Origin of the sequence: Ectorhizobium quercum (genome assembly GCF_026552795.1) — a bacterium.
Classification (GTDB): domain Bacteria; phylum Pseudomonadota; class Alphaproteobacteria; order Rhizobiales; family Rhizobiaceae; genus Ectorhizobium; species Ectorhizobium quercum.
In genome coordinates, this window is record NZ_JANFPI010000003.1 from 172,423 (window position 1) to 287,765 (window position 115,343).

Genomic DNA, 115,343 nt, shown 5'->3' on the forward strand with positions numbered 1-115,343 from the left:
CTTCTCGCTGAAGCGGCATCTCGATCCGGCCGCCGGCTCCAAGGTCGCGGCAATCGCGTCCCAGATGACCGGCTTCAAGGCGGTGGACAAGAACACGGTCGAAATCACGCTCGGCAGCCCGAACGCCGACCTGCCGACCATCCTCGCCATGCACCACTTCATGATCGTCGCCGATGGCACGACCGACTTTTCCAAGGGCAACGGCACCGGCGCCTTCAAGCTCGAAACCTTCGATCCGGGCGTGCGCTCGGTCATGTCGAAGAACCCCAACTACTGGAAGTCCGCCGGCCCGTACGTCGATTCCTTCGAATTCTTCGCCATCGCCGACGACAATGCCCGCGTCAACGCGCTCCTGTCCGGCGACATCCAGCTCGCCGCCGCGATCAATCCACGCGCGCTGCGCCAGCTCGACGGGCAGGACGGCGTCGTTCTGTCCAAGACGACCTCGGGCAACTATTCCAACCTCAACATCCGCCTCGACCAGGCGCCGGGCGACAATGCCGATTTCGTCGCCGGCATGAAGTCGATCGTCAACCGCGAGCAGATCGTCAAGGCAGCGCTTCGCGACCTCGGGGAAGTCGGCAACGACCAGCCCGTGCCGCCGATGAACCCCTACCATAATCCCGATCTGAAGCCGAAAGCCTACGACCCCGACAAGGCGAAATTCCACTTCGAGAAGGCGGGCCTCATCGGCCAGTCGATCCCGGTCGTCGCTTCCGATGCGGCGGCGTCGTCGGTCGACATGGCCATGATCATCCAGGCGTCCGCCGCCGAGATCGGCATGAAGCTCGACGTGCAGCGTGTTCCCTCCGACGGCTACTGGAGCAACTACTGGCTGAAGGCGCCGGTCCATTTCGGCAACATCAACCCGCGCCCGACCCCGGACATCCTGTTCTCGCTGCTCTACGCCTCCGACGCCCCGTGGAACGAGAGCCAGTACAAGTCGGAGACCTTCGACAGGAAGATGATCGAGGCCCGCGGCATGCTCGACCTCGAAAAGCGCAAGGAAATCTATTTCGAGCTGCAAACGATGATCGCCGAGGACGCCGGAACCATTATTCCGGCCTTCATTTCCAACGTCGACGCCATCAGCGACAAACTGAAGGGCCTTGAAGCCAATCCGCTCGGCGGCATGATGGGCTACGCCTTTGCGGAATACGTCTGGCTCGAAGCCTGATAAGCTTCCGGGTGCCGGGCGCGCCTGTGCGCCCGGCCGTTCCGCCGTTTATGCGGCCGGTTTCCGGTCCCGGACAGGCTTCAGGAGCATGGGAATGAATCGACGGATAGTGTCCCTCATCGCCAGACGGGTGGTCATCGCGCTGACGACTCTCCTGATCGTGTCTTTCATCGTCTTCTCCGCCACGAGCCTTCTGCCCGGCGACACCGCGACGATACTGCTCGGCCAGGCGGCCACGCCGGAAGCCGTCGCCGGCCTGCGCACGGCCATGCACCTCGACGATCCCGCCCTGCTGCGCTTCGTGCGCTGGCTGTTCGGCCTTCTCCAGGGCGAACTGGGAACGTCCTACGCCAACAACATGGCGATCGCCGATCTGATCGGCCCGCGTTTCGTCAATTCCATGAAGCTTGCCGGCATCACCACGCTGATCGCCGTTCCGCTGGCGCTGGCGCTCGGCATCAGCTCCGCCATGCTGCGCGGAACGCCCTACGACCGCATCGTCACGATCCTCACCATCGGCGTCATCTCGGTGCCCGAATTCATGATCGCGACACTCGCCGTCCTCGTCTTCGCCGTCTATCTCCGGTGGCTGCCGGCCCTGTCGCTGGTCAGCGAGATCCATTCCGTCTACGACATGCTGCGCGTCTACGCCATGCCCGTCATCACGCTGACCTTCGTGGTCTCCGCGCAGATGATCCGCATGAGCCGCGCCGCCGTGATCGAGACGCTGAACACGCCCTATGTGGAAATGGCGCTTCTCAAGGGCGCCTCGCGCACGCGCATCGTGCTGCGGCACGCGCTGCCCAACGCGCTCGGCCCGATCGTCAACGCGGTGGCGCTGTCGCTTTCCTATCTCGTCGGCGGCGTCATCATCGTCGAGACGATCTTCAACTATCCCGGCATCGCCAAGCTGATGGTGGACGGCGTTGCCACGCGCGACCTTCCGCTGATCCAGAGCTGCGCGATGATCTTCTGCTTCGGTTATCTTCTGCTGATCACCACCGCGGACATCATCGCCATCATGTCCAATCCGAGGCTGCGCTGATGACCGAAGACATCGCCAAGGACCACATCCGCAAGGCATCGCACGGCCCCCGCCTTGGCTACCGGATCAACGCCGTCGGCGTGCTCGGCTTCCTCATCATCCTCTTCTGGGCCTTCATCGCCGTTTTCGCCCCCTGGCTGATCCCGCATCCGGTGGGCGAGATCGTCGACTACGACTATTTCGGCCCGATGACCTCCGAGTTCTGGCTCGGCTCCGACTATCTCGGCCGCGACGTCCTCTCGCGCATCCTCATGGGCGCGCGTTTCACGGTGGGCATCTCGCTGGCGGCGGTCGCCATCGCCTGCGTCTCCGGCGTCGTGCTCGGCATGTCCGCCGCCGTCATCGGCGGGTGGTTCGATGCAGCACTCAGCCGCTTCCTCGATGCGCTGAACTCCATTCCAAGCAAGCTCTTCGGCCTCGTGGTGGTCGCGGCCGTCGGATCGTCCATCCCGGTGCTGATCACGACGCTGTCGGTCATCTACACGCCGGGCGCCTACCGCTTCGCCCGCGCGCTCGCCGTCAATATCAACACGATGGATTTCATCACCGTGGCGCGGGTGCGCGGCGAAAGCATCCTCTACCTCATCGGCTCCGAAATCCTGCCGAACATCATCCGCCCGGTGCTGGCCGATCTCGGCGTGCGCTTCGTCTTCATCGTGCTGCTTCTGTCCGGCCTGTCGTTCCTCGGTCTCGGCCTTCAGCCGCCGAACGCCGACTGGGGCGCGCTGGTGCGCGAGAACATCGGCGGCCTGCCCTTCGCGGCGCCCGCCGTGATCCTGCCGTCGCTGGCCATTGCCAGCCTGACGATCAGCGTCAACCTGCTGATCGACAATCTGCCGGAAAAGATCCACGACAGGAGCGAATAATGGCCAATCTCGTTGAAATCCGTGGATTGAAGGTCGATGCAACCACCGATTCCGGCCGCCGCATTGAAATCATCAGGGGCGTCGACATCGATGTCCCGGAGGGCGAAATCGTGGCGCTGATCGGCGAAAGCGGATCGGGCAAGACCACCATCGCGCTGACCCTGATGGGCTATGCCCGCCCGGGCTGCCGCATCGCCGGTGGCAGCGTCAGCGTGGCCGGCAAGGATATGGCGACGCTCCCCGAGGCCGAACGCGCGGCCATTCGCGGCACCCGGGTTTCCTACGTGCCGCAGAGCGCGGCCGCCGCCTTCAACCCGGCGCAGAGGATCATCGACCAGGTGATCGAGATCACCCGCATCCACGATCTGATGCCGCCGGAAGAAGCACGCCGCAAGGCGGTGGACCTGTTCAGGGCGCTGTCCCTGCCCGATCCCGATACGATCGGCGAGCGCTATCCGCATCAGGTCTCCGGCGGGCAATTGCAGCGCCTGTCCGCCGCGATGGCGCTGATCGGCGACCCGGCGCTCGTCATCTTCGACGAACCGACGACCGCGCTGGACGTGACGACGCAGATCGAGGTGCTCAGGGCTTTCAAGTCGGCCATGCGCAACGGCGGCATGGCGGGCGTCTACGTTTCCCACGACCTGGCCGTCGTCGCGCAGATCGCCGACCGGATCGTCGTGCTGAAGGCAGGGGAGGTGCAGGAAACCGGCACCACGGCCGAAATTCTCGAGAACCCGCGGCATCCCTATACGCGGCAACTGCTCGCTGCCTTCCACCCCCGGCCGCGCGCCGTCGCACCCGCCGAGGCCGAACGCCCCCGCCCGCTTCTGGAGATCGACAAGCTGGTTGCCGGATACGGCGCCCCCGGCGAGGACGGCCTGCCCATGATCCGCGCCGTCGACACGGTGAGCCTTGCGGTCTATCCACGCCGCAACCTCGGCATCATCGGCGAGTCCGGCTGCGGCAAGTCGACGCTCGCGCGCGCCATCTCCGGCATTCTTCCGGCCGCCGCCGGCAACATCCTCTTCGAGAACCGCGAGCTGGACCGGGATTCCCGCCGCCGCTCCCGCGACGAACTGCGCCGGCTGCAAACCGTCTTCCAGTATGCGGATACCGCGCTCAATCCGTCCAAGCCGATCGGCGATATCCTCGGCCGCCCCCTGACCTTCTACCACGGCATGAAGGGCAAAGCGCGCGACGCGCGGATCGACGAGCTCCTCGACATGGTGAAGCTGCCGCGCTCGATCCGCGATCGCCATCCCGCCGGCCTTTCCGGCGGCCAGAAGCAGCGCGTCAATTTCGCCCGGGCGCTGGCGGCCGAACCGACCCTGATTATCTGCGACGAGATCACCTCGGCGCTCGACACCGTGGTCGCAGCCGCCGTGATCGACCTGCTCGGCGAGCTTCAGCGCGAACTCGGCCTCTCCTACATCTTCATCAGCCACGACCTGTCGGTGGTCGAGACGATCTGCGACGAAATCGTCGTCATGTATGGCGGCCGCAAGGTCGAGCACATCACGACCGACGCCATCCACGCGCCGCAGCACCCCTATTCGAAACTGCTGTTCTCCTCCGTGCCGAAGCTCGATCCGCACTGGCTCGACACCCTCCGGCAGGATGCCGAACTGGTGCGGGAATATTGCAGGCGCTGACGGGTCCTCGCCTGTCCGGGGCATGTCCGCTTCACACCCTTGCGCGACATGCTCTCAAAGCGGAAAGAGGCTGGTCAGCGGCATATGCGCCTTGGTGATCGGCGATTTCAGCACCACAAAGCTGAAATACTTGTCGATGCCGACATCTATGTCGGTGAGGCGCTCCATGATCGACTGGTATTCGACGATGCCGGAGGTGACGAATTTCAGGAGATAATCGTAACCGCCCGAAACGAGATGGCACTCCACGACCTGATCGATCTTCTCGACCACCGCCAGGAAGCGGGCAAAGTCGATCTGCCGGTGGTTCTTGAGCGTGATTTCGGTGAAAACGGTCAGCGTCTGGCCCAGCTTGTTGATGTTGATCTGGGCCGAGTAACCCTCGATATAGCCCTCGGCCTGCAACTTCTTCACGCGCATCAGGCACGGGCTCGGCGACAGATTGACCAGCTCCGCCAGCTCGACATTGGTAATGCGGCCGTTCTTTTGCAGTTCGTAGAGGATCTTGATATCGATCCGGTCGAGCTTCATCACGCCAGAGGATCCTTTCCACGCTTGTTCGCAGGCACAGCATAAAATTCCGATGCCGGCATGAAAGGCCTATCACATCAGATTTCCCGGCCGACGCAACCGGGAATTTTTCATGAAGCATAATGATTTGCCCGCACAGGGCGAAACGGCATGAAATGCCGCAAACCAGCATTCTCTGGCAGCGCCTCGCCGGCAGGCGCGTCTAGACTAGGCCTATCGTAAGGAGTCCCGCCATGCCTGCGCCGCTGCAAAAGATCGAGACCTCTCCGGCCCTGCCGGCATCCGCCGATGCCGTCATCATCGGCGGCGGCATCGTCGGGGTCTTCGCCGCCTATTATCTCGCGCGGCGCGGCCAGAAGGTGGCACTGGTCGAAAAGGGGCTGATCGGCGCGGAACAGTCCAGCCGGAATTGGGGCTGGTGCCGCCAGCAGAACCGCGACGCCCGCGAACTGCCCATCGCGACCGAAAGCCTGGCGCTCTGGGAAGGTTTCGCGGCCGAAAGCGGGCAGGATACTGGCTTTCGCCGCTGTGGCCTGTTCTATCTCAGCAACGACGAGGCCGAGCTCGAAGGCTGGGCGCGCTGGCGCGACTTCGCCCTCACCGCCGGCGTGACAACCCACATGCTGGATGCCGAAGCCGCCAGCGAGCGGGGCCGCGCCACGGGCCGGCGCTGGAAGGGCGGCGTCTTCTCGCCGACCGACGGAACCGCCGACCCGTCGAAGGCGGCGCCCGCCGTCGCCCGCGCCATCCTGGCGCTCGGCGGCACGGTTCACCAGAATTGCGCGGCGCGCGGGCTCGAAACCGAAGGCGGGCGCGTCAGCGCGGTGGTCACGGAACAGGGCATGATCCGCACCAGGGTCGCGATCATGTCGGGCGGCGCCTGGGCCTCGTCCTTCTGCCGGCAGCACGGCATCCGCTTTCCGCAGGCCTCGATGCGTTCCTCGATCCTGTCGGTGACGCCCGGCGCGGAGGGCCTGCCGGATGCACTGCATACGGCGACGGTTTCCGCAACCCGCCGCGGCGACGGCGGCTATACGCTGGCTGTCAGCGGCCTCGGCAGGCTCGACCCGACGCCGCAGCAGATGCGTTTCGCACCGCAATTCCTGCCGATGTTCGCCCGGCGCTGGCGCAGCCTGAGGCCGGGCGGGCTGGAAGGCATCCGCGGCGGCCACGAGACGCTGAAACGCTGGCGGCTCGACGCGCCGACGCCGATGGAGCGCGTGCGCATCCTCGACCCGAAACCGAATGCCGCCGCGATCCGGCTCACCCACGAGCGCGCCCTCGACCTTCTGCCCGGGCTGCGCGGGACGCAGATCGCCGCCACCTGGGCCGGCTTCATCGACAGCACGCCCGACGGCGTGCCGGCCATCGGCGAGACAGCGGAACTGCCGGGCTTCATCCTCGCCGCCGGCTTCAGCGGCCACGGCTTCGGCATCGGGCCGGGAGCGGGCCACCTGATCGCCGATCTGGTGACGGGCGACGAGCCCATCGTCGATCCCCGGCCCTATCGGCCGGGCCGCTTCAACGGCTCGGCCTGGGGAAAGGTCGCGGATTTCTGATCGCCTCAGAACGCGGCGCGGTAGACCGCCAGCACGTCGTCCACGCTCATGTCGCGCGGATTGTTGTCCATCAGGCGGCGGATGGCGTGGGCGTCCGCGGCGAAACGCGCGAGCTGCTCCTCCGTCGCGCCGTGGTGCGACAGCCGCATCTCGATGCCCAGTCCGGCGCAGAAGCCGTAGGCCGCCTTCAACAGCCCCTCGGCCCTCGCCTGCTCGGCAATGCCGAGCGCATCGGCCACTTCCGCCGTCTTCTCCTCCGCGGCGGGCGCATTAAAGGCCAGCACATGCGGAAAAATGATGGCGTTCGCCAGCCCGTGCGGCAGATGCAGCAGCGTGCCGAGCGGATAGGCCAGCGCATGCCCCCCCGCCGTATTGACCGGGCCGAGACACACACCGCCATAGAAGGAGGCGAGCATCATGCCCTCGCGCGCCTGCGTATCCTTTCCGTCGCGCACGGCACGGGCGAGATAGCGTCCGACCAGCCCGATGCCGATGCGGGCATAATGATCGATCGCCGGATGCGCCTTGCGGTTCGTGAAAGCCTCGACGCAATGGGCCATCGCATCGACGCCCGTCGCCGCCGTGACCGCCGGCGGCACCGACCAGGTGAGTTCCGGATCGAGCACAGCCAGATCGGCGATCATGTACGGGCTTTCGACGGCGATCTTGTTGCCCTTGCCGGGATCGGTGATGAGCGCGCGGATGCCGGCCTCCGAACCGGTTCCGGCCGTGGTCGCCACCTGCGCCAGACGGGTTCGACGGCCCGCCACCCTGTCGGGGCCGGCAACGTCCGCGAGGCTCTGCTCGCCATCCCAGAGTGCGGCGACCAGCTTGGCGACGTCCATGACCGAGCCGCCGCCGAGGCCGACGACGAGATCCGGCCGCGCCTTGCGCGCCGCCTCCATAGCGGCCCCGAAGGCGGCCGTATCCGGCTCGCCGGGAATGGCGTCGAACAGCGTGACCTGGCCGGACAGCCCGAGGCGGTCGACGAAACGGCCCGTATGCGGCGTGGCGACGACGAAGATGCGGGCGGCATCGCCGGCCCAGGCCCCGACTTTCGAAACCGCGCCGGCGCCGATCTCGAGGCGGCGCGGCTGGTGCAGGGTGATGATGCGATTGGCGGCCGTCATGAACCTGTTCTCCCTCACAATGCTTCGAGACGGGCCATTGCGGCCCGGATCTTTCCATGCGCGTCCTCCGAAGGCGGAGAGAGGCGCGGGTGGGCGTTCGTCAGCGCGGCGGGCTCGTTCCAGCGGTCGTGAACAAGGCTCATCCGCGCCCTCCCGCGACCAGCTTGCGCGCATAGGCGATAGCCGCATTCATGTTTTCATGATTGGCGATCCCCTTGCCGGCGATGTCGAAGGCCGTGCCGTGATCGACCGAGGTGCGGTCGATGGGCAGTTCGACGGACACGTTGACCGCCGTATCGAAGGCCACCAGCTTGATCGGGATATGCCCCTGGTCGTGGTATTGCGCGACGACCAGATCGAACGCACCGCCATAGGCGCGGTGGAACACGGTGTCGGCGGAGATCGGGCCGTGGGCGTCGATGCCCTCGGCGCGCGCCGCGGCGACGGCGGGGGCGATCTGCTCGTCGTCCTCCGTGCCGAACAAGCCGTTTTCGCCGCAATGCGGGTTGATCCCCGCCACCGCGATGCGCGGCCTGTCATAGCCGATGCGCTTCAGATGTGCGTCGCCGGCCCTGATCGTCGCCAGCACCCGCCCCGTGGTCGCGCGGCGGATCGCCTCCTGAAGCGAGACATGGGTGGAGACGTGGATGACTTTCAGCCGTTCGGAGGCGAGCAGCATGTAGGCGGCCTTCGCGCCGGTCAGGTGGCGCAGCATGCCGGTATGGCCGTCATAGTGATGGCCAGCGGCGTTCAGCGCCTCCTTGTTGATCGGCGCGGTGACGATGCAGCCGATCCTGCCGGCCTCGGCGTCGCGCACCGCCTTCTCGATGAAGCGGAAGGCCGCGTCGCCTGCCGCCGCCGACAGCCTGCCGAACGGCAGGGGCGCCCCCTCGACCGGCAGATCGACGACACGGCCCGAAAGATCGATGTCGAGGCCGATCGCCGCTTTCGTCGCCTCGAGCGTCGCGAGATTGCCGTAGATCAGCGTCCGCTCGCGATCCCCGGCCCCCATCTCCGCAAGCGCCTTCAGGCTGATCTCCGGCCCGACACCCGCAGGATCACCCATCGTAATCCCAATCGTCACACTCATCTCTCACTTCTCCATCAAAACCCGGAATGCCCGCGCCACCGCGCACGCCGCGACGGGTCGTGCAAAAACAACGGATCGCCGGCGGCGAATGGCGCAAAGCACGGCAGAACCCGCAAGGGAACAAGACGGGCACCGCGCGCAGGGCGGCGGTGCCCGCCTCGTCAGTCGTTCATGTCGGGCAGATCGGCGCCGTGCCAGGTCTTGTAGATCGTGTTCAGCTTGCCGTTCGCCAGATTGTCGGCCACCCAGCCGTCGAGATAGTCCTTGAGTTCGCTCTCTCCCTTGCGCAGCCCGATGGCATAGGGGAACACGTTGATCAGGAACTTGATTTCCAGCGGATCGTTCGAACGCCTCTCGTTGATCGTCTTGATGACGGACGGGGTATTGGCGGCGAGATCCGCCTGACCAGAGGTCACGGCCGTCACCAGCGTGGCGTCGTCGTCGAAACGGACGATCTCCGCCTTGGGAGCGCCTTCCGTCAGGCCGGAATCGGCGGTCGTGCCGCGCGTCACCACCACCCGCTTGCCGGCGAGATCGTTGAAGCTTTTGACCTTTTCGGAGGCCGGGCCGGCGATGACGATCTGGATCTTACCGTAGGGACGGGAGAAGTCGATGACCTTTTCACGTTCCGCGTTCATCGAGAAGGACGAGATGACGACATCGGCCTTGTCGGTGAGCAGGAAGGGGATGCGGTTCGCCCCCGTCACCGGCACGAGTTCGAGCTTGACGCCGAGGCTTTCGGCCAGAAGATTCGCCGTGTCGACATCGGAGCCGACCGGCTGGAGGCTGGGGCTCATCATGCCGTAGGGCGGCACGCCCATATCGGTCGCCACGCGGATGACGCCCGCCTTGCGAATGTCGGCAAGCTGGTCCGCCGTGGCGGCGCCTGCGAAGGCAATCCCGAATGCGGTGGCCGCGCCGAGCAGTTTCACGATCTTCATATGTTCCTCCCTGTGCAAGATCATGTATAGGCAACGCCCTGCACGGCGACGTGCAGGGAATAGATCGAGCGGCTGGCCGCCATGAACAGCCGGGTGCGATGCCGTCCGCCGAAGCAGAGATTGGCGCAGCGTTCGGGCAGGTGGATGTGGCCGAGGGCCGTGCCGTCGGGCGAGAACACCCGCACGCCGAAATTCCCCTCGCCGACGCCCCAGGCCGCCCACAGATTGCCCTCGACATCGCAGCGCATGCCGTCGGGAGCGCCGGTCTTGCCGGCATCGGCGAAAAGCCGGCGCTCGCCGAGGCTGCACCCGTCCGCCGCCACGTCGAAAACATGGATTCCGCCCCGCGTCTGGACGAGATAGAGCCGGTCCTCCGAGGGCGAGAAGCAGAGCCCGTTGGGCTGAGGAATGCCTTCGACGACGATATCGATTGCGCCGGTTTGCGGATCGACGCGGTAGACATTGGTCGGCAGTTCCGCCTCGCCCTTCACGCCTTCGTAATAGTCGCGCAGGCCGAAGGTCGGATCGGAGAACCAGATCGAACCATCCGACTTCACGATGACGTCGTTGGGCGAATTCAGCCGCTTGCCGCGATAATTGTCGGCGATGACGCGGATCGAGCCGTCGAATTCCGTCCGCACGATGCGCCGCCCCGAATGCTCGCAGGAGACCAGCCGTCCCTGACGGTCGCGCGTGTTGCCGTTGGCATGACCGCCCCGCCGGAATTCGCTCACGGCGCCGGTCTCCTCGTCGTAACGCAGGATGCGGTCGTTTGGAATATCGCTCCACAACAGGCACCGGTGATCGCCGAACCAGACAGGCCCTTCCGCCCAGCGCATGCCGGTATGCAGCCGCTCGATGGCGGCATGCATCACGACCAGATTGCGGAAACGCTCGTCGAGAATCTCGACCGCGGGATCCGGATAAAACTCAGCGGGCGCCCACACGGCTTCCTCCTCCCGAATTGGATGTAAATTTGTTACACCACTTTGAACGGCATGCAACACGATTTTGCAAGAAAATCATAATCCATTGATATAAATTGATTTTATAATATAAAACTTGAAAAATCATCGCACGGCAACCGCGTTTTCAAAATATTGATATTGACAATTAATGCCTTTTTGCGCTTCACCTGTTGCCGCTTGGCTGCCGCGCAGGCTGCCGGCGGAGGAGCAGGAGGAGCAATATGAACTACAGGTTCGATTTCGAGCCGGTGCTGGCGCGTTGGCCGGCGCTGCTCGAAGGTTTGTGGACCACCATCCAGCTGACTTTCTTCACCACGGTCGTCGGCATTCTCGTGGGTTCGGTGTGCGCGGTGCTCTACACCTCCGGCCCGCGCTGGGTGCGGCTGCTGGTGAAGTCGTATGTCGAGATCATCCGCAACACGCCCCTGCTGATCCAGGCCTATTTCCTGATCTTCGGGCTGGCCTCGTCGGGGCTGCGCCTGCCGATTCTCGTCGGCGCCGTCATCGCGCTGACGGTCAATGTCAGCGCCTACACGACGGAAATCGTGCGCGCCGGGATCGAAAGCATCAACCGGGGCCAGATCGAGGCGGCGGAGTGCCTCGGGCTGAACCGGCTCCAGATCTATCTACACGTCATCATCCGCCCGGCGCTGGAACGGGTCTATCCCGCGCTTACCTCGCAATACGTCCTGCTGATGCTTTTCTCGTCCATCGTCTCGGCCGTCGGCGTGGACGAACTGTTCGGCGTCGCGAACCGCATCCAGTCCGACACCTTCCGGAATTTCGAGGTCTTCGTCGTCGTGGGCGTCATCTACTTCGTCCTGTCCGTTCTCGTCCGCCTGGCGTTCCACCTCATCGGCCAGCTTCTCTTTCCGCGACGCCGCAGGCTGGGGACTTCGCTATGAACACCGTTCTCCTGATGTCGCTGATCGCCGGGCTCGGCAACACGATCGTCCTGTCACTCCTGACATTCCTGTTCGGGGGGCTGGCCGGCGCCCTGATCGCCCTGGCGCGCATTTCATCCGTGCCGGCGATCCGCCGGGCGGCTTCGGTCTACATCCAGATCGTCCAGGGGATTCCGCTGCTGGTGCTGATGGGGCTGTGCTTCTTCGGCCCGAACATCATCGGCATGCGCGGCGTCGCCCCGCTCACCGCGGCGACGCTGGCGATGTCCATCTACACCAGCGCCTATATGGGCGAAATCTGGCGCGGCTGCCTGCAATCCGTGGCCCGCGCCCAGTGGGAGGCGGCCGAATGCCTGGGGCTCGGCCGGGCCCAGCGCATGTGGCACGTGATCGCGCCGCAGGCGGTGCGCATCGCCATCCCGCCGACCGTGGGCTTCATGGTGCAGATCATCAAGAACACCTCCATCGCCTCGCTGATCGTCGGCTTCCCGGAACTGACCTACAACGCCAAGATCATCAACAATGCCACCTTCGAGCCGTTCCTCTATTTCGGGCTCGCCGGCGCCCTGTACTTCGCGGTCTGCTTCCCCGTTTCGGAACTGTCGCGCGCTATGGAAAGGAAACTGAATGTCTCCCGTCGTTGAGATGAAGAATGTCCAGAAGAACTTCGGCGCGTTGCAGGTGCTGAAGGGCATCGACCTCACCGTCGATGCCGGCGAGGTGGTCGCCATCATCGGCCAGTCCGGCTCCGGAAAGTCCACGGCGCTGCGCTGCCTCGACCGGCTGGAGACGATCGAAGGCGGCGAACTCAGGGTCTGCGGCCACGCGCTGCACGACCGGAAGGTCGATCTCGCCCGGTTGCGGCAGGACGTCGGGATCGTGTTCCAGTCCTACAATCTCTTCCCGCACATGACGGCCGCCGAAAACGTGATGCTGGCGCTGCGCCTCGTGAAGAAGAAGCCCTTTGCCGAGGCGCGGACGGTCGCGGAAGCAGTCCTGACCCGCGTCGGGCTGGCCGATCGCATGGACATGTATCCCGAACAGCTTTCGGGCGGACAGCAGCAGCGCGTCGCCATCGCGCGTGGCCTTGCGCTCGCCCCGAAGCTGATGCTGTTCGACGAAGTGACCTCCGCCCTCGACCCGCAGCTCACCACCGAGGTTCTGAAGGTCATCGAGCAGGTCGCCCGCGACGGCATGACGATGGTGCTCGTGACCCACGAGATGGACTTCGCCCGCAAGGTCGCAAACCGCGTCGTCTACATGCACAAGGGCCGTGTCAACGTCGACGGGCCGGCCAGCGTTCTCGACGCGCCGCCGACCGCCGAACTCGCCGACTTTCTGAAAAGTGCCTGAGAAGCCTTCACCTGCCGGACCAGGCGACGCCGATCACGGACCATGCCTGCGGCTCCAGACAACGGAGTACATCATGAACAGAAAAGCCTTCGTGGCCATCGTCACCTGCTTCAACGACGACGAAACGATCAATTTCGAAGCCACCCGCGCCCAGGTGCGGCGGCAGGTCGAGGCCGGCAACAACATCATGTGCGCCGGCACGAACGGCGACTTCACCGCCCTGACCTTCGAGGAGAAGGTGGCCCTGACGGAAGCCGTGGTCGACGAGGCCGCGGGCCGGGCGGATGTCATCGTCAATGCCGGCATGCCCGCCACCTTCGAAACGGTGAAGCTTGCCCGTGCCTTCGACCGGATCGGCGTGAGCGGCATCGCCGTCATCACCCCGTTCTTCATCGCCTGCACGCAGGACGGCCTCATCCGGCATTTCTCGGTCGTGGCGGATGCCGTCGGCACGCCGGTCTATCTTTACGACATTCCCGCCCGCACCCAGAACCATATCGAGCCGCAAACCGCCAGCGTGCTGGCCGATCACGGCAATATCGCCGGCATCAAGGATTCCGGCGGCGCGCAGGAAACGCTGGAGGCCTATCTCAAGGTCGGCAGGGAAAAGCCCGGCTTCGAGGTCTATTCCGGGCCCGACCATCTCGTACACTGGTCGCTGCAAAACGGGGCGGCCGGCTGCATTTCCGGCCTCGGCAACGTCATGCCGCAGGTGCTTTCCGCAATCTTTGCGGCATTCAACCGCGGCGATCAGCAAGAAGCCGCGCGCCAGCAGGCGATCTACGGCAATTTCCGCAAGGATCTCTATGGGCTCGGCTATCCGCCCGCCCTCGTCAAGCGCGCGCTCTACCTGATGGATTCCTCCGTCGGCGCGAGCCGGCAGCCCGCGCTCCTGCCCGACCCCGCGCAGGACGCGCAGATCCTCGCCATCCTCAAGGCCTACGATCTGGTGCAGGCATGACCGTCCTCCTTACCACCTCGCCCGGCTTCGGGCGCCACGGGCGCGTTCCGGCACGGCTGGCGGAACTCGGCTGGGAACTGATCCGCTGCACCGACACCGCCCGCCCCGACGGTGGCGTTTCCGATCACATCGCCAGGGCCGACTACCTCGTCGTCGGCCTCGTGCCGGTGACGGAGGCGACGCTTTCGCAGGCAGGCCGCCTGAAGGCCGTGCTGAAACATGGCGTCGGTGTCGACAATATCGACATTCCCGCCTGCACCGCCCGCGGCATTCCAGTGGCCAACACCCCCGGCGCGAACGCCGATGCGGTGGCGGAACTGGCGCTCGGCCTGATGTTCTCGATGGCGCGCGCCATTCCCGCCAGCCACATCGGCATCGTATCGGGCGGCTGGAACAGGCAGGTGGGAAGCCAGATCGGCGGAAAGATACTCGGCATCCTCGGCCTCGGCAATATCGGCCGCGCGCTGGCGTTGAAGGCGAAAGCCCTTGGCATGACCGTCATCGCCACGGACCCTTACGCGGACCGCGCATTCGCCGAGGCCCATTCCATCGGCATCGTCGACCTGCCCGAACTTCTGGCCCGCTCCCACTATCTTTCGCTGCACGTCTTCGGCGGCGCGGACAATGCGGCGCTGATCGACGCCTCGGCGCTCTCGAAGATGAAACCCGGCGCCCGGCTGCTCAATCTCGCCCGCGGCGAGGTGACGGATATCGACGCCGTCTACGACGCCCTCCAGTCCGGCCAGCTCGGCGGCGCCGCCTTCGACGCCTACACGGTCGAACCACCGGACAGGAGCCATCCGATCTTCACCCATCCCAAGGCAGTCTTCATGCCGCATTCGGGCGCCGATACCGTTGAGGCCGTCGAGAATGTCGGGCTGATGAACATCGCGGATATCGAAACGCTGATCGCCGGCGGCCGTCCGGCGCGCGTTCTCAATCCGGAGGTTTTCGAAAGGACGGCACCATGAGCGTTCCGGCCACCGAATTGCGCGATTTCGCGGTGGCACTCTTTCGCGCCGCCGGTCTCGGCGAGGCAAAAGCCGCCGCCGTCGGGCACTATCTCGTCGAAGCGGACCTGATGGGACACGACACGCACGGCCTCGCGCTCGCGCCGTGGTATCTGCAAGGCATAGCCGATGGCGTCATGACGAAGGACGGCGAACCGGATACGGTTTCCGACCGCGGCGCGGCGATCTGCTGGCGCGGCAACCGGCTCCCCGGCGCATGGCTCGTATCTGAGGGGGTGAAGCTCACCTGCGAACGGGCGCGCCGCCACGGAACGGCAACGCTGGCGATCGGCGACAGCCACCACATCGGCGCTCTGGCCGCCTATCTGCCGGAGGCCACGGCACAGGGGCTGATGATCTCCATCGCCTCCTCCTCGCCGTCCGGCGCGCAGGTCGCTCCCTTCGGAGGTCTGAAGGGCGTCTTCACCCCGGACCCGGTGGCCTACGGCATACCGACGCCGGCGGACCCGATCCTGATCGATATTTCCGCCTCCATCACCACGGTCAACATGGCCCAGCGCATGCTCCGCGAGGGCCGCAGCTACCGCCACGACTGGCTGATGGATGCCGAAGGCGCGCCTTCGCACGACCCGCAGACCGTCACCGAAGGCGGCACCCTGCTGCCGACCGGCGGCCTCGATCACGGGCAGAAGGGATACGGCATGGCGCTTTCCGTCGAGGCCCTGACCCAGGGCCTGGCGGGATACGGCCGCGCCGACGCCCCGACAGGAACGAACGCGGCCGTCACCATCACGGTTCACGATCCGGAGGCTTTCGGCGGCCGGGACGCCTTCCTGCGGCAGACCGGCTGGCTGGCGAAAGCCTGCCTCGCCTCGCCGCCCCGGGTTCCCGGCAAGCCGGTGCGCCTTCCCGGGCAAGCCGCACTGGAGCGCCGCCGCCGGGCGCTGGCCGATGGCGTCGACCTCTACCCCTCCATTGTTCCCGCCCTGAAAACGGAAGCGGAACGTCTGGGCGTGAGCTTGCCCAAAAACATGCGGAACAAGGTCTAAAATTTGTAATTTCAATCGTCATATCGACCAACGTCCGCCAAGATGAAACCCGATACGGCATCCGGAAGATGACGGGGCGGAGCCAACGCAACACCCTCATATATTCAAAATAATAAATGAAAATCAATATAATAACGAATCCATTTCGCTTTCATTCCTACGCTTCCAGCGAAGAGATCGTTTCGAAACATGGTCTCCGGCTTCTCGATCTTAACGACCATTATTTTATTATGAGTTGACAACTAATTTCTTTATCCATAGCGTGGCAGCCAGTCGGAGGAGCGACGATATCCAAGGGAGGTGGAAATGCGCGAATTCATCAAGGCAACCGGCCTGACTGCCGTGGCCTGCATGGCTGCGTTTGCGGCTAACGCCCAGGGTTTCCCCACGAAACCGATTGAAATCGTGGTGCCCTATGCCGCTGGCGGGGGCACGGATCTTTCGATCCGGGTTCTGGCCGACGTCCTGTCCAGAAAGCTCGACGGCGCCACTGTCGTCGTCCGCAACGAGCCCGGCGGCGGAGGGGCGATCGGCACCGGCTCATCCCTGAAGGCAAGGCCCGACGGCTACACGCTCGGCACCGGCGCCCAGGGGCCCATTGCCCTTCTGCCGCATTATGGCGCGACGACCTACGATATCGACAGCGTCGATTTCCTCGCGCTGATAGCCCGCAATCTTCAGATCGTGCTCGCCTGCGCCGACACGACATACAAGGATTTCGAATCCTTCCTGGCAGCAGCCAAGGAGAATCCCGGCACCGTGCTGGTGGGCAATTCCGGCGCCGGCGGCGCGAACCACCTGTCTATGGAAGCGTTCGGCAAGGTCGCCGGCGTCACCTTCGAACATGTGCCTTACGGCGGCGCGGCCGAAGCCCTGACCTCATGCGCGGGCGGCCATATCGACGCGGTGACGGCAACGCCGGCGGAAGCCAGGCCCTATGTGCAGGCCGGCACGGTGACGCCGCTTTTCGTGATGGAACAGGACAGGATCGGCGACTACCCGGACGTTCCGACCGCCGTCGAAAAGGGCATCGATTTCACCTGGTCTTCATGGAAGGGCATCATTGCCCCGAAGGGGATTCCCGACGATGTGCGCGCCCGGCTGACCGATGCGCTGGCCGCGGCGATGGCCGACCCGGACTTCATCCAGAAAATGGAGACGATGGGTGAGTTCGTCGATTACCGCGACAGCGAAGGTTTCGCCGCTCTGGCCCGGGAGGAAAGCACCAAGGCGGAACAGGTCATCCGCGATCTCGGCATGTACGGGATGAACAAGTCGGAATAAGCCCTCTCCCCTTGCCCTGCGGAGCGCGGGCATACGCTCCCGCTCCGCAGGGCTGACGGCGTTGAACTTGCGATGAAGAGCGGGAGGCTCCGATGAACCGCATGGACGTATTGCTCCGGAACAAGGATGTTCTTTCCGGCTTGTTTTTCCTGTTGGTCGCTGCCGTCTTCGCCTATGGCGCGTTGCGCCTGCCGATGGGCAGCGCAATCCGCATGGGCCCCGGCTACTTTCCGCTCGTGCTGTCCGGCATGCTGGCGTTTTTCGGCGTCCTCACCGTGCTGACGGGCGTGCGCAACGCATCCGAACGCAACGCCGTCTCGTCCATCGCATGGCTGCGGCTCCTGCTCGTCAGCGGCAGCGCCCTCTTCTTCGCCATCGCGCTGGACGGGCTTGGCTTTCCGATCACCGTCTTCGTCACCATCCTGATCGCCGCAAGGGCGAGCAAGGATTTCAGGCTCGTTCCCGCCCTGCTGCTGGCAGCGCTTTCCAGCGCGGCGGCCTGGTTCATTTTCGCCGGGGCGCTCGGCCTGCCGCTGGCCGCGCTCGGCTCCTGGCTCACCGGCGCATGAGGTAACGCAGATGGATCTCGTTTCGAATCTCGGCCTCGGCCTGTCGACGGCCCTCAGCCTGAACAACCTGTTCTATTGCTTCATCGGCGCCTTCGTCGGAACCCTCATCGGCGTTCTGCCGGGGCTCGGCCCGGTCGCCACCATCGCCATGCTGCTGCCGCTGACATTCGGGCTCGAGCCCGTCACCGCGCTGATCATGCTCGCCGGCATCTTCTACGGTGCCCAGTACGGAAGCTCGACCACCGCCATCCTCCTGAACCTGCCCGGCGAGGCCTCTTCCGTCGTCACCGCCCTCGACGGCTACAAGATGGCGCGTCAGGGACGGGCGGGCGCCGCGCTGGCAACGGCGGCCCTCGGCTCGTTCTTCGCCGGCACGGTCGCCACGCTGGTGATCGCCACGATGGGGCCGCCGCTTGCCAGCGTCGCGCTGAAGTTCGGGCCGGCGGAATATTTCTCCCTCATGGTCCTCGGCCTGATCGCATCCGTCGCCATCGCCTCCGGTTCGGTCGTCAAGGCGCTGGCGATGATCGTCCTCGGCGTGATGCTCGGCCTGATCGGGCAGGACATGTATACCAGCGTCGCCCGCCTGACCTTCGGCAACCAGAACCTTCTCGACGGCATCGAGTTCGTCGCAATCGCGATGGGCCTGTTCGGCCTGGCGGAAATCTGCCTCAACCTCGAAAACGAGGCGGAGCGCAAGGGGTCCGTTTCGAAGGTGGGCTCCCTGCTGCTGAGCCGCAAGGACATCAAAAGCATCGCCATGCCTATCCTGCGGGGAACCGGCGTCGGCTCGCTTCTCGGCATCCTGCCCGGCGGCGGCGCGACGATCGGCGCCTTTTCCGCCTATGTGCTGGAAAAACGCCTGTCCAGAACGCCGGAGCGCTTCGGCAACGGCGCCATCGAGGGCGTCGCCGCCCCCGAAAGCGCCAACAATGCCGGCGCGCAGACATCCTTCATTCCCCTCCTGACGCTGGGCATCCCGGCCAATGCGACAATGGCGATGATGGTCGGCGCGCTTATCCTGCACGGCGTCACGCCGGGGCCGAACATCATCGCGACCGAACCCGTGCTCTTCTGGGGATTGATCGCCAGCATGTGGGTCGGCAACGTCATGCTGGTGATCCTCAACCTTCCCATGATCGGCATCTGGGTCAGGCTGCTCACCGTTCCCTACCGCATGCTCTTCCCCCTCATCATCGCCCTGTGCTGCGTCGGGGTCTACACCGTGAGCAACAGCACCTTCGACGTGCTGGTGATGATGCTCTGCGGCGCTATCGGCTACATCCTGATGAAGCTCGGCTGCGAACCGACTCCGCTTCTTCTCGGACTGGTGCTCGGCCCGATGCTGGAGGAAAACCTTCGCCGGGCGATGCTCACCGGCCGCGGCGATCCGACGGTTTTCCTGACGCGGCCGATCTCGGCGACGCTGCTGGCAATCGCCGCCGTCTGCCTGATCGCGATGATCGTTCCCGCGGTGCGTAAGACGCGGGAGGTCGCGTTCGAAGAATAGTCAGGCCGCCTGCGGCCCTCAGGCCGTCGATCGATTGACCGATGTCACGCGTTCGACGGCCTCGAGCCTTTCCGGAGGCAAAACCGGTTCCCGCTTCCGCTGGAATTGCTCCAGGGTCTCATGGCCCTGCCTGCTCCGATTGTCGAGCATCGGCATACCGCATCCTGCACCCCTCAATGTCGTGACGGCATGGCCGATGGCGGTCAGCGCATGCGAAGGCCGCACGCCCTCCACAGGCGCATCCCCGATGTCACAAAACCGATATACGTCATCCCTATGTTGCACACGAGTGCAGAAGAATATGAAATTCTTCCACGCATGAGAAAAAACGTGAAAAATCAGCATCTTGGAAACAGATCCGCATGGTCGGCATCGTTCTCGAAAATGTGGCGAAGAGCTTCACCGGAAAGCGGGTGGTCGATGGCGTTTCACTCGATGTGAACGACGGCGAGTTCGTCGCCGTTCTCGGCCCCTCGGGATGTGGAAAGACAACCCTCCTGCGTCTCGTCGCCGGCTTCGAGACACTGGATGCCGGATCGATCCGGATCGGCGGGACCGAGGTTTCCTCGCGGCAGTTCACGTTGCCCCCGGAGAAGCGCAACATCGGCATCGTCTTCCAGAACTATGCCCTCTGGCCGCATATGAGCGTCGCCGAAAACGTCGGCTATGCGCTGAAGATCAACGGCATCAATGCCGCCGAGCGAAACCGCCGCAGCCTCGACGCGCTTGCCGCGGTCGGCATGGAGGCATTCGGCGGGCGGGCGCCGGCCGACCTTTCCGGCGGCCAGCGTCAGCGGGTGGCGCTGGCCCGGTGCCTCGCCTCCGACCCGTCCCTGATGCTGCTGGACGAGCCGCTCGCCAATCTCGACGTCCATCTGCGCGCGTCGATGGAAAAGGAATTCCTCGAATTTCACCGCCGAACCGGCGCCAGCATGATCTACATCACCCACGACCAGTCCGAGGCGATGGCGCTGGCGGACCGCATCGCGGTGATGGATGCCGGCCGTCTCGTGCAGTTCGCCGCGCCCCGCGCTCTTTACCGCGAGCCGCAGAACGAAATGGTGGCGCGCTTCATCGGCGGCGGCATGGTCTTCCCGGCACGCAATGTCGAACCGGCCGCCCGGCCCGGCCATGCCATCGTGGAGATTTTCGGAACGCGCCACCAGGTGCGCGCAAAACCCGGCCAGCAGCAGGCCCCCGACGCGAAGCTCTGCATCCATCCGGGCGAGTTTGGACTGGCCGGGACGGAAGATGACGGCTTCTCCGCCACCGTCGAGCGGGTGATCTACCGCGGCAGCCACAACCAGATCGACTTCCATGCCGATGCCATGCCCGACATCCCGCTGACGCTGCACAGTTACGACGAGCAGCCTCTTTCTCCGGGCAGTTCCATCTCCGTTCGCGTCAATGACGGCTGGGTCATCCCCGCCGCCTGACGAGTGCCCTTCAACGTCCACGCAAAGGAAACGTCCATGCGCCTCATTCCTGCACTCGCCCTGCTTCTGATGGCGGGCACCGCCAGCGCCGAAACGCTGACGCTCTACACCTCGCAGTCGCCGGAGATCGCCCAGCAGACGGTCGACGCCTTCCAGGCGAAGCATCCCGACATCAAGGTGGAATGGAGCCGCAACGGCACCAGCCAACTGATGAACATCCTGCGCGCCGAGATCGAGGCCGGCGAGGTCAAGCCGGACGTGCTTCTGGTGGCCGATACCATCAACCTCGGCCAGCTCAAGGCGGAAGGCCGCCTGATGGCCTATCCCGAAGCCAAGGTCGAAGCCTATGACAAGGGCACCTACGACAAGGACATGACCTTCTTCGGCACCAAGATCATCTCGACGGGGATTGCCTACAACACCCAGACGGCCAAGCCGGTCGAAACCTGGGCCGACCTGCTCGCCGACGAGAACAAGGGACAGATCGCCGTGCCGAGCCCGCTTTATTCCGGCGCCGCGCTGAACCACCTGCACAGCGTCATCGACGTGCCCGGCATCGGCTGGGACTTCTACGAGGGCCTCGCAAGGCTCGACATCGCCCCGGACGGCGGCAACGGCCCGGCCCTGAAGGCGGTCGCCAGCGGCCTTGCCAAATACGGCATCATCGCCGATGCCGACGTCATCCGCGCCAAGGCCAGCGGATCGCCGGTCGAGCTGATCTTCCCGAAGGACGGGGTTTCCTTCATCACCGAGCCGGTCGCCATCCTGTCCACGGCGAAGCAGCCGGAAGCGGCCAAGGCCTTCGTCGATTTCCTGCTCTCCAGCGAAGGTCAGGAACTCGTCGCCAAGCAGGGAAACATGCCGATCGATCCCTCGGTCACGCCGCCCGACGGCTTCCCGAAACTCTCTGAAATCAAGCTCCTGCCGATGGACGCCGACAAGGCCGTCACGACGGACAGGGACGTGCGCGAGAAGTTCACCGAGACCTTCGGCGGCTGACCGATGACGGATCTGGCGGTTGCAATGCCCCGGGAGCGCCAGCGAATGCCGGCTCTCCCCTTTCGCTCGCAATGGCTCGTGCTCGGCGCACTCGCCGTTTTCGTGATGCTGCTCTCCTTCGCCCCGCTTGCCCGGCTTGCCTGGACGGCGCTGGCGCCCGAGGGCGCGCTGGACTTCGAACGGCTGTCCGATCTGCTCCTGAGGAAGCGGGTCTTCACGGCGACGCTCAATTCGCTTTACGTCTCGGTTGCCTCGACGGCGCTTGCCGTTATCATCGGCTCCCTTGCGGCGGTCATCACCGTGCATACGGACATGCGGCTCAAGACCGCCTGGGTGTTCGGCTTCGTCCTGCCGCTGATGATCCCGCCGCAAGTGACCGCCCTTGCCTGGGTGCAGGCTTTCTCGCCCTCGAGCCCGGTTCTCGGCCTCTTCGGCCTTGCCCTGCCGCAGGGCGCACGCCATCCGCTGTTCTCCTCCACCGGCATCATCCTCCTGCTCGGTCTCTACAACGCCCCGCTGGTTTTCCTGACGGTGCGCGCCGCCTTGCGACGGCTGCCGCCCAATCTCGCCGAAGCGGCCCGGGCCGCCGGCGCGGGAAACCGGACGCTGCTCTTCACCATCCTCCTGCCGCTCGCCCGCGCCGGCGTCTTCGCCGGGGCCGCGCTGGCATTCGTCTCGGCCATCGGCAATTTCGGCATCCAGGCCATGCTGGGCATTCCCGCCCGCTTTCCCACCCTGATCACGCTGATCTACCAGCAGCTCAACAGCTACGGCCCGGCCGCGCTTTCCGACATGGCCGCGCTCGCGCTGCTGCTTTCCGTGATCACCGTGGCCGGGATCGGCATCAGCGGCTGGCTCGGGGGACGCGGCGACATGCGCGTCGAAAGTGGCGGACAACCGGTCGTCATCGCCCTTGGCCGCGCGCGGCCCCTGCTGGAAGCGGCAGCGTGGCTGTTCCTCGCCGCAACGCTGGTCCTGCCGCTTTCGGCGCTGGTCGCCACCTCGCTCGTCACCGGCTTCGGCCAGGAACTGACCCTCACGAACCTGACCGTCGCCCACTACGCCAACGCCCTCTTCCACCATGCCTCGATCCGCAACGCGTTTCTGACCAGCCTCGGCCTGACCGCCGGGGCGGCGGCGATCCTGGTGACGGTGTCGTTCTTCCTCGCCTATTTCCTGAGCTGGCATAAGGGGCTTCTGGTCCGGCTCGTCCAGCTTGCCGCCGAACTCTCCTATGCCCTGCCCGGCATCATTCTCGGCGTCGCCATGATCCTGTTCTTCCTGAGGCCGCTGCCGGTCCTCGGCCTCAGCATCTACGGCACCGTCTGGATCATCCTCGCCGCCTATCTGTCCAACTTCCTGGCGCTCGCGCTCAGGCCGATCCTCGGCGGCTTCGCCCAGGTCGACCGCTCTCTGGAGGAGGCCGGACAGATCGCCGGCGCCCCGTTCCTTGCCCGGATGCGGGATATCGTCCTGCCGATGGTCGCTCCCACGGCCTTCGCCGGCGGCATCATCGTGTTCATGAACGCGCTCAACGAAATCCAGGTCTCGATCCTGCTCGTCTCGTCGAGCGCCAGAACGCTCGGGCCGATGATCGTCTTCCTGGAGGAAGGCGGCTCCTCGACGCTCGCCGCGGCGGTCGGATGCCTGATGGTCGCCATCGTTCTCCTGCTGATGGGCGCGGCCTCGCTGCTGTCGGCGCGGCTGCCGAAGGGAGCCCTGCCGTGGCAGAACTGACCGCGATCAGCGGCCTCGGCGGCAAGCTTCCGGCAGCCTTTCTCCTCGAAATAAGCGGCCGCCGCCTGCTGTTCGACCTCGGCGAGGGGCCGCAGCCGGGCGTGCTGCCGGACATGAGCGGCATCGGCGACGTGGACGCCATCTGCCTGTCGCATGCCCACATGGATCACGCCGGCGCGTTGCAGCTTGCCGCGCGGATCGGCAATCCGCCGGTCTATGCGACGGCGGCGACCCTCCGGCAGATTCCCCTCGGCATCATCGGCTCCGCCCGGCGCAGGATTCTACCCGCCCGCGGGGAAGCCTCAATCGAAGGCCTCGTCGTGACGCTGGGACGGAGCGGCCATGCGCCGGGCGGCATATGGTTCCATATCGCAGCCGATGGCGGTTTTCTCTACACCGGCGACTGGAGTTCGGAGTCCACGCTGCTGCCTTTCGATCCGCCGCCGCCCGCGACCTGCATGGTGACGGACGTCTCCTACGGGGATCGCGACAGCAGCCTCGCCAACCAGATCGACATCATCGCCACCGCTGCGGCAAACGGCGCGGTCCTGCCCGTTCCCTCCGGCGGCCGAGGCCCGGAAATGGCGCTGGCGCTCACGCAGCGCGGTCTCACCGTCCGCGTCTGTCCGCAGGTCCGGTCCGAGATGGAAGATCTGGCGGCCGACACCGACGACGTAATACCACCCGGGCAGCATCGGGAACTGTCCGACTTCCTGGCCGGCGCGGCCTCCTCGCCGGACTGGCAGCCGGGCGATGTGATCGTCGCCGCCGAAGCCAATGGCGAGGCGGGGCTTTCCGCCGAACTCGTGTCGCGCCGGGGCGACGGGTTTCGCTTCGTCTTTTCCAGCCATGTGCCGGCCGGCACCCCCGCTGCCGGCCTGCTGGCCGCCGGCAAGGCGCGATGGCTGCCGTGGAACGTCCATCCCAGGCTTCGCGACACCCTGCGCCTCGCCCATGAGACCGGTGCCCGGCACATCGTGCCGGCCTTTGCAGGACCGGAGGACATGGCTATCCTGCGCAAGCGGCTCAAGAACAGGCTTTGCATGGAACGGACCCTTCGTTTCGGGCCTGCCGAGCCGATCGAAAAGACAGGATGACACGCATGCAGACCCATCGGAACTTGGCGCAACTGACCGAAGAGCAGGAAGACCGGCTGCCGGTTCTCCTGAAGGTGTGCGATGCGATCGGGCGAGAGGGCGCCGGGCTGTTCATCGGCAACCGCGTCGCCGCGGACGATCCCGATCTTCTTTTGCAGCACGGCATCACCGCCACGATGAATCTCGCGGTCAATATCGAATTGCTGCCGCTTGCGCTTCCCGACGGCACGGTGGTGCGCCGAACCCATATCGGTCTGATCGACGGCCCCGGCAACCTGCCCCAGCATCTGCTGGCCGCGACCCTTGCCTTGCACGGCATTCTCGGGCAGGCGAGCCCTGGAAAGGCTCACTATCCGCCGCATCGCCGGGGCAACGTGCTGGTCCACTGCCGCGGCGGCCGCAGCCGCTCGGCCACCGTCATCGCGCTCTACCTGCACCTTGCCCGTCCCGACCTGTTTGCCGACTTCGACGACGCCATCGGCCATGTCCGCACCGTGCGCGGGCTGGGCACCGACCAGCCGCAGCCCGCCATGCTGGCGCTGGCGGCGGAAGCCCTGAACATCGTCAGGCAGTCGCCGGACCTCTTTCGGGCGAAAGCTGGGTAAGCGTCCAACACCATTGCCGCTCCCGGCGCTTTCCGATGGAAAGCTTTTTCAAACAGTCGAACAGAATTACCCGTTGGACCCTTTGCGCGGGCCGACCTTATCGTCCTTCCCAATAACACGGGCCACAAGGCCTCCAAAACAAGGGAACGGACATGAAGAAGACAATTGGGAAGATCCTGAATCTGTTGTGCATTTCGTCCGCGCTGGGCGTGGCGCTGCCGGCTGCGGCAGCCGAGATCACGGTGATGGGATACCGTGGTGCCTTCGAGGAAAACTACATGAAGGCCGTGGTCGAGCCCTTTATGGAAAAGCACCCGGACATCAAGGTGAACTATTTCGGCGTGCAGAACGCCGCCACCTCGCTCGGCAACATGCGCGCCCAGAAGGATGCGCCGCAGGCTAACGCCGTGATCTACGACCTTTCGGTCGCCAAGATCGCCAAGGAAGAGGGGCTGGTGGCCGATCTCGACCTGTCGAAAGTCGCGGCCTATGCGGATATCGCCGATATCGGCAAGGAACTCGGCGGCTTCGCCCTGCCGCTCACCTACGACACGCTGGCGCTGATCTACAACCGCGACGCCTTCCCGGAGGCGCCGACGAGCTGGGAAGCGCTGTGGGACCCGGCGCAGAAGGGCAAGATCACCATTCCCGCGCAGGGCGGCGGCGACATCCAGGCCATCCTGCTGACGATCATCGCCAACCGTTTGGCCGGCGAGAACGATTACAAGAAAACCATCGAGCCCGGCGTCGAGAAGCTGGTGCAGCTCGCCCCCTCGGTCCAGACCTGGGAGCCGAAGCCGGACGCCTATACGCTGGTCGCCAACGGCACCGCCACGCTTTCCATCGGCTACAACGCCCGCTCGCAATTCTATTTCGACCAGACGGAAGGCCGTATGCGTTCGGTCGGCCCGGTCGAGGGCACGGCCTCGCAGATCAACGTGATCAGCGCCATCGCCAACGCGCCCGAGGAAGAGGCGACGCTCGCCTTCGTCAACTATGTGCTGAGCCCCGAGGCGCAGGCGAACTTCGCCAAGGCGATGTTCTACGCGCCGACCAACACCAAGGCCGAGGTGGACGACGCCACGAAGGCGCGCATTCCGCTGATGGACCCGGAGCAGCGGGAAAAGCTGATCGCCGTCGACTGGATGAGCATCGGCGACATGCGCGAGGACATCCTCCAGCCCTGGCGCCGCCAGATCATTCCCGCCAGCCGCTAAGCGGTATCCGGAAGCGAGGCTGACGGGCGTCCCGGCCGACGGGGCGCTCTCTCGAAACCTTCCCGTTCTTCAAAAGACAGGATCGACATCCATGCAGATGGCGAATATGCGCGGCGCTGCCGCGAACGGAGCCGCGCGCCCGGAGACGGCCGAACCGGCCTTCCTCAAGCTCGAAAACATCACCAAGCGCTACGGCCACTACGTCGCGGTCGACAATCTCGATCTCGACCTGCCGCGCGGCAAGCTGCTCGGGCTGCTGGGGCCGTCGGGCTGCGGCAAGACGACGACGCTGCGCATGATCGCGGGCCTTCTGTCGGTCACGGAAGGCCATATCCGCATCGGCGGCGACGATATTTCGCGCAAGGCGCCGCACAAACGCGATATCGGCCTCGTCTTCCAGAATTACGCGCTCTTCCCGCATATGACAGTGGCCGAGAATGTCGGCTTCGGGCTGGAAATGCGCGGCGTTGCCCGGGCGGAAATCCGCTCCCGCGTCGAGGAGGCGCTGGAGATGGTGCGCCTGCCGGGCTACGGCCCGCGCAAGCCGAAGGAAATGTCCGGGGGCCAGCAACAGCGCGTGGCGCTGGCCCGGGCGCTGGTCATCCGGCCGCGCATCCTGCTGCTCGACGAGCCGCTCTCCAACCTGGACGCCAAGCTGCGTGACGAGATGCGCGTCGAGATCCGCGAGATCCAGCAGCGCCTTTCGATCACCACCGTCTTCGTCACCCACGACCAGGTCGAGGCGCTGACCATGTGCGACCTCGTCGGCGTCATGGCCGGCGGCCGGCTCGCCCAGCTCGGCACGCCGGAGGATATCTACGAGCGGCCCGCCTCGCTGTTCGTCGCCGATTTCGTCGGCCGCGCCAACGCGCTCGACGGCGAGATCGAGGCCGCCGACACCGTGCGGCTCGGCGAGGGCGTCTACCGCTGCGATACGCGCGGCGTTGCCGAGGGCAAGGCGAAGATCGTCATCCGCCCGCACCGCATCGGCGTGACACCCAATCGCGACCGGGCGCTCGTCAGCGTCGCCACCAACAGCGTGCAGGGCCGCGTGCTGCGCGTCACCTATATCGGCGACGTCGTGCAATACGATATCGACACCGGCACGCATGTGCTGAAGGCGGAAGTCCACACCGCCAGCGGCGGCCACGCCTTCGCGGCGGGCGAAAAGGTGCTGTGCGAATGGAAGCCGCAGGACATGCTGGTCTTCCGGGGCGATGCGCCATGAGCCAGCTTGCAGCCCCCATCGCCACCCGCGCCGGGGAACGGCGCTTTCCGGTCATCGCCCTCGTCCTTCTCGTGCCGATGGCGATCATCAACCTCGTCGCCTTCATCCTGCCGGTCTTCCGGCTCGGGCAGATTTCCTTCATGGAAAGCCGCAGCGGCGGCGTGCTGACCGGCAATTACTCGCTGGAAAGCTATACGGGCTTCCTGACGGATAGCTTCAACCTCGAACTGATCGGCAATTCGCTGCTGCTCTCGCTGTCGGTGACGCTGATCACGCTGTGCTGCGCCTATCCGATCGCGCTCTTCCTGCACCGCGTCTCGCCGGCATGGCGCAACCTGCTGTTCGTCGTCACCGTGTCGCCGCTGCTCGTCAGCTCGGTCGTGCGCACCTACGGCTGGATGGTGATCCTCGGCGACCAGGGGGTCGTCAACGGTCTCCTGATGTCCGGCGGGCTGATTTCCCAGCCGATCCGCCTGGTCAACAACTGGCTCGGCGTCACCATCGGGCTGGTGGAAGTGCTGATCCCCTATATGGCGCTGTCGCTGATCGCCGGGTTCGGGCGGCTCGACGTCCATCTGGAAGAGGCCGCCGCCTCGCTCGGCGCCAATGCCTGGACACGGTTCCGCCGGGTCGTCTTCCCGCTCACCCTGCCGGGCGTGGCGCTCGGCTGCCTGCTGTGCTTCGTGCTGGCGATTTCCTCCTTCATCACCCCGAAGCTGCTCGGCGGCGGGCGCGTCTTCCTGCTGGCGACGGAAATCTACGATCAGGCCGTCATCCAGCTCGAATGGCCGAAGGCCGCCGCCACCTCCGTCATCGTCCTCGTCATCTTCGGCCTGGCGCTCGCGCTCTATTCGCGCGTCGTCCGCCGCTTCGAATGAGAAGGAGAGCACCATGATCGGCAAGATCACCGTTCCGTTCCGCATTCTCGTCATCTGCCTCTATCTCTTCCTGCTGGCGCCGATGCTGGTCGTGCTGCCGCTGTCCTTCAGCAACGACAGCTATCTCACCTTCCCGCCGCAAAGCTGGGGGCTGCGCTGGTACGCCGCCATGTTCAGCCACCAGAAGCTGATGGAGGCCTTCAAGGTCAGCCTCGCCATCGCCTCCACCGTCACCGTTCTCGGGCTGGCGGCGGGCGTTCCGGCGGCTTACGCCATCCGCCGCTACAGCTTCCCCGGCCGGGACCTCGCGATGAACCTGTTCACCGCGCCGCTGCTCTTACCCTCCATCGTGCTCGGCCTCGCCATCCTGCTCGTCTTCGTGCAGGCGCGGCTGCTCGGCACCTTCACCGGGCTGGTTACCGCCCATCTGATCGTCACGACGCCCTATGTCATCCGCATCATGACCACGGCGTTCTCGACGCTTCCGCCCTCGGTGGAGGAGGCCGCGACCATGCTGGGCGCCTCGCCGTTCACGGTGTTCCGCCGCATCACGCTGCCGCTCCTGATGCCCGGCTTCATCGCCAGCGCCGCGCTTTCCTTCCTGATCTCCTTCGACGAGGTGGTGATCTCGCTGTTCATCACCGGACCGCGCATGACGACGCTGCCGGTGGAGATCTTCGACTACGTGGAAAGCCGGACCGACCCGATGACCGCCGCCATCTCGGTGGTGCTGATCGCGGCGACGCTTCTCATCATCTTTCTCATCGAACGCACGCTCGGCCTGTCGAGGACCATCGGCAAGTGACACCGCCAATTTCCAAGGGAGTAACGACTGAAATGGACAATATCGCATTGTGGATGTCGCAACCGCACTACGGCTATCTCGAGATCGCCCGAAGCTGCGGCGTGAAATCGCTGGTGCTGGAACTGGAGCACGGCACCTTCGACCTCGCCACGCTCGACCAGTTCCTCGCCTTCACCAGGGCGCTCGGCATTCCGGTGATCACCAAGATCATCGCGCCCAACGCCGAATCCATCCAGCAGGCGCTCGATTTCGGCTCCGACGGGGTGATCGTGCCGCACATCCTCGGCGTCGACCATGCCCGCGCGGTGACGAAGGCGGCGAAATATCCGATGACCGGGGTGCGCTCCTACGCCGGCGGCCGGGTCTTCGGCTACACGCGCCCGGCAAGCGACGCCTTCGAGACGGAAAATGCCCGCACGAAATGCTACGCGATGATCGAGACGGCCGAAAGCCTTGAAGACGTCGAGAAGATCATCGCGCTCGAAACGGTCGACGGGCTCTTCCCCGGCCCGTCCGACCTGGCGCTCGCGCGCGGGCGCGGCGCCTATTCCTTCAACGACGCCGACCGGGCCGACCTGAAGCGCATCGCCCGCGCCGCCCGCGAAGCCGGCAAGGACTGGGTGATGCCCGCCTGGACGCCCGCCGAGCGCGCCTTCGCGCTGGAGGAGGGGGCCTCGCTTCTGGTCGTCGCCACCCAGACGATGACGCTGCGCGCCGGCATCATGAACACCATCAACACCCTCAAGCAGGAAAAGATCGTCGCCTGACGCGACCGGAGACATGACATGAAAATCAGCCTGATACAGACCAACCCGCAGCAGGACCGCGAGAAGAATCTGAAGCAGACCCGCGCCCTGATGGAAGAGGCTTTCAGCGCCGACCGGCCGGACCTCATCGTCCTGCCGGAATATTTCGAGGTCTACGGCACGACCACGGAAGAAAAGCTGGCGCTTGCCGAACCGGCGGGCGGCGCGGCCTATCGCATGGCGCAGGATTTCGCCCGCGAGCACAAGGTGTTCGTGCATGCTGGCACGATCATGGAGAAGGTGGAGGGCGAAAACCGCATCTACAACACCTCCTTCGTCTTCGACCGCGAGGGCACGCAGGTCGCCGCCTACCGCAAGATCCACATGTTCGACATCGTCGCGCCGGACGGCACGGCCTACAAGGAATCGGCCACCGTCAAACCAGGCGAGGACATCGTCACCTACGAGATCGACGGGCTGAAGGTCGGCTGCGCCATCTGCTACGACATCCGCTTCTTCGAACTGTTCCTGCAACTGGAAAAGGCCGGCTGCGACGTCATCGTGCTGCCCGCCGCCTTCACGCTGCAGACCGGCAAGGACCATTGGGAAGTGCTGGCCCGGGCCCGCGCCATCGAGACCCAGACCTATTTCGTCGCCTGCGGCCAGACCGGCGGGGTGACAGTGAACGGCGAGAAGCGCGCCTGCTACGGCCACTCGCTGGTCTGCGACCCGTGGGGCCACACGATTGCCCGCGCCTCCGACGGCGTCGGCTACGTCACCGCCCATATCGACCCCAGGCAGATTTCCCGCGTGCGGACGCTCATTCCCATGACGCAGCACCGCCGTCTGGCCTGCGGTTGAGGAGGAGCGTCGATGTACACCCTGCGCGACATGCCGGACCAGGTTCCGGCCGAAGACCTCGAACTTCTCTCCGGCGTCGAGACGGCGACGGTCGGCCACTGGCGGCTGTTCGGCTTCATGAACCGGGCCATCCAGCCGCTTCTGCCCGGCCGCCGCGTCGTCGGCACGGCGGTGACGCTGGCCATCGCCGGGCCGGATTCGACCCTGCTGCACCATGTCGCCGGGCTTTTGAGGCCGGGTGACATTCTGGTGGTCGACCGGCTGGGCGACGACAAATATGCCTGCTGGGGCGGCGGCGTCACCGTTGCCGTCAAGGCCTCGGGCGCGACGGCCGGCATCGTCGATGGCCCCTGCACCGACCTCGCGGAAATCGTCGATTCCGACTTCCCGATGTGGGCGCGCGGGCTTTCGCCGATTACCACCCGCATCTACGATCTCGGCGGCGGCATGAACATTCCGGTGAGCTGCGGCGGCGCGGTGGTCATGCCGGGCGACGCGATCCTCGCCGACGAAAGCGGCGTTCTCGTGCTGCCGCGCGGCGAGGTCCGCGAGGTGGCGGAAAAGGCGCTTGCCATGCAGGAGCGCGGCAAGCAGCGGGAAGCGAGTGTGCGCGACGGGGCGAGCAAGCTCGGCGACCTCTCCGGCGCGAGCGCCAAGGTGCAGGCACGGCTTGCAGCGAACTGAACGGAACGGTGGACGGGCGCGCCGGCGCGCCCGCTCCCTTACTTGCCGCGGGAGAAAACTTATCCTTTAATCCCGGGCGGTGGAGACGTTTTTTGCAGAACGCCCGCCTTTTCCTTCCTTTTGCTGCAAGACAGGACCCGCATGAACATCCGCTTTCTCGAAACGGTGGTCTGGCTTTCGGAGCTGAAGAACTTCCGGGTCACGGCGGAACGCATGAACATGACGCCGGCGGCGATCTCCAACCGCATCGCCGCGATGGAACATGAACTGGGCATCAAGCTCTTCGAGCGCGATACCCGCGAAGTGCGGCTGACGCAGGAAGGCATGACCTTCGTGGAGGGCGCGCGCGATATCGTCGCCCGCTACGATCGCCTCGTCACGGCGGTCAGCCCGGCGTCGACCGTGGAAGGCACGGTGCGGATCGGCCTTCTGCCCAGCATGGCGCTCACCCTGCTGCCGGGCATCATGGAGGTGCTCCGGCGCAAGTTCCCCCGCATCCGGGTGGCGATCACCACGGAATCGTCGAGCATGCTGACGAGCCGGCTCGAAAGCCGCGAACTCGACATCATTCTGGGTTTTCCCGGCCCGAAACGGGAAAGTTTCCGGATTCTCGACCTGTGCACATTCGGAATGTTCTGGATCGTGGACGGCCGGCTGAAGACCGGCGAGGACGCGCTGGGCAAGCACGACATCCTGCATTATCCGATCATCTCCTACGAGGTTGGGACCCACAATCACGGCCGCATGGTGGAATACCTGCCCGCCAACTGCCTCGAGGATTCGATCATTCATTACTCGAATTCGCTCGCGACGACCGTCAGCATGATTTCGGCCGGCATCGGCATTTCGGTCCTGCCGCCGATCGTCATCCAGAACGAGTTGCGCAGCGGCGCCCTGCGCGTGCTCAACGTGAAGCCGTCCTTCCCGGCCACCGATTATTTCGCCGTCCATCTGAAAAGCCCCTCGTCGCGGCTTGCGCCGCTGATCGCATCCATCGCCAGCGATGTCGCACGCCGCTTCTGCGCCCTTTACGACGACGCCCTGGCGTTTCAGGACAGCCGGGCGACCGATCACGCCATCGTCTGAAGGATTCAGGCAGGAAACCCCGCCCGGCCCCGATGCCATATCACCAACGTATCGCCGCCTCGACCGGCGCAAAGGCTGGACATTCCTTCGGCACGCGCGCTATCCTGCCCCCGGAGGAACAGCATGGTACGAACAACGGCCTGCCTGCCCGGGACTGGGGGAAGGTTCGTGTGCGGCTTGCGGCCAGAACAACGCCATGTTCGTGTCGTCGCACTGTCACATGAACTCTCTAGGTTGCCTCCACTCATCTGCTCATAAAGGAGGAAACGATGCTCACCACCCACAGGCGCACTGTTCTGAAGGGCGCAGCCGCCTTCGCCGGCGCGGCGCTCGCCGCCCCGTTCGTTTCGCGTCAGGGCTTTGCCCAGGGCTCGTCCGGAACGGTGAACATCTTCGCCTGGGCCGGCTATATCAACGACGAGCTGCTGGCCGCCTTCGAGAAGGCCACCGGCATCAAGGCCCGCTACACGCCCTACGGCACCAACGACGAGCTTCTGAACCAGCTGCGCGCCAACAACGGCGGCGGTTTCGACATCATCTGGCCGACGGTCGACCGGGTGCCGAACTACGTCGAGTTCGACCTCGTGCAGCCCATCGACGAATCGAAGGTCGAGGTCGCCCGCTGCCTGCCCGGCGCGTGGAAGAATTCCGAAACGCTCGGCGCCGTCGTCGACGGCAAGCGCTATCAGGTTCCCGCCGACTGGGGCACGGAAGCCATCGCCTTCGACCGCGACCAGTCGCCGCTCGAATACGGCACCGCCTCCTATGGCGACATCTGGAAGCCGGAGAGCGAAGGCAAGGCCACGGTTCGCGGCCATTCCAGCCTCGTCGGCCTCGGCCTGTGGCTGGAAGCCGAAGGCAAGCTGCCTCGCCCGTTGCGCGACGCCTTCACCTCGCCCGAGGCGCAGACGGAAATCTTCGACGTGATCCTCGCAGAAGCCATCGCCCGCAAGGGCAACATCGTGCAGTTCTGGTCGAACGAGAACGAGGCCCAGGGCGCGTTCCGCGTCAACGGCGCCACCATCGGCCAGACGTGGGATTCGACCGCCGCCGCCCTCGGCAAGGAAGGCCTGCCAGTCGGCTTCATCGCGCCGAAGGAAGGCGCGCTGGCGTGGATGGAAGGCATCTCGATCCCCAAGGGCGCCGAGAACCTCGAACAGGCCTATGCCTTCATCAACTTCTTCCTGACGCCGGAAGCAGGTGCGCTCTATTCCAACGCCACCTCGATCAACTCCACCGCCGTCGGCGCCGACGCGCTGCTTTCCGAGGAAGCCAAGGCGTTCTTCGCCAACGCCTATCCGGGCGACGCGCTGGACAAGCTGTGGTGGTGGCCGGTTCAGGAAAGCTGGTACGTCGCCAAGCGCAACGAGTATCAGGACAAGTTCCTCTCCGCCTGATAGAAGCCTTATCATGGTCATTGGGAAGGGCGGCCGCTTGCCGCCCTCTCCGTTTATTCCGGGGTCTGCATGCATTCGGTCGAACTCGACAAGGTCAGCATGGTTTTCGGCGCCACCCGGGCGGTGGACGATGTGTCCTTCACCGTCGGCGGCGGCGAATTCTTTTCCATTCTCGGTCCCTCGGGCTGCGGCAAGACGACGATCCTGCGCATGATCGCCGGATTTCTCGAGCCGACCGCCGGCCGTGTCTCGATCAACGGCAAGGACATGAAGGGGCTCGGCCCGGACCGCCGCCCGACCGCCATGATCTTCCAGTCGCTGGCGCTGTTTCCGCTGATGCCGGTGTGGGAAAACATCGCCTTCGGCCTCGAGGCGCGCGGCGTCCCGAAGGCCCGGCGTCGCGAAAAGGCCGAGGAGCTTCTCGAACTCATCGCGCTCAAAGGGTATGGCGACCGCCTGCCCGGCGCGCTTTCCGGCGGCCAGCGCCAGCGCGTGGCGATTGCCCGGGCGCTCGCCATCGAACCGCAGGTCCTGCTGCTGGACGAGCCGCTTTCGGCGCTCGACCTGAAGCTGCGCCAGCACATGCGCGCCGAGCTGCGCGCCCTGCAAAAGCGCACCGGCGTCACATTCATCTACATCACCCACGACCAGTCCGAGGCGCTCGCCATGTCGGACCGCATCGCCGTGATGAATGCGGGCGCGCTGGAGCAGGTCGGCACGCCGCGCGAGCTTTACGACAGCCCGGCCACGCCCTTCATCGCCACCTTCGTCGGCGAGAACAACGCCATTCCGGGCAAGGTCACGGACATAACCGACGGCGTGGCGACGCTGGAAAGCGCCGCCGGCCGCTTGCGCGGGCGCGCGGGGCCGGATCTCGCCATCGGTCAATCCGCACGACTCTATGTCCGCCCCGAGGCCCTCGTTTCGGGTTCGGATGGTGAGAACAGCCTGAGCGCGCGCATCGACCGGATCGATTTCGAAGGCGCCTTCGCGCTTGCCTACGGAAAGGGCGCGGGCGACGCCGCGGTGGTCGCGGCCATCACCAGCACCGCGCTGTCGGCGGCACCGCCGGCCGGCGAGGTCGCGCAATTCTCGTTTAGCCCGGAGCATGCGACGGTGCTGGCCGATGTCTGAGATCTTCCGACGCTTCGGTCGCGGGCCCGGCACGATCATCATGGGGCTGGTTTTCATCTGGCTGGCGGGCATGGTGCTCGCCCCCAACCTGACGATGATCGAATATGCGCTGAGGCCGAACCTGCCGCCGGCGCGGATCGGCGGCCCGGACGACGTCTACACGCTCGCCAACATCCTCTACCTGTTCGGGGAACCCATTCACCGGGCGATCTTCCTCAAGACCATCTGGGCGAGCGCTCTGGTCGCCTTCGCCACGTTCCTGGTCTGTTATCCGCTGGCCTACTGGCTGGCGCAGCAGGCGAGCGCCAACCAGACGGCGGTGGCGCTGGTCGCGCTGACCATTCCCTTCTGGATCAACGAGGTGCTGCGCACGCTGGCCTGGTATATCCTGCTCGCCTTCCGCGGTCCGTTGAACGCCTTCCTGCTGGCCACGGGCATCATCGACACGCCCATCCGCTGGGCGGGCGACGGCGCGGTGCTGGTCGGCATGGTCTACGCCTATATCCTGTTCATGCTGTTTCCGATCTACAATTCCATAGAAAGCCTCGACAAGTCGCAGGTCGAGGCGGCGCGCGATCTCGGCGCATCGGTCTGGCGCATTCACTGGCGGGTCGTCCTGCCGCACGCCAAGGCCGGCATCGCCACCGGCTGCATCTTCACCTTCATGCTGGCGGCCGGCTCCTACGTGGCGCCGGCATTGCTCGGGTCGCCCGGCAGCCGCTGGTTCACCGAAATCATCTACAACTGGTTCTTCGAAGGCGGCGACTGGAACCGCGGCGCGGCCTATGCGCTGGTGCTGCTGGTCCTGTGCCTTGCGGTGGTGTTCGCGGTGCTGAAGCTGGCGCGCGTCAATCTGGCCGAGGTGGCGAAATGACCTCCGGCGGCTGGATCGCGAAGGCGCTTTTCCGCTTCTACATGGCGGTGTTCTTCCTCTATCTCTTCGCGCCGCTGGCCGTCATGGGGCTGGCGACCTTCAACACCAGCCGCTTCCCCACCGTGACGCCCTGGCAGGGGGCGACGCTGAAATGGTTTCAGGACCTGTGGGCCGACCAGCCCATGTGGCACGCGGCCTGGACGTCGGCGCTGATCGCCTTTCTGGTCGCCCTGGTGTCGCTTCCGGTCGGCACGGCGGCGGCCCTGCTGCTCACCAGCCTGAACGGCAAGGCGAAAAGCGTGCTCTACGCCGTCATGGTGTCGCCGCTTCTCACCCCCGGCGTCGTCATCGGCATCGCCACGCTGGTGCTCTGGCGCCAGATCGGCATCGGAGGCGGCCTGTTCCTGATCGTCCTCGCCCAGTCGAGCTTCATCATCTGCTATGTGATGCTGATGGTCGCCGCCCGGTTGCAACGGTTCGACCGCACGCAGGAAGAGGCCGCACTCAGCCTCGGCGCCTCGAAATTCATGGTGTTCCGGCGCATCCTGCTGCCCTTCCTGAAGCCCGCCTTGCTCGCCTCGACCTTTCTGGCCATCCTGCAATCCATCGAAAACTACAACACGACCTTGTTCGTGCGCGGCTTCGAAACGCCGTTGACGGTGTTCATCGCCACCAAGGTGCGCACCGGCCTCACGCCGGCGGTCAACGCGCTGGCGCTGATCATGATCGCCGCGGCGATCGTCGGTGCGGCCGGCTACGAGATCGCCCGGCGCAGGCAGCAAAGCCGTCAATCCTGAGCGTCCAGGCCCCGCGCGAAAGTCAGAGACCGATCCTGTCGCGGAGGCGTCCATACAGAATGCGCGCTTCGACGCCGATGGGCGCGAACCGGTGGAAGTCGATCGGCTCGAGCGCCTGCCGCAAGGGAAGATCCATCGACGCGCGCCCTTCCGTTGCGATGCGCTCGGCGATCAGCCGGCCCGCGACGGTCGACATCGCAACGCCCCGCCCGTTATAGCCGAGAACCGTATGCAGGCCGCGGGCGGGCTGCGACAGATGCGGATAATGATCGGCCGTCACCGCAACCCTGCCGTTCCAGCGATACGGCCAGTCCTGTCCTTCCAAGTCCGGCCACAGCCGTTCGGCATAGCGGATGAGGTGGCGGTAGTCCCCCGCACCGGCGACGTCGCGTTGCGGCCCGCGCCCGCCCATCAGCAGCCGCCCGGCATCGTCGATGCGGTAGTAAACGACATCCCATCCGATCTCATAAAGCGACGAACGGCCCGGCATGATCCGCGTCCGCAGGTCCGGCGGAAGCGGCTCGGTCGCGGCGATCGCGCTATAGACGGGCACGACGGTTTCCTTCAGCCGCGGCCAGAGATCGTCCGTGTAACCGTTCGTACCGATCACGACCTGCGGCGCCGATACGGTGCCGCCCGGCGTGCGCACCGTCCAGCCGTTGCCGGTCGCCGCCAGCGCGACGGCGGGCGTGCCGACATGCAGCCGCGCCCCTGCCCTCAGGGCGGCATGCGCAAGGCCGCGCGCATAGCCGAGCGGGTTGAGATGGCCGCCGCGCCGGTCGATCAGGGCACAACGGTAGCGATCCGTTCCGGTCAGAGCCTGCGTTTCCTGCGCATCCAGCAGCTCCACGGGCATGTTGCGCGCCCTGCACTGTTCGGCCAGAGCGGCAACGGACCGTTCCGAAGCCGGATTGACCGCGGCGCGCATCGTGCCGGTGCGGGCGGCGGCGCAGTCGATGCCGTGGCGCTCGATCAGGGCGAACACCTCGTCCGGTGCGCCATAGGACAGCGCGACCATGCGCCGCCCGAGATCGGGACCGTAGTCCGCCTCGACCTGGTCGGGATCGGGCTTGAGGCCGGGATTGACCTGCCCGCCATTGCGGCCGGAAGCGCCGTAGCCGATCTCGTGCGCCTCGATCACCGTCGCGGAAACCCCGCGTTCGGCCAGATGCAACGCCGTCGAAAGACCGGTATAGCCGCCGCCGACGATGACCACATCGCATTTCCAATCACCGTCGAGCGGCCGGAGGTCGGGTCCGGGTGCCGCAGTCTCCTGATAGAGATTGCGCAAAACCGGATCGCTGGTTGTTTTCATGACAATTTCCTCGCCGAGTGCCGCCCCGCCGTCTCTCACGCGCCCCAACCGACGACGCTCTTGATCTCTAGGAAATCGTGGACGCCCCATTCGGCATATTCGCGGCCGTTGCCGGACTGCTTGTAGCCGCCGAAGGAGGAGCGGGTGTCCCAGTCGGGATAGTTGACATAGACGGAACCGGCGCGCATGCGGGCCGCGACCCTGCGGGCGTGGTCAATATCCTGCGACTGCACATAGGCCGCCAGCCCGTAAACCGTGTCGTTGGCGATGCGTATGGCATCCTCCTCGTCCTCGTAGGAGAGGATCGACAGGACGGGGCCGAAAATCTCCTCGCGGGCGATTGTCATGTCGGGCGTCACATGGCCGAAGACGGTGGGGCGGATATAGTAGCCGCGGTTCAGCCCTTCGGGACGGCCCGGGCCGCCGATCACCAGCGTCGCGCCTTCCTCGATGCCGCTGGCGATCAGGCGCTGGATCTTGTCGTACTGCACCTGGCTGACGACGGGACCGAGATCGGTCTCGTCGGCACGCGGATCGCCCACCCTGAATTTTTCCGCCGCCGTTCTGGCGATGGCCAGCGCCTCGTCGTGGCGGTCGGCCGGCACCAGCATCCGGGTCGGCGCGTCGCAGGACTGGCCGCTGTTGGAGAAGCAGCCGTCGACGCCCAGGGCGACCGCCGTCTCGAAATCCGCATCCGGCAGGATGATGTTCGCCGACTTGCCGCCGAGTTCCTGCGCCACGCGCTTCACCGTGTCGGCCGCCGTCTTGGCGACGATGATGCCCGCCCGCGTCGAGCCGGTGAAGGACACCATGTCGACATCCAGATGGCCGGCCATGACCTGCCCGACCTCCGGCCCCGTGCCGTTGACGAGGTTGAACACGCCCTTCGGCACGCCCGCCGCCTCCATGATCTCGGCGAAGACGATGCCACTGATCGGCGCGATTTCCGAGGGCTTCAGCACGACCGTGCAGCCGGCGGCAATCGCCGGGGCCACCTTGCAGACGATCTGGTTGAGCGGCCAGTTCCACGGCGTGATCAGCGCGCAGACCCCGACCGGCTCCTTGAGGATCGTCGTCGCGCCGCGCCTGGCGGAAAACGCGTAGGCCTCCAGCGCCTCGATGGTCGCTTCCATGTGCGCACGGCCCGCCCATGCCTGGGAATCGCGGGCAAAGGCGAGCGGCGCGCCCATCTCCTGCGACACGGCCTGCGCGATATCCTCAAAGCGGGCGTTATAGATCTCGAGAATGCGCTTCAGCAGCGCCAGCCGCTCGGCCTTGGGCGTGAAGGCAAAGCTTACGAACGCTTCCTTCGCTGCCGCGACGGCCTTGTCGACATCGGCGGCCGAACCGGTGGAAATCTGCGTATATGCCTCTTCCGTCGATGGATCGATGACGTCGAGAGCCTTCGGCGTGACCGGATCGACCCACTGGCCGTCGATAAAGAATTTGAGGTGGTTGCTCATCATGTTCCCCCGTTTCAAGAGTGTCAGGCCGGCAGGATGGAGCAAGCCGCTCCGGCCCGCAAGGCGGCGAAGGTCGCCTCGCCCGAAGAGAACACCGGCAATTGCGCCGGACATTTGAATTTTCGGGAAAAGCCGATATCGTGCAACCCGTGATCATGGATGGAGTACGCGATTGAGACGCCCGATCCGGGTGGGGTTCTGGCTCGTTCTTGCGCTCGCCAGCGCCTGCCTTTTCCTCACGCGCTACTGGATTCACCGGGACTGCATTGCCGCGGCCCGTTCAAGCTGCACCACCGCCGATGGCGCCAATCTGACAGCAGGCGGCATGCTCTGGGGGCCATTGGCCTTCGTTTTCCTCCTGGCGGCGGCTCTGGCCGCCCGCAAAAGGTAGCGGTCTCCGGTCGATCATCACCGCTTGCCGGCCATTTCGCGCTTCATGCGATCGACGGGAAAGGCGCTGGCCGCCGCCTTCGACGGAAATGCGCGACCGGGACGCCGGCAGGCGAACAAACGGCCGGGCACCCAGGGCACCCAGCCGGCAAGAATGCGGGGACATGTCCGATGTCCCCGCCAATCTCCATTGGTTCAGGCCTGGGCGGGAACCGCCACCGGAGCGGCGGACCGCTTGAGAATCCCGAGCGCGGCGGTCGAGACCAGCGTGCCGACGACCAGCGCGATGACGAAACCCGTGAGGTTGGACACCGCATTGGGGATCGGCAGGACGAAGATACCGCCATGCGGCACCCTGAGTTCGACCGCGAGCGCCATGCAGATCGCGCCCGCCACGGCAGACCCCGCGATCAACGAGGGGATGACGCGCAGCGGATCGCGCGCGGCGAAGGGGATCGCCCCTTCGGTGACGAAGGCGAGGCCGAGAACGAAGGCCGCGTTGCCGGCCTCGCGCTCGTCCGCCGTGAAGCGGGTCGGGAACAGCCGGCAGGCCAGCGCCAGCGCCAGCGGCGGGGTCATGCCGGCGCACATGATCGCCGCCATCGGCTGGGTGACGCCCGAGGAGATGAGCGCGGTGCCGAAGGCATAGGCCGCCTTGTTGACCGGCCCGCCCATGTCCACCGCCATCATGCCGCCGAGGATGAGGCCGAGGATCGCGGCCGAAGAGCCCTGCATGCCCTGAAGCCAGGCGGTCATCGCCGCCAGAAGCCGGGCGGTCGGCGTGCCGACGACATAGTACATCAAAAGCCCGGTGACTGCCGTGGCCAGCAGCGGCAGGATGAGAACCGGCATCAGACCGGCAAGGTTCTTCGGCAGGCGGATGGTCCGGGTCAGCGCCAGCACGGTATAGCCGGCAATGAAGCCAGCAGCGATGCCACCGAGGAAGCCCGCCTCGATACTGGTCGCGATCAGGCCGCCGACCATTCCCGGCGCGATGCCGGGCCGGTCGGCGATGGAATAGGCGATATAGCCCCCCAGCGCCGGCACCATCAGCGCGAAGGCGCCCTTCGAGCCGATCTGGAACAGCGTCCATCCCAGCGTACCCTCGTACTGGTCCTCATAGACATAAATGCCGCCGAGCGCGAAGGCGATGGCGATCAGCAGGCCGCCCGCCACCACGAAGGGCAGCATGAACGATACGCCAGTCATCAGGTGCCTGTAGACGCCGGCCTTGTCCGCGCCGGACGAGGCGCCGTCCGCCTCGGAAGCAGCCCCGGCGGCGGCATCCTGCACCCTCGCCTCGGCCAGCGCCCGCCGGATCAGCCCGGCCCCGTCGGTGATGGCCGGCTTGGTCGGGGACAGGAAGACGCGCTTTCCGGCAAAGCGCGCCAGATCCACCTGCTTGTCGGCGGCGATGACGACGAGATCGGCCTCGGCGATTTCGGCCGGGGTCAGCCCGTCCTGCGCACCGACCGACCCTTGCGTTTCCACCCGGATGGCATGGCCGAGCACCTTCGCGCCGCCCTGCAACCCCTCGGCCGCCATGAACGTATGGGCGATGCCGGTCGGGCAGGATGTGACGGCGACGATCTTCAGCGGTCCGGCGGCCACAGCCGGAGCGGCAGCGTTCTGCGTGCCGGCCGGCTTGCCGTTCGCCGCCCGGGCGAGTACGCCGTCGGCATCCGCCAGCACCTCGTCCAGCGTCGCGCGATGGACGGTGGCGCCTGCAAGATGCGTGTCGTCCACGCCCTCGCCGACGATCAGCACCGTTCCCGCGCCGCCCAGCTTGCCGGGGTCGAGCGGGTCGAGAACCGAGTCGGCCGTCCGCACTTCCACTTCAATGGTGCGGCCCGCAGCGGCCGCGGCCTTTCTCAGCGCCTCGCGGGCCAGCACCGCATGGGTGCCCTTGTCGCCGCCGCCGATGATCGCAAGTATGTCTGCCATTTCCCGCCCTCCCTTTTCCGTTTGCGTTATCTGTTTGCGCCAGCCGACGCAGGCTCTGCCGCCCAGTCCGCCGCCGGAGTGATCATGACCCGGCGCATCAGCGCCTCCACCTCGTCCCTGCCCGGCAGGTTGGGGCCGGAAAGGGTCAGTTTCGCAGCGGCGAAGGCCGTGCCCTGCCGCGCCGTTTCCTCAAGGCCCTTGCCCTCGGCCAGCGCCGCGGCGATGCCTGCCACCATAGCGTCGCCCGCGCCGACACTGCTGCCGCCCCTGACCTCGGGGAGCCGGGCATGCAGCGCGCCTTCCCGATTGCAGAAAAGCGCACCGTCCGCGCCGAGCGAGACCACGACCAGCGCGACGCCCCGGTCGTGCAGGCCGGATGCCGCCGTAAGAACGTCGTTCGGCCCGACCAGCGGATGGCCGGCCCAGTCCTCGATTTCATGGCGGTTCGGTTTAACCACATCCGGCATGTCCCCTGCGGATGCGGCCAGCGCCCGGGTGAGCGGCGCGCCGCTGGTGTCGAGAACGACCTGCGCGCCGGCACGGCGCAACAGGAGGACGAGATCGGCGCAGGTCTCTTCCGAAAGACCAGGAGGCAGGCTGCCCGAGACGACCGCCACGTCCCCCGCCGCCACGGCGGAAAGAGACGCGCGCACCTCGTCCAGCGCCGCGGCACCGGCGGCAAAGCCGGGCAGGTTGATGTCGGTCGTCTCGCCCGCCGCCACCAGCTTGATGTTCGTGCGCGTTTCGCCCGGAACCCGGACCATCACATCGGCGATGTCCTTGTCGGCGAACAATGCCTCGAAGGCCGCCGCATTGTCGCGGCCGAGCAGGCCGAGCGCCTCGATCCTTGCTCGGCCACCGAACCAGTCGGCGAGGCAGGAGGCGACGTTCACGCCCTTGCCGCCGGCATTGCGCCGCACCGAGGCAGCGCGGTGAACTTCGCCGGGGACCAGCCGGTCGAGCTGCACGGTCTGGTCGATGGCCGGATTGAGGGTGACGGTGCGCAGGATCATGCCGCAGCCTCGATCCTCGGGCGGTCGAGCGCCCGCACTTCCGCCGCGTTCTCGCAATCGAGCGCGCGTTCGGCCAGCGATTTGAGTTCGGCATGGTCGCTGTCGCGGATGCGCGCCTTCACCGCCGGAATGTCGCGCGGCGTCATGGACAGTTCGTCGACGCCCAGGCCGGTCAGCAGCGCCGCGCCGAAGGGATCGCCGGCGATGCCGCCGCAGACCCCGACCCAGCGCCCTTGCGTCGCAGCGCCCTCGACCGTCGCCCGGATCAGCCGGAGGACGGCCGGATGCAGACTGTCCGCCTCGGGCGCCAGAACCGGGTTCTGCCGGTCGATGGCCAGCGTGTATTGCGTGAGGTCGTTGGTGCCGATGGAGAAGAAATCCACATACCGGGCCAGCGTCGCCGCCATCAGGGCCGCGGCCGGCACCTCGATCATGATGCCGATTTCCACCTGCGGCGCGCCGATCTCGGCCCTTATGCGCTCGCAGGCGGCCCGCAGGGCCTCCACCTCGGAAACCGAGGTGATCATCGGGAACATGATCGAAAGCTTCGCCCCCTCCTTCGCCGTCCCGTAGAGCGCGCGAAGCTGCGGTTCTAGAAGATCGGCGCGGCGCAACAGAAGCCGGGCGCCGCGCACGCCGAGAAAGGGATTGTCTTCCTTGGGCAGATCGAGATGGGCGACCTGCTTGTCGCCGCCGATGTCGAGCGCGCGGATGATGAGCGGCCGTTCGCCCATCGCCTTCGCCATGTCGCCATAGGCCGCGGCCTGCGCCGCCTCGTCCGGCGTGTCGCCGCGTTCGATGAACAGGAACTCGGTACGCATCAGGCCCACGCCCTCGGCGCCCTGCGCGATGGCGAACGCCGCCTGATCGGCGGTGTTGATGTTGGCGCCGATGGAAACCTCGTGTCCGTCGCGGGTGCGCGCGGGAAGCGACCTTGCCTCGGCCTCGCGGGCGCGCTTCTTCTCGTCGGCGGCGATGAAGGCGCGCGCGGCGGCGAGATCGGCCTCGCCCGGATCGAGATAGAGCCGCCCGGCGCTGCCGTCGATGATCGCGGTCATGCCTTCGGGCAGCGCCAGCAGCCCGGCCCCACCGCCGACCATCGCCGGAAGACCGAGCGTCCGGGCGAGGATCGCGGTATGCGAGGTCGGTCCGCCGAGGGCGGTGGCGATGCCGGCGACTTTCGTCGTGTCGAGGCTGGCCGTGTCCGACGGCGAAAGATCGGTACCGATCAGGATCGCGCCCTCGGGCAGATCGCCGAGGCCGCCGGCCCGCAGCTCGGGATCGATCTCGGCCAGAACCCGGCGGCCGACGTCGCGCAGGTCCGCGGCGCGCGCGGCCAGAAGCGCATTGCCGACCGAGGCGATCTGCGCCGCCGTCTCCTCGACCGCGTGGTGCCAGGACCAGGCGACGCCGTGTCCCTCGACCATCTTGCGCGCGGCAAGGCCGATGAGGTCGGTATCGTCCAGAAGCGCCGCATGCGCCTTGAAGATCGCCGCATCCGCCTCGCTGAGCCGCCGGGCGGTCTCCTCCGCCACGGCCTTGAGCTGAAGCCGGGTGCGCGTCAGCGCATCATGAAGCTGGGCCGCCGCCTCGGTGAGCGGCACCGGCCGGTCGGGGATCTGCGGTTCCGCCTCGGCCAGCCGGTGCAGCGTGCCGATGGCAAGGCCCGGCGCGGCCGCGACGCCGTCGAGCGACTGGATCTGCCCGGGCGGCGTCCAGCCGGAGACCGGCGCGGCGGCGGATTTCGCCGCCGCCATAGCGGCCTGCGCCTTTTCCCCGGCCGAAAGCGAGGTCATCGTTTCCTGCATTGCGGCCAGCGCGGCGGTGGCGTCCGGCCCGTCGGCCGAAACGTGCAGGCTGTCGCCGGCGACGATGCCGAGCTGCAACAGGCCGACGAGGTTGCGCGCATCGGCGGTTTCCGTCCCCTTGCGCACCCGCAGCCTTGCCGTGAAGCGCTTGGCCGTATCGGCCCAGCGGGCGGCGGGACGGGCATGGAGGCCCGAAGGATAATCGATCACCCAGTCGAACCCGCGCGCGAAATCGCCTTCGGAGGCAACCGGCGCCGCCGGGTCCTCGGCCAGGGCGTCGACGAGATCCTGCGGATTGTCGGTTACGGCCAGCCGGGCCAGCTTGTCCTCGTCCTGGATCAACCGGGTGAGACGGCGCAGCACGCCGATATGCGCGTCCGACGTCGCCGCGATGACGATCACGAATCGCGCGACCTGGCCGGCATTCCATTCGACCCCGTCGCGCACCTGAAGAATGGCGATCGCCGTCTTGCGGATCAGGCCGCGGTCCTCGACCATCCCGTGCGGAATGGCGACGCCCTTGCCGAGATAGGTCTCGGAGACCGCCTCGCGGCGCAGGACGCTGGCTTCGAAATCCGGCTCCACGGAGCCTGCGGCCACGAGCAGCGCGACGGCTTCATGGATGGCGGCCTCCTTGGAAGCCGGGCGCGCGTCGAGGCGCACAAGCTCGAGCGGAACAAGTTCGGTGGTGGTGGTGGCGGATGACATCCCTTTCCTCCCAAGGTTGGTCAGGTGTTATGAAAACGTTTCCAGTTTACCTTGTCAAAAGGAATCTTCCAGCCGCAACAGGGCATGTTTCCCCGGGATTCGGCACGCGGGAGCCATCGAAAGAGCATCCGGATCGCTTTCGCGTTGTATTACAAGCGTTTCCTCATCCGATTCCGCTTTCCCGGAGACGCAGGAAATTCCACTTGAGCGACGCGACAAAGTAGCGCATTCTCGATGCCGGGATTGGAAACGTTTGCACTCACATGACGATCAGCATCAAGGATGTGGCGCGCATAGCCGGAGTCGCGCCCTCGACGGTTTCCCGCGCACTCGGCAAGGGCCCGGTCAGCGACGCGGTGCGCGAGCGGGTGCTCGCCGCCGTCCGCACGACCGGCTACCGGCCGAACCTCGCCGCACGGCGGCTCCGGTCGCGGCATACGGGCACGGTCGGCCTGATCGTCGCGGATATCCGCAATCCCTTCTTCACGGCCGTCTGTCGCGCGGTCGAGGACGCGGCCTACCGGAAAGGGATGCGCGTCATCCTGTGCAACACCGACGAGGACCCGGAGCGGGAGGCGATGTATCTCGGCCTCATGGCGGAGGAGCGCGTGACTGGCGTCATTCTCGCCCCCACCCGGGGCGCAAGGGTGCGGCTGGAGACGCCGCTCGGCTTCCCTGTCGTGTTGCTCGACCGCGCGGAGGCGCGCGGCTACGACACCGTCGTGCTCGACAATGCCCGCGCGGTCGCGGACCTCGTCGATCATCTGGTCGCGCAGGGCTACCGGCGCATCGGCGGGCTGTTCGGAGCCACATCGGCGACGGGCGTGGAGCGCCGCGCGGCATTCCTCGCGGCCATGTCGCAGCACGGCCTGGTTGCGGACGCGCGAAGCGCGCTGCCCTCCGTCGGGGACGGCATTGCGACGATCGGCGCCTGGCTGGACGAGACGGAGCGGCCGGAAGCGCTGCTCGTTTCCAACGGTCTTTTTCTGGAAGCCGCGATGAAGGCCGCACGGGAAAGGCGGATCGCCCTGCCCGCCGGCCTGGCGCTGGCGGGCTTCGACGACGAAAGCTGGACGTCGCTCGTCGAACCGGGGATCACGGTCATCCGCCAGCCCGTCGAGACGATGGGAGCCGAGGCGATGTCGCTTCTGGCCGCTCGGATCGCCCGGCCCGACGCGCCCACGCGCACGGTGGTGCTCACGGGACGCTTCATCCCCCGCGGCTCGACCGCTCCCCGTGAATGACACGACGCCGGTGACGCGGAACCCGTCAAGGTGCGTAAAGCCGGTGTCCTTTCGAAGACCGCAGCCGTTGCGTCCCGTGTTCCGGTTCTCAATCCGATTCAGCCGGCACCGGTGACGTAGGTCGACGACAGGCTGCCCGACAGCCCGTCGGCAACGGTGATGTAATCGTGAACCCTCTTGTTGACGACCGTCAGCTGGGGCGCGGAGACGAGGGTGATATCCGGCAGGTCTCGGGCGATGATATCCTGCATCCTGTTGAAGAGCTCGACGCGCGTGGCATGGTCGTTCTCGATTGCGGCCTGCTCGAAAATGGCATCGATCTCCGGGTTGTTATAGCCCGATCCGTTGGAGAAAGGCACGCCCGGCTTGAAATTCTTCGACCAGTAGAGACGCTGGACGCCGATCGTCGGGTCGAACGTGTTGCCCATGCCGTTGGTGACGAAAGCGAAATCCCGGTCCGTATAGACCCGCTTCAGCCAGGTCGGCACATCCTGTCCCCTCAGATTGATCTTCACGCCGATCCGGGCGAGGGAGTCGCGCAGATAGTCGCCGATGCGCGTATAGGTCTCGCCATAGGGCATGACGTCGTGCGGGACCTCGAAGCGAATGCCGTCCGCCCCGCGCGGGTAGCCCGCCTCGTCGAGCAATCCCTCGGCCCGGGCGGGGTCGAAGGCGTAGACCGGCACGTTCGGATTGTGGAAGGATTTCAGGAAAGGACTGATCGGGCTCGGCGCCGGAACGGCATAGCCGTAAAAGGCGATATCGGCGATCTTCTGCCGGTCGATGGCATGGGCCACCGCCTGACGGACCTTGTCGTGCCGGAAGAACTCGTTTTCGAGATTGAATTCGATCCGGTAGACGACCGGCGAATAATCGCCGCCGCGGTCGTCGACCGTCAGATCGGGCAGCGACTTCAGGCGCTCGATCTGGCTGAGCGATACCGGTGTATCAGGGGCGACATCGACCTCGCCGGCCTCGAGGGCGGCCAGACGCGCGCCGGCATCGGGAATGAACTTGATCACGATGCGGTCGAGATAGGGCTTGCCCCGGTCCCAGTAATCGGGATTGCGCTCCAGGATGATGTGGCTGCCGTTCACCCATTCGCGGAAGATGAAAGGCCCCGTTCCGACCGGCGCGCGGCTGTTGGCGTGACCGCCGAGATCCGTCGCCCCCTCATAGACATGCCGCGGAACGATCGGCGATTCGCTCGCCTGCAACGCGCCGAGAAGATAGGGCGCCGGCTTCGACAGCCGGATGATCGCCGTATGGGCGTCAGGCGTCGCGACCTCCGTCACGCTGGAGAACGTCGCGCGGCCGCGCGGATGTACCTCCTTGAGGGCCAGGATGGAGAACGCCACATCTTCCGAGGTGAAATCCTCGCCGTCGTGCCACTTCACGCCGGTGCGCAGCTTGAACGTATATTCCAGGCCGTCGTCGCTGACATGCCATTCCGTGGCGAGTTGCGGAACGGGTTTGAAATCGTCGAGCGCGTAGGCAAGAAGGCCTTCGGTCACTTTGCCGCTCACGCGGGTCGTCGGTCCCGCCGTATGGGCAAGCGTGACCAGCGTCGGCGGCTCGGGCTGGATCAGAAGGTTCAGCGTTCCGCCGGCAACTGGTTCCTCCGCCCCGGCGCGGCCCGCCAACGGGAGCGCGCCGCTGAGTGCGGTGAATGCGAGAAGGGTGTTGAACTGCCGCCTGCGAATGTCCATGCCTATCCTCTTCCTGATCGCCGCACAGCCGGGTTGACGGCCAATCGTGGAACGCGATCCGATGGCGAGGATCATTGGCCGGAAGAGCGCTTTTTTGAAGAAAGTTTTTCTTTCCCACCTGGAATAAAATTTTGCGATTATCGCGCTCGAGATCGGCGCAGGAGAATATTTTTAAATTCGACGCCGGTCATGGAGATTTTTATTTGCGTATCCAGCCCTTTTAGAATGGCACGTGCCGATAAAAAAAGGCAGGCCCCGGTCGGAACAGGAGCCTGCCTTTATCAGTCACGGCCTGGGCTGGCTGTTCAGTCCGGCAGGGCGTAGGCAATGACGTAGTCGCCGCGGTCGGCCGACTGGCGTGCGCCGCCGGCCGAGATCACGACATACTGCTTGCCGGTCCTCGGCGACTTGTAGCTCACCGGACCGCCCTGGCTGCCGACCGGCAGGCGGGCCTTCCAGACTTCCTCCCCGGTCGATGTGCTGTAGGCGCGCAGGTAATAGTCCTGCGTGCCGGCGATGAAGACGAGGCCGCCCTGGGTGGTGAGCGTGCTGCCGAGCGTCGGCATGCCGATCGGGATGGGCAGGCCCATCTTGATGCCCATCGGCCCCTGATCCATGACCGTCCCGACGGGAACCTGCCAGCGGATCTGCTGCGTCTTCATGTCGATGGCCGAAAGTGTGCCGTAAGGCGGCTTCTGGCAGGGAATGCCGGCCGGCGACAGGAAGCGGTCCTTGTTCACCGCATAGGGCGTGCCCTTCATCGGCACGAGGCCCATACCGGTATTGATGGCTTCGCTGCCGTCCGAGGTCCTGCCGGTATCCTCGGTCGTCGCGATCATCTGGATCCACAGGCCGACGCGCATGTCGTTGACGAAGATGAGGTCGTTCACCGGATCGACCGAGATGCCGCCCCAGTTCATGCCGCCGAGCGAGCCGGGGAAGGACAGGGACACATCCTGGCCGGGAGCCGTAAACAGGCCCTCATAGCGCATCGACTTGAAGGAGATGCGGCACAGGAGCTGGTCGAACGGCGTCGCGCCCCACATGTCGGCCTCGGTCAGATGATCGGTGCCGATCTGCGGCATGCCGACGGAAAGCGGCTGCGTCGGGGAATAGGGCTCGTTCGGGATGTCGGCGGGCTTGACCGGCACTTCCCGGACTTCCGTCAGCGGCGTGCCGGTGGCGCGGTCGAGCACGAAAATCTGGCCCGATTTCGAGCCGATGACCAGCGCCGGCACGGTGCTGCCGTCGGCCCGGGGGAAGTCGATCAGCGTCGGCGGCATGGGCAGGTCGAAGTCCCACAGGTCGTTATGGACCGACTGGAACACCCACTTCTCGTCGCCGGTGGTGGCGTCGAGGGCGAGAACCGTCGCGCCGTACTTGTGGTCCAGCTCCGAGCGGGTGGCCCCGTAGAGGTCGACCGAGGGGCTGCCCATCGGCAGGAACACGGTGTTGGAGGCCGGATCGTAGGTCATGCCCGCCCAGGAATTGGGCGTGGAGCGGGTATAGGTCTGGCCTTCCGGCGGCAGCGTGCGCTGTTCCGGATTGCCGGGGTCGAACGCCCAGCGCATCTCGCCGGTGATGACGTCGAAGCCGCGCAGCACGCCGCCGGGCATGTCGACCTGAACGTTGTCGGCGACGCGGCCGCCGACCACGACGGTCGTTCCCGCCAGCGTCGGCGGCGAGGTGAGTTGGTACTGCGGATCGCCGGCCTCACCCAGCCCTTCCTTGAGATCGACACGGCCGTTCACGCCGAAATCGGCGCAGAAGCTGCCGTCGTCCGCATCGACCTCGATCAGTTCGGCATTGATCGTGTTCATGATGATGCGCCGCTGGCAGGGTGCGTCGGGCGCGAGCGCCACGGGCGTGACGGGCGTGGATCCCGGAACGGTCGGCTGCTCGATCGGGCGGGTGGCATCGTAATAGGTCAGGCCGCGGCAGCGGTTCCAGACCGTGGCCTGCGCATTGATGTCGTTGCGCCAGATTTCCGTGCCGGTATCGGCCTCGATCGCGATGATATTGTTGTGCGGCGTGCAGAGATAGAGCGTATTGCCGACCTGAAGCGGCGTCTGCTGGTCTTCCGCACCGCTGTTGCCGGGGCTGAGCGGCACGTCGCCGGTATGGTAGGTCCAGGCGACCTCGAGGTCCTTGATATTGTCGCGGGTGATCTGGTCGAGCGCCACGAAACGGCTGCTGCCGAGCGTATTGCCGTAATGCTCCCAGTTCTTCTGTTCCGTTTCCGGCGTCACCGCGACAAGCGGCAGTTCCGCGTCGGTTGTCACCACCGGATGCGGCACGAACATGCCGGCAAAACCGGCGATCGCGGCGATCGCCACCACGGCGGCAGCGGCGAACGACGTTTTATAGGCCGGCGTGCGGCCGCTTGCGCGGCGCAGCAGCGGGAAGGAGAGCGCCACGACGACCGCACCGACGGAGATGGCCAGCAGACGGGAAATGAGCGGCCAGAAGTCGAAGCCGACCTCCCACACGGACCAGAGAACGGTCGCCACGAAGACGAGGCCGAAGAGAAGGCCACCCGCCGGCTTGCGCCGCACGGTGAGAACGCCGGAAGCGATGAGGAAAAGGCCGGCGATCAGGAAATACCAGCTTCCGCCGAGCCAGACGAGCTTCGCGCCGCCGACCGCGAAGAAGAGGCCTGCAAGGGCGATCACCGCCCCGAGGACGGCCAGCCATATCCGGGCCGGCAATGATGTGACTTCAGGAATTTGATTCATGGGATGAGCCTAACTGATAATCTTCGCATGAAAACGCATGATCGCATCTGCCGGTCATGCCGCTGACATCGCCTGGCTTCATGCACACGGCGGCAGACAGAGGGAAGCAAAGCCGGAAGACGCCGGTTCTTCCGGGAAAACGGAAAAGGAAACGATGGACCGGACGCCTGTCATGTTGCCCCACTCGCAAACCCGCCGCCGATCCGGAAACAACCGTGTTCCGGCACCGTGTCTGGGCCCGGACGGGCAGGATCGAACGATTAAACCGTGATATAACGCCGCATGCAGTGCTGACAAGACAACGAATTGTCAAAAATCCACCTGCGGCGCGGGAAGCCCGACAGACCGGGGAGCGCCCGGCAAGGGCGCTCCTCCTATTCTTGTGGAAATCCCTGCTCCCCGGAAAAATTGCGGGTGAGCAAAGACGGCCGGACCGTCAGAACTCCTTCCAGCTTTCCTGCGCCAGCGCCGCGTTTCCGCGGGTTGCCGGCGGCGTGCGCTGCGGCGCGGCGGCCGGCGGCGCGCTCATGCGCCTCGCCGTCTCCTGCAAGGCCTGAACGGCCTGCCCGAGCTGGAACTGCGACAGGAGGGCGTGCAGGTTGGTGGATTCCTGGGCGAGCGTCGCCCCGGCGGCATTCATCTCCTCCACCATCGCGGCATTCTGCTGGGTGGCCTGGTCCATCTGGTTGACGGCGATGTTGACCTCGGAAAGCCCGGCCGACTGTTCCTGCGCGGCCGTTGCGATGGCGTCCATGTGGGTGTTCACCGACAGGACGAGCTTTTCGATCTCGCTCAGCCCGCTGCCCGTCTCGCCGACCAGTTTCACGCCCTGGCCGACGGCCGACGCCGATGCGCCGATCAGCTGCTTGATCTCCTTGGCGGCGTTTGCGGAGCGCTGTGCAAGCTCGCGCACCTCCTGCGCCACGACCGCGAAGCCCTTGCCGGCATCACCGGCACGCGCCGCTTCCACGCCGGCATTGAGCGCCAGAAGGTTGGTCTGGAAGGCGATCTCGTCGATCACCCCGATGATCTGGCCGATCTGGTTCGAGGATTGCTCGATGCGCTCCATAGCGGCGATGGCTTCCCGTGCTGTGTGGCCGGACTGATCGGCCTTGGTGCGGGCATCGCGAACCGTATCGCGCGCCTCGTTGGCCCGCTTCGACGTCGAGACGACATTGGCGGTGATCTCCTCGAGGGCGGCAGCCGTTTCCTCGAGCGAGGCGGCCTGCTGCTCCGTGCGGCGGGCAAGATCGTCCGACGCCGTGGAGACTTCCTGCGAGCCGCCGTTGACCGTCGAGACCGACTGGCCGACGAGGGAGAGCGTTTCACGCAATTGCCGGACGGAGGTATTGAAGTCGTGCCGCAGCGGCTCGAATTGCGCGGCGAACGGCGTGGCGATCTCGCACAGCATGTCGCCGGAGGCCAGACGCCGCAGACCGTCGGCGAGCGAGGCGGTCGCCTGGTTGAGACGTTCCTCGGCCTCGGCCTCGGCGCGGCGCTGCAACTCGATCCGTTCCTGCTCCGCCCGTTCCCGGTTCGCCGCCGCTTCTTCCTCCAATTGTCGGTTGCGCATGGCAGCCTCGCGGAAGATCGCGACGGATTTGGCCATTTCGCCGATTTCGTCCTTCCGCTCGGCTCCCGGGACAGTGACCGACAGGTTGCCTTCCGAAAGCTCGGTCATGCACTGGGTCAGCCGGCTGATCGGCCTGGTGACGCGAATGACGATGACCGTCATGCCCGCGACGGAAAGGGCGAGCGTCACGACGAACATGGCCAGATAAAGGGACGCTTGGACGATGCCATCGCGGGCGCTGGCCGTGGCCGTTTCGTCGAGCGTGTTCATCGCCAGCGACGCCAGGGCGGCGATGTCGCCGAGCGCCGGCGTGACCGTCGCGCGCCAGGTGTCGAGCGTGAAATCGAGCGGCCGGCCGGCTTGCAGGTCCTCGATCAGTTTCCTGCGCTGGTCGGCGAACCCGCCCTTGAAGTAATTGCCGTCGGCCTTGGCGGCGGCGGCCTTCAGTTCCTCGGGCGTGCTTTCGTGCGCGACAAGATTGGTAACGGCGTTCCACGCGAAGGCCGCTGCGGCATCGAAGCCGATCAGTTGTCGGTATTGCGCGTCCGTCATCGGCTGTCCCGCGGCGACGGCGCCGTTGAGGACCACGGTGGCGCTGCCGCCGGTGGCGCGCGCCGACCATGCGAAGGACCGGATCTGCATGAGGCCGGTCAGCGTTCCGTCCAACGTCCGGATGCGGTCTTCCAGCGCGATCGACGCGCTTTCCAGCGCGGCGAGGAAGTCGTCGCCGACCGAAAGGATGGTCCGGTCGAGACCGGCTTCGCGCTGGGCGAGAGGCAGGTCCACAGTCGTGTCTATTTTCGGCCGCAGCGCCTGAAGCGCGGCGTAGGCGCCTTTCACACGATCGACGGCCGAGACGAGTTCGGGGCGCCGGAGCGCTTCCGACTGTGCGACGACGTCGGCCATCGCCCCGTCGACCCGCTCACGAAAGGCCCTGACGGAGGCAACGGCACCGGCGTTTTCGCCCGGAGCGATCGTCACCGCCGAAGCACTGTCGCCGCGTTCGCTACGCAGGTTCAGGAGAACATTGAACATCGATTTATCGACCGAGACCAGCTCCGCGACCTCGCTGAAGGCGCGAGACCGGTCGACGGAAGAAAGCATCGCATTTCCCACGAAATAGGCAAGCGCGAGGCTCAGCAGCAGAAAGAGACCAATGAGAGTGTTTCGAATATTCAAGGCGACCATTGTGACAATCCTTAAAGCCCTACTGATGCCACAAATATCAGATGCTTCATAAGGCGTGGTTAATGTGCGCCTCGTCGGACGATCATTTGCAGCCGCGAAAACAATACTCGCGCTGACGCTGACGGCTGGAGGGCGTTATTGTCTCCACGGCCATGCTTCACGCCGGCAGAAAGACGGCGGGTTTGCACGGTCCCCCACTAATGAACGGTTTGTATTGCGATGCAAACAAAGTTTATTTCACCGGGCGCTAATGTATATGATAGAAGGCGCCATCCCAGCCTGAACAAACCCGCGTATGGTCGATGTTTCCCATACCCTGACGAGGCGCCGATGAAAATTCGTTCCATTGCCGGTTCCTTCTTTCGGACCGCCCTGACACGCACGCTCCCTCTGGGGGCGATTTTTATGGTGGCGGTGACAGGAAGCGCCCTTGCCGCCAATTGCAGCCAGCCGCTGGAGCCCGGACGTCACAAGCTGACCATCGAGAGCGACGGGCAGACGCGCTCGGCCGTCTATTTCATTCCGTCCTCCTATACCGGACAGGACAAGGTGCCGGTCGTTTTCGATCTTCATGGCAGCAACAGCAGTTCCAACGGACAGCTCAACAGAAGCTCCTGGGACAAGGTCGCCGAAAAGAACGGTTTCATCGTCGTGGCGCCGCAGGGCAGCCTGAGCGGCAAGACGACCGGAACCTACGCCTGGAACGTTCCGTTCGTAACGACGCGAACGGGCGGGCTGGACGAAATCGCCTATCTGCGGCAAACCGTGAAAGCGGTGGCGGAAACCTTTTGCGTGGATACGTCGCGTATCTATGCCTCAGGCTATTCCGGCGGCGGACGCATGCTGTCGGCCTATATCTGCGCCGGACACGACGAGTTCGCCGCTGCCGGTTTCGTGCATTCGCTGCGGGCCGGCCGGCCGGTCGAGGTGGGCGGCAAATGGCAGCCGGATGCGGCGAACTGCACGCCGGCGCGGCCGATTTCGATCATCGCCTTCGCAGGCGTGAAGGACACGGCCAATCCCTATGCCGGCGGCGGGCAGCCTTACTGGCAATACGGTTTCAGGACCGCCATCCAGCGCTGGACCGAGCTGGACGGCTGCAAGGGCAACGGCGATCCGAAGACCGTCCAGAACGTGACGTTCAGCGTTTTTGCGGCGTGCAAGAACGATGCACGCATCGTCTCCTATGTCTTCGCCAACGGCAATCATGACTGGCCGAAGCCGAATGCGGCGACCGAGGCGGTTACGGTCGCGTCGAAGGAAAGCATGCCGGGCGTCGTGAAAACGGCCGTCTTCGATCCCAACATCGATCCCGCCTCCCGCATGTGGGACTTCTTCGGCAAGAACGACGGCAGCAGCGATGTCATCGCAACAACGGCGGCGGCCAAGCCCTCGACCGAGTCTCCGGCCAATTGCGCTCAGGGCAATATGTCCGAGACGGCGTGCAAGAGTGCCGCCCAGCCTGCAAGTGCGCGCCAGAACGACAGCGTGCAGCAGGAATTGTAAACCTCGCCAACAGGCTTCCCACCCGGGCCGCCACGCTCTAAGCGTTGTGCGGCGGCCCGGGCCGGAAGCCGGCGGGCCTATCCCCTGTGCGGTTTCCGCTTGACCCTGAAAGCGGACTGAAATTAGTTGCCTCCAACTTGTCATGGAGGTCTGCCTTATGGCTCACGGGGTTTCAGACGTGGCGCATCGACCGGCCGCGGGCCGGCTCGAAGCCAGGAACGTCACGCTGCGATACGGCGACCGGACCATTTCGCGCGACCTCTCCTTCCGCGTTCCCGACGGGCGCTTCACCGTCATCGTCGGCCCCAACGCCTGCGGCAAATCGACCCTGCTGCGCGCGCTCTCCCGCATCCTCAAGGCGGAAAAGGGCGAGATCGTTCTCGACGGCAAGCTGATCGAGCGCATGCGGGCCCGGGATGTCGCCCGCACGCTGGGCCTGTTGCCGCAGAGTTCCTCGGCCCCCGAGGGGATCACCGTCGCGGATCTCGTCGCGCGCGGCCGTTATCCGCATCAAAGCCTGTTGCAGCGCTGGACCGTGGGCGACGAGCAGGCGGTCGCATGGGCCATGCGGACGGCCCGGGTCGAGGAACTGGCCGAGCGCTCCGTCGACGAACTGTCCGGCGGCCAGCGGCAGCGCGTCTGGATCGCAATGGTGCTGGCGCAGGAAACGCCCATCCTGCTGCTGGACGAGCCGACGACCTTTCTCGACATCGCCCACCAGATCGAGCTTCTCAACCTGCTGCGCGGGCTCAACCGCCGGCAGGGCAACACCGTCGTCGCCGTGCTGCACGATCTCAACCAGGCCTGCCGCTATGCCGATCATATCGTCGCCATGCGCGACGGGCTGATCGTGGCCGAGGGCGCCCCGCGCGACATCATGACGGCCGAGCTTGTCATGCGCGTCTTCGGGCTCGCCTGCATGATCATCGACGACCCCGTGACCGGCGATCCGCTGATCGTCCCGCTCGAGGAAAGCGCCGGGGCCGACGCTACATCCGCCGCGAGCGCGTGAGCAGCCAGACGAAATAGAGACCGCCGACGATGCCGGTCATGCGGCCGATCGGCAGCACGAACCGGACCGGCACGATCTGGGTGAGCACATCGGCCAGCACCAGCAGGCAGGCGCCCATCGCCGCGGCGCTGATCACCGGCACGCCGCGCGATCCGGTGAGCCGCACGACGAGTTGCGGCGCCGCGAGCGCGACGAAGGCGATCGGCCCGGCCGCGCCCGTGGCGAGCCCGGCCAGCAACACGGCGCAGAAGATCATGGCGATCCGGGTGCGCTCGACATTGACGCCCAGTTGCACGGCCAGATCGTCCCCCATCTCGATCAGCGCCAGCCTTGCGGCCGCGAGACCGACCAGCGGAATGATAACGACGCAGCCGGCCATGACCGGGAAGACGTGCTGCCATGTGCGGGCGTTCAGCGAACCCGCCAGCCAGAGATTGGCGGCGACGGCGTTGTCGAGGTCGCCCTTGACCAGCATCAGCCCGTTGAGGGCGGTGAGCGTCGCTCCCGCGCCGATGCCGATGAGCACCAGCCGGTAGCCGCCCGTCGCCCCGTTCCGGATCGACAGGAGATAGACGGTGGCGGCGGTAAGCATGCCGCCAGCCACGGCCGACAGCGCGACCGCCAGCGGTCCGCCACCGAGAAAAACGATCTGCACCAGCGCGCCGGTCGCAGCACCCGTGGTGAAGCCGATGACGTCGGGAGAGCCGAGCGCATTGCGCGACACCGACTGGAAGACCGCGCCCGAGACGCCGAGCGCGGCGCCGACGAAAATGGCCGTCAGGACGCGCGGCAGCCGGATGTTGAAGACGATCTGCTGCTGGATGCCGCCGTCTCCGCCGCCCGAAAGGATGGCCATGACATCGGCGAAGGGAATATGAATCCTGCCCAGCGTGATGGCGAAGGTCGCCAGCGCCGGGCTCAGGACGACAAGCAGCAGCGTCACGGCAACGAGCCGGGGGCTGACCGTGAAGGACAGGTGCCGGCTGCGCCAGACCCGGCGCGGCGATCGGGCAGGCGTCATGTCCGGTGCCGCGCTCATATCCGGGAAATCCGCGCTCGCCGCACGAGGGCGATGAAGAACGGACCGCCCATCAGCGCGACCATGATGCCGACGCCGACCTCGCCGGGCGGCGCGATCACCCTGCCGAGCGCATCGGCGGCGACGACGAGAATGGCGGAAACCATCATGGAATAGGGAAGAAGCCAGCGATGGCCCGGCCCGACCATCAGCCGGGCGATGTGCGGAGCGGTCAGCCCGACGAAGCCGATCGGTCCGGCGGCGGCGGTGGCCGCCCCGGACAGCATGACGATGGCCAGTGCCGACAGGCCCCATATCCGCAACGGGTTGCCGCCCAGCGACCGGGTCAGGTCGCTGCCGAGCGCCGCGGTGTCGAGCGCCTTCGCCAGCGACAGGGCGAGCGCAAGGCCGGCGACGGTCAGGAGGGAAACGGGCAGCAGGACGGGATAGCCGCGTCCCTGAAGGGAGCCCGTCGCCCAGTGGCGGAACTGGTCGAACACACGCTCGTCGCTGTTGACCAGAACGATCTGCGTCAGGGAAAGCAGCACGACGGACAGCGCCGCGCCCGCCAGAACGACCCTGACCTGACTGCCGTTTCGATGGAGCTGGCCGAGACAGTAGACCGCCGCACCGGCAACCGCGGCTCCCACGAGGCCGAAGCCCATATGGGCCGTGACGCCGGTGATGCCGAAAAGCGAAATCGCCACGGCGATGGCAAGCGCCGCACCCGCGTTCACCCCGAGGATTCCCGGGTCGGAGAGCGGGTTGCGGGTCAATGCCTGCATGATGGCGCCGGCCACGCCGAGCGCCGCGCCGACGAAGATGGCGAGCAGCGTGCGCGGCACCCTGAGATGCCGGACCAGAAGATGGCTGCTGTTGGCCGGGTCGAAATGGACGATCGCCTCCCAGGTCACGGCAAGCGGGATCGGCCGCGCTCCGGCGACGATGCCGAACAGGACGAACCCGGTGAGCAACAGGCCGAGCGCGAGAAGCCCCCCCGTCCGGCGGCTATTGCGGGCATCGGCGGTTCGCAGGGGCGCCTGCAAGGGTTACTTCCCGAACTTCGCCACGATGCCGTCGACGATTTCCCGGCCGCTGAACGGGTCGATCCGGAACGAGTTGACGCCAAGCCCGTAGACCTGCCCCGTCCTGACGGACGGCACGTTGGCAAGCACCGGATCGTCGAGGAAGGCGGCGGCTTTGCTGTCGTCCACCTGAAGCAGGAACGTCGTCTGCGATGTCAGGTCGACGAGGTTTTCATAGGGCGCCCAGACGAAGTCGCCGCGATTGTTGGCCTGCGTGTGCCACGCCGGGTCGGGATCTTCCATCGTGAAGCCGAGGGCGGTCAACAGCGAGGCATGGGCGCCGCCGGCCCGCGCGATCTGGTTGGGCCGTCCCGGCCCGTGGAAGCTGATGATGTTGGCCGTGCCTTCGGGAACCGTGATCTTCTCCCTGGCATCGGCGACGTAGGCATCGAAATCGGCAATCGCCGCCGAGGCTTGCTCCTCCAGTCCACTGGCCTTTCCGAGCTGTGTGGCAAGTTCCTGCCATGTCTCGTTGCCGTCGCTGACCAGGATCGTCGGCGCCACCTGCCGGAAAGCGTCGATCTGGTCGGTCGCAGAGCCGGCACCGCTGGCGGCGACGACGATCAGGTCCGGCCGCACGGCATAGACCGCTTCGAGATCGACGGTCCCGGCCGGCCAGACATTCTCCACGCCGTGCTGCGTGGCGACCTCCGCCCATTGCGCGAAAAACGTGCCGTTGCCGGCCGATGCGCTGGCGATCACCGGCGCATCGATGGCCAGAAGCGGCCCGGTGATCGCCACCGAGGTGGAGAGGATTCGTTCGGGCTTCTTCGGGATTTCGGTGGTGCTGCCGTCGACATTGACGAAGGTGCGCGGCCAGCCGTCTTCGGCTGCCGCCCCGCTCCATGCCGGAATGGCGAGCACCATCGCTGCGATGATCAGGGCGCCGAACCGGCGTAATTGCGCAACTCTCATGACTGACGGTCTCCGCTTGCGACAGAAATGGCGGTCTGCCGCCTGCCTCGGAACGACGCCAGACCCTCGGGGCCGCACCCTTATCACCCGCGCCGCGCCTTCGCCAGAAAAACATGAGTTCAACGGTACAGATAAATCCGGACATATGCCCGCAGGCGTCGCACGTCCCCCGCCGCCCTTACGCAGCAGGACCGGCAGCCTGCTTGCGGACAGCGGACGGGGGATAGCCGAAGCGCTTGTGAAATGCCGCCGTGAAATTGGACAGGTGGGCATATCCGGCATTGAAGGCGATTTCGGAGATGCTGCTGTTGCCGAAAAGCAGCGCCTGCCGGGCATTCTCCAGCCTCCGGTTGCGGACGAACGCATTCAGGGAGCAGCGATGCGCCTTGCGCACCAGTCGCTGGAGCGTCGCCTGGCTCGTTCCCAGCGTGCCGGCCATGTCCGCCACGGACAGGGTCTGGGCGGAATGCCTCTCGATATACTGCACGAGCATGTAGAGCCGCTGCTGCTCGGTCGCCGTCAGCGCGGCCGGCGGCATGGCTGCGTCGGAACTGTCGCCGAACGTCGCGCCCAGCGCCTCGCAGACGATGGCGAGCGTATGGCTTTCCAGCAGGAGCGCGGCGAAGGGCGGCTTGCGGGCGGCAATGTCGAACATCTGGCGGGCCAGGAACTCCACCTTGCGGTTCGGCTGCCACGGCCAGAAGCCCGGCCCGCCTTCGAGCAGAGCCCGGAAAGCGTCCGGCGCATCGGCCTTGTTCGCCCAGCGCCGCAGCCAGTCGCGGGACAGGCCGATCACCATCTTGTCCAGATACTGTCCCTTGCGCGCCCTGCGCCGCAGCCGGGCGCCGCTCTCGCAGGACATGATCATGGCCGAGGATTGCCAGCGCCCCTGGGCGGTGCGCTGCGGGATCGGCATGGGCACGCCGTTCACGGAGGTCTCGACGAAACCTTCGAGGAAGATGTTGATGCAGACCTGCGCATCGAGCGCGATTTCCGTTTCCAGATCGTCGATCTGCACACGCCGCCCGAACGTGGCGTGGATCCCGTCCATGCGCACCCGGCCGGTCAGGCCATAGGCGACGACCGCATCGTTCTGGTCGCCGTCGTCGAGCAGCCGCATGCCATTCTTGCGCAACGCGCGCCGCGTCGCGATGGGATCGCTCCCGGCCTTCGATGCGGAAAGGAGATCGTTTGCGCTGCTCATTGAGGCATCCTGCATAAGTTTATGCGTGGCTGACGAAAGCGAAGGCTCTCGGGATCGCATATAGGAATACTTGAAACATTAACTCAAGAATAGTCGCCGCGGGGACTGTTCGGCGTAAATGGCGGTCGTCGGGATCGATCCTTGTCGTTTTGGAGGGACTGGAATGAACGGAACGGAAACCATCGTGAAGCGGCGGCATGCCGGCAAACTGGCGCGCATCCTGCTGGGAACGACCGTCCTCGCGGGGATGGCCGTAGGCGTCCATGCGCAGGATGCGCGCAACGCCGACGATCCGGAAACCGTTACCGAACTGGGGACGATCGTCGTCGAGGGCTCGACCTACGACACCGAAGGGACGGGCAGCTATACGACGAATCTCATCAGCGTCGGCGACAAGGACACGCGGCCCTTGCGCGAGGTTCCGCAATCGACCACGGTCCTGACCCGCGAGCGCCTCGAGGACGGCAATTTCACCTCGCTCGACACCGCCCTGCGCAAGACGCCGGGCGTGGTGGTGCTTGCCAATGACGACGGCCGCTCCAGCCTCTTCTCGCGCGGTTTCGAAGTCGATTCGCTCTACCTGAACGGCCTGTCGACCCCGGAAGACAGCATCTACGGCACCCAGCCCGACATGGCGACCATCGACCATGTGGAAATCCTGCGCGGGCCGTCCGGCCTGTTCGGCGGGGCCGGGGAGCCCGGCAGCGCCATCAACATGCGGCTGAAGCAGGCATCCGACGAATACAAGGCCAGCGTGAACACCATCATGAGTTCCTGGGACGGCAAGCGGATCGAGGCGGACGTCACGGGACCGCTGACCAAGTCCGGCCGGGTTCGCGGCCGACTGGTGGGTGCGCTTTCCACCAAGGATCACTGGGTCGACGTGGTCGACAACAAGGTGGGCGTGTTTTACGGCACGGTGCAGGCGGACCTGACGGACAACACCACCGCGACGGTGAGCGTCAACCACCGCCAACGCCACATCACCCCGTTCAACGGCCTGCCGGCCTTTTCGGACGGCACCCTGCTGGATCTCGACCGCTCCACGTTCGTCGGGGCCGACTGGAACGATTTCAGCAACCGCATCACCGATTATATCGCCGAGCTGGAGCACCGCTTCGAGGACGGCGGCCACGCCAAGATCTCGGCGCTCTATTCGCGGCTCGACGCCGATTTCCTCTACGGATTCGCCTCGGGCGCCGTCAGCGCGGACGGCAGCACCGGCATGCGGTGGCTGGCGCGCGATTTCGAGAGAACGGCCCTTTCCCTGGATGCGCACATCAGCAAGCCCGTCGATCTCTACGGCATGGAAAGCAATGTCATTCTCGGCATGGACTATCGTTCCTACGACACCGACATGCTGAATGCGGCAGGCACGATCAGCGGCGTCTTCAATGTCTACGACTGGAACTCCGCCGTCGACAAACCTACGGTCAATTACACGACGCGGACGGAAACCGATCCCTGGCAATTCGGCATTTACGGGCAATACCGCATCAAGCCGGTCGACAGGCTGACCCTGATCGGCGGCGCCCGGTTGAGCTGGTACGACGCAAGCTCGACCGTGACGACGCTTTCCACCGGCAACGCCGAGACCAGCAAGGTTTCCGAGAATGCGGAAGTCACCCCCTATGCCGGCATCATCTACGATCTCACCGATCGCATCTCGGCCTATGCCAGCTACACCGAAATCTTCAAGCCGCAGGAAAACACCGATGTCGACGGCAACATGATCGGCTCGCGCACCGGACGGCAGTACGAGGCGGGTTTCAAGGCGGAACTGCTCGACGGGGTGAACGGATCGATCGCCTATTTCAACCTGCTCGACAAGAATCGCGCAATCAGCGACATTTCCAATCCGGGCTCCTATCTGGCGCAGGGCGAAGCCAACATGCAGGGGCTTGAACTGGAAGTGAGCGGCACGGTCCTGCCGGGCTGGGAAGTCATGGCCGGCTACACCTATACCGACACCGAATTCACCAGCACCGAAACGGCAGCCGGATCGGAATTCTACACGCCGGAACACATGGTCCAGCTCTGGACGAAATACACATTCGAGGAGCGGGGCGACTGGACGGACGGCATCTTCATCGGCGGCGGCCTGAAGGTCTTCAGCTCGTTCAAGAACATCGTCAGGACGGCCGCCGGCGGGGCGACGGATTTCAGGGCGCCCGGTTATGCGGTCGTCGATCTTCAGGCCGGCTACAAGTTCAACGAACACGTCACCGCCAGCCTGACGGTCGGCAACGTGTTCGACAGGAAATATTACGAACGCATCGGCAGCGCCACCGCCTTCAACTTCTACGGCGAGCCGCGCAACGTCACCTTCAAGCTGGGCACGACCTTCTGAGCGAACCGGCCTTCATCCGGCCGGCCGGCATGATCGGCACGAGAGGCTTCGTCATGCGGTGACGGGCCGGCCGGTTGCGGGAACGGCCACCACATTGTCGTTCAGCCCGTCGCGCATGAGCGCGACGATGCCGGCGATATGTGCGGCCCTCGGGTCGGAGTGGCGATAGCACAGGACGATCTCCCGGCCGTATCCGGCGGCTGGAAGCGGCGTGTTGGCGGTCAGCCGGTCATTCCTGTCGAGCGCGGCGGCGGCAAGAGCCGGAACGAGCGAGATCCCCTCACCCGCCGCGATCATCTGCCGCAGCATTTCCAGGCTGCTCGCCCTTCGGGCGGCGAAGGCAAGGAAGGGATAGGGCTCGCAGCTTCCTTTCACCTGATCGTGCAGGCAATGCCCCTCCTCCAGTAGCAGGACCGGCATGGAACCGTCGCGCGGCGGCCAGACCGGCGGCCAGTCGACGGGGTGCATGATCGTGAAAGGCTCGAAGAACAATCGCTGCACGGCGATCTTGCCGTCCTCCTCCGGCCGGCAGACCAGGATCGCGTCCAGCTCCCCCTCTTTCAGGGCGGCCAGCAGGCGGTCCGACCGGTCTTCGGAAATGACCAGCCTCATCTCCGGAAATGCCTTTCTGAGCGGGCGCATGATACGCGGCAGCAGATAGGGGCCGAGGGTCGGCAAGGCCCCGAGCCGGAACGATCCCGAAAGCGGCCTGTCGTCGCGGCCGGCATTCATCAGCGCGCTGGCTTCGCGCAGCACGCTTCTGGTCCGTTCGAGAATTTCCCGGCCCTTCGCCGTCACCAGCACCCGCCGCGGCGAACGCTCGAACACGACCACCCCGACCGCCGCTTCGAGCTTCTTGATCTGCGCGGACAAGGCCGGCTGGGAAACGCCGCAATGCTCGGCTGCCTTGCCGAAATGCAGGTGCTCCCCGACAGCCACCAGATATTCGAGATCACGAAGGGAAAGGCCGGAAAACGAAACGCCCATCATGCTTCTCCAACGATAGGGAAAGCCTATTGGATCAATAGATTCAATCTCTTTCACATTCTGGAGTAAAAATATCAAGTTTAAGGCGTCGCAACAAGCCAAATGAGGAGACACGCCATGTTCCTGCGTATCGACAAGCTTCAGGTCGACATGCCCCTGCCCAGGGAACCGGACCCGTCGGCGGCGGCCGCCGTCAACGAGTTGATGGGCGGACGCTTCGGCGAAATGACCACGCTCAACACCTACCTGTACCAGAGCTTCAATTTCCGCCAGCGCGAGAAACTGAGGCCGTTCTATGCCCTGATCGCCAACATCGCCACCGAGGAACTCGGCCATATCGAACTGGTCGGCGCGGCGGTGAACGGTCTCCTGCACGGCGCCGAGCCGAAGGGGGACGTGTCGAAGGGCGATGCGATCTTCAAGGACCTGTTCGGCGGCGCGGCCGGGGCCGGTCCCAACTTCCACATCAACGGCCCGCACGGCGTCATGGCCACCAACGCGCTCGGCCAGCCCTGGCGTGGCGATTACATCTTCAATTCCGGCAACCTCATCCTCGACCTCCTGCACAATTTCTTCCTGGAGAACGGCGCACGGACCGCGAAGCTGCGCGTCTACGAAATGACGAAGAACCCGGCCGCACGCCATATGCTCGGCTATCTGTTCACCCGCGGCGGCGTGCATGCGCATGCCTATGCGCTGGCGCTCGAAAAGCTCACCGGCGTCGACATGAAGAAGATGCTGCCGATCCCCAATATCGAGGGCGTCGAGATCCCCGAAAGCCAGCCCTTCCTCGCCGAAGGCATGCACCGCCGGCTCTATCGCTTCAGCCCCGACGACTACAAGGAGATCGGCGTGATCTGGGAGGGCGAGGCGCTCGACGGTTCCGGCCCGCTGGAAGTCGTCGATGGTCCTCCCACCGGAGGTCCGCAATACGAGGCCGAGGGCGTCGCCAGCGCCTTCATTCCCGATTACCACCCGGAAGAGATTCTGGAGATCGCCAGAAAGCTTTACGCAAAGGCGAACTGAAGGGATGCAGGCCATGAAACCGGAGCCGCACACCCCCGGCGCAAGCCCGGAAGGCTATTTCAGCCAGCCGGCGGAAAAGCTGGTTCTGGAAGGGTATCGTCTGTGGACGACCGGGATCGTCCTGCGCTAGACCGCACCGTGGACGGACGCGCAGATCCTCTATCGCAGCATGCTGGGGGACGAGGAAGGCGCCAGGGCGATCGTCGCCCTGGCCCGCTTCGTCAAGACGCTCGGCACGTGTGCACGCGCTCCCTTGAGCGCATTCAGGCCGGGATCGGGCCTGATCGGCCGCGACGAGGTTCTGGTGATGGGCCTCGTTTCGAGCGTCCAGCACCGGGACCGGTTCACGCAGCACTACTGCCTCGACCGGTTCGGCGTTGCCGGGCACACCGTCGAAGTCGCCGCGTCGGCCGAAGGGTTCGCCTTGACATTGCACGGCTGCGGCGCCGTCATGAAACCTCTGCCGGCCCGATTGCTCGGCCGGATCCTGAGGCACGTCGCGGAGCCGTGCTGCGAACGGGCCGCATCATCGACGGTCCACTGATGTTGGGCCGGCCGGCGGGAGAAACAGCGACGTCGCACCTCCGGCCACCGATATTTTTTGAATAGACGCCCGATTTCAGGCTCCCTTGCATCCGCGCAGGCTTTAAAGATGGATCATGCTGTTCCCGTTGCCCGATACCGAAACGCTCTATAGAGCCCTGCTCGATCGCGATCCCGCATATGATGGTCGCGCCTATGTCGGCGTCACGTCGACAGGCATATTCTGTCGCCTGACCTGCCCGGCCCGCAAGCCGAAGCCGGAGAACTGCCGTTTCTTCGCCAGCGTGGCCGAGTGCATGTCCGCCGGTTTCCGAGCCTGCCTGAAATGCCATCCGATGGCGCCCGCAGCCGAGGCGGATCCGATCGTCGCCGCATTGCTGAAGCTCCTGGCAGACCGGCCCGGCTATCGCTGGGGCGAACAGGATCTGGAGCGGATGGGATTCGACCCCTCCACCGTGCGGCGAAGCTTCAAGCGTCATTTCGGCATCACCTTTCTGGAAATGGCCCGGCTTGAACGTCTCAGGCTGGGCTTTGAAACCCTCGGCGACGGCGGCCGGGTCATCGACGCCCAGCAGGACGCGGGTTTCGAATCGCCCTCGGCATTTCGCAGCGCATTTTCCCGCCTGATCGGCCAGCCTCCCGGACGCCTCGCGGAGAATGCGCTTCTCCAGGCGCACTGGTTGCCGACGCCGCTTGGCACCATGATCGCCGTCACGGACGAGAGGGCGCTTCATCTTCTCGAATTCGCGGACAGAAAGGCGCTGCCCGGCGAACTGAAAAAACTGTTCGAACTCTCCAGATGCAGTCTCGGTGTCGGCAGGCTCGCGCCGCACGCAGTGCTTGAAACGCAGCTTGATGCCTATTTCACCGGCCGGTCCCCGGATTTCACGATCCCTCTGGCCCTTCACGGCAGCGACTTCACCCGATCGGTGTGGGAGGCGCTGCGGCAGATCCCGCCGGGCGCGGTTCGCAGCTACGGCGAGGTTGCATCCGCGATCGGAAGGCCATCGGCCACACGCGCCGTCGCCCGGGCGAACGGAGCGAACCAGATCGCGCTGATCATTCCCTGCCATCGCGTCATCGGAGCGGACGGTTCCCTGACGGGCTACGGCGGCGGGTTGTGGCGAAAACAGAAGCTCATCGAGATCGAGCGGCAATTCACACGATGACGAAAGGAATGCACACCATGTCGCAAGCCGAAAAAGCTCAGCGTTTCTCTTCCCTGCATCGGTCCGGCGACCCGTTGTTTCTCTACAATATATGGGATGCCGGCGGGGCCAAAATCGTTGCGGAAACGGGCGCGCAAGCGATTGCAACCGGAAGCATGTCGGTGGCGCTTGCGCATGGTTACGAGGACGGGCAGCAAATACCGCTCGATCTCGTCCTGCGCATCGTGTCGCGGATCTGCGAGACCGTCGATCTGCCGGTGACTGTCGATTTCGAAGGCGGATATGCCGAAACCGATGAGGGCCTGGCCACGAATGTCGCCAGGTTGATCGCCACAGGCGCCGTCGGCCTCAACTTCGAAGACCAGATTTCCGGCGGCGCCGGTCTCCATTCCACCGAAGCGCAATGCAACCGTATCGCGACCATCCGGAAAACTGCCGAGGCGCAGGGCGTTTCCCTGTTCGTCAATGCACGAACGGACCTGTTCTTGCACGAAAGGGACCGGACGAAGCATGCCCATCTGCTGGATGAGGCAATCGCCCGGGCGCAAGCATATGAGAAGGCTGGAGCCAACGGCTTTTTCGTCCCCGGACTGACCGACATTGCCGCCCTGAAAACGATATGCGACGCGGTCTCCCTGCCCGTAAACGCCATGAGAACCGGGACCGCGCCAAGCATGGCCGAACTGGCGTCCGCAGGCATTGCCCGCATCTCCTGCGGTCCCGGCCCCTATTTTGATTTTGTCGCCGGCATGAAGGCGTCTATCGCCGCTCGCAGCGAAACCTTGACCGGGAGACTGCCTCACTCCTCCTGAAAGGCTTCCTCCCGTCTCCGGCGCACGGGGGGAGAAGGGCTGCACCTTGCAGGCCGGGCACAAGACTGACCGGCAGCGATCCCACGGGCATCCATAAGGCTCACTTCAAGTCGACGACATGCAGTTCATCCGCCCATTCGGTGAGAAGGGAGCGGGCAGTATCGATGAGCATGCGGGTGGCGGGCGAGAGATTTCTGCCTTTCCGGACGAAAACGCCCACGGTGCGAAATGCCTCCGGGTCTTCCAGCGGCACGAACCTGACCCAGCCCGGCGCGATGCGGCTGGCCAGTTGCGGCAGGATGGTCACGCCGACCTTCGCCGCGACGAGGGCGAAGGCGGATGAAGCGCTGGAGACGTGAAAGCGCGCATTCTCGTGCATTTTCGTCAGGCCCGCGCATATGTGGGTGTCATAGCTCTCGTTGCTGATGAAATCCTCCGGGGCGAGGTCCTCCCAGCTCAGCGGCCGCTTGAAGTGCGCAAACCGGTGGTCGACCGGGCACACGACCGCGTAGCTTTCGTGCATGATGGGGGTGGCTTCCACATCCGGCCGCACGACGGCGATGCGGCCGAAGCCGACATTGACCAGACCGTCCGCCACCGCATCCGACATCTTGACGGAATGGATCTCGCGAAGCACGGCCTCAAAATTCGGTGAACGCTGCTTCACCCGCAGGATGGCTTCAGGAAGGACTGTTCCGGCAAAAGACGTCACGGCCGCAACCGTGCAGCGGCTGATCTCGTCCCGGGCGAAGGCGCGGATGCTCGCACATGAATTGTCGTAGTGCCTGAGAAGATTGCGAGCGGATTCCACGGTGAACGCCCCCACCTTGGTAAGATGAACCTTGCGGTCGCCTTCGAACAAGGCCGAACCGACCGCATCCTCCAGTTGCTTGAGAGCCATCGAAACGGCCGACGGCGTTCGCCCCAGACGCTGGGCGGCCAGCCGGACACCGCCGCTCTCCGCCACGCAGACCAGGGTTCTCAGATTGGCGATGCTCAGCACGGGCAGCTCCTAGTGTTCGGTTTGACTGAACAAAAGTACAGAAGTTTGAGTTTGACTGATCGACCCGTGTTTGCAACCGTTGCCTCAAGATAAAAACGACCTGAATTACCCGGCGGCGTCAAATTCGCCGGGGCAGGTTGCGACAAAGAGCGGAACATGTCCAATTTCCTGAACTTCTATGTGGATGGCGCATGGATGGCGCCCGCCGGTGCCGAGCGGATCGGCGTCATCGACCCCGCGACGGAAGAAACGATCGCGGAAATCTCCGCCGGCACCGCTGCGGATGTCGACCGCGCGGTTGCCGCGGCCCGCCGCGCTTTCGAAACCTTCGGCGACAGCACGAAGGAGGAGCGCCTCTCGCTCTTGCGGCGCATCCGCGACGTCTATGGCGACCATCGGCAACGCATCGGCGATCTGATCTCGCAGGAGATGGGCGCGCCGCTGGAATTCGCCCGCAAGGTGCAGGCCGGCACCGGCCTGACGCATCTCGACAAGACGATCGAGGTGCTGGAACGCTACGAATTCGAGCACCTTAACGGCACGACAATGGTGCGCCGGGAACCGATCGGCGTCGCCGGCCTCATCACGCCGTGGAACTGGCCTATCAACCAGATCGTCTGCAAGGTGCTTCCAGCCCTTGCCGCCGGCTGCACGATGGTTCTCAAGCCCAGCGAGCTTTCGCCGCTGAGCGCCATTGCCTTCGCGGAGGTTCTCCACGAGGCGGGCATCCCGGCCGGCGTCTTCAACCTGGTGAACGGAACCGGAGAGACGGTCGGCGAGGCCATCAGCGCCCATCCGGGCGTCGACATGATCTCGCTGACCGGATCGACCCGGGCCGGTGTCGCCGTTTCCCGGGCCGCCGCGGCCACCGTCAAGCGCGTCACGCTCGAGCTCGGCGGCAAGGCGCCGAACATCCTGCTGCCCGACGTCGATTTCGAGGATGCGGTCACGCGCGGCGTGCTTGCCTGCATGCGCAATTCGGGCCAGTCCTGCTCGGCCCCGACGCGGATGCTGGTTCCGGCCGGCGAGGAAGAGCGCGTGGAGGCGATCGCCGCCAGGGTGGCGGCAGGACTGCGCGTCGGCGACCCGGCCGCACAGGGCGTCGACCTCGGCCCCGTCATCAGCCGTCCGCAATTCGACAAGATCCAGGGGCTGATCCAGTCCGGCATCGACGAGGGCGCCCGGCTGGTGGCCGGAGGCCCGGGGCGTCCCGACGGACTGAACCGCGGCTACTACGTCCGCCCCACCGTCTTCGGCGGCGTGACGCCCGACATGCGGATTGCCCGCGAGGAAATCTTCGGCCCGGTTCTCTCGATCCTTCCCTACGCCGACGAGGAGGATGCCGTCCGCATTGCCAACGACACCGTCTACGGCCTGACGGCCTACGTCCAGTCCGGCGATCCGCAGCGCGCGCGCCTGCTGGCGCGGCGCATCCGCGCCGGCAGCGTCCTGATCAACTACGCGCCGGTGGACAGCAACGGCCCGTTCGGCGGCTACAAGCAATCCGGGAACGGACGCGAATATGGAGAATTCGGCCTCGAGGAATTCCTCGAGGTCAAGGGAATGGTCGGCTATGGGCCGGCCTGACCGCACAATCTGACGACGCCGATAAAAGAAGGGCGCGATGGGGAACGAAAAGTGGAAAAACGGCAAATATCCGCAACGGACAGGATCGTCGAACTCACTGCGGTTCAAAAGACATATGTGACCGATACGGGCGACGTCCGCGCCCTCGATCCGGTCAGCTTCGGTTTCGACAAGGGCCAGATCCTGAGCGTGGTCGGGCCCTCGGGCTGCGGCAAGAGCACGCTGCTGCGCATCCTCGCCGGCATCGACGCCGCGACGGGCGGCGAGGTCGTCATCGACGGCACCAGGGTTTCCGGGCCTTTCGGGGACATGGGCATCGTCTTCCAGCGCGACCTGCTTCTGGACTGGCGCAACGTCCTCGACAACGTGATGCTGCCCGCCGAACTGGCCAAGCGCAACACGCCAGACATGCGCCAGCGGGCGCTCGACCTGCTGCGCGAACTCGGGGTCCACGAATTCTCGCACCGCTACCCCTACGAACTGTCCGGCGGCATGCGCCAGCGGGTGGCGATCGCCCGCGCCCTGCTGCTGCGGCCGTCGCTGCTGCTGCTCGACGAACCGTTCAGCGCGCTCGACGCCATGACGCGCGACCAGATGAACGTGATCCTGCAACGGCTCCAGCAGCACGAGAAAGTCAGCACGCTGCTGATCACCCACAGCATCGCCGAGGCCGTCTACCTGTCGGATCGCGTCGTGGTCATGTCGGCCCGGCCCGGCCGCGTGCTCGACATCATCGACATAGACTTCGAAAAACCAAGGCCCCTCTCCATCCGCGAGGAGCCCCGGTTCACCGCCATCGCCCGCCAGATCCGGGTGCTTTTCGAAAACGAGGGAGTTCTGGCGGCATGAGCGACATAGCAACCCGGTCCCTTGCGGTGCAGAAGAGCACCGCCGCATCGCGCAGGCTGCGCAGGAAAGTCCGCAATGCGGGCGTGCCGGTGCTCAGCGCTCTGGTCGGCCTCGTTGCGTGGGAAATCACGGCCCGATCGCTCGAAATCCCCGCCTACCTGCTGCCCGCCCCGACGGCGGTGATCGAGGCGATGATCGCCCGCTGGCCGTACCTGATGTACAATCTCGGATATACGGCGCTTGCGGCGCTGTCCGGCTTCTTCATGGCGCTTGCGCTCGGCGTCTTCCTCGGCGTCGCGATTGCCGCCTCACCGCTGGTTGACCGCATCGTCTACCCGTGGCTGGTGATATCGCACGCCATACCCAAGGTGGTCGTGGCGCCGCTGCTCCTCGTCTGGATCGGCTTCGGCCTGAAAAGCGGAATCCTGTTCGTCATCTTCTTCACCTTCTTCACCATCGTCGTGAACACCGTCATGGGACTGAAGTCGGCCGATCCCGATCTTCTGCACCTCGTGCGCTCGATGGGCGCCAACCGGTTCGAGATCATGTGGAAGATCAAGCTTCCCAACGCACTGCCGAACATCTTCACCGGCATCAAGATCGCCGCGACGCTCGCGCCGGTCGGCGCGGTGATCGGCGAGTTCGTCGCCTCCAACCGCGGCCTCGGCTATGTGCTCATCCAGGCGGTCGGCAGCATGACGACCGACCTCGCCTTCGCCGCCGTGTTTCTCGTCTCCGCCTTCGGCGTGATCGTCTGGTACGTCGCCGAACTCATCGAACGGAAATGCCTGCCCTGGCATGCGAGCCAGCGCGGCCAATAACAACCATCCCGAGAACAACGATCGGTGCCCATAAAGATCAGAGGAAAGGAACAGTCATGCTTCGCATTTCAGCATATGCGCTCGCCGCGATGGTTATCTCGCAGCCTGCCCTCGCACTTGAACCGGTCCGGCTCGGCCTCGACTGGAGCTACCTGCCCTATCACGCACCGCTGGTGATCGGGCAGGAGGACAGATACTTCGAGGAAGAAGGAATCGACCTGAAGATGGAGCCGGGCCGCGGCTCCGGCAGCACCGCCATCATGCTCGGCGAAGGCAATTACGACATCGCCCACATCAACACCACGAACGCCGCCGTCGCCAGATCGAAGGGCGTGCCGATCCGGACGGTCGCGGTCTATCAGACGAAGACGGCGGCATCCTTCATCGGCATTGCCGGCAAGGTGACGCTCGATAGCGTCGATGCGATCAAGAACTATCGCATCGGCAGCACGCCCGGCGGTTCCGACCAGCTCAGCCTGCGGATCTTCCGCGCCGTGAACAACCTGTCCGAAATGGATCTCGACGTGATCTCGCTCGACGCCAACGCCAAGCAGGCGGCGCTGCTGTCGGGCAGCATCGACGTCATCAGCGGCGACGGCTTCGCCTATGCCGCCATCATTCGCGGCACCGGCCAGGAACCCGAGATTTTCGCGCTCGCCGACTACGGCGTGCCGTTGCTGGGGTTCGGCTATTCGGTCAACGCCAGGTTCGCTGAAAGCCATCCCCAGCTCGTCGAAGGCTTTCTGCGGGCGATGAAGAAGTCCTGGCAGGCGGCGGTCGCCGACGTGCCGGCGGCCTGCGAACGCGCCCGTGCCACTTTGCAGCTCACCCACTCGCAGGACGCCTGCATCGACTACTTCAACGGCCTGATCGAACTGTCCGTCAGCCCGGATTCACCCGAATGGGGACAGCAGACGGACGAGATGTGGTCGAACCTTCTCGGCAAGCTGGCGGATGTCGGCGAAGTCGGCACGGACTACGCCGTCTCCGACTTCTACACCAACGACTACCTGCCTCGGTGAGCGGTTGCAGCGCGCCGGCTGGAGGGCGAAACGTTGAAAAATCCTGATGCGATCGTCATTGGCGGTGGTCATAACGGCCTGATCTGCGCGGGCTATCTCGCCCGGGCAGGACTGGACGTGATGGTGCTGGAAAGGTCCGCCAGCCTCGGCGGCCCGGCTGCGACGCAGGAATTCTTTCCCGGGTTCAGGTCGGCCATCGCCAATTCGCCGGGCTCGCTCGAGCCCAAGGTGCTCGCCGACTTCCAACTGGAAAAGCACGGCCTTCGCTTCGTGCGGCCCGACCCGACGCTCGTTCATCCGCTGACCGGCGGGCGGCTGTTCGTGGGGTGGCGCGAGAAGGAGCGGGTGGACGCGCAACTCGACAGTTTCGCGCCCGGCGAAAGCGGCCGGTATCACGCCGTCTTCGATTACCTCAACCGCTTTGCCGAGCGGCTCGGCATATCGGTCTATCGCGAGCCGCCGACATTGCAGGAACTGACCCGCAACCTGAAGACGATCGAGGATGAGGAAGCCTTTTCACGGATCTTCTTCGGCAGCGTCCGCGGCCTGTTCGACCATTTCGGGCTCGCACCCGAAACGCAGGCGATCATGGGGCCGTTGTCGGTGGTCAGCGGCCTCGTGGGGCCTTCCACGCCCGGCACGCCGTTCAACCTGATGATGCGGCCGCTGTCGCTAGCATCGCTCAAAAGCGACTCGAGCGACGATCCGAGGCGGATGCCGCTACGCGGATCGACGGGACTGGCGATCGGCGGCATGGGCGCCATCGTCGAGGCGCTCGTCCGCTCGGTCGAGGCGGCCGGCGTCGAACTCCACCGGGAGGCGGCAGTCAGTTCCATCGCCGAAGAGAAGGAGGGACTGGCCGTCTCGCTCGAAGACGGGCGCACCTTCCGGGCGCCCATCGTCGTCTCCGCCGCGCACCCCCACCTCACGGTGAAGATCGTCGAGTCCGACAGGCCGGAATGGGCCGGGATCGGTGCGATGATGGCGCGCACGCCGCCGGCCGGCAGCGCCTTCAAGATCGTGCTGGCGCTGGGGGACATTCCCCGCTTCGCGGCGGCGAAAAGCGAGGAAGAGGCCCGGCTTCTGGCGACCGCACAGCTTCGCATCGCGCCGACGCTCGACTATCTGGACGATTGCCATGCCGATCTGGTCCGGGGCCGCATGCCCGAACGGCCGCTGATCTGGAGCCTTTGCCACTCCATGACATCGCCGGAACTGACGCCCGAGGGCAAGCACATCCTCAGCATCAATCTCGGCGGCGCCCCGCATCGGGGCGGCCAGGCCCCCATCGCCGTCGACAGGGAGGCGGTCGTGCGCAAGGTCGTGTCGATTATGTCCGAGTGGATACCGAACCTGCCCGACATCGTTGAGCAGCACACCTGCATCGATGCGGAAACCTTCGAAAACGAACTGGGACTTTTCGGCGCCAACATCGCCCATATCGACATGATGCCGATCAACCAGTTCTGGATGCGGCCCTATCCGGGGCTTCACCGCTACCGCACGCCGACGCCCGGCCTCTATCTGAGCGGCGTCGGCACATGGCCGGGGGCCTATTTCTCGGGGATACCGGGCCACAACACCGCCCAGGCCGTCCTTGCGGATCTCGCGGCGCGACAGATCAACAAAATTGCCTGATGGGAGAAACATGTAATGGCGACCGAAAAACTCGTTGAATTCCTCGTGAACATATCCTTCGTCGGCCCCGTCGGCTGGTCGCAGGAAGATGTCGCGGCCCTTGTCGCCAAGGAGCGGGCGCATGCGGCGGAACTGGCCCGCGAGGGGCATCTCGTCCGCATGTGGCGCGTTCCCGGCCGCCGGGAGAACTGGGGGCTGTGGCGCGCCCGCGATGCGACGCATCTTCACGAGATCATCACCGGCCTGCCCTTCTGGCCCTACATGCAACTGACCGTGCATCCGATGGCGTCCCATCCCGTCGATCCGCTGAAATACTGACAGGAACCGACAACCCGGCGGCTGGAAAGGGCCCGCGCATCGCGGTTCCGTGGCCCTGCACGGCCTGTCGCCGGCCCCCTCACCCCACGATCGAGGATCAAAAATGCTGATTGATGCCCTGCAATGCGGCGAATTCGACAGAGAGGCTTTCGAGGCGCTTCACAAAGGCGGATACACCTGCGTGACGCCCACGCTCGGCTTCTGGGAAGGCACACTGGAATCGATGGATGCGATCGGCCACTGGCGTGACATGGAGCGCGAGAATTCCGACCTCATCCGCATCGTCTACAAGGCGGACGATATCCGTGAATGCGAGAAGGACGGCAAGGTCGGCATCCTGCTCGGCTATCAGAACACGAACCTGCTCGAGGATCGCATCCGTTTCGTCGAGCTTTTCGCGGACATGGGCGTCCGCGTGCTGCAACTGACCTACAATAACCAGAACGAGCTTGGCGGCTCCTGCTACGAGGAGGAGGACAGCGGCCTCAGCCGTTTCGGCAGGGAAGTCGTCCGCGAGATGGCACGCGCCGGCATCCTTGTCGATTGCTCCCACACCGGCGACCGGACCACGCTTCACGCCATCGAGCATTCCCCCAAACCCATTGCCGTCACGCATGCGAACCCGGCCTCGGTGTTTCCGCACAAGCGCAACCGCAGCGACGACGTGCTGCACGCGCTGGCCGAGACCGGCGGCGTGATCGGCTGCGCGGCCTATCGCAACATCACGCCGGCGGATGCCTGCGCAACCATTCGCGGTTTCGCCGAACTGGTGGCCCGCACGGTCGAGATCGCCGGCGTGGACCATGTCGGCATCGGCACCGACTACAGCTACAAGGGCGACGACAAGTTCCGCGACTGGATGCGCAAGGGCCGCTGGACGCGCAGCGTCCAGTACGGCGCCGGCTCGCCGAAAGCCCCCGGCGCGGTGGCCAAGCCGGAATGGCTGCCCGGCCCCGAACGCCTCGGCGATCTCGCCGGAGGGCTGAAGGAGGTGGGCTTTTCCGACGAGGAGGTCGGCAAGATCATGGGCGGCAACTGGCTGCGTCTTTACGAAACCGTGTTCGGATAAGGCCGGCCGGCCGAGCGCGCAACGCGTCCGTCAGGTCGCTGGCGACAGAAACGCCGTGGCCTCCCGGGCGGAAAGGGCATTCTGGCCCCCCTGCCCCTGCTCCACCCCCGATTCGAGCAGCGTCGCGCGCGCGTTCGGCTCCGAAATCCCCTCCGCGCTCACGATGAGGCCAAGGCCGTGGCCCAGCCCGGCCAGCGCCTTGATCGTGCGGTCGGCCTGTTCCTGCCCCAGACGCTCGGTGAACCGGCGGTCGATCTTGACCTTGTCGAACTGGAATTCCTGCATGTGATAAAGGTTGGAATAGCCGGTTCCGAAATTGTCGAGCGTAACTTTCACGCCGGCGACCCTGAGAGGGGCAAGTGCCGCCTTCGCGCCTTCCAGGTCGGCCACGATGATATTTTCGGCCACTTCCAGCTCAAGCCGCCGTGGATCGAAGGAACTGACCTCGAGAACGTGCAAGACGGCCTCCCCAAGCTTCGGGTCCCTGATCTGGCCGGGCAGGAGATCGACGGCGAGGCCGACATTCTGCGGCCAATCGCCGGCTGTCATGCAGGCCTTTTCCAGGAGGCGCAGGCCGAGGGAATGGATAAGCCCGCTTTCTTCCGCAATCGCCAGGAACCGTTCGGGAGCGATCTCCTCGCCGTCCTTTCCGATCCAGCAGGGAAGAACCTCGAAGGCGACGACCGTGCCCGTCTGGAGGTCGAGCGTCGGGCGGAAGCGCGGCTCGATGGCGTCGGCCTCCATCGCCGCGGCCAGCGCCCGTTCCATCGTCTCGCGCTCGCGCACCCGGGCATCCATCTCCGCCTCGAAGAACCGCAAGGCCGAACGATGCTCGGCCTTGGCGCGGTAGAGCGCCACATCGGCTTTGCGCAGCGCTTCCGATGGATCCTCCGCGTCGTCGGGCAGCAATGCGATGCCGACGCCCGTGCCGACATTGTGCTCCGTGCCGCCGATCACGATCGGCGCGGTCAGGGACTGGAGGATTCGCGTGGCGATGACGCCGGCGCCTTCGGCGCCCAGTACATGCGGCGCAAGCACCACGAATTCGTCGCCGCCGAGGCGGGCAGCCAGATCCTGAGACCGGATGGCTCCGACCAGCCGCTGCGCCACCACGATGAGCGTCTGGTCGCCGATGGCATGGCCGTAATTGTCGTTGATCTTCTTGAAGCCGTTGAGGTCGAGCATCAGCACCGCATGGGAATAACCTGCCGCCGGCGGCGAAGCCGCCGCGACCTTCAGCGCATCCTCGAACTGCCGACGGTTGGCCAGGCCGGTCAGCGGGTCCTGGAACGCGAGTTCGCGCGCATAGCGCTCGGCCTCCTGCCGGCGGCGCATTTCCTTCTTCTGCTCGACATATCGTCTGACGGCGAAGATGAGCAATCCGACCGCCAGTGTCACGCCGAGCAGAAGCACTTCATCCAGCTCGAGCCTCTGTTCGGCCAAAGAAGCCTGTCCTTCGGTCACGAAGATATCGATGGAAAAGCCAATGTAAGCGACGACCGCCAGGACCGCGACCAGGATGCCGAGGTCATTGATGCTGACGCGATGGCGCATGTAGAAGCTCCTCAAGCTGGAATGACGGCTCGAAGGTTTTTCCAAAGATGCAGTCTCGCTGCCAATCTGGACCATACATTCGTCCTCCTGCCGCAGAATCTAGGGCACTCTCCACGACATGGGGAGGGCTGTTGATCCCGGCCGTCCTTTCAGCGTTAACAGCCTCTTTGCAGCCGTCCGCGAATATCCGGCCAAATGACGGATGAAGCATATAGTAACGCCGGCGCGAACGCGACGTATGTCATGCAATCCGGCCGGCGTCGTGGCTCGGAGGGAGAATGAAAAGCAGGAGCCCTCGACCTGAGCGATGCCCCCTCGGTCTTGAAGACCCGGGCACCGACGACACGATCACCGTCGCGGTCCGCCGCGCACGGGAAGAGCGGCTGCGCCGCGCCGGCGCGTGCATATCCAGTCCGGTGGTCTGCCTGCGCGCAGCGTCCCGCAGCCTCATCGCAGAATACCGGAACATCGGCAGGGAGCATGATGCCGGCTAGGCCGGCAATCCCCTCAGCTCACGGCCTGATCGCATCGCAACGGTCCGATGCCCCCGAAAGCGGTCCTGCTTGCGGTCTCGGCCGGCTTGAGAAAGCCCAGCGCCCGGTTGAGTTCGTCCACGAGCGCCATATCCGCTTCGCTCGGCACGGGCCGGCTGAAGAGATAGCCCTGGGCTTCGCTGCACCCTTCCTCGGTGACGCGGTCGAGCTGGGCCTGCGTCTCGACGCCTTCGGCGACGGTGGTGACATGGAGGCACTTGCCGAGATCGGCAATGGCCCGCACGACTGCGGCACAGTCGGGACGGTCGACGGCATCGCGAACGAACGTTCCGTCGATCTTGATCTTGTCGAAGGGAAAAGCGCGCAGGTGGGCCAGCGACGAATAGCCGGTCCCGAAATCGTCGAGAGCGACGCGCACGCCCATGTCGCGCAGCCGCCGCAGGTCGCCGATGCTGTCCTTCTCGTCGTGGAGAAGGGCCGTTTCCGTCACCTCGATTTCCAGCCGGTCCGGCGGCAGGCCGGAGCGGACCAGCGCCTCCAGCACGGCGGGAGCGAGCGTTCCCTTGCCGAGCTGGCCGGCCGAGACGTTGACGGCGACGCGCGCGCCGTCGTCCCACTGCGCCGCGTCATGGCAGGCGCGACGCAGCACGAACAGCCCCAGCGGGTCGATCAGGCCGCTTTGTTCCGCCACGGGAACGAATTCGCCCGGCGATATCCAGCCGCGCTCCTCGTGACACCAGCGCAGCAGCGCCTCGCGTGCCGTCACCCTGCCGGTGCCGATGTCGATGATGGACTGGTAGAAGACGAACAGGCCGACCCGATCCTGAAGAGCGGTGCGCAACTGCGCCTCGAGCCGCATGCGATCCTGGATCTTCGCCTCCATGTCCGGCAGGAAGAGCCTGAACGTTCCCTTGCCGGCCTCCTTTGCGGCATAAAGGGCGATATCGGCCCGCGACAGCAGGGTTTCGCCATCCTTCGCATGACGCGGCGCCAGCGCGATGCCGATGGATGCGCCGATCCGGACATTGCTATCGCCGCCGAGGTCAAAGGGCATCGAGAGAACCCGCACCAGATCGGCCGCAAATGCCCGGGCCTGCCGGGAATCGTCATTCGGAATCAGCACCGCGAACTCATCGCCGCCAAGCCGGCCGATCGCCATGCCGGGAGCGGCGCACGCTTCCCGCAGCCTGTCCGCCACCTGCTTCAACAGGATGTCGCCGACACGATGCCCCCTCATGTCGTTGATGAGCTTGAACCCGTCGAGATCGATGAACAGCAGGCTGCTGCGATTGTCCCGCTCGGCAAGGCTCGCCTCCAGCCGCTCATGGAACGAATAGCGGTTGGCAAGCCCGGTCAAGGCATCGCGCCGGGCGGCGATGCTCGCTTGCTTCTCGCGCTTCCTGAGTTCGCTTCCGGCCCGCCATGCGGTGAGGATCAGCCACAGGGTCGTGCCGACGAGGGCGGCGATGACGATCATCGTCGGCAGTTCGACGGCCTTGCGGGCGATATCGCCGGGGCGCAGGTCATGCCAGACGGCGTAGGCCACCGCCTCGCCGGCCCTGTTGTCGACGGGGGCATGGGACCATTCCGGCTCGGCGGGCACGGTGTTCCGCAGATGAAGGTCCGAAACGACGATCTTCTCGGCAATGGCCGCGATGGTTTCGGGATCGATGATCTTCCCGAAAACGAGGAGACGTGCCCGCGCGCCGGGGATCGCCACGGAATCGTCGCCGGGAACGATCGGTCCCGCGCCAAGGACCATGATGCCCCTCTGCGTCCTGAAGAAATCGGCGGCGGCTTCGAAAGCCGTGCCGTCCCGGGGAAGATCGCCGAGAAATGCCGCCTTTCCATCCCCGACGAGATCCTCGAGCGTGAGAGCGCTCTCCTCGCCGCGGTCGTAACTCACGATGGTCCGGTCGTGCTCGTCGAGCAGGAGAAAAATCGTGTAGATGTCCAGACCCGTCGACACGCCCCAGGTCTCGCCCAGCCAGCTCCTGTTTTCGCTGCCGTAACTTTGCCTGACCGCATCGTTCCAGACCGCATTGTCGGAGATCAGGCTAGCCATCTTCGTTCGCTCGGTCTCGATCGCCACCTCAACCGCGCGGTAGGATCGCGTATAGTCCTGCTGGTTGGCGCCATCCGATATGGCATCCATCAGGTAGAAGACGACGGCGACGACGGAAGCAAGCGAAAGAAGCGATCCTGCGAGAACCAGTCTGAGCGAGTTCCGGAATTCCATAGGCATGTTCTCCGCGCTTGTGCTTTTCGCAAGAGGATGGCCGGGACATCGGCTGACGAACGGTCGCGTGCTCCGGCAAGCGGAGGCAGCGCGACCTTCCGGGAAGGCAGTCTCGGAAATGCCGATTGCAGGCGCGGTCAGGCAGCCCCGTCATCTCCGGCGCAGAGGGGCCGTCGCTCGCCGGAGGCGCTGCCCGCGGTGCGGCAGGGTGATGATCATTCGGTATGAAGGGACCGCTTCATGCGATCCGCTGGAGATCGGCGAAGCCGCTCCCCTTGAGCGGCCTGCGTCACGTTCGACCTGCAAATTGGCGCGGCAACGGATAATGAAAACTTAATTCTTCAAGAATATCAATAGTTTGTTGCGTATTTACGATGATGGCGCGCATTCTTGATATTAAAAACGGTCAAGAGTCCCGTGGCGGGTCTGCGAAGGCGTGCGCCCGAAGAGCTTGCGATAGCGCATTGCAAAATCGCCCATGTGCAGGAAACCCCATCTGCGCGCGATTTCCGCGATCGACACCTCCGGTTCCGCCGACAGGAGATCGCGGTGAACGTGCCGAAGGCGGGTTTTCAGAATATAGGCGATCGGGCTCAGCCCGTATTGCTCCTTGAAGCCGGCCTGCACGCTTCTGACGCTGACACCGGCCGCCGCGGCGATATCCTCCAGGCGGATCTTCTCGGCCGCATGCGCCTCGATCCAGTCGACGGCTTTCCGCACATAGTGCGGGCTGGGCTTCTGGGAGGCGTCGCGCCCGGACAGTTTCGGCCAGGCCTCGACGAAGACGGACAGAAATGCCTCCTCCAGCAGGGCGGCGCCCAGCGGGGCGTCGGCCAGCGGATGTTCGCCGGAATCGACGGCCCCCAGAAGCGACGTCATCCCGTGCAAGGATTTCAGCGCGCCGCTATGAAAATCCGCAACGGAGCTGAAACGCATGAGCTCCGCGCACGGATCGTCCACATCCATCGCGAACAACCGGGCGCATCGTTCGACGGGGATGGCCACACAGGTTTGTCGCGTGCCGGGCCGGCAGACGATCCTGTGCTCGTCGACATTGCGCAACAGGAAAGCCTGCCCCGCGCCGCCGGCGACATTCTGGTGGCTCGTTTCGGAATGGTAATACCCTTCCTCGATGAAGTGCAGCTCCAGCCGGTCCGTGGTTCCCATCTCCGCCCGTGCCAGGAAACCGTGCCGGGAAACGGATTGCAGCGTGATGAGCGAGCCGAGCGTGCTGATGTTCACGGCATAATCGAACTCCAGGCTCGTTTTCAGTGGCTCATACCGCACCGTGCATGTCGGTTTCGACACCAGTTCGCTCAACAGGTCCGGATCGGCGTTGGCAGCCGAGAAATTTTCGATCGTCATCACGCTTCCCCATAGCCGCAGCGCCGCAGGTCCCCGCATTCCCGAAATGATGGCAATTTTTCTTTAACTCTATCAATTCGGCCCGCCCCCCGACAGGGGTCTTTCCGCAATTATGATCCATGATCCCGGAAAGAACCGAAGACGACGGAAATAGCCCCCGGCGGCACGGACGGACAGCAACCCGGCCGCGTTTGCGTGATCGCTGTCGAATCCAGCGGCTTTTCAGACGGTTATCCGAAGATTGACGGCGTGCAGCAGGCGTGACGGCCGGTCTATTCCGCGATGCCCGCGCGGGCAGCCGGGGGAAGATCGTCAGGCGGGCCGTCCGCCCGTCGCAGAACGCCTTCGGCCCAGCGGCCCGAGGCCTCTCCGAAGCAATCGTGGATCGAATCGACCGCGATGACGCTGCCCAGCGCCAGGCGCCCGAGCAGGCTCAGTCCCCTTTGCACCGTGCCGTCCTGCCCGATCACCTGCCCGTCGGAAAGGGTGCGGGCACCGGACTTGCTGTCGACCGGGCAGATGCGGCCCTCATCGCGCAGGTTGCAGAGCAGCGGGTCGATCACCGTTTCGAGCTTCGGACCCGGCAGAACCGCATCAATCATCACCGTCGCACGCGCCTGCGCCTCATCCTCGACCAATTGCCAGCCATCCTCGACGAGCAGCACATCGGGATCGTCGGCGGCGCGCAGATCGACCAGGCCCGTCTCGATCAGCGCCAGCAGTTCACGGGCGCCGGAGACCGGCGGTCCATAGGAAAAGCGCTTCAGCCCTTCGTCGAAGCCGATCAGGGCGGCGGCGGTCTCCGGTGGAACCTCCGCGGGATTGAAGGCGCGCCGCAGCGGGTTCTGCCATTTGCGCCAGAGCTGGCCGATCGCATAGCCGGGCGATGGCGGAGAGGCGGCTTCCGCCATAGCGATTGCATGGCGCAGCACCTCATCCGCCTCGCGGTCTTCCTGCTCGCCCGGACTTTTCCGTTCGACCGCCAGCCAGTCGCGCAACGCATCGGCATCGGCCGTGCCGCCATTTTCCGCGAGCAACCGACAGGCGGGGGCGACGAGGACGGCGCACACGAGATCGAGCGCCCGTTCCGGTTCGGCAGTCACCGCCTCGGTCATGGCCCGCTCGAAAGCCGCGGTTTCGGCCGGTTGCGGCTCGAACGCACGGTCGATCCGCGCGGTCGCCGGTTTGGGGATCGGAGGCAGACCGTCGCGCGAGAAGGGCAGAATGCGGGCCGGCTCTGCCCCCGAGGCGATATAGCCGCCGTCCTCGAAACGGCCACCCTGCCCCAATGTCAGCAGGCGCAGGACATCGAAGGTCGTCAGTCCCAGCCCCCGTATGGCCACGGCGCGCCCGGACCAGCCGGCGGCCGCCGCTAGCAGATCGCGGTCGGGATAGGCGGGCATCAGCGTCGCACCCGTGCGGGAGGCGTGGTCGATCCACCGGGCAAGCTGCGGGTCGGGCCGGGTTCGAGGCTGGCCCTGCGCCAGAAGCACCTCATCGAAACGGCCGATAAGCTTGCCGTCGCCGTGCAGGCGCCAGCCGTCGCCATCCGCTTCCACGCGCTCGACCCGCAGGGGCCGGTGGGTCACGCGCAGTCCGGCCGGAGCGCCCGATGACAGGGCGGCGAAGCGGGCGGCAAGGTAGGCTCCCAGCTCGGCCCTCGGCGGAAACCGGTCGGGATCGCGGCGGCCGGCCGGCAGCCAGTGCGAGAAGCTGCCCGCTTCATCTGTATGCCCAGGCGGCGCCGGCAGGTCGATGGCGTGGAGAGGAACGTTGAGCAGGCAAAGCGGGCTCTGCCGCGGATCGAAATTCGGCCCAGCCCCCGGTGTCGGTTCCGGATCCAGAAAGGTGATCGCAACGGCGCGCACCGCAACGGTGCGCGCCACCAGCCTCTCGGCCGCGCCGAGCCCGCGCGGCCCCGCGCCGATGATTGCAACCTGCAAGGCCCTGTCACTCATGGATGTCCCCTTCTCTCGCGTCCGTCGTGGCCATGAAACCGTACCGCCCGGCAGCGCGGCGTCAGCCGCTCTGCCTGAGTTCGGGATAGACCCCGTCCAGAACGATTTCGAAATGCTGCTCGATGGAATCCGCGCAGGTGCAAGACCGCGACTTCAGCCCGTCGATATTTTGCAAGATGAAGACGCCGCGCCGCGTCGCGATCAGCCCGTCCTCGCGCAGCTGGCGCACGATCCGCGTCACGAAGGTGCGGCCCACCCCCAGCATTTGCGCCAGCTGTTCCTGGGTCAGTGCCACCTCGGTCGAGCCCGTGCGCGCCGATGCCGCCAGCAGCCACTTGGCGGCGCGCTGCGTGATCGTATGCGACGCGTTGCAGGCCGAGTTCTGGAAGATCTGGGCGATCAGGCAGTCGGAATAGCGCGAAAACCAGTGGCGGAGCGGCAGCGATTCCAGCTTCACCTGCTCCAGAACCGCCGTGCGGATGCGCAGGAACCGGCCGCCGGCGCGCACCTGCGCCGTTGCGTAGGCCGGCACCCGTCCGTTGGAGACGATCCCGCCGATCGCCCCTTCGCGGCCGATCATCGCCACCTCGACCGCGCCGTTGTCGTCGTCGGCCCAGATCTGGAAACTGGCGATGGCCGGGCCGCAGGGAAACCATGTGTCGTTCACTTCGTCTCCCGCCTTTTGCAGGATGTCGCCGGGATGCAGATCGTGCGAGCTGAGATGCGGATGCAGGCGAGCCCTGTCTTCATCGCGCAATTTCGCCAGAAGGATGTTATCGCCCAGATCGCGGGTCGTAGCGGCAGCCATGAGAAGCATTCCCCCTTTTCCGCGCAATGCGGATTACGTAATGTGCAGTTGTGGACAGACGCGTCGCACGTCTTGTGTTACTCGCGAACATAGCGTGCTTATGCGAACGGATCGAATGGACAGATGAGGCCACGGCGGTGATGAACCTGATATCGAACGCGAGGCTTTTCGCGACCGGCAACCGGCCGCTTCGTTATGGATAATGCCCGGCAGCCAGCGACGATCGACAATTGCGACCGTGAACCCATCCACATTCCCGGAAGTATCCAGCCGCACGGCGTCATGCTGGTTTGCGATCCCGTCACCTTCGAACTCCGCTATGCCTCGCGCAATCTTGCGGGGTTAACGAATATTGAAAGCGACTCGTTCCCTGGCATGCCGCTGAGCGACATTCTGGGCCCGGATGCGGTTCACGAGCTGTTCAATGCAGCCGCCAAGACCCATGCCACGGGAGCGCCCGGTATCGTTCTCAAGCTCAGGCTTCCCGAACGCGACGGCGTGTTCGACGCCACCATCCACACCCATGCCGAACGGTGCTTCATCGAAATCGAGCCCTGCCTCGACGACGGACACAGCGCCGAGCATGCCCTCGACCTGACCCGCCAGCTCATCGCCCGCATCGGCATGGAAAGCGATTTCGAACGTCTCGTGAAATCGGGGGCACGGCTCGTGCAGGCCATGCTCGGCTATGACAGGGTGATGATCTACCGCTTCCTGCATAACGGCGCAGGACGTGTGATCGCCGAGGCGCGCCTGCCGCATCTCAACAGCTTCATGGGACAGCATTTCCCCGCCTCCGACATTCCGGCGCAGGCGCGCAGGCTCTACCTGGACAATCCGATCCGGATGATCTCGGACGTGGATTCCGTACCGGTTCCGCTGCTGCCGCCGCTTGCCGAAGGCGCGGCGCCGGTGGACATGTCCCACGCCCAGTTGCGCAGCGTTTCGCCGGTTCATTGCGAATATCTTCGCAACATGGGCGTTTCCGCTTCCCTGTCGATCTCGCTCATCGTCGAAGGTAGGCTCTGGGGACTGATCGCCTGTCATCACGACACGCCACGGGTGACGCCGCTGGCATTGAGGATCACCGCCGAACTCTTCGGCCATTTCTTCGCACTCCAGCTCGGGTCCATCGAGCGCCGCTCCCGGATGATCGCCTCGACCGAGGCGCGCAGCCAGCTCGACGCACTGATCGCCGATATCGGTATCGGCGAACCGATCGTCCCGGCGCTGGCCGACCGGCTACCGATGCTGGCACGGCTTGTCGGCTGTCATGGCGCGGCGCTGTGGATGGATGGCGTCTGGGCCGCGACCGATACGGCGCTGACGCAGGATGCGTGCCGTCAGGTTCAGGAACTGGCGAGCGATGCCGGTTCGCGCACCATCTGGCACACGCAGGAGATCGGCGCACACATTCCGGATCCGGTCGGGACGGTGGCCGGGGTTCTGGCGATTCCGCTGTCGGAAACGTTCGACGACACGCTCTTCCTGTTCCGCAACGAAGAAGCGCACGAAATCGAATGGGCGGGCGAGCCCACGAAGACGGTCGTCGGCACCGGGCCGGAGTTCCGGCTTTCGCCGCGCGGCAGTTTCGAAACCTGGCGCCAGGACGTGCGCGGTCACTCGGTGCCCTGGCACGAAACCGACCTGGCCATCGCCGAGGCGATCCGGTCCTGGCTGCGCGACGTGATCCTGCGGCAGACCGAGGCGGCGGCCGAGGAACGCGCCAACGCTGAGCAGCGGCGGCGCATCCTGAACGACGAGCTCAACCATCGTGTCAAGAACGTCATCGCGCTGGTCAAGTCCATTGCCCTGCAAACCGCAGCGAACGCCGAGACGGTCGCGCAATATTCCACATCGCTCGAAGGCCGGCTTCAGGCGCTGGCGACCGCGCACGACCAGTCTCTGGGTCAGGGCGACGGCGTCGGGTCTCTGGCGGATCTGATCGAGATGGAAGCCGGGCTTTACCGTTCGGACGACGACACCGACCGCATCGTCGCCGAGGGACCAGAGCTGCAACTGGACGACAAGGCCTTCAGCGTCGTGGCGATGGTTCTGCACGAGATGATGACCAACGCCGTCAAATATGGCGCCCTGTCCACGCCCGGGGGCCGGCTGGCCATCGCATGGTCGCATGCCGGGAACGACCTTGTCATCGACTGGCGCGAAAGCGGCGGTCCGGCGGTGTCGCCGCCCCAACACACGGGTTTCGGCAGCCGCCTGATCCGCAGTTCGCTCGAATACGACCTGCGCGGCAGCGCCGGGATCGATTACCAGCCCACGGGACTGGTCGCGCGGTTCGTCATCCCTGCGCGGCATGTCCTGACCGGGCCACGATCCGCGCCACAGCCCGCGCGGATACGGCGCAGCACCGGGACACTCGACGGCCTCTCGGTGCTGGTCGTCGAGGATCAGGGGCTGATCGCTATGGATGCCGAGGACACGCTGAGGCGTCTCGGCGCCTCGGACGTCCGGCTTGCCGCCGGCGTGGGGGAGGCAATGGCGCTGCTGGAGACGTTCACCCCGGACGTGGCGGTTCTGGACTTCAATCTCGGCGAGGAGACTTCCGAGCAGGTCGCGCAGGTGTTGACGGCGCGCCGCCTGCCCTTCCTGTTCATGACCGGTTACGGCGACCGCGTGCTGCTGCCCGAAAGCATGCACCATGTGCCCATCGTCCGCAAACCGATCAGCCCGGCCACAATCGCGCTTCAGATCTCCGCCGCCCAGGCCGCAGTCGCCCGTCAGACGCCGGCTTCCGGGGAAGAAGACTGAAACGAACGCGGCTGACACGGGCCTGGCGGAAAACACAAGCCGCCGGCTGTGACAAAGAGCGCCCGGACAGCCCCGTTTCGATCCGGACGTCCATCCTTTCATAGACCCGCAATCTTCACCTGCCGCAAGAACGGCGGCGAAGCGAACAGCAAGGTTTTTCCTCTCCCGGACGGGAAAATGCGGCACCGCCTGCAACCGCAGCCGCGGACGCGCATTTCGCAATGGACGTCACCGACCGGACCGCCGTTAGAGGTGATCCTGAAATCCGCAAAGCCGATCCGATAAAGGAGAACCGATCTTGGAAGGCATTCTGAGAGACTTCATCGCCGAAGGCATCGCCCTGCCGATGTTCGCCAGCCTTCTAACCGGAATTCTCATCGGCGCGGAACGCGAGTGGTACGGCAAGCCCGCCGGCCTGCGCACGCATGCGCTGGTCTGCCTGGCATCGTGCCTGTTGACGCTTGCCGCGGCGCGACAGGTGGAATGGACCATGCATCTGGTCGAGGGAACGCAGATCGTCTCGGATCCGACGCGCATGGCGCATGGCGTGCTGACGGGAATAGGCTTTCTCGGCGCCGGGGTCATCTTCCGGGAAGGCGCCACGGTCCAGGGCCTGACGACGGCGGCCTCGCTGTGGATCACGGCCGCGCTCGGGGTCGTCTACGGTGTCGGGGCCTACTGGATCGCGCTGTCGGGAACCGTCGCGACGCTGCTGGTGCTGGTCGTCCTGCGGATACTGAACATGCTGCTGCCCGGCTCGCAGGAAGTCAGGCTGCATGTCGTGGCCGCGCCCGGCTTCGGCCCCGCGCAACTGCGCGAGATCCTGCGCGCGGAGGGAATGGAGCGGCGCCCGGTCAGCAAAAGCCGCAACGCAACCACCGGGCTGGCGGAGCTCACATCGACCACGCGAAGCCGCAGCGCCGCCCAGTTCGACGCGCTCTGCGCCGCTCTCGAACGCGCGCCCGGCGTGATCGGCTATGCCGCCCTGAGCGCCGAAGATGCCGCCGGACAGAACCCGGGATGGCATCGGATCGTCACAACGGCAACCGACAAGGGCGACCGGGCGTCCGCCTGATCTCCGGCAGCATCGGAGCGACGCCGCGGAAGCGGTCGGCCCGTGTCAGCCGGCCGGCTTCAGCTCCGCCGCGTGTTCGCCGATATCGAGGAACAGTGCCGTCATCACCTGCATGCCCTCTCGGCCGATGGAAAGCAGCGCATGCTCGTTCGGGCCGTGCTGGCCGCATTCGGCATAGGAATGGGGAATCCAGATCGTCGGCAGGCCGAGGATTTCGGTGAAAGCGTCGTTCGGCAGGGAGCCCGCGAGGTTCGGCAGCACATGCGGACGCTTTCCGGCGCTCGATGCCAGCGAGCGCTCGACGAAACGGACCCACGGGTGATCCGGCGAAAATCGCGTCGCCCGGAACGCCTCGCGGCGACCCGGCCGGATCTCGACCATCGGGAATCCGTGGGCGTCGAGATGGCGGCGAAGCGCCGGGAGAATATCGTCCATGTCGGTGCCGACCACGAACCGCAACTGGCAGGTGGCGCGGGCCGAACCGGATATGGCGTTCTGCGGGGCGGCGATATTGCCCGACGACATGGCGAGAACGGCAAAGGAATTCCAGCCGAAGACACGCTCGCCGGGTGTCAGCTCGCTCTCGCCCCAGTCCGCATCATGCTGTCTCGGCGGCAGGTCGCGAAGCGCTGCGCGAATGTCCGGCGTCAGGCTGTCCGGGCGCCATTCGGGAATCCGGATCTGGCCGCGGGCATCGGTGATCGTAGCGATCGCCTGTGCAAGCAGAATGGCCGGATCGGCAAGCAGCCCGCCGAAATTGCCGGAATGGAAATCGCCTTCGCGCAGGTCCACGACGAGATCGAATGTGATGCCGCCGCGCGAGCCCATGAACATGGTCGGCGTGTCGGCGGCAAGCCTCGGCCCGTCCGAGGCGATCAGCACGTCGGCCGAAAGCCGCTCGCGATGGGCGGTAAAGAACTCGCGCAACCCGAAGGAGCCGGTTTCCTCCGCCATTTCGAGGATGATCTTCGCATTGAAGCCGAGCCTGCCATTCTCACGGATCAGGAGTTCCAGCGCCTTGATGTTGACGAGGTGCTGGATCTTGTTGTCGGCGGTGCCGCGTCCGTAGAGCCTGTCGCCCTCCCGTGTCAGGGTGAACGGATCGAGCCCTTCCCGCCAACGATGCGCCTCGCCGTTGCAGACGTCGCCGTGGCCGTAGACGAGCACGGTCGGCAGGTCCTCTCCCTCGATGCGGGTGGCGATCATCAGCGGCGCGCCGCCCTCGCGGGGGTTGTCGAAGATTTCGGTGTCGAAACCCATCGAGGCGAGAAGCGGGCGCATGTCCTCCTCCAGATAGGCATGGAGGTCTTCCGGGCGCCCCTCGGACTGGCTGACCGAACGCCGCGCCACCAGCGTTGCGAGGTCGGCGATCAGGCCGCCGCCGTCGACATAGGTGCGCGCCGCTTCCATCGATTGCGTTCTGTTCATGTGGATCTATCCCTTTGCATCGGCAGCGGCGAGCGCCGCCATGTCCGGCGCTTCCCAGCCGCGGCCGGGCATGGCCGCGAGCAGCTGGCGCGTATAGGCGTGTTTTGGCGCGCCGAAAACATCGTCGACGGTGCCGTATTCCACCACCTCGCCCTTCGACATGACGAGGATATGATCGGAGATTTCCGCCGCCACGCGCAGGTCGTGGGTGATGAAGATCACCGTCAGGCCGACGCTCTTCCTGATGTCGTCGAGCAGTTTCAGCACGTCCTTCTGGACGGAGACGTCGAGCGCCGACACCGCCTCGTCGGCGATCAGGATTTTCGGCTCGACCATCAGGGCGCGGGCAATCGAGATGCGCTGCCGCTGGCCGCCGGAAAACTGCGCCGGATAGCGGTCGAGCGCATCTTCCTCGAGGCGGACGATCTTCATCAGCTCGCACGCCTTCTGCATGGCCTTCGCACGGGGCACGCCGAAATTGACCGGCCCCTCGACGAGAAGGTCGCCGATGGTGCGGCGCGGATTGAGCGAGCCGTAGGGGTCCTGGAAGACGATCTGGATATGCTTGCGGAAATTGCGCCGGCCGGCCGCCGTCGTGGTGTCGAGCCGCGCATTGCCGATCCAGACGGTGCCCTCGTCCGGCTCCACCAGTCCCATCAGGCAGCGCACCAGCGTCGTCTTGCCCGATCCCGATTCCCCGACGATGCCGAGCGTCTTGCCTTCGAGCACGGTGAAGTCGGTCGGCTTGACGGCCTGCACCTTGCGGGCGGGCTTGAACAGCGTCCGGGCGGTCGTGAAGGTCTTTTCGATGCCCGCGACGCGCAGCGCGACGGGCGCGGACATATCGACCGGCCCCTTGGCGCCCTGGCGCTTCGGCACGGCGTCGATCAGCATGCGGGTATAGGGATGGACGGGATTGTTCAGCACCTGTTCGGCCGCGCCCTGTTCGACGACGATGCCTTTCTGCATGACCACCACGCGGTCGGCAAGCTCGGCCACCACGTCGAAATCGTGGGTGACGAACAGGATGCCGGCATTGCGGCTTTCCTTCAGCGCCTTGAACATGTCGAGTATCTGCGCCTGCGTCGTCACGTCGAGCGCCGTCGTCGGCTCGTCGGCGATCAGCAGGCGCGGCTCCATCGCGAGCGCGATGGCGATGACGATCCTCTGGCGCTGCCCGCCCGACAGTTGATGCGGATAGGCGTGATAGAGCCGCTCGGGATCGGGAAGCCGGACCTCCTTCAGGAGCGCCAGCGTGCGCGCGCGCCGCTCGGCCGCCGGCATCGGGGTATGGGCCTTGAAGACCTCCTCGATCTGGTCGCCGACCGTGTAGCAGGGATTGAGCGCGCTCATCGGCTCCTGGAAGATCATGCCCATCCTGTTGCCGCGCAGCTTCGCATGCTCGGCCTCGGAAAGCTTCAGCATGTCGCGCCCCTCGAACAGGATCTCGCCGCCGGAAGGCTTGAGAACCTTCGGCAGGAGACCCATCGCGGCAAAGGATGTGATCGACTTGCCGGAACCGGATTCGCCGACGATGCAGAGGATTTCCTTCGCCGCGATATCAAGCGACAGGTTGCTGACCGCATGGGGGCGGTCGCCGCCCCTGGGAAGGTCGATGGTCAGGTTGCGGATCGACAGGACCGGTTCGGAAACGGGATCGGCCATCAGTTCCTACCCTCCGGTGCGGTGATGTCGCGCAGGCCGTCGCCCAGCATGTTGATGGAAAAGACCAGGATGAAAAGGGCGATGCCGGGAATGGTGATCAGCCAGCTTTCGAACAGCAGCATCTCCCTGCCCTCGGAAATCATCAGCCCCCAGGAGGGCGTCGGCGGCTGCACGCCGAGGCCGAGGAAGGACAGCGCCGCCTCCAGAATGATGGCATGGGCCATTTCCACGGTGATGATGACGATCAGCGCGTTCATGACGTTCGGCAGCACATCCTTGAAGAGGATGCGCGGCAGGCTGGCGTTCAGCACTTCCGCCGCGGCGATGTAGTCCATCTGCCGCACCTGCATCGTGGCGCTTCTCAGCACCACCGCGAAGCGGTCCCACAGGAGCAGGCCGAGGACGGAGACGACGACGGTGAGAGAGCCGCCGAACAGCGCCACCACCGCCAGCGCCACCAGCGTCGCCGGCAGGGCGAGCCGCACCGACAGGATGAACATCACCACCGCATCGACCTTGCCGCCGAAATAGCCGCCGAGGACGCCAAGCGTCGTGCCGATGACGGCGGAGATCAACGCCGCGGTGAAGCCGATCAGCAGCGAGACGCGGGCACCGTAGATCAGCCGCGAGAGGTAGTCGCGCCCGAGGGCGTCGGTGCCGAGGATGTGGTTCCAGTCGCCGCCAAGGAAGACGGGCGGGATATGGCGCGCCAGCAGGTCCTGCCGGTAGGGGTCGTGGGGCGCGATTACCGGCGCGAGAAGTGCGATCAGGCCGATGGTCGAGAGGATGACGAACCCGGCCATGAAGCCGCGGTGTTTCCCTGCCTTGGCCAGCAGCGCCCGCATGGGCCGGGGCGCGCCCGCAGGCAGGGCCACGGCGGTGGCTTGAATCGTATCGCTCATGTCAGGCGGTCCTCAGTCGGGGATCGAGCCATGCGTTCAGAACGTCGGCGAGAAAGGTGAAGACAATGTAGAACATCGCGAAGATCAGGATGAGCGCCTGCATGGTCGGCAGGTCGTTGCGCGAGATCGACTCCCAGGCGAGGAAGCCCGCGCCGTGAAGGGCGAAGATCGTTTCCACGACGATGGAACCGCCGAACATGAAGCCAAGCTGCACCGCCGCCAGGCTGACCACCGGAATGATGGCGTTGCGCAGCGCATGCTTGAACAGCACCTGGCGCGGTTGCAGGCCCTTGGCGCGGGCGGTGCGGATGTAATCCGCCGACAGCACCTCCAGCATGCCCGCGCGCGTCAGCCGCATGATGGCGGGCGTCGCATAATAGCCGAGCACGATCATCGGCAGGATGTAGCCGGTCCAGTGCCGGGTTCCCGAAGCGGGCACGAGGCCGAGATTGACCGAGAAGATGACGATCAGGATGAGGGCGAACCAGAAGCTCGGGATCGCCTGCCCGACGACGGCGATGCCGAGCGCCAGCCGGTCGACGATCGTGTTCGGAAAGGCGGCGGCAAGCACGCCCATCGGAATGGCGACGAGCAGCGCGAAGCTCATGCCGAGAAAGCCGATGGTCATGGTGACGGGCAGTCGCTCGGCGATCATGCCCGACACCGGCGTCCTGAAATAGTAGCTCATGCCGAAATCGCCGGAAAGCGCCCGCATCAGCCAGTCGAAATACTGCACCAGCAGCGGACGGTCGAAACCGTATTCGGCCCGGATGGCGGCGATGACCTCGCCGGGGGCGCTGTCGCCGGCAATGGCGATCGCCGGATCGCCGGCCAGAAACAGCAGGATGAAACTGACGAAGGACACGGTCAGCGCGACCAGAGCCGCCATACATAGTCTCGTGAAGATGAATCTCAGCATCGTATGCTCCTGACGCAAGGCGCCTGCGGGTCGGTATCCGGGCGCCGCAGGTGCGGCGTCCCGGAAGGCGAGGCAGAGCTTACTTCCAGCCGATCTCGTAGAAGCGGACGAGTTCGTCGGGCGTCGGGGTGAAGGAGACGTCCTCACCCATGATGTAGTTGGTGGAATAGTTCCACAGCGGCACCCAGTAGGCCTTGTCGGCGATGAGGGAGAGTGCCTCCTTGTAGAGCGTCTCGCGCTCCTCCGGGTCGATGGAGGAATCGGCCTTCTTCAGCGTCTCGGCCAGCACCTCGTCGCGGGCGTCGTCCTCGCCGCCCAGCCGGAAGAACTCGCTGGTGATGGCCGAAACGTCGGCGATGGAGTTGGAGCCCCACGTCTGGAAGGTGATCGGCGCGCCGTCCTTGATGCGCTTTTCGCGCAGCGCGGCATATTGCAGGTAGTTCAGGTTGGCCTTGATGCCGACCTCGGCCAGCATGCCGATCATCGCCTCGGCCAGCGGCCGGTCGCGATAGGCGTAGAAATCGATCTCGAAGCCGTTCGGATATCCGGCTTCGGCCAGCAGTTCCTTCGCCTTGGCCGGATCGTAGGCATAGGTCGTCACATCGCTCGCGCAGCCGAACTGGCTCGGCGAGCAGGCACTGTCGACCACCTCGGTCGTTCCCTTCATCAGCGCATCGACGATGCCGTTGCGGTTGATCGCATGATAGACCGCCTGGCGCACGCGAACGTCCGTCATCGGGTTCTCCGCGCCGGTGCGGCCGGCGGCGTCCATCGTCAGGTAGCCGACACGCATGGTCGGCGCGTTGACCACCTGGAAGCCGCCACGGCCGGCCATCTTGTCGGCCTGGTCGGACGGCACCTGCCAGACAAGGTCGATCGTGCCGTTGAAGAGTTCCGCCATCTGGGTGTTGATGTCGGGAATGGTGCGGATGTCGATGGTCTCGACCTTGGCCTTCGGCTTGGCGGCGGCGAAATAGTCCTCGTTGCGCTTCAGGACGAAATGCTTGCCCGGCTCGACGCTTTCGAACTTGTAGGGACCGGTGCCGATCGGCCTGGTCGCCACGCCTTCCGGCCCGACGGCCTTGTAATATTCGTCGGGATGGATGACGACCGGCCCGGCCAGATATTCGAAGGCGGCCGGGAACGGCCCGTTGGTGTGGATGCGGACCTTGTATTTGTCGAGTTTCTCGACGGTCTTGATCCAGTTGACACTGACCTTGTTCTTGATGCCGCTGGCCGGATCGACCGCGTAGTTCAGGGTGTAGACCACGTCATCGGCGTCGAAGTCCTCGCCATTGTGGAATTTCACCCCTTCGCGCAGGGTCAGGTCGAGCGTGGTGGCATCGACCCACCCCCATTCCGTCGCAAGATTGCCGACATATTCGCCGGTTTCCGGATTGCGGTAGAGCAGGCCGTCCCATGCGGCATTGCCGAGCAGGATGCCTTCTCGGGCCGTGTTGAAATAGGGATCGACATGTTCGAGTTCCTTGGCGAAGGCAATCGATACGGTGTCGTCGGCCTTGCCGGCCAGAGCCGCCGAAGCCAGAAGGCAGGCGGGCAGAAGGACTGCTGCAATTGCTGTTCTCATCTCAGTTCCCCTTTTTGAACCTATTTTAGGCATTTATGTTTTATGGCTATATATTATACATGTTTTTATTTTTGTATACACAAAAGTAAAATTGCACTCAATTCATTCTTTTTGAATACAAAATGACATATTGTCAGGGCATTATGCCGGCGGTATGAAACCGGCTGGAGGATCGAATGTGACCGGCACCAGGCCGCCGACGGCGGACATTCTTTACGAGCGTATCGAGACGCAGATCGCCGAGGGCCGTTTCAGCGACGGCGAACGGCTGGACGAGGTGCGGCTGGCACGCGACTTCGGCGTTTCGCGCACGCCGCTTCGCGAGGCCCTGCGCCTGCTTTCCGCCACGGGACTGGTCGAACTCGTTCCCAATCGCGGCGCTTTCGTCCGCCAGCCGGATTTCACCCGTCTGGTGGAGATGTTCGAGGTGATGGCGGAAATCGAGGCGTGGTGCGCGCGCCTTGCGGCCACCCGCATCACCCCGGCCCGGCTCCTCTTGCTGCGTCAGGCCGCGTCGGCCTGCGAGGCGGCCTTGCAGGTGCGCGACTACCAGCTCTATTACGAGCGGAATGCCACGTTTCACGGCATGATATACGACGCTTCCGGCAACGCTTTCCTGGCCGAGGAGGCGCGCAATCTCCAGCGGCGCCTGAAACCCTTCCGCAAGGCGCAGCTTTCCGTCGGCGACCGGCTGTCGCGGTCGATGAGCGAGCACCGCGAAATCCTGCTGGCGCTGGAAGCCGGCGATGCGGCACGGGCCGAAACCGTGATGCGCGCCCATATCCGCATCCAGGGCAGCCTCTACGAGGAGTTCCGCCTTGCCAAGGGCGGCGCCCTCGAAGACGCGGGACAATCCGCCGGCTGAACGGCACGCGCCCCTCATGGGAAAAGCAGGAGCTCGGACACGTCGGCTCCCCCCGTAAGGCCTGAAACCGTCCTGACGATGCCCGTCTTGTCGATTCCATAATGGCGATAGAGTTCCTGAACGGTGCCGGTCTGGCCAAAGCGCTCGACCCCGAGCGCGATCGACCTGTGGCCGTGAATAGCGCCCAGCCATGCGAGGCTCGACGGATGCCCGTCGGTGACGGTGACGAGCGTGCAATGGCGCGGAAGCCCTGCCAGCAGGCTCTCGACATGGCCGGCGGCAGCCTTCAGGCCGCCGCGCCGGGCCTGCTGCGCCGCCGTCCATCCGGCATGCAGCCGGTCGGCGGAGGTCACGGCCAGCACGCCGATATCGCGCCTGCTTTCGCCGAGAAGGCCGGCGGCCGCAATCACTTCCGGCGCGATGCAGCCCTGATAGACCAGCACGACGTCGGCATTGGGGCCGGGTTTCCTCAGCCAGTATCCGCCGTCGATCACACCCTGCCGGAAATACGGATCGTCGCGCCGCGCCGCCGGCTGTTCGAGCGGCCGCGTCGTCAGTCTCAGATAGACCGAGCCGCCGGCCTCGTCGCGCAAGCCCGTGCGCGGGTCCGGCCGGACCTCACCATCGCGCTGCATGTAATCTAAAGCCCAGTCCATGACGATGGAAAGCTCGTCGAGAAAGGCCGGCTCGAAGCTCGCTAGCCCGTCCTGGCTGATGCCGATCAGCGGGGTGGCAATCGACTGGTGTGCGCCGCCTTCCGGCGCCAGCGTGATCCCCGAAGGGGTTCCGACGATCATGAACCGGGCATCCTGATAGCAGGCGTAATTGAGCGCATCGAGGCCGCGCGAGATGAAGGGATCGTAGACCGTGCCGACCGGCAGCAGCCGCTCGCCGAACAGCGAATGCGACAACCCGGCGGCGCCGAGCAGGAGAAAGAGGTTCATCTCGGCAATACCGAGCTCGATATGCTGCCCCTCGGGCGAGAAATGCCATTTCTGCGACGACGGCACCCGCTCGTCGCGGAAGGTGTCGGCCTGCAAATCGCCGGCAAAAAGGCCACGCCGGTTGACCCACGGCCCCAGATTGGTCGAAACCGTGACGTCGGGAGAGGTCGTGACGATGCGCGCGGCAAGGGGACTTTGCGATTTCGCCAGCGCATCGAGAATCTTGCCGAAACCGGCCTGGGTCGAAAGCACGCGGTCTTCGAGAAACACCGGGCCGTCCGTGGCGATCCGGGGCGCGCCGAAGCGGCGCGGCCCTTCCCGGAAAAAGGCGGCCTGCGACAGGAAATCGCGCAAGTCGCCGGGATCGGCCACGGTCGAGAACGGTTCCCATTCGCGGCCCGCCGCGACCTGCATCGCCGTCTGGAACCCGGCCATCTGCGCCGTCGTCATCAGACCGGCATGGTTGTCCTTGTGGCCGGCCAGCGGCGTGCCCCATCCCTTGATCGTATAAGCGAGGAAGACGGTCGGCCGGTCGTGGTCGATCCCGTCGAAGGCTTCGGTCAGGGTTTCGAGGCAATGGCCGCCGAGATTGTTCATCAGCGCCGCCAGTTCGTCGTCGGAACGCCGCCCGATCAGCGCCGTCACCTCGCCCTGATCGCCGATCTCGTCGAGAAGGCGTTGCCGCCAGGCGGCCCCACCCTGAAAAGTCAGCGCGGCATAGAGCTGGTTGGGGCAGCGATCGATCCAGTCCCTCAGCCGCTCACCGCCCGGCTCGGCGAAGGCCGCCCGCTGCAAGGCGCCATGCTTGACGATGACGACCTCCCAGCCGAAGGCCCGGAAGATCGCCTCTATGCGCTGCCACAGGCCCTCGCGTACCACGCCGTCGAGGCTCTGCCGGTTGTAGTCGATGATCCACCACGTGTCGCGCAGGTCGTGCTTCCAGCCTTCCTGAAGGCATTCGTAGATGTTGCCCTCGTCCAGTTCGGCGTCACCGGCCAGCGCGATCATCCGCCCTTGCGGGCGCTTTTCGGCCCACGGTTTGGCGGCGATGTAATCGCGCACCATCGAGGCGAAGGCCGTGACCGCCACGCCGAGCCCCACGGAGCCGGTGGAGAAATCGACGTCGTCGACATCCTTGGTGCGGCTCGGATAGGATTGCACGCCGCCGAAGCCGCGGAAATTCTCCAGCCGGTCGCGGGTCTGGTTGCCCATCAGATACTGGATGGCATGGAACACCGGCGAGGCGTGCGGCTTGACTGCGACGCGGTCTTCCGGCCGCAGGGCGTGGAAATAGAGGGCGGTCATGATCGAGACCATCGAGGCCGAAGAGGCCTGATGGCCGCCGACCTTGACCTCGCCCTTTTCCCGCAGGTGGTTGGCGTTGTGGATCATCCAGCAGGACAGCCAGAGGATCTGCCGCTCGATGGATTTCAGATGCGCGATGCCGGTGTCCGTCACGATCGTCTCCCGCTATCGGGTTCATGCCCGATGTGGATCCGCCCGGCGGCTTTGTGCCTTGCTCTGACCGGATCCGTTCCCCTTGATCTGCCCGGCCGGACATGCGTTTCCGGCCGGGCAGGATAGCGCCGCGACGTCAGCCGTTGCGGAAGGTGTAGGCGTAGCCGTTGATGGCGGGCGCCCCGCCGAGATGGGCGTAGAGCACATTCGAGCCTTCCGGGAAGTAGCCCTTCTTCACGAGGTCGATCATGCCCTGCATGGACTTGCCCTCGTAGACCGGGTCGGTGATCATGCCTTCCAGCCGGGCGCAGAGCCGGATGGCGGCCTTGGTCTCGTCCGACGGCACGCCGTAGACCGGATAGGCGTAATCCTCGACGAGAACGATATCGTCCTCGGTGATCTCCCGGCCGAGTTCGACCAGGCCGGCGGTGCGCTGCGCGATTTCCAGCACCTGCGCCTTGGTCTGGGCCGGTGTGAAGGAGGCGTCGATACCGATGACGTTGCGGGCGCGGCCATCCTTGGCGAAACCGACCGTCATGCCGGCATGGGTGGAACCCGTCACCGTGCAGACGACGATGTAATCGAACTTGAAGCCAAGCTCCTCTTCCTGCGCGCGGACCTCCTCGGCGAAGCCGACATAGCCGAGACCGCCGTATTTATGCACCGATGCGCCGGCGGGGATCGGATAGGGGTGGCCGCCCTTGGCCTTGACGTCCTCGATCGCCTCTTCCCAGCTCTGGCGGATGCCGATATCGAAGCCCTCGTCGACCATCTGCACGTCGGCGCCCATGATGCGGCTCAGGAGGATGTTGCCGACGCGGTCGTAGACGGCGTCCTCGTGCGGCACCCAGCTTTCCTGCACCAGCCGGCACTTGAAGCCGATCTTGGCGGCCACCGCCGCGATCATGCGCGTGTGGTTGGATTGCACGCCGCCGATCGATACCAGCGTATCGGCATTCGAGGCGATGGCGTCGGGAATGATGTATTCGAGCTTGCGCAGCTTGTTGCCGCCGAAGGCCAGACCCGAATTGCAGTCCTCGCGCTTGGCGTAAAGCGCGACCTTGCCGCCAAGATGCTCGGAAAGCCGCTCCAGCTTCTCGATATGGGTCGGTCCGAATGTGAGCGGGTAGCGCTCGAATTTCTCCAGCATGGGATTCCCTCGTGCTTGTTTTGACATGAAGGGAACGCTAACATCCTTCCAATGAAAGGTGCTCTCAAAGATAGCATCGCGTTTTCGTGAAATTCAATCATATGACTGAAAATTCATGACTATTTTTCATTTTTTATCAAAAATACGGAAGATTCTTTCATGAGGTCCGAACTCGACCGCATCGACCTGAAAATGCTGCGCCTGTTGCAGAAAAACGGCCGGCTGAGCAATGCCGAACTGGCGCAGATGGTCGACGTCAGCGCCGCGACCTGCCATCGCCGCACGCAGCGTCTCTTCGATGAGGGCTATATCAAGTCCGTGCGCGCGATGGTCGAGCCGCACAAGGTCGACCGCGGCGCGCTGGTCATGGTCGGCGTCGTCCTCGACCGTTCGACACCCGAAAGCTTCGACGCCTTCGAGAAGGCGGTCGCGAAGCTCAATTTCGTGCTGGATTGCAATCTGGTCGCCGGCGACTTCGATTATTTCCTGAAGATCCGGGTCGGCGACATGGCGGATTTCAACCGCATTCACGGCATGCAGCTGATCGGCCTGCCGGGCGTGCGCCAGACCCGCACCTTTTTCGTGATGAAGGAGGTGGTGGACAATGCGCCGCTGGATTTCTAGAGCACTTCCAGCAAAAGCGCGCAGCGGTTTTGCGTCGGGAAATGCGTAAAAACAACGAGTTGGAGCGCGGCACCGCGCTCCGGAGCGTCGCCCCGTTGCGTCCGTCCGGACGCAGGGCGCTCTAGGCTTGTCTGGCCTTGCGGTTGGCGTAGCGCCGGTCGCGTTCCGCCTTTCGGGCGGCCTCGTCTTCGACCACGCGGGCGATGCGGTTCTTCTCGGCTGCCTCGCGCGCTTCGGTTTCGGCCCGGGCTGCGGCAGCGACGGCTGCCTGCCGCTCGGCCGCCTCGGCCGCAAGGCGCTCGGCCGTCTCGCGCTTCACCCGTTCGCGCTCAAGGCGCCGCTCTTCCCGGGCGGCGGCGACGGCCACGCGTTCCGCCTGCCTTGCGAGTCTGGCAGGCTCGTCGGCCGTCTGCGCCGCACGATAGGCATTCAGGAGAGCGGCCTTCGCTTCCCCGGAAGCTGCACGGCGGTCGAAAAGCTCGTTGTTTCTGGCGTTCTTCAAATCATAGTCCTCGAAATCGTGTTGGAACAGGTCAGGTCGTTCTGGCGCGCTTGGCCAGAAGCGCGGCCGTCGCCGCGGCACGGTCCTGCGATTGCTTTGCAAGGCGCGCTTCCCGAAGCCGCAGGGTCTTTTCCTCGCGGGAGCGAACGATGGAATCGCGCTCTTCAACGGCGCTGCTGCGGGCAAAAAATTGCGATTGGGCATCGTTGAAGGCTATCTCGGCCTGCTGGCGAGATTTGCTGTGTGTCTGTGTCATGGTCTTTTCCGAATTGGGGGCCGCCAGGATCGCGGCAATAAAAAAGGCCAGGCAATCTGCCTGACCTTGGTTGGTATCATGCTCTCGACAGTGCCAGTACATCCGTGGTCAAAGGAAAGCGGATACCGGGTGGCTCAGGCCGCCTGAAGATTGCAGGCGGACATCTTGCCCGACTTGCTGTCGCGCTCCAGGTCGAAGCCAATCTTCTGGCCTTCCACGAGTTCGCGCATTCCGGCGCGCTCGACGGCAGAGATGTGGACGAACGCATCGGCGCCGCCATTGTCAGGCTCGATGAAGCCGAAACCCTTGGTGGAATTGAACCATTTAACTGTGCCAGTGGTCATGATGAACCCTTTCATAGCAATACGAGAAATCCCAACGCCGAAGCGTTGCGGACGGTGATAACGATTTTTGAAAGGAAAGTTCGCTCAGGCGCGGTGCTAAACGCGCGATAACCAAAGCTCAGCAAGCAAATATCGACGACCCATACATAGGCGATCCGCCCAGGAGTGTCAACTTTTAGTTTTTAAAATATCGACTCTCTTCATACGGTTGTATTTTCCAGCCTTGCACGTACCGTCCTGACGACCCGATCCACAGGCGGGGAAAACCCTGTATCTCCATCATCGCCCTGAAGCCTTCGCTGCGAGGCTGACGGAACCCGGAAAGGCGGGCCCTTCACCGGAAGCGGACGCCCGCCCTTTCCTGCTCCTGCCCTCCCCGGCCTATGGAACCTCGACCGGCGTGCAGCGTTTCTTTCGACAATCATCACTTCGCGCGGGGCCGCGGTGACATGTCCGGTGACAAGCGTGGATGGACGCCGGCGCCGCCGGGCGGGGAAGGGGAAACTTCCAAGGGGGTGACAGCCCGCAATATCCACGGCGAATGGAGCGCTTGCAGCAAGGTTCGGGCCACCTCGTCGGGCCGGGCGCATAAAAGTCCGCAAAAGGACCTTCCGACCAGTCAACCCAGATGAACAGGAGAGATCAGATGGCGAAGAAAACGCAAGGCAACGGCCGCGGCATTCCCCAGGGATCCGGCGGCGAGACCCAGCAGCGTGGGGGTCCGGTGCTGACCACCAATCACGGCGTGCCCATCTCGGACAACCAGAATTCGCTGAAGGCCGGACAGCCGGGGCCGACGCTGCTCGAGGATTTCGTGCTGCGCGAAAAGATCTTCCATTTCGACCACGAACGCATTCCCGAACGGATCGTCCATGCACGGGGCACCGGCGCGCACGGCTTCTTCGAATGCACCGACCCCATACCGGAACTGACACGCGCCTCGCTCTTCCAGAAGAGGGGCGCGAAAGTCCCCGTCTTCGTCCGCTTCTCGACGGTCGCCGGTTCCAAGGGTTCGAAGGACACGCCGCGCGACGTGCGTGGCTTCGCGGTCAAGTTCTACACCGAGGAAGGCAACTGGGATCTCGTCGGCAACAACATTCCGGTGTTCTTCATCCAGGACGCGATGAAGTTTCCCGACCTCATCCATGCGGTCAAGCCCGAGGCTGACCGGGGATTTCCGCAGGCGGCTTCCGCCCACGACACGTTCTGGGATTTCGTCTCGCTGATGCCGGAAAGCCTGCACATGATCATGTGGGCCATGTCGGACCGCGCCATTCCGCGCAGCCTGCGGATGATGGAGGGTTTCGGCGTCCATACCTTCCACCTCGTCAACGCCGAGGGCGAGGCGACGATGGTCAAGTTCCACTGGAAGCCCAAACTCGGCATGCAATCCACCACTTGGGACGAGGCGGTCAAGATCTCAGGCGCCGATCCCGACTATCATCGCCGTGACCTCTACGAAGCCATCCAGGCGGGAGACTGTCCGGAATGGGAGCTGGGCATCCAGATCTTCGATCAGGACTGGGCCGACAGGCAGCCCTACGACGTGCTCGACCCGACCAAGCTCATCCCGGAGGAAGAGGTGCCGGTCCGCATCGTCGGCCGCCTGGTGCTGGATCGCTATCCCGACAATTTCTTCGCCGAGACGGAACAGGTGGCATTCCTGCCCTCGAATGTCGTGCCGGGGATCGATTTCTCCAACGATCCGCTGTTGCAGGGACGCCTGTTCTCCTATCTCGACACCCAGAAGTCGCGGCTCGGAACGACGAACTTCCACCAGATCCCGATCAATGCGCCCAAATGTCCGATGCACAATTTCCAGCGCGACGGCATGATGCAGGTGCAGGTTCCCAAGGGCCGCGCCAATTACGAGCCGAACAGCCTGGATGAAGCGGGCGAGGATCCCGGTCCCCGCGCCTCGGATCAGGGCTTCGTCTCCGTCGCTGCCTTTACCGAACCGGCGGAGGAAAAGCGCCGTATCCGGCCCGAGAGTTTCGCCGATCATTTCAGCCAGGCGCGGCTGTTCTTCGTCTCGCAGACCGAAGCCGAGCAAAACCACATCATCGCGGCCATCGTCTTCGAACTGTCGAAGGTTCAGCTGAAGCATGTCCGCAAGCGGGTGCTGGCACAGTTGCGCAACATCGATGAAAGCATGGCCCAACGCATCGCCGACGGCCTGGGTGCGGAGCTGCCGCCCGCCCTGCCGCCGGCGAAGGCTCCGGTCGACCTGCCGGTCTCGGACGCGCTGTCGATCCTGAAGCATCCGGCCCCCGTCGAGGGACGCTGTCTCGGGGTGCTCGTCTCGGACGGGGCCGATGGCCCGGTGGTGGAGGCGCTGAAATCCGCGGCAAGTGCCGCCGGCGCGACGGTGAAGATCGTCGCGCCGAAGGTCGGCGGCGTGAAGCTGAAGGGTGGCGAGCTGCTGGAGGCCGACGAGAAGATCGACGGGGCGCCTTCGGTTCTGTTCGACGCGATCGCGCTGGTGCTGTCGCCGGAAGGAGCGGACCAGCTTGCCGGGGAGAAGGCGGCGCTCGATTTCGTCTCGGATGCCTACGCCCATTGCAAGGCCATCGGTCACACCGGGCCCGCGAAGCCCCTGCTCGACAAGGCCGGCGTCGTTCAGGACGGGTTTTTCTTCGATCTGTCGGGCAGCAATGCCGAAGCTCTGATCGAAAAGCTCCCGATCCGCGACTGGTCTCGGGAAAAGAAGGTGAAGCTGCCGGTCTGACGCCGGCTCTGAACGAGACGGGCCGGCCCCGGGAAACCGGGCCGGCCCGCGTGAGGTTGGCGCGGCGCGGTCACGAAGTGGGCGACCAGCCCAGGTTCGGCGCCACCCTCTCCGCAAAGTCGGCAAGCAGCCGCACGTTCTCTTCGAGACCGAAGGCGGGCGGCAGGAAGAGGACAAGCTCGTCGGCGCTGGCAAGGCCCGGATCGTTGAGAACGGCCTCGATCACCTCGTCCGGGGTGCCGTGAAAGACCGGGGATATCTGGGAGCCGGGCGGCTGGTTGGCCGACGGGGCCGGTGTGATGGCGCCCTTGGGACGGGAGGCAGCGATCCCCTGGGTGCGGCGCTCGAGATCGTAGGCGGCGTATGTCTCCCGAAGCTCGGCGGTGGTGCCGGGCAGGATCGAAGCGGCGACGGCGACCGGCGGCGGCTCTGTACCCCACGTTCGGCGCCAGGTGCTGCGGAACGCCTCGATGCTGCGGGCCTGATAGGCGCCGAAGCTCTCGCCCTCGGCATGGTCGTGCTGCACGGTCCCGGAAATGAGCCCGATCCCGAGTTCGGCGGCCTGCACCGCTGAACCGAGGCTGCCCGCGCCCTGCCGGATGCGCGAGCGCAGGGTCGGGCTGTGCGGCGTCACGCGCAGCTCCGTGCCCTCCGGGGCGCCCTGCCCCGGCCCGGCGACCGTGTGGAGGACCTCCCCCGAGATCGCCGCGAGGAAGCGGCCCTGACGGCGCCTGGCCTCCGTCCGGGCATCGGTGTCGGCCGTGCCGAAGACGGCATCGAAGGCCGCGTTGGCGCCGGTCGAGATGGCCAGCTCCAGCCGGCCGCCGATCAGCAGGTCGGTCGTGCCGGCCGCCTCGGCCAGCAGGATCGGGTCCTGGTAGCGCATCGGGATGACCGCCGAGCCCAGCGTGATGCGGCTCGTGTGCTGACCGGCCGCGGCGAAGAACGGAAGCGGCGAGGACAGGTAATGGTCGAAATGCCGCTGGTAGACCCAGCCCGACTGAAATCCCAGCCGCTCGGCGGCCCTGAACAGCTCGATCCCTTCGCGCAACCCTTGCGCCGGCCCGGTGTCGTCGTTGAAGGACACGCGGGTGTTGAAGCCGAGCCGCCGCTTGGGGCGGAACGTCGCTGGCAGGGTTCCGGCTGGCGCGGTAATGGTCATGCGATCTTTTCCTCGTTGACGATCGGCCGGGCTTGCCGGTGCGGCACGCGGGCGGCACCTGCGACGCCGGACGGGATCGAGTCCAGCAACGACACGGTATAGGGCTGCCGCGGGTTGTCGAAGATGTCGGTGACGGTCCCGTGTTCGACGATGCGGCCCCTGTGCATCACCGAGACGGTATGTGCGAGTTGCCGCACGAGCGCGAGGTCGTGGGAGACGAACACATAGGTCAGGCCCAGACTGGCTTGCAGCGAGAGCAGCACCTCGACGATGTCGGCCTGGACGGTGACGTCGAGCGCCGAGGTCGGTTCGTCCAGCACGATCACGTCCGGCTTGAGGACCAGAGACCGGGCGATGGCCACGCGCTGGCGCTGGCCGCCCGACAGCGCCCCCGGCCTGCGGGAGAGCAGGTGCTCGCCGAGCCCGACATCGGCCAGCGCCTCGCGGACCCGTTCGGCCCGCTCCCGGACGGTGCCGACCCGGAAACGGTCGAGCGGCTCGCGCACCAGTTGCTCGACCTTCCAGGTCGGGTCGAGCGAGGTGAACGGGTTCTGGTAGACGAGCTGAAGGTGGCGGCGCACCGCGCGCAGCGAACCGTGCGAGCGGCCGGTGAGCCGTTCGCCGGCGACCGAGATGTCCCCACCATCGGGCTCCTCGAGCCCGAGCAGCAGCCGGATCGTCGTCGTCTTGCCCGAGCCCGACTCGCCGACCAGCGCATGCGTGGTGCCGGCCGGGACCGCGAACGACACGTTGTCGACGGCCGTCAGCGCCTTGCCGTCGACCGCGAAGGTCTTCGTGACGGCGCTGACCTCGATCTTCGGCGCCACGCCGGCGTCGGGGCGGCAGAAGCCAGGGTCGCGCAGCCGGGCGTAGCGGTCGGGATTGAGGGCCGGGACGTCGGCGTGCAGCTTCTTCGCATATGCCGATGCGGGCGAGGAGAAAACGGCCGAGGTCCTGCCCGCCTCCTGAACCACACCGTCCTTGAGCACCACCAGACGGTCCGCCCGCTCGGCGGCGATCGCCAGATCGTGGGTGATGAGCAGCAGGCTGATATCGAGATCGTGCTGCAACCGCGACAGCAGGTCGAGGATCCGTTTCTGGACCGTGACGTCGAGCGCCGAGGTCGGCTCGTCCGCGACCAGCAGGGCCGGCCGCGGCAGGACCGCCAGGCCGATCAGCACGCGCTGGAGCATGCCGCCGGACAGCTGGTGCGGATAGGAATCGTAGACACGCTGCGGATTGTCGAGCCCGACCTGGGCCAAGGTTTCGAAGATGAGCGCCTTGCGGGCCGCCTTGCCGGACTCCTCGACGAGAGCGGCCGCCTCCTGCGCCTGGGCGCCGATCGTCCGCACCGGATTGAGCGAATTGCCGGGATCCTGCGGAACGAACCCGATGGCCCGTCCCCTGAGCGGCCGGAACCGGCGCTCGGAGAGCCCCAGCACCTCCCGTCCGTCGAACTCGACCCGGCCGGTGGCGTGGCCGCCGCCGGGAAGCAGCCGCAGCACCGAGCGGGCGATGGTCGACTTGCCCGAGCCGGACTCGCCGATGAGAGCGAGGCTTTCGCCGCGGCCCAGCTCGAACCCGACATCGCTAACGACCTCGTGCGGCCCGTAGGAGACCGACAGGCCCTCGACCCTGAGCAGCGGCGATGTAACCGGCGACGCGGTCCCGGCGCGGGCGAAAGTGGCGGTCAGTCTGTCTTGCGGAGCCATCGGCTGATCCTGTTCACAGAGAGGACGGTCGCGATCGTGACGAAGGCGGGTGCGTAGACCAGCCACGGCCATTTGAGGTAATCCTTGCCGATCGAGATCAGCAGGCCCCAGTCGGAGGCGGGCGGCGAATCGCCGTATCCGAGGAAGGCAAGGCCGGCGATCACCAGGATCGACAGGCCGAATTGCAGCACCGCCAGCGGGAGCACGGAGCGCGACGCGTTCGGCAGCACGTGCCGCGACAGGATGTGCCAGCGCGAGCCGCCGAGCAGGAACGACGCCTCGACGAACGTCGCCTGCCGGGTCTTGATGACTTCCGAGCGCATCACCCGGGCGAAGACGGCCACCGCCGAGACACCGGTCGCGATGGCGGCGTTCACGGTGTCGAAACCGAGCGCCGTAACGACGATGACGGCCAGCAGGAAGCTCGGGATCGCCAGCAGGACGTCGACCAGCCGGGCGAGCACGATGTCGACCCAGCCGCCGAGGAAACCGGCCAGGAGACCGATGAGGCCGCCGGCAGCGACGCCGATGACGACCGCGATGAGCGCGCTCGTCACCGAGGAGGCCGTGCCGTAGACGACGCGGGTGTAAAGGTCGCGACCCAGATGGTCGGTGCCGAACCAGTGCGCGGCGCTGGGACCGAGCAGCTTGTCGGCGGGAATGCCGTTGACCGGATCGTGGCCGGTGAACAGGCCCGGCGCCAGCGACCAGGCGAGCACGAGCGCGATGACGGCGAACGAGAGGGCGACGGTCGGCGGCAGCCGCAGCGCGGCCAGCCGGCCGGTTCCCGTGCCGCGCGAAACGGAGGAGAGGGAGGCAATGGTCATGCTGTCACCGTGGGGGAAGAATCCGCGGGGCTTTCGTCAGCGGCAGTCGGCCGGCGCCCGGGACCGCCGACGAGTTTCACGCGCGGGTCGAGCAGCGGGTAGACGAGGTCGGCGATCAGGTTGACGAGCACGAAAACCACCGCCGCCAGCGAGACGACCGCCTGTAGGACGGGCAGGTCCTGCGTGCTCACCGCACGCTGCACCAGGCTGCCGACACCGGTGCGCCCGAAGACCGTCTCCGTGATCAGCGATCCGCCGAGCAGCTCGCCGATCATGAGCGCGATGACGGTAACGACCGGGAGCGAGGACGGCTTGAGCAGGTGCCTGACGAAGAGGCGAAACTGGCTGAGACCGCGGCCGCGCGCGACCGCCACGTATTCCTGCCGGGACTCGTGGTCGAGGTTGGCGATCAGCACCTCGGCGATCTGGGCGGAGACGGGGATGCCCAGCGCGACCCCTGCAAAAAAGGTCGCCCACGGGCTGTTGGGGTCTATCACCCGGAAAAGGCCGAGCTGGAAGCCGAAAATATGGATCAGCACCAGGCCGATCACGAAGTTGGGCACCGAGAGGAACAACGACGGGAATCCGCGCAGCAGGCCCTGCCCATACCGTTTCGGGAGGAATTGGCTGCCGTAGGCGATCACCACCGCCAGCACCAGCGCGACGGCAAGCCCCGTGGACGCAAGCATCAGCGTCGACGGCAACACCTCTGCGATCAGGGTCGTCACGGGCCGGCTGGACCGCATCGACAGGCCGAGGTCGCCGGTCAGGAAGCCGGACAGGGATGTCCACAACTGCACCAGAATCGGCCTGTCCAGACCCTGCGCGGCAATGATCTGCCTGATCTGCTCCTCGGAAAACCCGTTCTGCGGGTCGCGCAGCACGTTGGTGATCGGGTCGCCCGGCAGGATGCTGACGACGACGAAGGTGAAGACGTAGGCCAGCAGGATGACGACGATGGCCTGGACGAGCCGCTTTGCGGAATAGGTCAGGTAGGCGCTTCTCATGCCGGCCACCTCTTCGCGTTTCCGGGTTGCACCGCGCTCACTCGCTGATTGTGGCCGTGTAGTAGCTGGCATAGGCGACGCCGTTGTACTGCTCGCCCGCCAGCTTCGGCGACTGCACGTAGATGCGCTGGACGATCTGCGTGCGCGGAATGAAGTAGCCCTGCTCGAGGACGTATTTCTGCAATTCGTCGAGGAGCGGGTCGCGGATCTCGACGGAGCCGGCGCCGGCGATCCTGTCGCGCAGTTCGTTGAGCTTGCCGTCGCTTTCGCCGAGAGCGAACCAGTCCTCGCCGTTGTTGGCGTCGGTCAGGATGCTGGCCACCGTGCCTGCATCGATGAAGCTGCGCGTCACCTCATAGGCCGGCACGCCCGGCCGGCCGAACCCGGCCCGCTCGCCGAACGTCACCACGTCATAGGCCCGGATGTCGACCTTCCAGCCGATCCGGCCGAGCTGCTGGGCGATCAGCTCGTCGACCGACCTTGCGGTCGCGAGGTAGGGGTTGGGGTGGAGCGTCAGCGACAGTTGCTTGCCATCCTTCACGCGGATGCCGTCGCCCCCCTTGGCCCAGCCCGCCTCGTCGAGAAGCCTCTCGGCCTTTTCGGGGTCATGGGCCAGCAGATCGCTGTGATCGGTGGCCCCGGGCACATTACTCTGGATGAAGGACGTCGCCGCATGCCAGTCCGGCGTGTAGACGGTGTCGAGGATCTCCTGGCGGTCGATGCCGGCCTGAAGGGCCTGGCGCACCTTTACGTCGTCGTAAGGGGCTTCCCGGGTGTTGATCGCCAGACCGTTCACGAAGCCGAGATAGCGCGGCGTCGCGATGGTGAAGCCTTCCTCCTTGAGGAACTGCAACTCCTGCGGCGAGGCGTTGTAGGCGACGTCGGCCTGGCCGGACTGCACAGCGGAGACCCTGAGCGACGGCTCGGAGACGATCTTGTAGGTGATCGAATCGAGGAAGGCGGGGCCGGTGTGGCCGACGGCAGGGGGACCCCAGTTGTAGTCCTCACGCTTGACCAGCTTGACGAAATCGCCCTCCTTCCAGGACTCGACCAGGTAAGGACCGCTGCCGGAGGTCTTGCCCAGGTCCGCCTGCTCCGTGCCGGGCTGGGCGAGGGTCTTCGGGGAGATGAGGATCGAGCCGTGGTAGCCGAGCGTCGGGATGAAGCCGAGCGTCGGCGCCTTGAAGAAGACCTTCACCGTGGTCGGGTCGACAACCTCGGCCCGGTCGTAGGTCTTCGGAAAGAGGCCGATCGGGTTGATGCCCTCGCTCCCCCGGCCGGCATGCCAGATGTCGAGATTGGCGACGACGGCCGAGGCGTCGAGCGGGGTGCCGTCGGAGAAGGTCACGCCGTCCTTGAGGTGAAGGGTGAACTCGGTGGCGTCGTCGTTCTGTTCCCAGCGCTCGGCAATCCACGGGCTGACCTTGCCCTCGGCATCGACATAGACGAGCTTGTCGGTCACGTGGCCCCAGACGTGGCCCTGGAAGCTGGAGATCGCGCTGTTGTTCGGAATCCAGGTGCCACCCAGCGAATCGATGAGGAAGGTGATGTCACCGCCGTTGCGCCGGCTGTCGGCACTTTGAGCCGGAGCGAAACCCGCCGTCGCCACCAGAGCGGCGGCCGCCGTCGCGCAGGTGGCCACGAGCAGGCGTCGCCGGGAAAGGGAAAGGAAGGAAAAGTATCTGGTCATCGAAAAATCCTGATGTTCCGTGTTCTGTCTTGTGCGGGCCGGCGGCCGGAAAAGGCATGGTCGTTCGCAACGGCTGCGAGGCGTTTCCGCACCCGCAAGGCCGATTCCCGCGCCGTGCGATCCGGCCGGGTCATATGGTTCAGGCGTAGACGCGCTCCCGGACGCCGCGGCGGGCAAGCTCCTCCCGCACCAGCGGCAGCACGTAGCGGCCGTAATCGATGGCGTCGTTGAGATTGTCGTAGCCGCGGATCGAGATCAGTTCCGCGCCGAGATCGACATAATCGAGGATGGAATCGGCAATCGTCCGCGGCGATCCGACCAGCGCCGTGGAGGCGCCGCGCGCATTGGTGGCCGTCACCGTGGGATACCACAATGCCCGGTCCTGCACCTCGCCGCGGGCGGCGATCTCGAGCAGGCGCTGCGACCCGACATTCTGCGGCGGGCCGCCGGAAAGCGGCCGCGTCGGCGAGCCGTTGGCATAATTCGCCTTGAGCTTCTCCAGCACGCGATGCGCCTTCGCCCAGGCGAGATCGTCGGTTTCGGCGACGATCGGCCGGAAAGTCACCCAGATGCGCGGGCGATCCTTGCGGCCGGCCTTCGCCGCCTCCTCATGGATCCGGTCGATCTGCTCTTTCGTTTCCTTGAGCGGTTCGCCCCACAGGCCGAAGATGTCGGCCAGCGAACCGCCCACCCGGTAGGCGTCGTCGGAAGAGCCGCCGAGCGACACGGGAATGGTTCCGTTCACCGGCAGGACAGCGTTGCTGAAGCCCTTGAACTGGTAGTATTTCCCGTCGAAATCGAAGGGATCGGAGGATTGCCAGGCCCGGCGCAGGATACGGATATATTCCTCCGTCCGCTCGTAACGCTCTTCCTTGGTCAGGAAATCGCCCTCGCGGGCCTGCTCGACGGCGTCGCCGCCGGCGATGAAGTGAACCACGACGCGGCCGCCGCTCAGCTGGTCGAGGGTCGCCAGGGCCTTGGCCGCAACCGTCGGATAGACCGTGTTCGGGCGAAGCGCGATGATCGGCCGGACATTCTTCGTGTGGGCGATCACCGTCGCCCCCAGCGTGAAGGGATCGAAGGAGGAGGAATGATAGGGCAACAGGGTGTAGTCGAAGCCGGCCTCATCCAGCGTTCGCGCATAGCGGGCGAAATAGACGGGATCGAGCGGCGCGCCCGGCCGCGGATCGAGATCGGTCGAGGCGTTCGCATAACTGGCGCTGATGAATTCCACGGTCATGATACGGTCCTGCGCTGTTTGACAAGGAGATCATGACGCAAAGCCTAGGCAGATAGACCGAGTGGAGAAAGACCAGTTATTCTTTTTCTATCAAATTTATGGATTATTTTGTTTCGTTTCCCCGCCTGCCGGTCGGGCTTTTTTCCGCCATCCGCATGCAGCATGGAAACCTGCCGATGGGAGACGGTGCCGCTCCGGCTCAATCGAGCAGGGGCGCAACGGTATCGAGGATGATGGAAAGCGCCTTTTCGTTCACCGCCTCGTCTGCCGAGACCACGAACTCGGCGAGTTCGATCCCGGCAATTTGCGTCGGTGGAATAGCCTCGAGGATCGCCCGGACCTGTTCGGGCAGCAGACCGCCTGGCACGGTGTAGGCCGCAGGCACGAGGCCGGGTTCGAGCGAGTCCCAATCGAGATGAATCCAGACACGCGCAGCGCCGATTGCACTCAGGACCGCCTCCGGCGTGGCGTCCTGCGGGGAAAGGATCCGGACGCCCGCCTTCCGCAACAGTTCGCCTTCCGCCGGGTCGATGTCCCGCGCGCCGATCAGAACGATGCGCTCGGAGCGAAGACCGGCGCCGTGACCGCTGTCCCAGAGTCCGCACGCCGCCGACAACACCATGCCGCCGAGATAGCCGGTATCGGTGGTGTCGGGCGTATTGAAATCGCCATGCGCGTCGATCCACAGCACGACAGCATCGGGATAGTGCCGCGCGACGACGGGAAGGCTGGCAAGGCTGGCCGAGCAGGTGTTCGCCACCATGACCGGAAGCCCACCGCCTTCGATGCCGGTCGTCAGCGCGTCACGCAGCTCCGCAAGCGTTTCCCGCGCCTCGGGCAGGCCTGTGCGCCAATCGTCATCGACGGCCGGTGCCGGGTGTCCGACGACACGGCCCGTCACGGCGTAACGGCGCTCCAGTGCCCTTGCGGTGCGCCCCGCCCCTTCGATCGCACCCGGTGTCCGATCGGCGATACGCCCCTGCGAAACGAGAAGATCAAACGTCAAGATTCCAGCCCCCTGATTGTAACGGATCACGCCTTCGGGCGGTTTAGAGCATTTTCAGCGACAGTGTGAAGCGGTTTTGCATCCGGAAATATTCTAAACGCCGTGCAGCCGGCCCTCGACATGCGGCCGCGTCCGGCCGGCGACCCAGATTCGGCCGGTTTCATCGCGGCTCACATGGACGCGGCCATCGCGGCCGAGGCATCTGCCTTGCGCGGCGACATAAGCTTCCTGCGCGGCGCCCGTCGCAAACAGCCATTGCCCCAGCGAGGCGTTGAGGCTTCCGGTCACGGGGTCCTCGACGATCGTTCCCAGATGGTCGCTGAAGAAGGCACGAACTTCGAAGGCGGCATCGCCGCCGGAGGTCCAGGGACCGACCACGCCGACGTCGATCGGCCGGGGCCAGCTTCGCACCGGCTTCAGCGACAACACCTCCTCCGCCGACGCCAGCCGGATGCCCAGCCATCCCGGACCGTTATCGATCCAGGCGGCATCGACGACCTGGCGTGCCTCGATCCCCAGCAGGCGCTGCGCCTCGACCAGTTCATCCCGCGATGGAGGCCCGGACCGGATCAGGGGCGGCGCCGCAAAGGCAAGCCGCTCCCCGTCGCGGCGGATCGTCACCAGGCCCGCTCCGCATTCCTGGACGATTTCCCCCGCCTTCTTCGGCACGTGCCCGGCCGAAAGCCAGGCATGACAGCTTCCGAGCGTCGGGTGCCCGGCAAACGGCATTTCCCTTTCAAGAGTGAATATCCTGATACGGTAGTCGGCGTCGAGATGGGTCGCAGGCAGGAGGAAGGTGGTTTCCGACAGATTGAACCAGCGCGTCAGGCGCTGCATGTCCTCCGTCTCCAGCTCGCCGGCCCCAGCGACGACCGCCAGCGGATTGCCGGAAAAAGGCCCCGAGCCGAAGACGTCGACCATATGAACCGCATAAGCCATGAGATCACTCCTTAATCCGGGCGGCATCCCGTCCCGGCCTGCACGACAGGCAGGCACTCGTCACATCTGTTTCGGCAAAATTGATCAAAATCAATGCTTCCTACAGAATGTATAACGATACTGTCTCTTATTCGGGATACTGATCCAGGCATGGACAGTGAGGCAGGGCACCGGATGCCCGGTGATTGCGACAAGCAAGAGGAGGAGCGCCAGGAGTGCGCATCAAAATCCAGGGTGGGGTCGAAATTCGACTGCAAGGCAAGCCAAACCAGGAAGTTGACGAGACCGTGGCGGTTCGTTCGATAGCCCTTCTCGGTGAGGATTATCCGGGCCTGCGCCCGATCATAAACGTTGCGGCGGGACAGCGCGTGCGCGCCGGAGAACGGCTTTTCACCGACCGCCGCCGGCCCGGTCTGGTCTATACCGCCCCCGTCGCCGGCACCGTTCGCGCCATCGCGCATGGTCGCCGCAGAAGCCTCGATTCCATCGTCATCGACGTCGAGGGAGACGAGGCCGTCGAATTCGAAAGGCCCGCGCAGCCGGATCGCATGACGGTGCAATCGCTTCTCATGGCGAGCGGCGGCTGGCAGGCCCTTCGCACGCGCCCCTTCGGGCGCATCGCCGATGCGGCCGCCGTTCCCGATGCCGTTTTCGTGACCGCCATCGACACCGCTCCGCTGGCGGGCGATCCGGCGCCCGTCATACGACGCTTCGAAACATGGTTCCGGCTGGGTGCGGGCGCGCTGCGCCATCTTACCGACGGTTCGGTCTATGTCTGCCAGGCGGCCGATGCCTCTCTCCCCGATGTCGAGGGCACGACGACGGTCCGTTTCTCGGGCCGGCATCCGGCGGGATTGCCCAGCACGCACATCCACCACATCCACCCCGTCGGGGAAGGCCGGATGGTCTGGCACATCGGCTATCAGGACGTGATCGCCATCGGCTGCCTGCTCGATACGGGCCGGATCTGGACGCGGCGCGTTATAGCCCTCACGGGTCCGGGCACCCACAATCCGCGTCTGGCGCTTGCGCCGCCCGGCGCAAATCTGCGCGATCTTTTCGGCAATGGCCTCACGGGTCCGGCAGTCCAGTTGCTGTCCGGTTCGCCGCTCGGCGGCGCGGCCGAACACTTCCTGCGGCGCTACGACGTGCAGGCCGCCGCGATACCGCACCAGCCGCCGCCCCGCCGTTCCTTGCTGTCCCGCTATCTCCGCCCGCCGGATGATGAACGCGCCCCCCCGCCCCTCATTCCCAACGCCGTTCATGAGCGGGCCGCGCCCTGCGCAATCCTGCCCGCACCCTTCCTGCGCGCCATCAGCACCGGCGACGCGGAAACGGCTGCAAAGCTCGGCGCGCTCGAACTGGTGGAAGAGGATCTGGCCCTCCTGAACTATGTCGACGGCTCGGGAACGGACTATGGCGCGCTTCTGCGGGCAACGCTCGACGAACTGGAGGACAGGCTATGAGCATTGCATTCCTCCACGGGCTGCACGCCGGGCGCCTCGGCCGCACCGCATTGGCCGGCAGCGTCATGCCGGCACTTCTCGGCCTGATCGCGCCGGCGGTGGCGGCACTTCTTGCGGGAGGAACACAGTTCGCGATGCGGCTGCTCCTCGCCCTAGTCCTGACGCTCGCCTGGCAATATGTCTTCGCGCGCATCCGCGGCCTCGGGCCCGGGCTCGACGGCATCGTCACCGCGACGCTGATCGCCCTGCTCGTCCCGGCGGAGGCGCCGCTGTGGCAACTGGTTCTCGGCGTCAGCTTCGGCGTGGTGATCGCCGAGCAGGTGTTCGGCGGGCGCGGACGCAACTTCGTCCATCCGGCCGTGGCTGCCCTCGCCTTCCTGATGTTCTCCTTCACCGACGTCGATTACCGCGCCGGCCCCGACATTCCCCTGGCGACGCTGGTCCCTGCCCTGGTGCTGCTGCTTCTCAGCGGACAGGCGTCGTGGCG

Annotated in this window: 97 protein-coding genes (2 of these 97 only partly in view); 54 read left to right on the plus strand and 43 right to left on the minus strand. The window is 65.4% G+C overall.

Annotation, left to right across the window (positions count from 1 at the left end):
* From NOF55_RS09400 to NOF55_RS09415, 4 genes are all read left to right on the plus strand, one after another.
* Positions 1-1,177 carry the 3' portion of an ABC transporter substrate-binding protein gene (locus tag NOF55_RS09400; RefSeq protein WP_306411112.1) on the plus strand. The gene continues 437 nt to the left of window position 1, outside the view, so 1,177 of the gene's 1,614 nt are visible here — the last part of the coding sequence; its start codon lies beyond the left edge, outside the window; the stop codon is at positions 1,175-1,177.
* Between the two features lie 94 nt (positions 1,178-1,271).
* On the plus strand, positions 1,272-2,222 hold the full coding sequence (locus NOF55_RS09405) for an ABC transporter permease (protein ID WP_306411113.1): 951 nt from the start codon (positions 1,272-1,274) through the stop codon (positions 2,220-2,222).
* Positions 2,222-3,088, plus strand: coding sequence for an ABC transporter permease (locus tag NOF55_RS09410; protein ID WP_306411114.1), 867 nt, complete (start codon positions 2,222-2,224; stop codon positions 3,086-3,088). The genes NOF55_RS09405 and NOF55_RS09410 overlap by 1 nt, the downstream gene beginning before the upstream one ends.
* Positions 3,088-4,743, plus strand: coding sequence for an ABC transporter ATP-binding protein (locus tag NOF55_RS09415; RefSeq protein ID WP_306411115.1), 1,656 nt, complete (start codon positions 3,088-3,090; stop codon positions 4,741-4,743). The genes NOF55_RS09410 and NOF55_RS09415 overlap by 1 nt, the downstream gene beginning before the upstream one ends.
* A gap of 54 nt (positions 4,744-4,797) precedes the next feature.
* On the opposite strand, the gene NOF55_RS09420 is transcribed toward NOF55_RS09415, so the two are convergent.
* Positions 4,798-5,274 carry an Lrp/AsnC family transcriptional regulator gene (locus tag NOF55_RS09420; RefSeq protein ID WP_306411676.1) on the minus strand — a complete coding sequence of 159 codons (477 nt, stop codon included), beginning with the start codon at positions 5,272-5,274 and terminating at the stop codon, positions 4,798-4,800.
* Between the two features lie 233 nt (positions 5,275-5,507).
* Between NOF55_RS09420 and NOF55_RS09425 the strand changes: the two genes are divergently transcribed.
* A complete protein-coding gene (locus NOF55_RS09425) occupies positions 5,508-6,833 on the plus strand; it encodes an NAD(P)/FAD-dependent oxidoreductase (RefSeq protein ID WP_306411116.1) in 1,326 nt (441 codons plus the stop codon).
* A 5-nt stretch (positions 6,834-6,838) separates the two neighbouring features.
* Here the strand turns inward: NOF55_RS09425 and NOF55_RS09430 are convergent, their stop codons facing one another.
* The 5 genes from NOF55_RS09430 to NOF55_RS09450 form a co-directional block, all read right to left on the minus strand.
* On the minus strand, positions 6,839-7,963 hold the full coding sequence (locus tag NOF55_RS09430; RefSeq protein WP_306411117.1) for an iron-containing alcohol dehydrogenase: 1,125 nt from the start codon (positions 7,961-7,963) through the stop codon (positions 6,839-6,841).
* Between the two features lie 14 nt (positions 7,964-7,977).
* Entirely contained in the window at positions 7,978-8,106 is a 129-nt protein-coding gene (locus NOF55_RS09435) for a hypothetical protein (RefSeq protein ID WP_306411118.1), read from the minus strand.
* A complete protein-coding gene (gene pdxA / locus NOF55_RS09440) occupies positions 8,103-9,053 on the minus strand; it encodes a 4-hydroxythreonine-4-phosphate dehydrogenase PdxA (RefSeq protein WP_306411119.1) in 951 nt (316 codons plus the stop codon). The genes NOF55_RS09435 and pdxA overlap by 4 nt, the downstream gene beginning before the upstream one ends.
* Before the next feature lie 161 nt (positions 9,054-9,214).
* Positions 9,215-9,994, minus strand: a complete 780-nt coding sequence (locus NOF55_RS09445) for a transporter substrate-binding domain-containing protein (RefSeq protein ID WP_306411120.1) — start codon at positions 9,992-9,994, stop codon at positions 9,215-9,217.
* A 20-nt stretch (positions 9,995-10,014) separates the two neighbouring features.
* Positions 10,015-10,941 (minus strand): SMP-30/gluconolactonase/LRE family protein, encoded by a 927-nt coding sequence (locus NOF55_RS09450; protein WP_306411121.1) that lies wholly within the window; start codon positions 10,939-10,941, stop codon positions 10,015-10,017.
* A 242-nt stretch (positions 10,942-11,183) separates the two neighbouring features.
* Between NOF55_RS09450 and NOF55_RS09455 the strand changes: the two genes are divergently transcribed.
* From NOF55_RS09455 to NOF55_RS09580, 26 genes are all read left to right on the plus strand, one after another.
* The gene (locus NOF55_RS09455) at positions 11,184-11,867 is read left to right on the plus strand and encodes an amino acid ABC transporter permease (RefSeq protein ID WP_306411122.1); all 684 of its coding nucleotides are present in this window, start codon (positions 11,184-11,186) and stop codon (positions 11,865-11,867) included.
* Entirely contained in the window at positions 11,864-12,511 is a 648-nt protein-coding gene (locus NOF55_RS09460) for an amino acid ABC transporter permease (RefSeq protein WP_306411123.1), read from the plus strand. Before NOF55_RS09455 ends, NOF55_RS09460 begins: the two co-directional genes overlap by 4 nt.
* Entirely contained in the window at positions 12,495-13,220 is a 726-nt protein-coding gene (locus tag NOF55_RS09465; protein WP_306411124.1) for an amino acid ABC transporter ATP-binding protein, read from the plus strand. The genes NOF55_RS09460 and NOF55_RS09465 overlap by 17 nt, the downstream gene beginning before the upstream one ends.
* A gap of 73 nt (positions 13,221-13,293) precedes the next feature.
* Positions 13,294-14,181, plus strand: a complete 888-nt coding sequence (locus NOF55_RS09470) for a dihydrodipicolinate synthase family protein (RefSeq protein WP_306411125.1) — start codon at positions 13,294-13,296, stop codon at positions 14,179-14,181.
* Positions 14,178-15,152 (plus strand): phosphoglycerate dehydrogenase, encoded by a 975-nt coding sequence (locus NOF55_RS09475; protein WP_306411126.1) that lies wholly within the window; start codon positions 14,178-14,180, stop codon positions 15,150-15,152. The genes NOF55_RS09470 and NOF55_RS09475 overlap by 4 nt, the downstream gene beginning before the upstream one ends.
* Positions 15,149-16,201 carry an Ldh family oxidoreductase gene (locus NOF55_RS09480; RefSeq protein ID WP_306411127.1) on the plus strand — a complete coding sequence of 351 codons (1,053 nt, stop codon included), beginning with the start codon at positions 15,149-15,151 and terminating at the stop codon, positions 16,199-16,201. Before NOF55_RS09475 ends, NOF55_RS09480 begins: the two co-directional genes overlap by 4 nt.
* A 306-nt stretch (positions 16,202-16,507) precedes the next feature.
* Positions 16,508-17,485, plus strand: a complete 978-nt coding sequence (locus NOF55_RS09485) for a Bug family tripartite tricarboxylate transporter substrate binding protein (RefSeq protein ID WP_306411128.1) — start codon at positions 16,508-16,510, stop codon at positions 17,483-17,485.
* A gap of 92 nt (positions 17,486-17,577) precedes the next feature.
* Entirely contained in the window at positions 17,578-18,054 is a 477-nt protein-coding gene (locus NOF55_RS09490; RefSeq protein ID WP_306411129.1) for a tripartite tricarboxylate transporter TctB family protein, read from the plus strand.
* Between the two features lie 10 nt (positions 18,055-18,064).
* Positions 18,065-19,564 (plus strand): tripartite tricarboxylate transporter permease, encoded by a 1,500-nt coding sequence (locus tag NOF55_RS09495; RefSeq protein WP_306411130.1) that lies wholly within the window; start codon positions 18,065-18,067, stop codon positions 19,562-19,564.
* 362 nt (positions 19,565-19,926) lie between these two features.
* Positions 19,927-21,000, plus strand: coding sequence for an ABC transporter ATP-binding protein (locus tag NOF55_RS09500; RefSeq protein ID WP_306411131.1), 1,074 nt, complete (start codon positions 19,927-19,929; stop codon positions 20,998-21,000).
* A 36-nt stretch (positions 21,001-21,036) separates the two neighbouring features.
* Positions 21,037-21,999 (plus strand): ABC transporter substrate-binding protein, encoded by a 963-nt coding sequence (locus NOF55_RS09505; RefSeq protein ID WP_306411132.1) that lies wholly within the window; start codon positions 21,037-21,039, stop codon positions 21,997-21,999.
* A gap of 45 nt (positions 22,000-22,044) precedes the next feature.
* Positions 22,045-23,736, plus strand: coding sequence for an ABC transporter permease (locus tag NOF55_RS09510; protein WP_306411133.1), 1,692 nt, complete (start codon positions 22,045-22,047; stop codon positions 23,734-23,736).
* On the plus strand, positions 23,724-24,833 hold the full coding sequence (locus NOF55_RS09515) for an MBL fold metallo-hydrolase (protein WP_306411134.1): 1,110 nt from the start codon (positions 23,724-23,726) through the stop codon (positions 24,831-24,833). The genes NOF55_RS09510 and NOF55_RS09515 overlap by 13 nt, the downstream gene beginning before the upstream one ends.
* A gap of 5 nt (positions 24,834-24,838) precedes the next feature.
* On the plus strand, positions 24,839-25,438 hold the full coding sequence (locus NOF55_RS09520; RefSeq protein WP_306411135.1) for a dual specificity protein phosphatase family protein: 600 nt from the start codon (positions 24,839-24,841) through the stop codon (positions 25,436-25,438).
* A gap of 152 nt (positions 25,439-25,590) precedes the next feature.
* Positions 25,591-26,655 carry an extracellular solute-binding protein gene (locus tag NOF55_RS09525; RefSeq protein WP_306411136.1) on the plus strand — a complete coding sequence of 355 codons (1,065 nt, stop codon included), beginning with the start codon at positions 25,591-25,593 and terminating at the stop codon, positions 26,653-26,655.
* 91 nt (positions 26,656-26,746) lie between these two features.
* Positions 26,747-27,883: an ABC transporter ATP-binding protein gene (locus NOF55_RS09530; RefSeq protein ID WP_306411137.1), complete on the plus strand. Its 1,137-nt coding sequence runs from the start codon at positions 26,747-26,749 to the stop codon at positions 27,881-27,883.
* On the plus strand, positions 27,880-28,761 hold the full coding sequence (locus tag NOF55_RS09535; protein ID WP_306411138.1) for an ABC transporter permease: 882 nt from the start codon (positions 27,880-27,882) through the stop codon (positions 28,759-28,761). Before NOF55_RS09530 ends, NOF55_RS09535 begins: the two co-directional genes overlap by 4 nt.
* A 13-nt stretch (positions 28,762-28,774) precedes the next feature.
* Positions 28,775-29,566, plus strand: coding sequence for an ABC transporter permease (locus NOF55_RS09540; RefSeq protein ID WP_306411139.1), 792 nt, complete (start codon positions 28,775-28,777; stop codon positions 29,564-29,566).
* A gap of 32 nt (positions 29,567-29,598) precedes the next feature.
* Positions 29,599-30,333 carry an HpcH/HpaI aldolase family protein gene (locus NOF55_RS09545; protein ID WP_306411140.1) on the plus strand — a complete coding sequence of 245 codons (735 nt, stop codon included), beginning with the start codon at positions 29,599-29,601 and terminating at the stop codon, positions 30,331-30,333.
* Positions 30,334-30,351: 18 nt separating this feature from the next.
* The gene (locus NOF55_RS09550) at positions 30,352-31,173 is read left to right on the plus strand and encodes a carbon-nitrogen hydrolase family protein (RefSeq protein WP_306411141.1); all 822 of its coding nucleotides are present in this window, start codon (positions 30,352-30,354) and stop codon (positions 31,171-31,173) included.
* A gap of 12 nt (positions 31,174-31,185) precedes the next feature.
* On the plus strand, positions 31,186-31,857 hold the full coding sequence (locus tag NOF55_RS09555; RefSeq protein WP_306411142.1) for an RraA family protein: 672 nt from the start codon (positions 31,186-31,188) through the stop codon (positions 31,855-31,857).
* 141 nt (positions 31,858-31,998) lie between these two features.
* Positions 31,999-32,943, plus strand: coding sequence for a LysR family transcriptional regulator (locus NOF55_RS09560; RefSeq protein WP_306411143.1), 945 nt, complete (start codon positions 31,999-32,001; stop codon positions 32,941-32,943).
* A 269-nt stretch (positions 32,944-33,212) separates the two neighbouring features.
* Positions 33,213-34,340 (plus strand): extracellular solute-binding protein, encoded by a 1,128-nt coding sequence (locus tag NOF55_RS09565; RefSeq protein ID WP_306411144.1) that lies wholly within the window; start codon positions 33,213-33,215, stop codon positions 34,338-34,340.
* Positions 34,341-34,409: 69 nt separating this feature from the next.
* Complete coding sequence (locus tag NOF55_RS09570) at positions 34,410-35,474, plus strand: ABC transporter ATP-binding protein (protein ID WP_306411145.1); 1,065 nt, start codon at positions 34,410-34,412, stop codon at positions 35,472-35,474.
* A complete protein-coding gene (locus NOF55_RS09575; RefSeq protein WP_306411146.1) occupies positions 35,467-36,348 on the plus strand; it encodes an ABC transporter permease in 882 nt (293 codons plus the stop codon). The genes NOF55_RS09570 and NOF55_RS09575 overlap by 8 nt, the downstream gene beginning before the upstream one ends.
* Entirely contained in the window at positions 36,345-37,145 is an 801-nt protein-coding gene (locus tag NOF55_RS09580) for an ABC transporter permease (RefSeq protein WP_306411147.1), read from the plus strand. The genes NOF55_RS09575 and NOF55_RS09580 overlap by 4 nt, the downstream gene beginning before the upstream one ends.
* Positions 37,146-37,167: 22 nt before the next feature.
* Here the strand turns inward: NOF55_RS09580 and NOF55_RS09585 are convergent, their stop codons facing one another.
* Both NOF55_RS09585 and NOF55_RS09590 read right to left on the minus strand, forming a co-directional pair.
* The gene (locus NOF55_RS09585; RefSeq protein ID WP_306411148.1) at positions 37,168-38,460 is read right to left on the minus strand and encodes an NAD(P)/FAD-dependent oxidoreductase; all 1,293 of its coding nucleotides are present in this window, start codon (positions 38,458-38,460) and stop codon (positions 37,168-37,170) included.
* 35 nt (positions 38,461-38,495) lie between these two features.
* Positions 38,496-39,923, minus strand: a complete 1,428-nt coding sequence (locus tag NOF55_RS09590; protein WP_306411149.1) for an aldehyde dehydrogenase family protein — start codon at positions 39,921-39,923, stop codon at positions 38,496-38,498.
* A gap of 172 nt (positions 39,924-40,095) precedes the next feature.
* Between NOF55_RS09590 and NOF55_RS09595 the strand changes: the two genes are divergently transcribed.
* On the plus strand, positions 40,096-40,314 hold the full coding sequence (locus NOF55_RS09595; protein ID WP_306411150.1) for a hypothetical protein: 219 nt from the start codon (positions 40,096-40,098) through the stop codon (positions 40,312-40,314).
* A gap of 194 nt (positions 40,315-40,508) precedes the next feature.
* Here NOF55_RS09595 and NOF55_RS09600 read toward each other — a convergent pair whose 3' ends face one another.
* The 3 genes from NOF55_RS09600 to ptsP are packed head-to-tail and all read right to left on the minus strand — an operon-like array spanning position 40,509 to position 45,786.
* Positions 40,509-42,257: a PTS fructose transporter subunit IIC gene (locus NOF55_RS09600; RefSeq protein ID WP_306411151.1), complete on the minus strand. Its 1,749-nt coding sequence runs from the start codon at positions 42,255-42,257 to the stop codon at positions 40,509-40,511.
* A gap of 26 nt (positions 42,258-42,283) precedes the next feature.
* On the minus strand, positions 42,284-43,270 hold the full coding sequence (gene pfkB / locus NOF55_RS09605) for a 1-phosphofructokinase (protein WP_306411152.1): 987 nt from the start codon (positions 43,268-43,270) through the stop codon (positions 42,284-42,286).
* Positions 43,267-45,786 (minus strand): phosphoenolpyruvate--protein phosphotransferase, encoded by a 2,520-nt coding sequence (gene ptsP, locus NOF55_RS09610; RefSeq protein ID WP_306411153.1) that lies wholly within the window; start codon positions 45,784-45,786, stop codon positions 43,267-43,269. The genes pfkB and ptsP overlap by 4 nt, the downstream gene beginning before the upstream one ends.
* Positions 45,787-46,049: 263 nt before the next feature.
* On the opposite strand from ptsP, the gene NOF55_RS09615 reads away from it, so the two are divergent.
* On the plus strand, positions 46,050-47,030 hold the full coding sequence (locus tag NOF55_RS09615; RefSeq protein WP_306411154.1) for a LacI family DNA-binding transcriptional regulator: 981 nt from the start codon (positions 46,050-46,052) through the stop codon (positions 47,028-47,030).
* 98 nt (positions 47,031-47,128) lie between these two features.
* Here the strand turns inward: NOF55_RS09615 and NOF55_RS09620 are convergent, their stop codons facing one another.
* From NOF55_RS09620 to NOF55_RS09630, 3 genes are all read right to left on the minus strand, one after another.
* The gene (locus NOF55_RS09620; protein WP_306411155.1) at positions 47,129-48,739 is read right to left on the minus strand and encodes an ABC transporter substrate-binding protein; all 1,611 of its coding nucleotides are present in this window, start codon (positions 48,737-48,739) and stop codon (positions 47,129-47,131) included.
* 305 nt (positions 48,740-49,044) lie between these two features.
* Positions 49,045-51,474, minus strand: a complete 2,430-nt coding sequence (locus NOF55_RS09625; protein ID WP_306411156.1) for a glucose/quinate/shikimate family membrane-bound PQQ-dependent dehydrogenase — start codon at positions 51,472-51,474, stop codon at positions 49,045-49,047.
* A gap of 436 nt (positions 51,475-51,910) precedes the next feature.
* Positions 51,911-54,235 (minus strand): methyl-accepting chemotaxis protein, encoded by a 2,325-nt coding sequence (locus tag NOF55_RS09630; RefSeq protein WP_306411157.1) that lies wholly within the window; start codon positions 54,233-54,235, stop codon positions 51,911-51,913.
* A 405-nt stretch (positions 54,236-54,640) separates the two neighbouring features.
* On the opposite strand from NOF55_RS09630, the gene NOF55_RS09635 reads away from it, so the two are divergent.
* Positions 54,641-55,741 carry a CE1 family esterase gene (locus tag NOF55_RS09635; RefSeq protein ID WP_306411158.1) on the plus strand — a complete coding sequence of 367 codons (1,101 nt, stop codon included), beginning with the start codon at positions 54,641-54,643 and terminating at the stop codon, positions 55,739-55,741.
* 157 nt (positions 55,742-55,898) lie between these two features.
* On the plus strand, positions 55,899-56,753 hold the full coding sequence (locus tag NOF55_RS09640; RefSeq protein WP_370868963.1) for an ABC transporter ATP-binding protein: 855 nt from the start codon (positions 55,899-55,901) through the stop codon (positions 56,751-56,753).
* Here the strand turns inward: NOF55_RS09640 and NOF55_RS09645 are convergent.
* The 4 genes from NOF55_RS09645 to NOF55_RS09660 form a co-directional block, all read right to left on the minus strand.
* Positions 56,731-57,792: a FecCD family ABC transporter permease gene (locus NOF55_RS09645; protein WP_306411160.1), complete on the minus strand. Its 1,062-nt coding sequence runs from the start codon at positions 57,790-57,792 to the stop codon at positions 56,731-56,733. The genes NOF55_RS09640 and NOF55_RS09645 overlap by 23 nt on opposite strands.
* On the minus strand, positions 57,789-58,817 hold the full coding sequence (locus tag NOF55_RS09650; RefSeq protein WP_306411161.1) for a FecCD family ABC transporter permease: 1,029 nt from the start codon (positions 58,815-58,817) through the stop codon (positions 57,789-57,791). The genes NOF55_RS09645 and NOF55_RS09650 overlap by 4 nt, the downstream gene beginning before the upstream one ends.
* 3 nt (positions 58,818-58,820) lie before the next feature.
* Positions 58,821-59,771 (minus strand): Fe2+-enterobactin ABC transporter substrate-binding protein, encoded by a 951-nt coding sequence (gene fepB, locus NOF55_RS09655; RefSeq protein ID WP_306411162.1) that lies wholly within the window; start codon positions 59,769-59,771, stop codon positions 58,821-58,823.
* Positions 59,772-59,949: 178 nt separating this feature from the next.
* Positions 59,950-60,975, minus strand: coding sequence for a helix-turn-helix transcriptional regulator (locus tag NOF55_RS09660; RefSeq protein WP_306411163.1), 1,026 nt, complete (start codon positions 60,973-60,975; stop codon positions 59,950-59,952).
* Between the two features lie 163 nt (positions 60,976-61,138).
* Here NOF55_RS09660 and NOF55_RS09665 point away from each other — a divergent pair, with 163 nt between their 5' ends.
* Positions 61,139-63,325 (plus strand): TonB-dependent siderophore receptor, encoded by a 2,187-nt coding sequence (locus NOF55_RS09665; protein WP_306411164.1) that lies wholly within the window; start codon positions 61,139-61,141, stop codon positions 63,323-63,325.
* A gap of 51 nt (positions 63,326-63,376) precedes the next feature.
* Here NOF55_RS09665 and NOF55_RS09670 read toward each other — a convergent pair whose 3' ends face one another.
* Complete coding sequence (locus NOF55_RS09670; RefSeq protein ID WP_306411165.1) at positions 63,377-64,315, minus strand: LysR substrate-binding domain-containing protein; 939 nt, start codon at positions 64,313-64,315, stop codon at positions 63,377-63,379.
* 114 nt (positions 64,316-64,429) lie between these two features.
* On the opposite strand from NOF55_RS09670, the gene NOF55_RS09675 reads away from it, so the two are divergent.
* The 4 genes from NOF55_RS09675 (at position 64,430) to NOF55_RS09690 (ending at position 67,862) form a co-directional block, all read left to right on the plus strand.
* On the plus strand, positions 64,430-65,338 hold the full coding sequence (locus NOF55_RS09675) for a manganese catalase family protein (protein ID WP_306411166.1): 909 nt from the start codon (positions 64,430-64,432) through the stop codon (positions 65,336-65,338).
* Between the two features lie 169 nt (positions 65,339-65,507).
* A complete protein-coding gene (locus NOF55_RS09680; RefSeq protein WP_306411167.1) occupies positions 65,508-65,882 on the plus strand; it encodes a hypothetical protein in 375 nt (124 codons plus the stop codon).
* 115 nt (positions 65,883-65,997) lie between these two features.
* Positions 65,998-67,050, plus strand: a complete 1,053-nt coding sequence (locus NOF55_RS09685; RefSeq protein ID WP_306411168.1) for a bifunctional transcriptional activator/DNA repair enzyme AdaA — start codon at positions 65,998-66,000, stop codon at positions 67,048-67,050.
* Positions 67,051-67,067: 17 nt separating this feature from the next.
* Positions 67,068-67,862: an isocitrate lyase/PEP mutase family protein gene (locus NOF55_RS09690; RefSeq protein WP_306411169.1), complete on the plus strand. Its 795-nt coding sequence runs from the start codon at positions 67,068-67,070 to the stop codon at positions 67,860-67,862.
* A gap of 100 nt (positions 67,863-67,962) precedes the next feature.
* Here NOF55_RS09690 and NOF55_RS09695 read toward each other — a convergent pair whose 3' ends face one another.
* The gene (locus NOF55_RS09695) at positions 67,963-68,865 is read right to left on the minus strand and encodes a LysR family transcriptional regulator (protein ID WP_306411170.1); all 903 of its coding nucleotides are present in this window, start codon (positions 68,863-68,865) and stop codon (positions 67,963-67,965) included.
* 156 nt (positions 68,866-69,021) lie between these two features.
* Between NOF55_RS09695 and NOF55_RS09700 the strand changes: the two genes are divergently transcribed.
* The 7 genes from NOF55_RS09700 (at position 69,022) to NOF55_RS09730 (ending at position 76,169) form a co-directional block, all read left to right on the plus strand.
* Positions 69,022-70,452: an aldehyde dehydrogenase family protein gene (locus tag NOF55_RS09700; protein ID WP_306411171.1), complete on the plus strand. Its 1,431-nt coding sequence runs from the start codon at positions 69,022-69,024 to the stop codon at positions 70,450-70,452.
* Positions 70,453-70,569: 117 nt separating this feature from the next.
* Positions 70,570-71,301 carry an ABC transporter ATP-binding protein gene (locus NOF55_RS09705; protein WP_306411172.1) on the plus strand — a complete coding sequence of 244 codons (732 nt, stop codon included), beginning with the start codon at positions 70,570-70,572 and terminating at the stop codon, positions 71,299-71,301.
* On the plus strand, positions 71,298-72,122 hold the full coding sequence (locus NOF55_RS09710) for an ABC transporter permease (RefSeq protein WP_306411173.1): 825 nt from the start codon (positions 71,298-71,300) through the stop codon (positions 72,120-72,122). Before NOF55_RS09705 ends, NOF55_RS09710 begins: the two co-directional genes overlap by 4 nt.
* 56 nt (positions 72,123-72,178) lie before the next feature.
* A complete protein-coding gene (locus NOF55_RS09715; RefSeq protein ID WP_306411174.1) occupies positions 72,179-73,144 on the plus strand; it encodes an ABC transporter substrate-binding protein in 966 nt (321 codons plus the stop codon).
* 33 nt (positions 73,145-73,177) lie between these two features.
* Complete coding sequence (locus tag NOF55_RS09720; RefSeq protein WP_306411175.1) at positions 73,178-74,782, plus strand: phytoene desaturase family protein; 1,605 nt, start codon at positions 73,178-73,180, stop codon at positions 74,780-74,782.
* Between the two features lie 15 nt (positions 74,783-74,797).
* Complete coding sequence (locus NOF55_RS09725; RefSeq protein ID WP_306411176.1) at positions 74,798-75,100, plus strand: muconolactone Delta-isomerase; 303 nt, start codon at positions 74,798-74,800, stop codon at positions 75,098-75,100.
* A gap of 103 nt (positions 75,101-75,203) precedes the next feature.
* The gene (locus NOF55_RS09730; RefSeq protein ID WP_306411177.1) at positions 75,204-76,169 is read left to right on the plus strand and encodes a membrane dipeptidase; all 966 of its coding nucleotides are present in this window, start codon (positions 75,204-75,206) and stop codon (positions 76,167-76,169) included.
* A gap of 30 nt (positions 76,170-76,199) precedes the next feature.
* Here the strand turns inward: NOF55_RS09730 and NOF55_RS09735 are convergent, their stop codons facing one another.
* The 5 genes from NOF55_RS09735 to NOF55_RS09755 all read right to left on the minus strand — a co-directional run bounded on the left by NOF55_RS09735 (position 76,200) and on the right by NOF55_RS09755 (position 84,587).
* The gene (locus NOF55_RS09735) at positions 76,200-77,723 is read right to left on the minus strand and encodes a putative bifunctional diguanylate cyclase/phosphodiesterase (RefSeq protein WP_306411178.1); all 1,524 of its coding nucleotides are present in this window, start codon (positions 77,721-77,723) and stop codon (positions 76,200-76,202) included.
* Between the two features lie 507 nt (positions 77,724-78,230).
* Entirely contained in the window at positions 78,231-80,456 is a 2,226-nt protein-coding gene (locus NOF55_RS09740; protein WP_306411179.1) for a putative bifunctional diguanylate cyclase/phosphodiesterase, read from the minus strand.
* A gap of 396 nt (positions 80,457-80,852) precedes the next feature.
* A complete protein-coding gene (locus NOF55_RS09745) occupies positions 80,853-81,821 on the minus strand; it encodes an AraC family transcriptional regulator (protein WP_306411180.1) in 969 nt (322 codons plus the stop codon).
* Between the two features lie 272 nt (positions 81,822-82,093).
* On the minus strand, positions 82,094-83,779 hold the full coding sequence (locus NOF55_RS09750; RefSeq protein WP_306411181.1) for an FAD/NAD(P)-binding protein: 1,686 nt from the start codon (positions 83,777-83,779) through the stop codon (positions 82,094-82,096).
* 61 nt (positions 83,780-83,840) lie between these two features.
* Positions 83,841-84,587, minus strand: coding sequence for a Crp/Fnr family transcriptional regulator (locus tag NOF55_RS09755; RefSeq protein WP_306411182.1), 747 nt, complete (start codon positions 84,585-84,587; stop codon positions 83,841-83,843).
* Between the two features lie 195 nt (positions 84,588-84,782).
* Here NOF55_RS09755 and NOF55_RS09760 point away from each other — a divergent pair, with 195 nt between their 5' ends.
* Together NOF55_RS09760 and NOF55_RS09765 are read left to right on the plus strand one after the other, a co-directional pair.
* A complete protein-coding gene (locus NOF55_RS09760; RefSeq protein WP_306411183.1) occupies positions 84,783-87,359 on the plus strand; it encodes an HWE histidine kinase domain-containing protein in 2,577 nt (858 codons plus the stop codon).
* 298 nt (positions 87,360-87,657) lie between these two features.
* On the plus strand, positions 87,658-88,434 hold the full coding sequence (locus NOF55_RS09765; protein ID WP_306411184.1) for an MgtC/SapB family protein: 777 nt from the start codon (positions 87,658-87,660) through the stop codon (positions 88,432-88,434).
* A 45-nt stretch (positions 88,435-88,479) separates the two neighbouring features.
* On the opposite strand, the gene NOF55_RS09770 is transcribed toward NOF55_RS09765, so the two are convergent.
* The 5 genes from NOF55_RS09770 to NOF55_RS09790 form a co-directional block, all read right to left on the minus strand.
* The gene (locus tag NOF55_RS09770; RefSeq protein WP_306411185.1) at positions 88,480-89,862 is read right to left on the minus strand and encodes a M20 family metallopeptidase; all 1,383 of its coding nucleotides are present in this window, start codon (positions 89,860-89,862) and stop codon (positions 88,480-88,482) included.
* A 6-nt stretch (positions 89,863-89,868) separates the two neighbouring features.
* Positions 89,869-91,527, minus strand: coding sequence for an ABC transporter ATP-binding protein (locus NOF55_RS09775; protein ID WP_306411186.1), 1,659 nt, complete (start codon positions 91,525-91,527; stop codon positions 89,869-89,871).
* Complete coding sequence (locus NOF55_RS09780; protein WP_370868964.1) at positions 91,527-92,429, minus strand: ABC transporter permease; 903 nt, start codon at positions 92,427-92,429, stop codon at positions 91,527-91,529. Before NOF55_RS09780 ends, NOF55_RS09775 begins: the two co-directional genes overlap by 1 nt.
* Before the next feature lies 1 nt (position 92,430).
* Positions 92,431-93,348 carry an ABC transporter permease gene (locus NOF55_RS09785; protein WP_306411187.1) on the minus strand — a complete coding sequence of 306 codons (918 nt, stop codon included), beginning with the start codon at positions 93,346-93,348 and terminating at the stop codon, positions 92,431-92,433.
* Positions 93,349-93,427: 79 nt separating this feature from the next.
* The gene (locus NOF55_RS09790) at positions 93,428-94,936 is read right to left on the minus strand and encodes an ABC transporter substrate-binding protein (RefSeq protein WP_306411188.1); all 1,509 of its coding nucleotides are present in this window, start codon (positions 94,934-94,936) and stop codon (positions 93,428-93,430) included.
* A gap of 178 nt (positions 94,937-95,114) precedes the next feature.
* On the opposite strand from NOF55_RS09790, the gene NOF55_RS09795 reads away from it, so the two are divergent.
* Complete coding sequence (locus NOF55_RS09795) at positions 95,115-95,801, plus strand: GntR family transcriptional regulator (protein WP_306411189.1); 687 nt, start codon at positions 95,115-95,117, stop codon at positions 95,799-95,801.
* A gap of 14 nt (positions 95,802-95,815) precedes the next feature.
* Here NOF55_RS09795 and NOF55_RS09800 read toward each other — a convergent pair whose 3' ends face one another.
* Both NOF55_RS09800 and NOF55_RS09805 read right to left on the minus strand, forming a co-directional pair.
* Positions 95,816-98,137 (minus strand): thiamine pyrophosphate-binding protein, encoded by a 2,322-nt coding sequence (locus NOF55_RS09800; protein WP_306411678.1) that lies wholly within the window; start codon positions 98,135-98,137, stop codon positions 95,816-95,818.
* 202 nt (positions 98,138-98,339) lie between these two features.
* Complete coding sequence (locus tag NOF55_RS09805; RefSeq protein ID WP_306411190.1) at positions 98,340-99,353, minus strand: 1-aminocyclopropane-1-carboxylate deaminase; 1,014 nt, start codon at positions 99,351-99,353, stop codon at positions 98,340-98,342.
* Between the two features lie 159 nt (positions 99,354-99,512).
* Between NOF55_RS09805 and NOF55_RS09810 the strand changes: the two genes are divergently transcribed.
* Positions 99,513-99,977 (plus strand): Lrp/AsnC family transcriptional regulator, encoded by a 465-nt coding sequence (locus tag NOF55_RS09810; protein WP_306411191.1) that lies wholly within the window; start codon positions 99,513-99,515, stop codon positions 99,975-99,977.
* 121 nt (positions 99,978-100,098) lie between these two features.
* Here NOF55_RS09810 and NOF55_RS09815 read toward each other — a convergent pair whose 3' ends face one another.
* From NOF55_RS09815 to NOF55_RS09825, 3 genes are all read right to left on the minus strand, one after another.
* A complete protein-coding gene (locus NOF55_RS09815) occupies positions 100,099-100,479 on the minus strand; it encodes a DUF6481 family protein (RefSeq protein ID WP_306411192.1) in 381 nt (126 codons plus the stop codon).
* A gap of 31 nt (positions 100,480-100,510) precedes the next feature.
* Positions 100,511-100,735, minus strand: a complete 225-nt coding sequence (locus tag NOF55_RS09820; RefSeq protein ID WP_306411679.1) for a hypothetical protein — start codon at positions 100,733-100,735, stop codon at positions 100,511-100,513.
* 134 nt (positions 100,736-100,869) lie between these two features.
* Positions 100,870-101,079 carry a cold-shock protein gene (locus tag NOF55_RS09825; RefSeq protein ID WP_306411193.1) on the minus strand — a complete coding sequence of 70 codons (210 nt, stop codon included), beginning with the start codon at positions 101,077-101,079 and terminating at the stop codon, positions 100,870-100,872.
* A gap of 646 nt (positions 101,080-101,725) precedes the next feature.
* On the opposite strand from NOF55_RS09825, the gene NOF55_RS09830 reads away from it, so the two are divergent.
* Positions 101,726-103,807, plus strand: coding sequence for a catalase (locus tag NOF55_RS09830; RefSeq protein ID WP_306411194.1), 2,082 nt, complete (start codon positions 101,726-101,728; stop codon positions 103,805-103,807).
* 70 nt (positions 103,808-103,877) lie between these two features.
* Here the strand turns inward: NOF55_RS09830 and NOF55_RS09835 are convergent, their stop codons facing one another.
* From NOF55_RS09835 to NOF55_RS09870, 8 genes are all read right to left on the minus strand, one after another.
* Positions 103,878-104,969 (minus strand): LLM class flavin-dependent oxidoreductase, encoded by a 1,092-nt coding sequence (locus tag NOF55_RS09835; protein ID WP_306411195.1) that lies wholly within the window; start codon positions 104,967-104,969, stop codon positions 103,878-103,880.
* Positions 104,966-106,681, minus strand: a complete 1,716-nt coding sequence (locus tag NOF55_RS09840; protein ID WP_306411196.1) for a dipeptide ABC transporter ATP-binding protein — start codon at positions 106,679-106,681, stop codon at positions 104,966-104,968. The genes NOF55_RS09835 and NOF55_RS09840 overlap by 4 nt, the downstream gene beginning before the upstream one ends.
* Complete coding sequence (locus tag NOF55_RS09845; protein ID WP_306411197.1) at positions 106,660-107,508, minus strand: ABC transporter permease; 849 nt, start codon at positions 107,506-107,508, stop codon at positions 106,660-106,662. Before NOF55_RS09845 ends, NOF55_RS09840 begins: the two co-directional genes overlap by 22 nt.
* A complete protein-coding gene (locus NOF55_RS09850; RefSeq protein ID WP_306411198.1) occupies positions 107,505-108,515 on the minus strand; it encodes an ABC transporter permease in 1,011 nt (336 codons plus the stop codon). Before NOF55_RS09850 ends, NOF55_RS09845 begins: the two co-directional genes overlap by 4 nt.
* 37 nt (positions 108,516-108,552) lie before the next feature.
* Positions 108,553-110,205, minus strand: coding sequence for an ABC transporter substrate-binding protein (locus NOF55_RS09855; RefSeq protein WP_306411199.1), 1,653 nt, complete (start codon positions 110,203-110,205; stop codon positions 108,553-108,555).
* 139 nt (positions 110,206-110,344) lie between these two features.
* A complete protein-coding gene (locus tag NOF55_RS09860; RefSeq protein ID WP_306411200.1) occupies positions 110,345-111,445 on the minus strand; it encodes an LLM class flavin-dependent oxidoreductase in 1,101 nt (366 codons plus the stop codon).
* A gap of 199 nt (positions 111,446-111,644) precedes the next feature.
* Positions 111,645-112,451, minus strand: a complete 807-nt coding sequence (locus tag NOF55_RS09865; protein ID WP_306411201.1) for an arginase family protein — start codon at positions 112,449-112,451, stop codon at positions 111,645-111,647.
* 93 nt (positions 112,452-112,544) lie between these two features.
* On the minus strand, positions 112,545-113,390 hold the full coding sequence (locus NOF55_RS09870; RefSeq protein WP_306411202.1) for a PhzF family phenazine biosynthesis protein: 846 nt from the start codon (positions 113,388-113,390) through the stop codon (positions 112,545-112,547).
* 215 nt (positions 113,391-113,605) lie between these two features.
* On the opposite strand from NOF55_RS09870, the gene NOF55_RS09875 reads away from it, so the two are divergent.
* Both NOF55_RS09875 and NOF55_RS09880 read left to right on the plus strand, forming a co-directional pair.
* Positions 113,606-114,856: a hypothetical protein gene (locus tag NOF55_RS09875; RefSeq protein ID WP_306411203.1), complete on the plus strand. Its 1,251-nt coding sequence runs from the start codon at positions 113,606-113,608 to the stop codon at positions 114,854-114,856.
* A protein-coding gene (locus tag NOF55_RS09880) for an RnfABCDGE type electron transport complex subunit D (RefSeq protein ID WP_306411204.1) crosses the window boundary here: on the plus strand, positions 114,853-115,343 show its 5' portion. Its footprint extends 319 nt past the window's final position; 491 of the gene's 810 nt are visible here — the first part of the coding sequence; the start codon lies at positions 114,853-114,855; its stop codon lies off the right edge, out of view. Before NOF55_RS09875 ends, NOF55_RS09880 begins: the two co-directional genes overlap by 4 nt.

What these genes read in the sequence shown, in the direction of transcription:
- NOF55_RS09405 (WP_306411113.1), top strand. Translation starts at nt 1,272, where the DNA reads ATGAATCGACGGATAGTGTCCCTCATCGCCAGACGGGTGGTCATCGCG.
- NOF55_RS09410 (WP_306411114.1), top strand. Translation starts at nt 2,222, where the DNA reads ATGACCGAAGACATCGCCAAGGACCACATCCGCAAGGCATCGCACGGC.
- NOF55_RS09415 (WP_306411115.1), top strand. Translation starts at nt 3,088, where the DNA reads ATGGCCAATCTCGTTGAAATCCGTGGATTGAAGGTCGATGCAACCACC.
- NOF55_RS09420 (WP_306411676.1), bottom strand. Translation starts at nt 5,274, where the DNA reads ATGAAGCTCGACCGGATCGATATCAAGATCCTCTACGAACTGCAAAAG.
- NOF55_RS09425 (WP_306411116.1), top strand. Translation starts at nt 5,508, where the DNA reads ATGCCTGCGCCGCTGCAAAAGATCGAGACCTCTCCGGCCCTGCCGGCA.
- NOF55_RS09430 (WP_306411117.1), bottom strand. Translation starts at nt 7,963, where the DNA reads ATGACGGCCGCCAATCGCATCATCACCCTGCACCAGCCGCGCCGCCTC.
- NOF55_RS09435 (WP_306411118.1), bottom strand. Translation starts at nt 8,106, where the DNA reads ATGAGCCTTGTTCACGACCGCTGGAACGAGCCCGCCGCGCTGACGAAC.
- pdxA (WP_306411119.1), bottom strand. Translation starts at nt 9,053, where the DNA reads ATGAGTGTGACGATTGGGATTACGATGGGTGATCCTGCGGGTGTCGGG.
- NOF55_RS09445 (WP_306411120.1), bottom strand. Translation starts at nt 9,994, where the DNA reads ATGAAGATCGTGAAACTGCTCGGCGCGGCCACCGCATTCGGGATTGCC.
- NOF55_RS09455 (WP_306411122.1), top strand. Translation starts at nt 11,184, where the DNA reads ATGAACTACAGGTTCGATTTCGAGCCGGTGCTGGCGCGTTGGCCGGCG.
- NOF55_RS09460 (WP_306411123.1), top strand. Translation starts at nt 11,864, where the DNA reads ATGAACACCGTTCTCCTGATGTCGCTGATCGCCGGGCTCGGCAACACG.
- NOF55_RS09465 (WP_306411124.1), top strand. Translation starts at nt 12,495, where the DNA reads ATGTCTCCCGTCGTTGAGATGAAGAATGTCCAGAAGAACTTCGGCGCG.
- NOF55_RS09470 (WP_306411125.1), top strand. Translation starts at nt 13,294, where the DNA reads ATGAACAGAAAAGCCTTCGTGGCCATCGTCACCTGCTTCAACGACGAC.
- NOF55_RS09475 (WP_306411126.1), top strand. Translation starts at nt 14,178, where the DNA reads ATGACCGTCCTCCTTACCACCTCGCCCGGCTTCGGGCGCCACGGGCGC.
- NOF55_RS09480 (WP_306411127.1), top strand. Translation starts at nt 15,149, where the DNA reads ATGAGCGTTCCGGCCACCGAATTGCGCGATTTCGCGGTGGCACTCTTT.
- NOF55_RS09485 (WP_306411128.1), top strand. Translation starts at nt 16,508, where the DNA reads ATGCGCGAATTCATCAAGGCAACCGGCCTGACTGCCGTGGCCTGCATG.
- NOF55_RS09490 (WP_306411129.1), top strand. Translation starts at nt 17,578, where the DNA reads ATGAACCGCATGGACGTATTGCTCCGGAACAAGGATGTTCTTTCCGGC.
- NOF55_RS09495 (WP_306411130.1), top strand. Translation starts at nt 18,065, where the DNA reads ATGGATCTCGTTTCGAATCTCGGCCTCGGCCTGTCGACGGCCCTCAGC.
- NOF55_RS09500 (WP_306411131.1), top strand. Translation starts at nt 19,927, where the DNA reads ATGGTCGGCATCGTTCTCGAAAATGTGGCGAAGAGCTTCACCGGAAAG.
- NOF55_RS09505 (WP_306411132.1), top strand. Translation starts at nt 21,037, where the DNA reads ATGCGCCTCATTCCTGCACTCGCCCTGCTTCTGATGGCGGGCACCGCC.
- NOF55_RS09510 (WP_306411133.1), top strand. Translation starts at nt 22,045, where the DNA reads ATGCCGGCTCTCCCCTTTCGCTCGCAATGGCTCGTGCTCGGCGCACTC.
- NOF55_RS09520 (WP_306411135.1), top strand. Translation starts at nt 24,839, where the DNA reads ATGCAGACCCATCGGAACTTGGCGCAACTGACCGAAGAGCAGGAAGAC.
- NOF55_RS09525 (WP_306411136.1), top strand. Translation starts at nt 25,591, where the DNA reads ATGAAGAAGACAATTGGGAAGATCCTGAATCTGTTGTGCATTTCGTCC.
- NOF55_RS09530 (WP_306411137.1), top strand. Translation starts at nt 26,747, where the DNA reads ATGCAGATGGCGAATATGCGCGGCGCTGCCGCGAACGGAGCCGCGCGC.
- NOF55_RS09535 (WP_306411138.1), top strand. Translation starts at nt 27,880, where the DNA reads ATGAGCCAGCTTGCAGCCCCCATCGCCACCCGCGCCGGGGAACGGCGC.
- NOF55_RS09540 (WP_306411139.1), top strand. Translation starts at nt 28,775, where the DNA reads ATGATCGGCAAGATCACCGTTCCGTTCCGCATTCTCGTCATCTGCCTC.
- NOF55_RS09545 (WP_306411140.1), top strand. Translation starts at nt 29,599, where the DNA reads ATGGACAATATCGCATTGTGGATGTCGCAACCGCACTACGGCTATCTC.
- NOF55_RS09550 (WP_306411141.1), top strand. Translation starts at nt 30,352, where the DNA reads ATGAAAATCAGCCTGATACAGACCAACCCGCAGCAGGACCGCGAGAAG.
- NOF55_RS09555 (WP_306411142.1), top strand. Translation starts at nt 31,186, where the DNA reads ATGTACACCCTGCGCGACATGCCGGACCAGGTTCCGGCCGAAGACCTC.
- NOF55_RS09560 (WP_306411143.1), top strand. Translation starts at nt 31,999, where the DNA reads ATGAACATCCGCTTTCTCGAAACGGTGGTCTGGCTTTCGGAGCTGAAG.
- NOF55_RS09565 (WP_306411144.1), top strand. Translation starts at nt 33,213, where the DNA reads ATGCTCACCACCCACAGGCGCACTGTTCTGAAGGGCGCAGCCGCCTTC.
- NOF55_RS09570 (WP_306411145.1), top strand. Translation starts at nt 34,410, where the DNA reads ATGCATTCGGTCGAACTCGACAAGGTCAGCATGGTTTTCGGCGCCACC.
- NOF55_RS09575 (WP_306411146.1), top strand. Translation starts at nt 35,467, where the DNA reads ATGTCTGAGATCTTCCGACGCTTCGGTCGCGGGCCCGGCACGATCATC.
- NOF55_RS09580 (WP_306411147.1), top strand. Translation starts at nt 36,345, where the DNA reads ATGACCTCCGGCGGCTGGATCGCGAAGGCGCTTTTCCGCTTCTACATG.
- NOF55_RS09585 (WP_306411148.1), bottom strand. Translation starts at nt 38,460, where the DNA reads ATGAAAACAACCAGCGATCCGGTTTTGCGCAATCTCTATCAGGAGACT.
- NOF55_RS09590 (WP_306411149.1), bottom strand. Translation starts at nt 39,923, where the DNA reads ATGAGCAACCACCTCAAATTCTTTATCGACGGCCAGTGGGTCGATCCG.
- NOF55_RS09600 (WP_306411151.1), bottom strand. Translation starts at nt 42,257, where the DNA reads ATGGCAGACATACTTGCGATCATCGGCGGCGGCGACAAGGGCACCCAT.
- pfkB (WP_306411152.1), bottom strand. Translation starts at nt 43,270, where the DNA reads ATGATCCTGCGCACCGTCACCCTCAATCCGGCCATCGACCAGACCGTG.
- ptsP (WP_306411153.1), bottom strand. Translation starts at nt 45,786, where the DNA reads ATGTCATCCGCCACCACCACCACCGAACTTGTTCCGCTCGAGCTTGTG.
- NOF55_RS09615 (WP_306411154.1), top strand. Translation starts at nt 46,050, where the DNA reads ATGACGATCAGCATCAAGGATGTGGCGCGCATAGCCGGAGTCGCGCCC.
- NOF55_RS09620 (WP_306411155.1), bottom strand. Translation starts at nt 48,739, where the DNA reads ATGGACATTCGCAGGCGGCAGTTCAACACCCTTCTCGCATTCACCGCA.
- NOF55_RS09625 (WP_306411156.1), bottom strand. Translation starts at nt 51,474, where the DNA reads ATGAATCAAATTCCTGAAGTCACATCATTGCCGGCCCGGATATGGCTG.
- NOF55_RS09630 (WP_306411157.1), bottom strand. Translation starts at nt 54,235, where the DNA reads ATGGTCGCCTTGAATATTCGAAACACTCTCATTGGTCTCTTTCTGCTG.
- NOF55_RS09635 (WP_306411158.1), top strand. Translation starts at nt 54,641, where the DNA reads ATGGTGGCGGTGACAGGAAGCGCCCTTGCCGCCAATTGCAGCCAGCCG.
- NOF55_RS09640 (WP_370868963.1), top strand. Translation starts at nt 55,899, where the DNA reads ATGGCTCACGGGGTTTCAGACGTGGCGCATCGACCGGCCGCGGGCCGG.
- NOF55_RS09645 (WP_306411160.1), bottom strand. Translation starts at nt 57,792, where the DNA reads ATGAGCGCGGCACCGGACATGACGCCTGCCCGATCGCCGCGCCGGGTC.
- fepB (WP_306411162.1), bottom strand. Translation starts at nt 59,771, where the DNA reads ATGAGAGTTGCGCAATTACGCCGGTTCGGCGCCCTGATCATCGCAGCG.
- NOF55_RS09660 (WP_306411163.1), bottom strand. Translation starts at nt 60,975, where the DNA reads ATGAGCAGCGCAAACGATCTCCTTTCCGCATCGAAGGCCGGGAGCGAT.
- NOF55_RS09665 (WP_306411164.1), top strand. Translation starts at nt 61,139, where the DNA reads ATGAACGGAACGGAAACCATCGTGAAGCGGCGGCATGCCGGCAAACTG.
- NOF55_RS09670 (WP_306411165.1), bottom strand. Translation starts at nt 64,315, where the DNA reads ATGATGGGCGTTTCGTTTTCCGGCCTTTCCCTTCGTGATCTCGAATAT.
- NOF55_RS09675 (WP_306411166.1), top strand. Translation starts at nt 64,430, where the DNA reads ATGTTCCTGCGTATCGACAAGCTTCAGGTCGACATGCCCCTGCCCAGG.
- NOF55_RS09680 (WP_306411167.1), top strand. Translation starts at nt 65,508, where the DNA reads ATGCTGGGGGACGAGGAAGGCGCCAGGGCGATCGTCGCCCTGGCCCGC.
- NOF55_RS09685 (WP_306411168.1), top strand. Translation starts at nt 65,998, where the DNA reads ATGCTGTTCCCGTTGCCCGATACCGAAACGCTCTATAGAGCCCTGCTC.
- NOF55_RS09690 (WP_306411169.1), top strand. Translation starts at nt 67,068, where the DNA reads ATGTCGCAAGCCGAAAAAGCTCAGCGTTTCTCTTCCCTGCATCGGTCC.
- NOF55_RS09700 (WP_306411171.1), top strand. Translation starts at nt 69,022, where the DNA reads ATGTCCAATTTCCTGAACTTCTATGTGGATGGCGCATGGATGGCGCCC.
- NOF55_RS09710 (WP_306411173.1), top strand. Translation starts at nt 71,298, where the DNA reads ATGAGCGACATAGCAACCCGGTCCCTTGCGGTGCAGAAGAGCACCGCC.
- NOF55_RS09715 (WP_306411174.1), top strand. Translation starts at nt 72,179, where the DNA reads ATGCTTCGCATTTCAGCATATGCGCTCGCCGCGATGGTTATCTCGCAG.
- NOF55_RS09725 (WP_306411176.1), top strand. Translation starts at nt 74,798, where the DNA reads ATGGCGACCGAAAAACTCGTTGAATTCCTCGTGAACATATCCTTCGTC.
- NOF55_RS09730 (WP_306411177.1), top strand. Translation starts at nt 75,204, where the DNA reads ATGCTGATTGATGCCCTGCAATGCGGCGAATTCGACAGAGAGGCTTTC.
- NOF55_RS09735 (WP_306411178.1), bottom strand. Translation starts at nt 77,723, where the DNA reads ATGCGCCATCGCGTCAGCATCAATGACCTCGGCATCCTGGTCGCGGTC.
- NOF55_RS09740 (WP_306411179.1), bottom strand. Translation starts at nt 80,456, where the DNA reads ATGGAATTCCGGAACTCGCTCAGACTGGTTCTCGCAGGATCGCTTCTT.
- NOF55_RS09745 (WP_306411180.1), bottom strand. Translation starts at nt 81,821, where the DNA reads ATGACGATCGAAAATTTCTCGGCTGCCAACGCCGATCCGGACCTGTTG.
- NOF55_RS09750 (WP_306411181.1), bottom strand. Translation starts at nt 83,779, where the DNA reads ATGAGTGACAGGGCCTTGCAGGTTGCAATCATCGGCGCGGGGCCGCGC.
- NOF55_RS09755 (WP_306411182.1), bottom strand. Translation starts at nt 84,587, where the DNA reads ATGGCTGCCGCTACGACCCGCGATCTGGGCGATAACATCCTTCTGGCG.
- NOF55_RS09760 (WP_306411183.1), top strand. Translation starts at nt 84,783, where the DNA reads ATGGATAATGCCCGGCAGCCAGCGACGATCGACAATTGCGACCGTGAA.
- NOF55_RS09770 (WP_306411185.1), bottom strand. Translation starts at nt 89,862, where the DNA reads ATGAACAGAACGCAATCGATGGAAGCGGCGCGCACCTATGTCGACGGC.
- NOF55_RS09775 (WP_306411186.1), bottom strand. Translation starts at nt 91,527, where the DNA reads ATGGCCGATCCCGTTTCCGAACCGGTCCTGTCGATCCGCAACCTGACC.
- NOF55_RS09780 (WP_370868964.1), bottom strand. Translation starts at nt 92,429, where the DNA reads ATGAGCGATACGATTCAAGCCACCGCCGTGGCCCTGCCTGCGGGCGCG.
- NOF55_RS09785 (WP_306411187.1), bottom strand. Translation starts at nt 93,348, where the DNA reads ATGCTGAGATTCATCTTCACGAGACTATGTATGGCGGCTCTGGTCGCG.
- NOF55_RS09790 (WP_306411188.1), bottom strand. Translation starts at nt 94,936, where the DNA reads ATGAGAACAGCAATTGCAGCAGTCCTTCTGCCCGCCTGCCTTCTGGCT.
- NOF55_RS09800 (WP_306411678.1), bottom strand. Translation starts at nt 98,137, where the DNA reads ATGATCCACAACGCCAACCACCTGCGGGAAAAGGGCGAGGTCAAGGTC.
- NOF55_RS09805 (WP_306411190.1), bottom strand. Translation starts at nt 99,353, where the DNA reads ATGCTGGAGAAATTCGAGCGCTACCCGCTCACATTCGGACCGACCCAT.
- NOF55_RS09810 (WP_306411191.1), top strand. Translation starts at nt 99,513, where the DNA reads ATGAGGTCCGAACTCGACCGCATCGACCTGAAAATGCTGCGCCTGTTG.
- NOF55_RS09820 (WP_306411679.1), bottom strand. Translation starts at nt 100,735, where the DNA reads ATGACACAGACACACAGCAAATCTCGCCAGCAGGCCGAGATAGCCTTC.
- NOF55_RS09825 (WP_306411193.1), bottom strand. Translation starts at nt 101,079, where the DNA reads ATGACCACTGGCACAGTTAAATGGTTCAATTCCACCAAGGGTTTCGGC.
- NOF55_RS09830 (WP_306411194.1), top strand. Translation starts at nt 101,726, where the DNA reads ATGGCGAAGAAAACGCAAGGCAACGGCCGCGGCATTCCCCAGGGATCC.
- NOF55_RS09835 (WP_306411195.1), bottom strand. Translation starts at nt 104,969, where the DNA reads ATGACCATTACCGCGCCAGCCGGAACCCTGCCAGCGACGTTCCGCCCC.
- NOF55_RS09840 (WP_306411196.1), bottom strand. Translation starts at nt 106,681, where the DNA reads ATGGCTCCGCAAGACAGACTGACCGCCACTTTCGCCCGCGCCGGGACC.
- NOF55_RS09845 (WP_306411197.1), bottom strand. Translation starts at nt 107,508, where the DNA reads ATGACCATTGCCTCCCTCTCCTCCGTTTCGCGCGGCACGGGAACCGGC.
- NOF55_RS09850 (WP_306411198.1), bottom strand. Translation starts at nt 108,515, where the DNA reads ATGAGAAGCGCCTACCTGACCTATTCCGCAAAGCGGCTCGTCCAGGCC.
- NOF55_RS09855 (WP_306411199.1), bottom strand. Translation starts at nt 110,205, where the DNA reads ATGACCAGATACTTTTCCTTCCTTTCCCTTTCCCGGCGACGCCTGCTC.
- NOF55_RS09860 (WP_306411200.1), bottom strand. Translation starts at nt 111,445, where the DNA reads ATGACCGTGGAATTCATCAGCGCCAGTTATGCGAACGCCTCGACCGAT.
- NOF55_RS09870 (WP_306411202.1), bottom strand. Translation starts at nt 113,390, where the DNA reads ATGGCTTATGCGGTTCATATGGTCGACGTCTTCGGCTCGGGGCCTTTT.